General features: G+C 46.2%; 94 protein-coding genes, 4 tRNA genes and 1 riboswitch (2 of these 99 running past the window's edge). Of the genes, 29 read left to right on the forward strand and 69 right to left on the reverse strand.

Annotation, left to right across the window (positions count from 1 at the left end):
- The 9 genes from csaB to PFJ30894_RS10580 all read right to left on the reverse strand — a co-directional run.
- On the reverse strand, positions 1–157 hold the start of the coding sequence (gene csaB, locus PFJ30894_RS10540; protein ID WP_021717959.1) for a polysaccharide pyruvyl transferase CsaB. The gene continues 947 nt to the left of window position 1, outside the view; 157 of the gene's 1,104 nt are visible here — the first part of the coding sequence; it begins with the start codon at positions 155–157; its stop codon lies off the left edge, out of view.
- Positions 150–2,252 (reverse strand): DUF5693 family protein, encoded by a 2,103-nt coding sequence (locus tag PFJ30894_RS10545; RefSeq protein WP_125669784.1) that lies wholly within the window; start codon positions 2,250–2,252, stop codon positions 150–152. Before PFJ30894_RS10545 ends, csaB begins: the two co-directional genes overlap by 8 nt.
- Before the next feature lie 40 nt (positions 2,253–2,292).
- A protein-coding gene (prfB, locus tag PFJ30894_RS10550; RefSeq protein ID WP_181950966.1) for a peptide chain release factor 2 occupies positions 2,293–3,400 on the reverse strand; the annotation gives its coding sequence in 2 pieces (ribosomal slippage) (positions 2,293–3,327 and positions 3,329–3,400; 1,107 coding nt in all).
- Positions 3,401–3,494: 94 nt separating this feature from the next.
- The gene (gene secA / locus PFJ30894_RS10555; protein WP_021717962.1) at positions 3,495–6,017 is read right to left on the reverse strand and encodes a preprotein translocase subunit SecA; all 2,523 of its coding nucleotides are present in this window, start codon (positions 6,015–6,017) and stop codon (positions 3,495–3,497) included.
- Between the two features lie 151 nt (positions 6,018–6,168).
- Positions 6,169–6,705 carry a ribosome hibernation-promoting factor, HPF/YfiA family gene (hpf, locus tag PFJ30894_RS10560; protein ID WP_021717963.1) on the reverse strand — a complete coding sequence of 179 codons (537 nt, stop codon included), beginning with the start codon at positions 6,703–6,705 and terminating at the stop codon, positions 6,169–6,171.
- Positions 6,706–6,909: 204 nt separating this feature from the next.
- Positions 6,910–7,629 (reverse strand): amino acid ABC transporter ATP-binding protein, encoded by a 720-nt coding sequence (locus PFJ30894_RS10565; RefSeq protein ID WP_044491776.1) that lies wholly within the window; start codon positions 7,627–7,629, stop codon positions 6,910–6,912.
- Positions 7,630–7,637: 8 nt separating this feature from the next.
- Positions 7,638–8,294 carry an amino acid ABC transporter permease gene (locus PFJ30894_RS10570; RefSeq protein WP_021717965.1) on the reverse strand — a complete coding sequence of 219 codons (657 nt, stop codon included), beginning with the start codon at positions 8,292–8,294 and terminating at the stop codon, positions 7,638–7,640.
- A 104-nt stretch (positions 8,295–8,398) separates the two neighbouring features.
- Positions 8,399–9,178 carry a basic amino acid ABC transporter substrate-binding protein gene (locus PFJ30894_RS10575; protein ID WP_021717966.1) on the reverse strand — a complete coding sequence of 260 codons (780 nt, stop codon included), beginning with the start codon at positions 9,176–9,178 and terminating at the stop codon, positions 8,399–8,401.
- Positions 9,179–9,285: 107 nt separating this feature from the next.
- The gene (locus PFJ30894_RS10580; RefSeq protein WP_125669786.1) at positions 9,286–10,068 is read right to left on the reverse strand and encodes a basic amino acid ABC transporter substrate-binding protein; all 783 of its coding nucleotides are present in this window, start codon (positions 10,066–10,068) and stop codon (positions 9,286–9,288) included.
- Positions 10,069–10,500: 432 nt separating this feature from the next.
- On the opposite strand from PFJ30894_RS10580, the gene PFJ30894_RS10585 reads away from it, so the two are divergent.
- Positions 10,501–11,124, forward strand: a complete 624-nt coding sequence (locus tag PFJ30894_RS10585; protein ID WP_370820557.1) for an HD-GYP domain-containing protein — start codon at positions 10,501–10,503, stop codon at positions 11,122–11,124.
- A 47-nt stretch (positions 11,125–11,171) separates the two neighbouring features.
- Here the strand turns inward: PFJ30894_RS10585 and PFJ30894_RS10590 are convergent, their stop codons facing one another.
- Both PFJ30894_RS10590 and recD2 read right to left on the reverse strand, forming a co-directional pair.
- Positions 11,172–11,858 (reverse strand): ComF family protein, encoded by a 687-nt coding sequence (locus PFJ30894_RS10590; RefSeq protein ID WP_125669787.1) that lies wholly within the window; start codon positions 11,856–11,858, stop codon positions 11,172–11,174.
- A 40-nt stretch (positions 11,859–11,898) separates the two neighbouring features.
- The gene (gene recD2 / locus PFJ30894_RS10595) at positions 11,899–14,058 is read right to left on the reverse strand and encodes an SF1B family DNA helicase RecD2 (protein WP_125669788.1); all 2,160 of its coding nucleotides are present in this window, start codon (positions 14,056–14,058) and stop codon (positions 11,899–11,901) included.
- Positions 14,059–14,269: 211 nt separating this feature from the next.
- On the opposite strand from recD2, the gene PFJ30894_RS10600 reads away from it, so the two are divergent.
- From PFJ30894_RS10600 to PFJ30894_RS10610, 3 genes are all read left to right on the forward strand, one after another.
- Positions 14,270–14,731: an S-adenosylmethionine decarboxylase family protein gene (locus tag PFJ30894_RS10600; protein WP_021717971.1), complete on the forward strand. Its 462-nt coding sequence runs from the start codon at positions 14,270–14,272 to the stop codon at positions 14,729–14,731.
- Positions 14,732–14,832: 101 nt separating this feature from the next.
- On the forward strand, positions 14,833–15,525 hold the full coding sequence (locus tag PFJ30894_RS10605) for an HAD family hydrolase (protein ID WP_021717972.1): 693 nt from the start codon (positions 14,833–14,835) through the stop codon (positions 15,523–15,525).
- A 22-nt stretch (positions 15,526–15,547) separates the two neighbouring features.
- Positions 15,548–16,291, forward strand: a complete 744-nt coding sequence (locus PFJ30894_RS10610) for a pentapeptide repeat-containing protein (RefSeq protein WP_021717973.1) — start codon at positions 15,548–15,550, stop codon at positions 16,289–16,291.
- A 310-nt stretch (positions 16,292–16,601) separates the two neighbouring features.
- Here the strand turns inward: PFJ30894_RS10610 and PFJ30894_RS10615 are convergent, their stop codons facing one another.
- From PFJ30894_RS10615 to PFJ30894_RS10630, 4 genes are all read right to left on the reverse strand, one after another.
- On the reverse strand, positions 16,602–18,260 hold the full coding sequence (locus PFJ30894_RS10615) for an ABC transporter permease (protein ID WP_125669790.1): 1,659 nt from the start codon (positions 18,258–18,260) through the stop codon (positions 16,602–16,604).
- Entirely contained in the window at positions 18,260–19,357 is a 1,098-nt protein-coding gene (locus tag PFJ30894_RS10620; protein WP_125669791.1) for an ABC transporter ATP-binding protein, read from the reverse strand. Before PFJ30894_RS10620 ends, PFJ30894_RS10615 begins: the two co-directional genes overlap by 1 nt.
- Positions 19,358–19,437: 80 nt before the next feature.
- Complete coding sequence (locus PFJ30894_RS10625) at positions 19,438–20,442, reverse strand: extracellular solute-binding protein (RefSeq protein ID WP_370832942.1); 1,005 nt, start codon at positions 20,440–20,442, stop codon at positions 19,438–19,440.
- A gap of 211 nt (positions 20,443–20,653) precedes the next feature.
- On the reverse strand, positions 20,654–21,223 hold the full coding sequence (locus PFJ30894_RS10630) for a DUF2284 domain-containing protein (RefSeq protein ID WP_125669793.1): 570 nt from the start codon (positions 21,221–21,223) through the stop codon (positions 20,654–20,656).
- Between the two features lie 215 nt (positions 21,224–21,438).
- On the opposite strand from PFJ30894_RS10630, the gene PFJ30894_RS10635 reads away from it, so the two are divergent.
- On the forward strand, positions 21,439–22,683 hold the full coding sequence (locus tag PFJ30894_RS10635; RefSeq protein ID WP_125669794.1) for a M20/M25/M40 family metallo-hydrolase: 1,245 nt from the start codon (positions 21,439–21,441) through the stop codon (positions 22,681–22,683).
- Positions 22,684–22,777: 94 nt separating this feature from the next.
- Here the strand turns inward: PFJ30894_RS10635 and lpdD are convergent, their stop codons facing one another.
- The 9 genes from lpdD to PFJ30894_RS10680 all read right to left on the reverse strand — a co-directional run bounded on the left by lpdD (position 22,778) and on the right by PFJ30894_RS10680 (position 30,010).
- Positions 22,778–23,164, reverse strand: coding sequence for a prenylated flavin chaperone LpdD (gene lpdD, locus PFJ30894_RS10640; protein WP_125669795.1), 387 nt, complete (start codon positions 23,162–23,164; stop codon positions 22,778–22,780).
- Positions 23,152–23,727, reverse strand: coding sequence for a UbiX family flavin prenyltransferase (locus tag PFJ30894_RS10645; protein WP_125669796.1), 576 nt, complete (start codon positions 23,725–23,727; stop codon positions 23,152–23,154). Before PFJ30894_RS10645 ends, lpdD begins: the two co-directional genes overlap by 13 nt.
- Positions 23,728–23,765: 38 nt before the next feature.
- Entirely contained in the window at positions 23,766–25,151 is a 1,386-nt protein-coding gene (locus PFJ30894_RS10650; protein WP_113077802.1) for an SLC13 family permease, read from the reverse strand.
- 80 nt (positions 25,152–25,231) lie between these two features.
- Positions 25,232–26,716 carry a UbiD family decarboxylase gene (locus tag PFJ30894_RS10655; RefSeq protein ID WP_125669797.1) on the reverse strand — a complete coding sequence of 495 codons (1,485 nt, stop codon included), beginning with the start codon at positions 26,714–26,716 and terminating at the stop codon, positions 25,232–25,234.
- Between the two features lie 99 nt (positions 26,717–26,815).
- On the reverse strand, positions 26,816–27,646 hold the full coding sequence (locus PFJ30894_RS10660) for a MerR family transcriptional regulator (protein ID WP_125669798.1): 831 nt from the start codon (positions 27,644–27,646) through the stop codon (positions 26,816–26,818).
- A gap of 128 nt (positions 27,647–27,774) precedes the next feature.
- Positions 27,775–27,849 (reverse strand) — tRNA-Glu (locus tag PFJ30894_RS10665).
- 2 nt (positions 27,850–27,851) lie between these two features.
- Positions 27,852–27,925, reverse strand: a tRNA-Gln gene (locus PFJ30894_RS10670).
- Positions 27,926–27,995: 70 nt separating this feature from the next.
- Positions 27,996–29,210 carry a SufB/SufD family protein gene (locus PFJ30894_RS10675; RefSeq protein WP_021717985.1) on the reverse strand — a complete coding sequence of 405 codons (1,215 nt, stop codon included), beginning with the start codon at positions 29,208–29,210 and terminating at the stop codon, positions 27,996–27,998.
- Positions 29,207–30,010: an ABC transporter ATP-binding protein gene (locus PFJ30894_RS10680; RefSeq protein WP_021717986.1), complete on the reverse strand. Its 804-nt coding sequence runs from the start codon at positions 30,008–30,010 to the stop codon at positions 29,207–29,209. The genes PFJ30894_RS10675 and PFJ30894_RS10680 overlap by 4 nt, the downstream gene beginning before the upstream one ends.
- 212 nt (positions 30,011–30,222) lie before the next feature.
- Between PFJ30894_RS10680 and lgt the strand changes: the two genes are divergently transcribed.
- Entirely contained in the window at positions 30,223–31,038 is an 816-nt protein-coding gene (gene lgt / locus PFJ30894_RS10685; RefSeq protein ID WP_021717987.1) for a prolipoprotein diacylglyceryl transferase, read from the forward strand.
- Between the two features lie 47 nt (positions 31,039–31,085).
- On the opposite strand, the gene PFJ30894_RS10690 is transcribed toward lgt, so the two are convergent.
- The 8 genes from PFJ30894_RS10690 to PFJ30894_RS10720 all read right to left on the reverse strand — a co-directional run bounded on the left by PFJ30894_RS10690 (position 31,086) and on the right by PFJ30894_RS10720 (position 39,229).
- Entirely contained in the window at positions 31,086–32,489 is a 1,404-nt protein-coding gene (locus PFJ30894_RS10690; protein WP_125669799.1) for an NCS2 family permease, read from the reverse strand.
- Positions 32,490–32,726: 237 nt separating this feature from the next.
- Positions 32,727–32,873, reverse strand: coding sequence for a hypothetical protein (locus PFJ30894_RS11840; protein WP_021717989.1), 147 nt, complete (start codon positions 32,871–32,873; stop codon positions 32,727–32,729).
- A gap of 24 nt (positions 32,874–32,897) precedes the next feature.
- On the reverse strand, positions 32,898–33,287 hold the full coding sequence (locus PFJ30894_RS10695) for a hypothetical protein (protein WP_021717990.1): 390 nt from the start codon (positions 33,285–33,287) through the stop codon (positions 32,898–32,900).
- Between the two features lie 14 nt (positions 33,288–33,301).
- Positions 33,302–33,952 (reverse strand): WCX domain-containing protein, encoded by a 651-nt coding sequence (locus PFJ30894_RS10700; protein ID WP_167457068.1) that lies wholly within the window; start codon positions 33,950–33,952, stop codon positions 33,302–33,304.
- Between the two features lie 133 nt (positions 33,953–34,085).
- Positions 34,086–35,693: an ArnT family glycosyltransferase gene (locus tag PFJ30894_RS10705; RefSeq protein ID WP_113077794.1), complete on the reverse strand. Its 1,608-nt coding sequence runs from the start codon at positions 35,691–35,693 to the stop codon at positions 34,086–34,088.
- A gap of 81 nt (positions 35,694–35,774) precedes the next feature.
- On the reverse strand, positions 35,775–37,049 hold the full coding sequence (locus PFJ30894_RS10710; RefSeq protein WP_125669801.1) for a sensor histidine kinase: 1,275 nt from the start codon (positions 37,047–37,049) through the stop codon (positions 35,775–35,777).
- Positions 37,042–37,719, reverse strand: a complete 678-nt coding sequence (locus PFJ30894_RS10715; protein WP_021717994.1) for a response regulator transcription factor — start codon at positions 37,717–37,719, stop codon at positions 37,042–37,044. Before PFJ30894_RS10715 ends, PFJ30894_RS10710 begins: the two co-directional genes overlap by 8 nt.
- Before the next feature lie 106 nt (positions 37,720–37,825).
- Positions 37,826–39,229 carry a sodium:solute symporter family protein gene (locus PFJ30894_RS10720; protein ID WP_021717995.1) on the reverse strand — a complete coding sequence of 468 codons (1,404 nt, stop codon included), beginning with the start codon at positions 39,227–39,229 and terminating at the stop codon, positions 37,826–37,828.
- A gap of 309 nt (positions 39,230–39,538) precedes the next feature.
- On the opposite strand from PFJ30894_RS10720, the gene PFJ30894_RS10725 reads away from it, so the two are divergent.
- The 4 genes from PFJ30894_RS10725 (at position 39,539) to PFJ30894_RS10740 (ending at position 43,212) form a co-directional block, all read left to right on the forward strand.
- Positions 39,539–40,165, forward strand: coding sequence for a TetR/AcrR family transcriptional regulator (locus PFJ30894_RS10725; RefSeq protein ID WP_113077791.1), 627 nt, complete (start codon positions 39,539–39,541; stop codon positions 40,163–40,165).
- Positions 40,166–40,258: 93 nt separating this feature from the next.
- Positions 40,259–40,335: transfer RNA gene (locus PFJ30894_RS10730), tRNA-Arg, on the forward strand.
- A 202-nt stretch (positions 40,336–40,537) separates the two neighbouring features.
- Complete coding sequence (locus PFJ30894_RS10735; RefSeq protein WP_125669802.1) at positions 40,538–43,057, forward strand: hybrid sensor histidine kinase/response regulator; 2,520 nt, start codon at positions 40,538–40,540, stop codon at positions 43,055–43,057.
- Positions 43,058–43,135: 78 nt separating this feature from the next.
- Positions 43,136–43,212: transfer RNA gene (locus tag PFJ30894_RS10740), tRNA-Arg, on the forward strand.
- 52 nt (positions 43,213–43,264) lie between these two features.
- Here the strand turns inward: PFJ30894_RS10740 and PFJ30894_RS10745 are convergent.
- From PFJ30894_RS10745 to PFJ30894_RS10755, 3 genes are all read right to left on the reverse strand, one after another.
- The gene (locus PFJ30894_RS10745) at positions 43,265–44,626 is read right to left on the reverse strand and encodes a HAMP domain-containing sensor histidine kinase (protein ID WP_125669803.1); all 1,362 of its coding nucleotides are present in this window, start codon (positions 44,624–44,626) and stop codon (positions 43,265–43,267) included.
- Complete coding sequence (locus PFJ30894_RS10750; RefSeq protein WP_125669804.1) at positions 44,623–45,297, reverse strand: response regulator transcription factor; 675 nt, start codon at positions 45,295–45,297, stop codon at positions 44,623–44,625. The genes PFJ30894_RS10745 and PFJ30894_RS10750 overlap by 4 nt, the downstream gene beginning before the upstream one ends.
- Before the next feature lie 63 nt (positions 45,298–45,360).
- Positions 45,361–46,563 carry an MFS transporter gene (locus PFJ30894_RS10755; protein ID WP_021718000.1) on the reverse strand — a complete coding sequence of 401 codons (1,203 nt, stop codon included), beginning with the start codon at positions 46,561–46,563 and terminating at the stop codon, positions 45,361–45,363.
- A gap of 192 nt (positions 46,564–46,755) precedes the next feature.
- Between PFJ30894_RS10755 and PFJ30894_RS10760 the strand changes: the two genes are divergently transcribed.
- Entirely contained in the window at positions 46,756–47,259 is a 504-nt protein-coding gene (locus PFJ30894_RS10760) for a PepSY domain-containing protein (RefSeq protein ID WP_125669805.1), read from the forward strand.
- Between the two features lie 108 nt (positions 47,260–47,367).
- On the opposite strand, the gene PFJ30894_RS10765 is transcribed toward PFJ30894_RS10760, so the two are convergent.
- Positions 47,368–50,631 carry a S8 family serine peptidase gene (locus PFJ30894_RS10765; RefSeq protein WP_125669806.1) on the reverse strand — a complete coding sequence of 1,088 codons (3,264 nt, stop codon included), beginning with the start codon at positions 50,629–50,631 and terminating at the stop codon, positions 47,368–47,370.
- 244 nt (positions 50,632–50,875) lie between these two features.
- Positions 50,876–52,072 carry a CaiB/BaiF CoA transferase family protein gene (locus PFJ30894_RS10770; protein WP_125669807.1) on the reverse strand — a complete coding sequence of 399 codons (1,197 nt, stop codon included), beginning with the start codon at positions 52,070–52,072 and terminating at the stop codon, positions 50,876–50,878.
- Positions 52,073–52,259: 187 nt separating this feature from the next.
- On the opposite strand from PFJ30894_RS10770, the gene PFJ30894_RS10775 reads away from it, so the two are divergent.
- Both PFJ30894_RS10775 and PFJ30894_RS10780 read left to right on the forward strand, forming a co-directional pair.
- Positions 52,260–52,814 carry a LemA family protein gene (locus PFJ30894_RS10775; protein ID WP_125669808.1) on the forward strand — a complete coding sequence of 185 codons (555 nt, stop codon included), beginning with the start codon at positions 52,260–52,262 and terminating at the stop codon, positions 52,812–52,814.
- A 22-nt stretch (positions 52,815–52,836) separates the two neighbouring features.
- Complete coding sequence (locus PFJ30894_RS10780; protein ID WP_016412024.1) at positions 52,837–53,592, forward strand: TPM domain-containing protein; 756 nt, start codon at positions 52,837–52,839, stop codon at positions 53,590–53,592.
- Between the two features lie 47 nt (positions 53,593–53,639).
- Here PFJ30894_RS10780 and PFJ30894_RS10785 read toward each other — a convergent pair whose 3' ends face one another.
- Complete coding sequence (locus PFJ30894_RS10785; protein WP_016412025.1) at positions 53,640–54,353, reverse strand: aspartate/glutamate racemase family protein; 714 nt, start codon at positions 54,351–54,353, stop codon at positions 53,640–53,642.
- Between the two features lie 182 nt (positions 54,354–54,535).
- Between PFJ30894_RS10785 and PFJ30894_RS10790 the strand changes: the two genes are divergently transcribed.
- The 3 genes from PFJ30894_RS10790 to PFJ30894_RS10800 are packed head-to-tail and all read left to right on the forward strand — an operon-like array spanning position 54,536 to position 57,924.
- Positions 54,536–55,816, forward strand: coding sequence for an FAD-dependent oxidoreductase (locus PFJ30894_RS10790; protein WP_125669809.1), 1,281 nt, complete (start codon positions 54,536–54,538; stop codon positions 55,814–55,816).
- A gap of 18 nt (positions 55,817–55,834) precedes the next feature.
- Positions 55,835–56,845 carry a Nif3-like dinuclear metal center hexameric protein gene (locus PFJ30894_RS10795; RefSeq protein ID WP_016412027.1) on the forward strand — a complete coding sequence of 337 codons (1,011 nt, stop codon included), beginning with the start codon at positions 55,835–55,837 and terminating at the stop codon, positions 56,843–56,845.
- Between the two features lie 11 nt (positions 56,846–56,856).
- Positions 56,857–57,924: a hypothetical protein gene (locus tag PFJ30894_RS10800; protein WP_046431547.1), complete on the forward strand. Its 1,068-nt coding sequence runs from the start codon at positions 56,857–56,859 to the stop codon at positions 57,922–57,924.
- 40 nt (positions 57,925–57,964) lie between these two features.
- Here PFJ30894_RS10800 and PFJ30894_RS10805 read toward each other — a convergent pair whose 3' ends face one another.
- Positions 57,965–58,627, reverse strand: coding sequence for a Crp/Fnr family transcriptional regulator (locus tag PFJ30894_RS10805; RefSeq protein WP_113077782.1), 663 nt, complete (start codon positions 58,625–58,627; stop codon positions 57,965–57,967).
- A gap of 85 nt (positions 58,628–58,712) precedes the next feature.
- Between PFJ30894_RS10805 and PFJ30894_RS10810 the strand changes: the two genes are divergently transcribed.
- Positions 58,713–59,417, forward strand: a complete 705-nt coding sequence (locus PFJ30894_RS10810; RefSeq protein WP_125669810.1) for a 4Fe-4S binding protein — start codon at positions 58,713–58,715, stop codon at positions 59,415–59,417.
- Between the two features lie 141 nt (positions 59,418–59,558).
- Complete coding sequence (locus PFJ30894_RS10815) at positions 59,559–60,854, forward strand: Na+/H+ antiporter NhaC family protein (protein ID WP_125669811.1); 1,296 nt, start codon at positions 59,559–59,561, stop codon at positions 60,852–60,854.
- Positions 60,855–60,903: 49 nt separating this feature from the next.
- Here PFJ30894_RS10815 and PFJ30894_RS10820 read toward each other — a convergent pair whose 3' ends face one another.
- The 3 genes from PFJ30894_RS10820 to PFJ30894_RS10830 form a co-directional block, all read right to left on the reverse strand.
- Positions 60,904–62,316 carry a dihydroorotase gene (locus PFJ30894_RS10820; RefSeq protein ID WP_125669812.1) on the reverse strand — a complete coding sequence of 471 codons (1,413 nt, stop codon included), beginning with the start codon at positions 62,314–62,316 and terminating at the stop codon, positions 60,904–60,906.
- A gap of 86 nt (positions 62,317–62,402) precedes the next feature.
- Positions 62,403–63,488: a 3-phosphoserine/phosphohydroxythreonine transaminase gene (gene serC / locus PFJ30894_RS10825; protein WP_197714943.1), complete on the reverse strand. Its 1,086-nt coding sequence runs from the start codon at positions 63,486–63,488 to the stop codon at positions 62,403–62,405.
- Positions 63,488–64,738, reverse strand: coding sequence for a DUF1015 domain-containing protein (locus PFJ30894_RS10830; RefSeq protein ID WP_125669814.1), 1,251 nt, complete (start codon positions 64,736–64,738; stop codon positions 63,488–63,490). The genes serC and PFJ30894_RS10830 overlap by 1 nt, the downstream gene beginning before the upstream one ends.
- Positions 64,739–64,977: 239 nt before the next feature.
- Here PFJ30894_RS10830 and PFJ30894_RS10835 point away from each other — a divergent pair, with 239 nt between their 5' ends.
- From PFJ30894_RS10835 to PFJ30894_RS10845, 3 genes are read left to right on the forward strand one after another with little or no spacing between them, the layout of a single operon-like run.
- Complete coding sequence (locus PFJ30894_RS10835) at positions 64,978–65,688, forward strand: AzlC family ABC transporter permease (RefSeq protein ID WP_125669815.1); 711 nt, start codon at positions 64,978–64,980, stop codon at positions 65,686–65,688.
- Positions 65,678–66,001 carry an AzlD domain-containing protein gene (locus tag PFJ30894_RS10840; RefSeq protein ID WP_021717149.1) on the forward strand — a complete coding sequence of 108 codons (324 nt, stop codon included), beginning with the start codon at positions 65,678–65,680 and terminating at the stop codon, positions 65,999–66,001. Before PFJ30894_RS10835 ends, PFJ30894_RS10840 begins: the two co-directional genes overlap by 11 nt.
- 38 nt (positions 66,002–66,039) lie before the next feature.
- Positions 66,040–66,648, forward strand: coding sequence for a LysE/ArgO family amino acid transporter (locus tag PFJ30894_RS10845; protein ID WP_125669817.1), 609 nt, complete (start codon positions 66,040–66,042; stop codon positions 66,646–66,648).
- A gap of 69 nt (positions 66,649–66,717) precedes the next feature.
- Here the strand turns inward: PFJ30894_RS10845 and PFJ30894_RS10850 are convergent, their stop codons facing one another.
- Positions 66,718–66,963 carry a helix-turn-helix domain-containing protein gene (locus PFJ30894_RS10850; RefSeq protein WP_021717151.1) on the reverse strand — a complete coding sequence of 82 codons (246 nt, stop codon included), beginning with the start codon at positions 66,961–66,963 and terminating at the stop codon, positions 66,718–66,720.
- A gap of 1,397 nt (positions 66,964–68,360) precedes the next feature.
- Here PFJ30894_RS10850 and PFJ30894_RS10855 point away from each other — a divergent pair.
- Genes PFJ30894_RS10855 through PFJ30894_RS10865 form a run of 3 tightly spaced genes read left to right on the forward strand, consistent with a single transcriptional unit; the run spans position 68,361 to position 69,005 of the window.
- Positions 68,361–68,588, forward strand: a complete 228-nt coding sequence (locus PFJ30894_RS10855) for a DUF1659 domain-containing protein (RefSeq protein WP_046431328.1) — start codon at positions 68,361–68,363, stop codon at positions 68,586–68,588.
- A 42-nt stretch (positions 68,589–68,630) separates the two neighbouring features.
- Positions 68,631–68,843 carry a DUF2922 domain-containing protein gene (locus PFJ30894_RS10860; RefSeq protein ID WP_021718642.1) on the forward strand — a complete coding sequence of 71 codons (213 nt, stop codon included), beginning with the start codon at positions 68,631–68,633 and terminating at the stop codon, positions 68,841–68,843.
- 3 nt (positions 68,844–68,846) lie between these two features.
- Positions 68,847–69,005, forward strand: a complete 159-nt coding sequence (locus tag PFJ30894_RS10865) for a YvrJ family protein (protein ID WP_113077527.1) — start codon at positions 68,847–68,849, stop codon at positions 69,003–69,005.
- A gap of 171 nt (positions 69,006–69,176) precedes the next feature.
- On the opposite strand, the gene PFJ30894_RS10870 is transcribed toward PFJ30894_RS10865, so the two are convergent.
- The 9 genes from PFJ30894_RS10870 to PFJ30894_RS10910 form a co-directional block, all read right to left on the reverse strand.
- On the reverse strand, positions 69,177–69,536 hold the full coding sequence (locus tag PFJ30894_RS10870; protein WP_113078214.1) for a helix-turn-helix domain-containing protein: 360 nt from the start codon (positions 69,534–69,536) through the stop codon (positions 69,177–69,179).
- A gap of 16 nt (positions 69,537–69,552) precedes the next feature.
- Positions 69,553–73,155 carry an autotransporter outer membrane beta-barrel domain-containing protein gene (locus PFJ30894_RS10875; RefSeq protein ID WP_125669818.1) on the reverse strand — a complete coding sequence of 1,201 codons (3,603 nt, stop codon included), beginning with the start codon at positions 73,153–73,155 and terminating at the stop codon, positions 69,553–69,555.
- Between the two features lie 476 nt (positions 73,156–73,631).
- Positions 73,632–75,818 (reverse strand): autotransporter outer membrane beta-barrel domain-containing protein, encoded by a 2,187-nt coding sequence (locus PFJ30894_RS10880; protein ID WP_125669819.1) that lies wholly within the window; start codon positions 75,816–75,818, stop codon positions 73,632–73,634.
- Between the two features lie 78 nt (positions 75,819–75,896).
- On the reverse strand, positions 75,897–77,204 hold the full coding sequence (locus PFJ30894_RS10885) for an autotransporter strand-loop-strand O-heptosyltransferase (protein WP_197714944.1): 1,308 nt from the start codon (positions 77,202–77,204) through the stop codon (positions 75,897–75,899).
- Positions 77,205–77,743: 539 nt separating this feature from the next.
- A complete protein-coding gene (locus PFJ30894_RS10890; RefSeq protein ID WP_125669820.1) occupies positions 77,744–78,340 on the reverse strand; it encodes a LysR substrate-binding domain-containing protein in 597 nt (198 codons plus the stop codon).
- Between the two features lie 489 nt (positions 78,341–78,829).
- A complete protein-coding gene (locus tag PFJ30894_RS10895) occupies positions 78,830–81,733 on the reverse strand; it encodes an autotransporter outer membrane beta-barrel domain-containing protein (protein WP_125669821.1) in 2,904 nt (967 codons plus the stop codon).
- Complete coding sequence (locus PFJ30894_RS10900; protein ID WP_197714945.1) at positions 81,715–83,073, reverse strand: autotransporter strand-loop-strand O-heptosyltransferase; 1,359 nt, start codon at positions 83,071–83,073, stop codon at positions 81,715–81,717. The genes PFJ30894_RS10895 and PFJ30894_RS10900 overlap by 19 nt, the downstream gene beginning before the upstream one ends.
- A gap of 252 nt (positions 83,074–83,325) precedes the next feature.
- A complete protein-coding gene (locus PFJ30894_RS10905) occupies positions 83,326–83,610 on the reverse strand; it encodes a helix-turn-helix domain-containing protein (protein WP_125669822.1) in 285 nt (94 codons plus the stop codon).
- Between the two features lie 650 nt (positions 83,611–84,260).
- Entirely contained in the window at positions 84,261–85,142 is an 882-nt protein-coding gene (locus PFJ30894_RS10910) for a LysR family transcriptional regulator (protein WP_125669823.1), read from the reverse strand.
- A gap of 138 nt (positions 85,143–85,280) precedes the next feature.
- On the opposite strand from PFJ30894_RS10910, the gene PFJ30894_RS10915 reads away from it, so the two are divergent.
- The 3 genes from PFJ30894_RS10915 (at position 85,281) to PFJ30894_RS10925 (ending at position 89,802) form a co-directional block, all read left to right on the forward strand.
- Positions 85,281–86,894: an MFS transporter gene (locus PFJ30894_RS10915; protein ID WP_125669824.1), complete on the forward strand. Its 1,614-nt coding sequence runs from the start codon at positions 85,281–85,283 to the stop codon at positions 86,892–86,894.
- 40 nt (positions 86,895–86,934) lie between these two features.
- Complete coding sequence (locus PFJ30894_RS10920) at positions 86,935–88,671, forward strand: amidohydrolase (RefSeq protein WP_125669825.1); 1,737 nt, start codon at positions 86,935–86,937, stop codon at positions 88,669–88,671.
- 171 nt (positions 88,672–88,842) lie between these two features.
- Positions 88,843–89,802 (forward strand): L-lactate dehydrogenase, encoded by a 960-nt coding sequence (locus PFJ30894_RS10925; RefSeq protein WP_046431434.1) that lies wholly within the window; start codon positions 88,843–88,845, stop codon positions 89,800–89,802.
- Between the two features lie 58 nt (positions 89,803–89,860).
- On the opposite strand, the gene PFJ30894_RS10930 is transcribed toward PFJ30894_RS10925, so the two are convergent.
- The 3 genes from PFJ30894_RS10930 to PFJ30894_RS10940 form a co-directional block, all read right to left on the reverse strand.
- Positions 89,861–91,201 carry a hemolysin family protein gene (locus PFJ30894_RS10930; RefSeq protein ID WP_125669826.1) on the reverse strand — a complete coding sequence of 447 codons (1,341 nt, stop codon included), beginning with the start codon at positions 91,199–91,201 and terminating at the stop codon, positions 89,861–89,863.
- 47 nt (positions 91,202–91,248) lie between these two features.
- Positions 91,249–93,882 (reverse strand): calcium-translocating P-type ATPase, PMCA-type, encoded by a 2,634-nt coding sequence (locus tag PFJ30894_RS10935; protein WP_125669827.1) that lies wholly within the window; start codon positions 93,880–93,882, stop codon positions 91,249–91,251.
- Positions 93,883–93,956: 74 nt separating this feature from the next.
- The gene (locus PFJ30894_RS10940; RefSeq protein ID WP_197714946.1) at positions 93,957–94,385 is read right to left on the reverse strand and encodes a hypothetical protein; all 429 of its coding nucleotides are present in this window, start codon (positions 94,383–94,385) and stop codon (positions 93,957–93,959) included.
- Between the two features lie 301 nt (positions 94,386–94,686).
- On the opposite strand from PFJ30894_RS10940, the gene gltB reads away from it, so the two are divergent.
- Positions 94,687–99,270 (forward strand): glutamate synthase large subunit, encoded by a 4,584-nt coding sequence (gltB, locus tag PFJ30894_RS10945; RefSeq protein ID WP_125669829.1) that lies wholly within the window; start codon positions 94,687–94,689, stop codon positions 99,268–99,270.
- The gene (locus PFJ30894_RS10950; RefSeq protein ID WP_125669830.1) at positions 99,270–100,745 is read left to right on the forward strand and encodes a glutamate synthase subunit beta; all 1,476 of its coding nucleotides are present in this window, start codon (positions 99,270–99,272) and stop codon (positions 100,743–100,745) included. The genes gltB and PFJ30894_RS10950 overlap by 1 nt, the downstream gene beginning before the upstream one ends.
- Positions 100,746–100,916: 171 nt before the next feature.
- Here PFJ30894_RS10950 and PFJ30894_RS10955 read toward each other — a convergent pair whose 3' ends face one another.
- From PFJ30894_RS10955 to PFJ30894_RS11020, 14 genes are all read right to left on the reverse strand, one after another.
- Positions 100,917–101,411 carry an HD domain-containing protein gene (locus tag PFJ30894_RS10955; protein WP_125669831.1) on the reverse strand — a complete coding sequence of 165 codons (495 nt, stop codon included), beginning with the start codon at positions 101,409–101,411 and terminating at the stop codon, positions 100,917–100,919.
- Between the two features lie 22 nt (positions 101,412–101,433).
- The gene (locus PFJ30894_RS10960) at positions 101,434–102,657 is read right to left on the reverse strand and encodes a class I SAM-dependent rRNA methyltransferase (protein WP_125669832.1); all 1,224 of its coding nucleotides are present in this window, start codon (positions 102,655–102,657) and stop codon (positions 101,434–101,436) included.
- A 100-nt stretch (positions 102,658–102,757) separates the two neighbouring features.
- Positions 102,758–103,438 (reverse strand): DNA/RNA nuclease SfsA, encoded by a 681-nt coding sequence (sfsA, locus tag PFJ30894_RS10965; protein WP_125669833.1) that lies wholly within the window; start codon positions 103,436–103,438, stop codon positions 102,758–102,760.
- A gap of 206 nt (positions 103,439–103,644) precedes the next feature.
- Entirely contained in the window at positions 103,645–104,874 is a 1,230-nt protein-coding gene (locus PFJ30894_RS10970) for an ATP-binding protein (RefSeq protein ID WP_125669834.1), read from the reverse strand.
- Between the two features lie 377 nt (positions 104,875–105,251).
- Positions 105,252–106,775 carry a lipopolysaccharide biosynthesis protein gene (locus tag PFJ30894_RS10975; protein ID WP_125669835.1) on the reverse strand — a complete coding sequence of 508 codons (1,524 nt, stop codon included), beginning with the start codon at positions 106,773–106,775 and terminating at the stop codon, positions 105,252–105,254.
- A gap of 19 nt (positions 106,776–106,794) precedes the next feature.
- Complete coding sequence (locus tag PFJ30894_RS10980) at positions 106,795–107,802, reverse strand: glycosyltransferase family 2 protein (protein ID WP_021717803.1); 1,008 nt, start codon at positions 107,800–107,802, stop codon at positions 106,795–106,797.
- A gap of 30 nt (positions 107,803–107,832) precedes the next feature.
- Positions 107,833–108,840: a glycosyltransferase family 2 protein gene (locus tag PFJ30894_RS10985; RefSeq protein ID WP_125669836.1), complete on the reverse strand. Its 1,008-nt coding sequence runs from the start codon at positions 108,838–108,840 to the stop codon at positions 107,833–107,835.
- Positions 108,841–108,845: 5 nt separating this feature from the next.
- A complete protein-coding gene (locus PFJ30894_RS10990; protein ID WP_125669837.1) occupies positions 108,846–109,577 on the reverse strand; it encodes a glycosyltransferase family 32 protein in 732 nt (243 codons plus the stop codon).
- A gap of 12 nt (positions 109,578–109,589) precedes the next feature.
- Positions 109,590–110,687: a glycosyltransferase family 4 protein gene (locus PFJ30894_RS10995; RefSeq protein WP_231997985.1), complete on the reverse strand. Its 1,098-nt coding sequence runs from the start codon at positions 110,685–110,687 to the stop codon at positions 109,590–109,592.
- Positions 110,687–112,012 carry a sugar transferase gene (locus tag PFJ30894_RS11000; protein ID WP_125669839.1) on the reverse strand — a complete coding sequence of 442 codons (1,326 nt, stop codon included), beginning with the start codon at positions 112,010–112,012 and terminating at the stop codon, positions 110,687–110,689. Before PFJ30894_RS11000 ends, PFJ30894_RS10995 begins: the two co-directional genes overlap by 1 nt.
- A gap of 342 nt (positions 112,013–112,354) precedes the next feature.
- Entirely contained in the window at positions 112,355–113,176 is an 822-nt protein-coding gene (locus PFJ30894_RS11005; RefSeq protein ID WP_125669840.1) for a MetQ/NlpA family ABC transporter substrate-binding protein, read from the reverse strand.
- A gap of 103 nt (positions 113,177–113,279) precedes the next feature.
- Positions 113,280–113,378: riboswitch (SAM riboswitch) on the reverse strand.
- Between the two features lie 107 nt (positions 113,379–113,485).
- A complete protein-coding gene (locus PFJ30894_RS11010; protein ID WP_021717051.1) occupies positions 113,486–114,049 on the reverse strand; it encodes a Fe-S-containing hydro-lyase in 564 nt (187 codons plus the stop codon).
- A gap of 13 nt (positions 114,050–114,062) precedes the next feature.
- A complete protein-coding gene (locus PFJ30894_RS11015; protein ID WP_125669841.1) occupies positions 114,063–114,908 on the reverse strand; it encodes a fumarate hydratase in 846 nt (281 codons plus the stop codon).
- Positions 114,909–114,918: 10 nt separating this feature from the next.
- Positions 114,919–115,343, reverse strand: partial view of an NAD(P)-dependent malic enzyme gene (locus tag PFJ30894_RS11020; protein ID WP_046430354.1) — the 3' end only. The gene runs 802 nt beyond the window's last position; only the last 425 of its 1,227 coding nucleotides appear in the window; its start codon lies off the right edge, out of view — the gene reads right to left on this strand; it ends in the stop codon at positions 114,919–114,921.

A 115,343-nucleotide genomic window follows, 5' to 3' on the forward strand; every position in this document is an offset into this window, starting at 1 on the left:
CCTGGTGTTTAGCCGCAGTGTCTTCCGGATTGCCTGACAACACGGTCAGTTCTACGTTTTTCTCCACTTGCCGCAACGATTCTATAATAGCAGTAAGCATGGCTTCGTCACCGGCATTAGCAAACCCGTAGTAACCGGAAATCAAAATTTTACTCATGCTCTAAGAATCTCCTTTGCCATTTCTGCACATAAGGCAGCAAAATAGAAACGGCGATAACAGCAATGATACCTAATACAGCACCCAGAGCATAGCCGTCGACGGCACGAATATAACTCATGATAACAGGGGTACGCATATGTGCAAAAGTCTGCACTAAAGACCCCTGCCCAATAGTAGCTCCAACCACTAACAGCATCTGCCATAAACGCGGTGCCTGTTTATATGCCGCAAATGCCGCTAAATAAAACGCGGGATGTCCAATCATAAATTCTTTTTCACGCGGGCGTGCATACATCATCTGCTCAAGGAACAGACGCATTTTAATTTCAAGAGCCGGAACCGGAACCCCAGCGGTATGACCGCTGCGACCAACAAAAATATATGCTACAAAAGCCAATACACCCAAAAATGCAACATGTTTTACTGTTATCCTGGTACTGAAAAAATTTTTCAGGTGCACAGCAATATTTCCAATCTGGCCTTTGCTGAGAACATTAAATCGCTGCATATACCATAGAGAAATCAACAGCACAGGTAAAATAAACGTTAATTTTACCCCTTTATAAATATCAATTTCCAGGAAAAACCTGCTGTCGCCTAAAACAGCCGCTACAAAAGATGCTCCAATTAAAGAAAGTATCACAGCCAAAGCCAGCTGCCATGTAGCACTGATAATAATCTTCAGCGTGTTTGGGGTATTTTTTTTGCAGGACTCCCAAAGTTCGACAATAACTGTCATCGATAATACTGGGAAAACAGTTGCCGCAATCAGAGCCAGTAACTGACGTGTAAGGATTCCGCCAAATTTCAGCAAAGTTACACTGGCAACAATACCGCCAGTCAGCAATAACATATACTGTATTTTTTTACTGAAATTAAACAGCAATGTTAAATACATAATCCCACCGGCCAGAATAGCAAATGCCAGCGGCACTAGCCAGGCCCGTTCTGGGAAATATGGAGCAAACTTACCGTCAGCAGTATTTTTAGAAAAAACTCCTGCCGGTCCAAGCTTATATCCTCTTGCCTGCACATCGTCGGCAATTTTCGAAACATAATCTAAATTAAGCTCTAAAATATCCCTGCCTTCCTGAGGGATCATAAACGGTTTGATATAGTTGATACGGATATTACGTTCTTCATCTGTAAGAGCCCAACGTCTCAAAGCTTCTGGCATTTTCAGTTTTCTCTGCTCGGCTTTGTCAATAATATATGTACGTGCAACACGATAATCCATATGCTCAGCTAACGAAAGGAGTCCGTCCATTGCAGCAAACTGCAGCTGTGTATAATGTTCTACCATTCCAAAAGTCATATTCTGTTTCTTTAACTTATGAGCCATATAGGCAATGTAATCCGGATAACCAACTACTTCACGACCACAGCCTATATACCCGGTTACATTGGCACCAGACTTATCGATCCTACGAAAAATACTCCTGATTTTATCATAATCATTAGGCAAATAATTCATTGGTCTGACGATAACATTAAAGCCGAAAGCTTTTGCTTTGCGCATTTCTTCTGTCGAAAGGCCTAAAGGAGCTTGCATAACGCCAGGCTTGCTGTCATAATTTTCTTCTGTAATGACCATTGGATTACCTAAAATCTCAATTATCTGCGGTTCGTTGTTTACTATCCGCAAACGGTCCTTGCCATAACGCAGATACAGATCCTCCACCACTTCTGTCAAAACATCATATGACGTCCCGACAGTCACATAGACAGCATTAGGCACTACAATACCTTCGGAAAGTACAGGAGCAAATTTACCACCATCGCCGCCCAAAGCAGAGCCTTTTAGCAGCTCCTCCCCAGTAACAGCTACAATAGAACCGTTGTTGTTAAGCTTCTCTAAGGTAGTATCAAACACTACCAGACTTGTAACTCCGGCCTTTTTAAATCCTGCCAGCACGTCATTTAAAGACAAGCCTTCCCAGTTCGCTATATGTTCCAGCCCTTCATATTCCATTGCCATTTCGACAGTATCGTTGCGCTGCTCAATTTCATGACGCTGATAGTTCAACCATAATGAAACTATCAGTCCTATAGCTATTATCGCAATAAGTACCGGGTTATAACGGCTTTTCATCAGCTGATCTCCACCTAATTCAAAATTTCTTTTTCAATAATTACAGTTTCTTTTGCTGGCTGCGCAGATACGCTTCAACAAACATTTCCAAACCACCGTCCATGACAGCCTGCACATTACCTGTTTCAGCATTAGTACGATGATCTTTAACCAGTTTATAAGGCTGGAATACATATGAACGGATCTGACTGCCCCATTCTATGTCCTGATAGTCACCGGCGATATCGCTTTTTAAAGCATCCTGCTTAGCTCGTTCATATTCATATAGCTTTGCACGAAGAAGCTGCAAACACCGTTCCCGGTTCTGGATCTGTGATCTTTGCGTCTGGCACTGTACGATTATTCCAGTAGGAAGATGCGTCATACGCACAGCAGAGCTCGTTTTATTTACATGCTGTCCACCAGCACCACTAGCTCGATAGGTATCAACTTTCAAATCTGCAGGATTGATGTCAATTGCAACGCTGTCATCCAGTTCCGGCATAACATCCACCGCGGCGAAAGAAGTATGCCGGCGGGCATTCGCATCAAACGGAGAAATACGCACCAGACGATGTACACCCTTTTCACTTCTCAAATATCCGTAAGCATTATGTCCATTAATCTGAAGCGTAGCACTTTTAACACCAGCTTCATCTCCCGGAAGATAATCGAGCATTTCCACTTCATAGCCTTCACGTTCAGCAAAGCGGGAAAACATACGCAGCAGCATAGAAGTCCAATCCTGCGCTTCTGTTCCGCCGGCACCGGCATGTAATGTAAGAATAGCATTATTGGCGTCGTACTCGCCATTCAAAAGCATGCCTAATTCTAAATGTTCAACATCAGTACGAATAGAAGCCAGCGTTTCTTCCATTTCAGGTAACAGACTTTCGTCATCTTCTTCCAGCGCCAGTTCGCACAAAACTTCCATGTCCTCTACTCTGGTTTCCAAAGAACGAAATGTTTCTACCTCTTCTTTCAACTGCGTTACAGCCTGAGCAGTTTTCTGCGCCGTTTCAGGTTCATCCCAAAATCCAGGTGCACCCATTTTATGTTCTAATTCTGCAATACGGTCCTCTTTGACAACTACGTCAAAGAGATCCCCTCATTTCCTCTAGTTTCTGTTTTAATGCTGCAATCTCCGGTTTATATTCCTCAATCAACACTAACTTCACATCCTCTCTTAATAACACCAGTAAAGTTGAAACTTACCGCTTCAACTTTACTGTAACTAAAACCAACTATAAATTTCTGTAAATCTTACTTATCCTGCCCGCAGCAATTTTTATATTTTTTACCGCTGCCACAGGGACAAAGATCATTTCGTCCGGTCGTTTCACCTTTTACCAGAGGCTGTTTTTTAATATCATCGCCTTCCCCCGGGTTGTTAGTGGATGCGTTTTCCAACCGATTTTCAACCTTAGGCTGCGCCACAACATTTACACGGTAAATATAGCGTACTACATCGTCTTGAATAGCGTCAATCATCGCCTGGAACATATCATAGGCTTCAAATTTATATTCAACCAACGGATCTTTCTGTCCATAAGCCCGCAGACCTACACCTTCACGCAGCAAATCCATAGAATCCAGATGCTCCATCCAATGGTTATCGACAACTTTAAGCATTACAAGATTTTCCAGTTCGCGCATTAATTCAGGTGTAATAGCATCCTCGCGTTCAGCGTAATGTTCATCGGCAACTTTATGCAGATATTCTTCCAGCTCTTCACGGCTGAGGTTTTGCAGATAATCAATCTGCAGCAAATCAGCCGGAGCATAGAACTCCTCAGCATAAGCAATTAATGCCTGCAAATCCCAATCCTCTGAATAAACTTCCGGCGGCGCATACATCGCCATCGTACGGTCTACAACTTTATGTATCATATCCATAATAGTATCACGCAGATTTGCCTGCTGCAGGATCTTTTTACGCTGGGCGTAAATAACCTCACGCTGCTGATTCATAACATCGTCATATTCCAAAACCTGTTTACGAATAGCAAAGTTTCTGGCTTCAACTTTTTTCTGAGCCGATTCGATAGAACGGGTAACAAGCTTATGTTCAATCGGTTCATCTTCCTCCATCCCCAGTTTGTCCATAATACTGGAAATATTATCAGAACCGAACAAACGCATCAGGTCATCTTCCAAAGACAAGAAAAATTTTGAAGAACCAGGATCACCTTGACGAGCGCAGCGGCCACGCAGCTGATTATCAATCCGGCGGCTTTCATGCCTTTCCGTACCAATAATGTGAAGACCTCCTAATTCTGGAACGCCTTCACCCAAGACAATATCCGTACCACGGCCAGCCATATTCGTAGCAATGGTAACAGCGCCATATTGACCGGCTCCGGAAATTATTTCAGCTTCTTTTTCATGATATTTAGCATTCAAAACATTATGCGGAATCCCGCGCCGTTTCAGCATCGCCGATAATTCTTCTGACTGAGCGATGGAAGTAGTACCCACCAGTACCGGTCGTCCAGACTTATGGCATTCTTCAATCTCATTAACAGCGGCTTTATATTTAGCGCGTTTCGTTTTCAAAATAACATCAGGATAATCAATCCTGACCATAGGTTTATTGGTAGGAATAACAACAACGTCAAGTCCGTAAATTTTCTGGAATTCCTGTTCTTCTGTTTTAGCAGTACCAGTCATACCGGAAAGTTTTTCATACATACGGAAATAGTTCTGGAAGGTAATAGTCGCCAAAGTCTGACTTTCACGCTCAACTTTAACACCTTCTTTAGCTTCAATAGCCTGATGCAAGCCTTCCGAAAAACGACGGCCAAACATTAACCGGCCTGTAAATTCATCAACAATGATAACTTCGCCGTCTTTTACAACATAATCTTTATCACGGTGCATAATAGCTTTGGCCTTCAAAGCACACATCAGCTGATGTGAAAAATCAACGCCGTGTTCAGTATCATACATATTTTCTATGCCCAGCATTTTTTCAGCTTTAGCAATACCGATTTCAGTAGGGGCAACTGTTTTCAGCTTTTCATCAACAGTATAATCTTCCCCTTCATCCATTTTAGCAACTACCTGAGCCAAAACTTTATACAAATCAGTAGATTTTTCGCCAGGTCCGGAGATAATAAGCGGAGTTCTCGCTTCATCAATCAAAATACTGTCAACTTCATCGACAATACAATAATTTAAAGGCCGTTGTACCATTTGATCTTCGTCAACGACCATATTATCACGCAGATAATCAAAACCGAACTCGTTATTAGTGCCATAGGTAATATCAGCAGCATAAGCAGCTTTGCGGTCCGGATAATCAAGCGCATGCGCAATAAGACCTACGGAAAGGCCTAAAAATTTAAAAACACGCCCCATATCCTCACTGTCACGGCGAGCCAGATATTCATTGACCGTAACGACATGAACGCCCTTTCCTGTCAACGCATTCAAGTATGCCGGCAAAGTAGCTACCAGAGTTTTACCTTCACCAGTGCGCATTTCAGCAATTTTACCACGATGCAGAACACAACCGCCAATAAGCTGCACATCAAAATGGCGCATGCCTAAGACACGTTTGGCCGCTTCACGGACAACTGCGAATGCTTCAGGTAAAATATCATCTAATGTTTCACCTTTAGATAACCGTACTTTAAAATCAGCTGTCTTAGCGGCCAGATTTGCAGAGCTTAAGCCTACCATATCTTTTTCTAATGCGTTGATTTTATCGACAATGACTCCGATCTCTTTTAATTCTTTTTCATTCGGGTCACCAAAAATTTTTTTCAACAAACCTTCGAGCAAAATAATCACTCCTTAAATTTTTACAATAAAAAACACTATACCTAACTTAAAATTTTAGCAGAAAAGCCTGCAAAAGTCAAAAAGCCCGGGGCTTCAACCCCAGGCTTTTTGTGAACTTTCAGTAAATTATTTTCCTATTTAATATTGCCGCTTATTTTAATTCCGGAGCCAACAAACCGTAATTACCATCTTTACGACGATAAACCACGTTCACGCCACCAAAATCAGGATCATAAAAAACGAAGAAATCATGATTCAAAAGATTCATTTGTAAAATAGCTTCTTCTGCAGTCATTGGATGCATAGCAAAAGATTTATTCTTAATAATCTTGAATTCACCATCATCTTCTGCAACTGTTTCTACAGAAGCTGGGACCACGGCATCCTGGAAGTTATTGTATTTTCTCTTCATCAGGCGGGTTTTATATTTGTGGATCTGGCGTTCGATTTTTTCTATTACCAAATCAATGGAGGAATACATATCTTTGGTCGTTTCCTGTGCTCTCAGCAAGATCCCACTCGCCGGTACAGTAATTTCCACAATATGATTACCTTTTTCCACTTTCAAAACTGCTGAAATATCACCGACAGTTTTAAACTGTTTCGTTACTTTCGTAATCTTTTTTTCGACATAATCTTTTAATGCCGGAGTTACATCAATGTTTTTACCACGTACGTTTACGTTCATAATTCATACCTCCTTGAATTCCCCAAGGTGATGGGATCGCAAGCTCTCTGCTTGCTTTAATATAGTAATTCGCCGCGCTCCGCAAATCTCCTGCTGATAAAGTAACAAAAAACTCGCATGTCTCAAAAATTTCACATGCGAGTTTACAATTGATACTAATGTAACACTTCGGGTAATAAAACACCCAATTAACCTTAGTAACACTTATAATATTTTGGATAAAAAGCTGCGCGTGCGTTCTTCTTTCGCATGCAAAAAAACCTCTTCTGGTTCTCCCTGCTCTACGATAACTCCGCCATCTACAAAAATGACCCTGTCACCGACTTCACGGGCAAACCCCATCTCATGAGTTACCACTGCCATTGTCATACCTTCTTTGGCCAGGCTTTTCATGACATCCAATACTTCATTGATCATTTCCGGATCGAGAGCAGAAGTGGGTTCATCAAACAACAATGCTTTAGGTTTCATTGCCAAAGCCCTTGCAATCGCTACACGCTGCTGCTGTCCACCGGAAAGCTGATCAGGATAAGCATTTGCTTTATCATCCAAGCCAACTTTTATCAACAGTTCCTGTGCCGTTTGTTCTGCCTCACTGCGGCTGATACCACGCACCTTCATTGGCGCCAGCACTAAATTTTCAAGAACAGTCATATGCGGGAACAGATTAAAACGCTGGAATACCATCCCGACTTCTTTACGTATTTCATTAATATTTGCTTCCCCTGTCAACGGTATACCGTCAATAACTATACTGCCGCCTGTCGGTTCTTCCAAATAATTTATACAACGCAGTAAAGTACTTTTACCACTGCCAGATGGTCCAATAATTACCACAACTTCGCGTTCAGCAATTGTCAAATCAATACCCTTTAAAACATCTAGATTACCATAACTTTTTCGCAGATCAGTTATTTTAATCATTGCTTCATTCATTTCGTATCATACCTCCGTTCCAACATCCCTACGAGACGGGCAACCGTAAAAGTCATAATCAAATAAATAACAGCTACAGCCATCCAAATTTCGAAGGATGCATATGTACGGGCGATAATCAACTGACCACGACGAGTAAGTTCTTCAAACCCAATAACAGAAACCAATGAAGAATCCTTCAACATTGCAATAAACTCGTTGCCCAAAGGCGGAATAATGCGTTTAAAGGCCTGCGGCATAATAACATAACGCATAGTCTGCGCCCAGCTCATTCCTAAAGAACGGCCAGCTTCCATTTGACCCTTATCAATTGATTGGATACCGGCACGGAAAATTTCCGCAATATAAGCACCACTATTGATAGAACAGGCAGAAATTGCTGCAAAATAGGGATCCACGCGGTGCCCAATAATTCCCGGCAAAGCGAAATAAACCAAAAATATCTGTACCAGAAGCGGCGTTCCACGAATAAAATCCACATAACAATTAGCAAAATAACGCACCGGTTTTATACTGGCAAGACGTGCTATACCGACTGTCATACCTATCAAAAGGCCAAAGCCTACGCTTAAAGCCGTTATTTCGATCGTAATACCGGCACCAGCCAGCAGCAAGGGCAAGGCATCCCAAATCAAGCTGAAATTAATATCCATGCAGTTTGTCTCCCTTTCATTGTCAGCTCTTTAAAATTCACCAAAGAAAATACGGAGCACACCACCGTCACCGTTGATGTACTCCGCATCCAGATATGACCATATTATTTCTTTACTTCACCAAACCAGGTTTTGTAAATCTTGTCATACTCGCCGTTTTTCTTCAATTCGGCCAGAGCTTTATCGATTTCAGCAGCTAATTTATCATTGCCTTTTTTAACTGCAATGCCGTATTCCTCAGCTTCAAGCACATCGCCTACAGTTTTGGCATCAGCACTACCGCCTTGTGCCAAATAATAGCCAACTACCGGGCTGTCGTTGATAACAGCATCCACGCCGCCATTCTTTAATTCCATAGCAGCTTCTGTATTCGTGTTGAATGCCGTTACTTTGGCATCTTTTACGCTTTCTGCTTTAGCTGCGCCGGTAGTACCGATTTGGACAGCAATTCTTTTACCTACCAAATCCTCGATACCTTTAATGGTATCATTGTTCTTCTGCACCATAACTACCAAACCGGATCTGTAATAAGGGGCGGAGAACAGTACTGCCTCCTGACGCTCAGGAGTAATACTCATACCAGCAATTACGGTATCAATATTACCGGAACTCAATGCAGGGATCAACGCATCAAACCCCATATTCATGATTTCAACCTTGTAACCCATCTGTTTGCCAATGGCCCGGATAAGATCCATATCAAAACCAGTATATTCTTTAGAGCCTTCTTTTTGGAATTCAAACGGTGCAAAAGTAGGTTCAGTGCCTACACGCAGAACTTTTGCAGGTTCAGCTTTTTTAGCTTCTTCTTTGCCGCCGCAACCGGCTACCATTAAGGACAAAGCTGCTAAAACAGCCATTGCCATAAGTAAATATTTTTTCATTTTACAACCTCCAGAAAAATATCTGGACTGCACTCAACACGCAGCCCTTTATATTTGTTAATTATATAACTAAAAACGGCCTGGCGCAACCTAAAGTTATACGAATATTATTTCTTTTCTTCACCAAACCATGTTTTATATAATTTAGCATATTCTCCGTTTTGTTTCATTTCGGCTAAAGCTTTATTAATTTCGGCAGCCAGCTTATCATTGCCCTTTTTTACTGCAATACCATAGTCCTCCGAATTCATGACCGCACCGACAACCTTTGCGTCAGCGCTGCCCCCCTGCTGCAAATAATACTTCAAAACAGGGCTGTCATTAATTACAGCGTCGGCACCGCCGTTTTTCAGTTCCATAGCAGCAGCAGTATTGTCGTTAAACGCGGTTACCTTGGCATTTTTAACTTCGCCTGCTTTATTAGCTCCTGTGGTACCGATCTGCACAGCAATTCGTTTTCCTTCCAAATCACTGAAGCCTTTGATTGTATCATCATCTTTTTTTACCATTACGATCAGGCCAGAAGTATAGTATGGGTCAGAAAACACCACTACTTTTTTACGTTCATCAGTAATACTCATCCCAGCGATCGCAACATCAATATTTCCTGAATTCAACGCCGGGATCAAAGCATCAAAGCCCATAGAAGAAATCTCTACTTTATAACCAAGCTTCGTGCCAATAGCACGAATAAGATCCATATCAAAGCCAGTAAATTCATCCGAGCCTTCTTTTTGAAACTCAAATGGTGCAAAAGCCGGTTCGGTACCAACCCTTAATACCTTTTCCGTTTCTGCCTTCTTGGGAGCTTCCTGTGAACCGCCACAGCCGGCAGCCAGCAATGCAAGCATTGCCAATAAAGCCATCATTAAAAATCCAATCTTTTTCATTTTTACCCCTCCAAATCAATTCAGCAGCTTTCCAACCGCTTCTATTTATAATATTTTCTTATTATAGTACTAAATATCACGGCAGGCAATAAAAAAATACCGTTATTTTTAATAACGGTACAAATTTCACAGACAACTCAGCTGACCTGGTTTTCGCCCCCACACTCGCCTGCTGGAGGGTTCGCTCATAAGCTTTTCAGAGCTCCCCACTACTACCCCTCTCGCCTTTGCGGCAGGACTTACTTCTAAGCTGCGCCGTGCTCACAATACTTTGATTGCTTACGTGGATCGTTTTGCCCGCAACTGGCCTCGACTTGCAACCACAGACCTGAGTTGTATTTATAATTATACATTAAGCAAAAATTTTTGCAAGTGTCTTTGCTAATCAACTTTTTCGTAGTATACTATTATCACCATGTGAATGAGGACGGATTGTTTATGATTGCCATACCCCAATTCTTAGATTTTCCTGACGACGGACAAACTTCGGAAATCTGCGAATTCTTTTTGAAAATGCTACAACATAAGAATAAGGCGCTTTATATGCACAGCCAGCAGGTCGCCAACTATGCTGCCAGCATCGCCGCCAAGCTGGGATTACCGCCGGCAGAAGTTTCCTGTATCAAAACCGCAGCATTGCTGCACGATATAGGCAGTCTTTCCGTGCCCAACATGATCCTTATGAAAGCCCCTTACCTGAGCACCCGCGAAATGTCTATCTACAAACGGCATTGCCAGGCTGGCGCAAGCATGCTTGAAAATATCCAAGGTTTCAGCCATATTATCCCCATCATTCATGCCCACCATGAAAAATGGGACGGCACCGGATATCCCAAACGCCTTAAAGGCGTAAACATTCCTCTGGGCGCCAGAATTATTTCTGTAGCAGACCACTATGATAAATTTATTAATCCCTGCACCCAGCAATGGCAGAAAACACACAGCGAAGCAATTATCGAACTGCAAAACAAAGCAGGGCTTGATTTTGACCCTAATGTTGTAAAAGCGTTCATGCAATCAGTTATTCCCAGTAAAATTATCAAACAAAAAAAATAATAATATCGACTACTTGTACTTGCTGTCAGACACTGGCAGCAAGTTTTTTATTGTATTTGTCCATAATTTTCGATACTGCCGCAAAATGCAAGTCCATAAACTTCTACAGCTCCAGCATTTTTCAAAGTTTGGGCAGCCTCTTCCATTGTCGCTCCAGTAGTAAAAATATCATCTACAACAATCACAGTTTTACCGGTAACATTTTGTGTAACAGCAAAACAATCTTCTAAATTCATTTTTCGTTCCTGCGGGCTTAAATCATACTGGGGCACAGTTTCACGCCTTCTCGTCAGAGCCAGAGTCAAACAATATTCGGCATCAGTATTTTTAAATAAAACCAGCGGGATCTCGAATCCCCTCGCTCTTGTCCTTTGCCTTGACGTTGGTATTGGTACAATCATTACATCACGCTTACTTAAAATATTCCGCAGAATTTCCGGCCAGCCGTCAACGCTAATCCGGCAGCATTCTTCTGCCAATAGCTCCAAAATATCCCTGCGGTTCTTAAACTTTACATTTTGTAATGCCGTTTTTAAAGCTCCGTTATACCTGAATAACATCCCCGCACCATCTAAAGCTTCACGACCCGACAGCCACAAAGGCTGCAATAACACTTCTCTGCAAACACTGCAAAACAAACCGTCTTCAGCGATCTGACCGCAGCCGGCGCACTTTCGTGCCCAAAACACCGATAGTAACAGCGCATACCAGTTTTTTATCAACCGTATAAACATGGGTGATTATGCATCACCTTTCCCTAAATTTATAACGTCCTTAAAAAATATCTCCCTGCTCCTGCAGTCGTTCCGCCAACAGCGAATAACGTTTTCTCGTTCTGTCATTATCCACCGCAGTCTGTACCGCCGCTTTCGTTCCTACTAAAATAACCTTCTGCCGTGCACGCGTTACTGCTGTATACAGCAAATTCCGCTGCAGCATGATATAGTGCCCTGGAACCATCAGCAAAATAACCGTCGGATACTCGCTCCCCTGCGATTTATGTACGCTCATCGCGTATGCAAGCTGCAATTCATCAATTTCATTAGGTGTATAAGTTACATACTCACCATCAGCACGCTCAGGATAATCAACAGTAACATTGCGGCCATTTATATACACGATCCTGCCAATATCACCATTGAAAACCTCTTTCTCATAGTTATTGCGAATCTGCATCACCTTATCACCGGCCCGCAGAACATTTCCAGGCGTATTGACCTCACTTTTATTCAGATCCGGAGGATTGATCCGCTGCTGAAGCAAATGGTTAAGGTTCTGAACGCCACAGGGATTCTTATGCATAGGCGATAAGACCTGTACGGACTGCCAGTCACTTTGCTGCGTTAATCTGGCATAAATATTAGCCACATATTCCGCCGCATCAAATTCATTCTCGATCTCTACAAAAGTAAAATCGCTGCTCGGCTCCCACTCAGGCATCTGCCCGCGGTTTATCCTATGTGCATTACGCACAATGGGGCTTATCTCAGCCTGACGAAAAACATTTTCTAATCTTACAACAGGCATTTTCTGCGAACGGATAATATCCTTTAAAACAGATCCGGCACCAACAGACGGAAGCTGGTCGACATCGCCGACAAAAATCAGCCGACAGCCGCCCTGAACCGCTTTCAGCAAATGATAAGTAAGCGTAATATCCAGCATCGAAGCTTCGTCGATTATAATTGCATCGGCATCCAGAGGATCACCGTCATTCTTGCCAAAGTTAAAGCCGCCGCCATTCGGCGTATATTCCAGTAACCTATGTACTGTCACCGCAGGATGCCCGGATGAATCGGCCAACCTTCTGGCAGCGCGGCCCGTAGGCGCTGCCAGAAGTATCCGACAGCCAGCTTTTTCCAGCACTGCCAAAATCCCCTTGATTACAGTCGTTTTACCTGTACCAGGCCCGCCTGTAAGAACAAACACACCATATTTTAAAGAAGCATGAATAGCTTCTTTCTGTGCCTCAGCCAATACAATACCGGCTTCAGACTCCCATTGCCCAATAATCTTATCAACATTGACTTTTTCCAACGCATCAGCCAGATCGCGTAATTTAAGCAGCCTTTTAGAAGTCTGAACTTCCGCCTGATACAAATACTCAGGATAGATCAGCCGTAAACCGCCAACTTCTTCCGTACGCAGCATGTCCTCTGCCAAAAGATTTTGAAAAACATCATTGACAACGCTGCTGCTGACCTGCAGTAGCCTCACTGTTTCGCGCAGCAGCAACTCCTCAGGTACACAGGTATGCCCTGCTGAAGCAGCCTGATTTAGCGCATATTCCAACCCGGCTTTAATCCGTTCCTCACAGGCGCCGTCCATCCCGGTCGCCAAGGCAATCTTATCTGCAGTTCTAAAACCGATACCGGTAATATCACTAGCCAGGCTATATGGATTCTCCTGAATCCTTTTCATCGCCGTAGCTCCATATTGCGCCTGAAGCTTCGGTGCATAATTAGCACTGACGCCGTGCGATTCCAAATACACCATCAATTCCCGCATATCCGACAACTCTGCATAAGACATCCCAATAGCTTCGGCCTTCTTTCTGCCGATACCTGAAATCTCGGTCAGCCGATGCGGTGATAAAGATAAAACATCCAGCGTATCTGAGCCAAAATGCTCAACGATACGGGCGGCCATAGTTTTACCAATGCCCCTGACCGCACCTGAAGCCAAAAAACGCTCCACACCATCGGTAGTTGAAGGTTTTATAGCCTGGCAGACCTCAGCACGAAACTGTCTGCCGAACTTGGCGTGTTCGCCCCAGCTGCCGCTGAGCTCCACCGACTCTCCCAAAAAAGGAGCCGGTCCCCGGTAAACGACACTTACCTTACCTTCATGGTCAGTTTTCACCCTGAAAACACTGAACTGGTTATCTTCACTTTGAAAAACTATATTATCAATAACGCCCTGCAATTCTTGCATTATTCCACCACCGTACAAAACAAATGTTCTCGTTTATTATAACACGTTTTCAAATAAAACAAAACTTTTCGCCATATTCTTTTCACACCTGTAACCCTGAATAAACTTTGACAGCAAGCTATTTTTTAGCTATAATATATTAAGTTGTTTATACTCCAACCAACATTTTATTTTAAAAATTAAAGCTCGCCTCTTTGAAAGGAGAACTACCTTGAAATCAATTGGAACACAAATAGCTATAGATATGTATAACTGCAGCGATCTGCTTTTAAGCGACGCTTCCGGCGTTCAGGCAACCATTCAAAGCGCAGCCGCAGATTTCGCCATGCAGCCGCGGGAAACCTATATCAACTGCGAAGAAGGCATCAACGAATATTCTGTTTTTTCACATTGCAAGCAAGGTCATGTGACCCTGCATCTATATCCGGATCTTGGCTTTGTCACTATTGATGTTTTCACCTGTTTCAAAGATGCCGACCCAGACGGATTAGCGCGTTTCCTGCGTAATTATTTTGATCCTGACAAATCGAAGATCACTTACCTTGACCGCGGTGATTTCGGCAGTGAAAGCGATATGAAACCACGCCGTAAATCCAACATCAAAACTATACGCCGTGCCCGTACTATCGGTAATAAACTTTCTAAACTTATGATGAAACCACGTTCAATGTAAAAGCTGCCTTCAGGCAGCTTTTTTCTTTTTTTCTGTTCCTAGAGCAAATTCTCTGTTAAAATAATAGGTAAATATATAATTAAACTATTTTGGAGTAAACTATGAAATATATTTTTTGGGACATAGACGGTACGCTTTTGAAAACAGGATTAGCTGGTGTCGACGCTTTGCGCGATGCAATCAAATGCCGCTTTGGCATCGAAAATTTTCAATTCTCTCATCCGCTGGCCGGAATGACAGACTCCTTTATCTTTAAACAAACAATAAAGGATATCAAGGGCAGCTGCAATGCCGCCGACGCCGCAGGCCTTTTGATCCATTATCATCAGCTGCTGGAAAAATATTTGCCCTCGCATCACGGCAGCCTGATGCCTAACGTCAAAGAAACTCTGCAGTATTTTTCCAAGCAGCAGACGAACTATAAAACATGTCTGCTCACTGGTAATACTAGGGCCGGTGCCTTTGCCAAACTGCGGCATTACGGGATCGCGCAATACTTCGACAGCCGTTACAGCGCCTGCGGTGAGTTAAGTGAAGACCGCTGTGAGCTTGCAAAAACAGCCTATCAAAGACTTTATTTGCTCGAACCTGACCTTACACCAGACAACGTTATCATTGTAGGTGATACTCCTAACGATATTCTTTGTGCTCAAGCCATAAAAGCACGCAGTTTAATAATCCTTGCCGGTTCTACGTATAACACAGAGGAGCTGAAAAGTTACAACCCTTGGCAAATCATCCCTGAATTGCCTGATGACCCCAGGGATTTTGCAGCTTTACTTGACAAAAACTAACATGTATTTTAAGGAGATAACTATGAAAAATCTTTTCTACGGACTGCTGCTGACTTTACTATTTACTACAACGCCGGCAGCTGCCTATAACAGTTCTGACCTTAACCAGCTCATGAGCAGCGGCAGCTGCGCCTACGGTGATTTATCGGGTGCTGATCTAAGCAGCCTGGATCTTACCGGAGCAAATCTCACCGGCAGTAATTTGACAGGTGCCAGGCTGATTAAAACAAAATTAGCAGGAGCTGTTTTCGATAAAGCAGTACTGACCAAAACTGTGCTGACCGATGCTGAACTTGCCAATACCAGTTTCAAAGCAGCACAGCTGAACTATACAAATTTCAGCGGCAGTGACTTAAAAACAGCAGATTTTACACAAGCCAATGCTTTCAGAGCTAAATTCGCCAACTGCGATTTACAATTTGCCGTCTTTTATCTGACAAATCTTCAGGAAGCAACACTTGACAGCAGTAATTGTCTGGAAGCCGATCTTACACAGGCTAATTTATCTTATGCCTGGCTTTACAACACCAATCTGCACGAAGCCGTTTTGGTCTACGCCAATCTTTTCAACGCCAAAATGAACAATGCTAATCTGAGCAATGCCAATCTTACCGGTGCTACATTGAGTCAGGCTCTGCTACAGAACGCCAATCTTAATAATGCTATGCTGGACAAAGCAGTGCTTGATCAAACCGATTTTAAAGGCGCCAGCATGAACTTTACTGACTTTGGCACAGCCTTTAAAACAGAAGCAATATTTGAATAAATACATAAAATCACCTTAAAATAATTCTTATAAAACTAAAAGTGCAGACCAATATGGTCTGCACTTTTAGTTTAAACAAATTTCATGAATATAATTTCTCCATATTCCCCCGCAAGACATTTACTTTTTCGTGTAAATAAACCCATTTGTGTCTTGCTGGTAAAACAGATAATATTAGCCTTTTATCCTTGCAAAATTACTTTATATATTAAAATGTAGTACTTAAAGCCCCGGTTTCCGCTGCAAACGGAAACCGGGGCCAACACTTATTCCACAGTCAGTCTAACCACCTGACTGTTTTATATAGTTGTCAGACACTGATGTCTTTATTATGAGTAAGCTTAAAGAAGATTAACAGTGAAATAATTGACGTTAAAGTAAGTACTGTTGAGTAAGCTGCCGCATTACCAAAGTTACTGCGAATAACCTCGGTATAGATTGCTACCGTCAGCGTACTGGTTTTACTTGTATAGAGAATAATCGAAGAACTGAGTTCACTGATCAGGGTGATCCAGCTCATAATCGCTCCGGCTAAAACTCCCGGAAGCATCATCGGCACGGTTACTTTCCAGAAGGATTTAAATTCTGTCGCGCCCAGACTGATCGCTGCTTCCTCGATACTGGGACTGATCTGTGTAATGATAGCCGTACTGGAACGAATCGTATACGGCATCCGGCGTATAGCCAGGGAAATAATAATGATCAGCGCCGTACCGCTTAAAATAAGCGGCTGCTTGTTAAAGGCATACAGGAACGAGATACCTAAAACCGATCCGGGAATAATATACGGGAACATCGTTACCGTATCCAACACTTCCGTAACGTAGGAACGCTTCCTCACTGTAAGATAAGAAATAAAAATACCCATAAAAACAACGATAAAGATCGCGCAGATACCAAAAAGATAAGTATTGGTAATCGAATTATTGTCTTTAGCAAATAAGGTATTCATATAATTCTGCAGAGAAAAATTACCTGTGTACACAGCACCGCCGCTGACCTCAAGGAAAGATGTAAAAATAACCGTCAGTTGAGGCAGCATTGCCAAAAAAGTAACGCCATAAACAAAAAGATAGGCAAAAATTTTTTTGCTGCCTTTGGACTCTACAGCTTCCATTGGCTTCAACGCTGTCATCGAATAGGAATAGTGCCCGGCGATATAACGCTGGAGGAAAAACAGCAGTAAAGTGATAACAATAACTATCACACACAAGGATGCAGCAAAATGATCATCGGTGCTGACTTCGCCCATAAACTGAGTATAAATCAATACCGGAAAGGTTTTAAACCCTTCCCCAATCAGCATCGGCGTACCAAAGTCAGAAAAAACACGCATAAATACCAGTAACGAACCTGCTAAAAGCGACGGCATAACTAACGGCAGAATAATCTGACGCACACGCTGAAAAGCGGTCAGACCAAGGCTTTCAGCCGCCTCATTCAGCGAATTATCCAGATTCTTCAAAGCCCCAGATACATACATATAAATCAGAGGGAACGACTGCAGAGCAAAAACAAGAACGATCCCTGCAAACCCATAGATACCGTCAAGTTTAACGCCAAAAATCGAATTAATAATCTGTGTTACAAAACCGTTACGTCCTAAAAGCTGAATCCATGCATAGGCTCCAATAAAAGGCGGTGACAAATACGAAATAACGATCAGTATATTAAGGTATTTACTGCCGGGGATTTTGACGCTGCGCAGCACATAAGCCATCGGTAAGCCGATAACAGAAGCAATAATCGTAGAGCATATGGTTACATAAAAACTGTTGACTAATGTACTCCAGTAATATTTCCGTGCAAAAAATTTAGTAAAATAGTCCAGCGTCAGTTTTGATGATTCCGGATCTATCACGCTTTTATATAATATTAAAATCAGCGGATAAACAACAAAGATAATAAAGAAACACAGAATAAGCAGGGCGATGCCCATCCAAAGATTAAATTTTTTGGCAGTATTCATCAGCGGTTCCCCCTAACTATCAGGGGAGTATTCCCATCCTCCGTAAAAACATTGATCTTAGCCGGCTGTACCAGCAAACGTACCGTGGTCTTGTTGGGGATAGTATCTTCAACGCCTGAATTTTGAATTACTTCTATTTCCTGCCCATTTTCCAAACGCATAAAATAATGCGTGGTAACACCTAAAAAGACGCTGTGCTCGACTACGGCAGTCAGCCCATCAGACCCGTTAAGACAGATCTCAAACTCCTCCGGGCGCACAGAAACCAGCACTTTGCTGCCTGCGGATATTTCCGGAATTAAATTATCCATCGGCACTTCATAAGCACCAAAATCAAGTATTTTAGCAGCGCCTGTAATTTTGACTTTCGCTTCCAGAATATTAGAAAGACCTATAAATGTCGCCACAAATACACAGTTCGGACGTTGATAAATTTCTTTTGGCGTACCTATCTGCTGAATGATACCGTTATTCATAATCGCGATCCGATCAGAAACGGCCAGCGCCTCTTCCTGATCATGCGTTACATAAACTGTAGTAATACCTATTTTCTGCTGAATAAGCTTGATGGCATTACGCATCTCGACTCTGAGCTTGGCGTCAAGATTGGACAGCGGTTCGTCCATCAGCAATACCTGCGGGTGAATAACAATAGCTCGAGCCAAAGCAACCCGCTGCTGCTGACCACCGGAAAGTTGCGTCGGCATCCGGTCTTTCAGATGGGCAATCTTTACTGTTTCCAGGATTTCATCGACTAATGCATTCATTTTTTCTTTGGCTACCTTACGGTTTTTCAGCCCGAAAGCAACATTATCTTTAACTGACATATGCGGAAAAATAGCATAGTTCTGAAAGACCATACCCATATTACGCAAATGCGTGGGTATATCATTAATGATCTGGTCATCTATTTTGATCGTACCGCCTTCGATAGAGTTAAAGCCGATAATCATTCTCAGCAACGTAGTTTTGCCACAGCCGGAAGGTCCCAACAACGTAAAAAATTCTCCGGGCCGGACATCTACTGACAAACCGTTGATAATAGTATCATTGCCAAACCGCTTAACGACATTATCGATAGTAATCGCTACACTCATAAAATAACCGCCTTTTTATTTTAGTAAGACAAAAGGGGACTCTGCGAGTCCCCTTTGCCATTTATAACATTTACACTTGCTTACATAGATTTTTCCATATGCTCGCTGAACATTTTAGTAATCTTGGCTTTATTTTCGGAAACCCATTTTTCATCATAGTTAGGAGCTAATTTGATTTTATCATTAGGAGTCATATAATCAGCCAAGGTGGCGCCTTTACGCAGTGGACGTACTGTCAGATTCATACCGACAGCATTCTGCACTTTTTCGGAAAGCATATAATCGACAAATTTCTTAGCATTTTCCGGATGCTTACAGTTTTTCAGGATCTGTACGGATTCTCCGGGGAAAATAGCGCCCTCTACCGGGAATACTACTTTTACCTTAGCGCCATTTTTCACAAGATTGGCTGCCGGGTCTTCCCAGGTAAGACCAACGACATATTCGCCGCCGGCAACGCCTTTGTAGACCTGACTGGAGCTATTGCACATTTTACCGCCCAGATTAGCGATAAATTTATCAACATAATCCCACGCTTCCGGAGACATCGGGTCGCCGTTTTTTCCCATCCCATACAGCATTGCCATCAAGCTTTGGAAGGCCGAGCTGGAGTTGACAGGATCGCCGAAAGCGATTTTTCCTTTTAAAGCCGGATTTAGTAAATCTTCGAAACCGTCAATTTTCATGCCGTTAGCAAGCTCAGTATTAACGATCATAACTGTTGGATCAGCAAAGGCTGGTGTAAAAACGCCTGCTTTATTTTTAAAGCCATCCATCATTTTATCGTTTTCAGTGGAAGTATATTCCATAAACAGATCTTTAGAAGAGGACAGCATCGTTTCGTCGGCCGCCCACAAAATATCACCCAGCGGATTATCTTTTTCAGATTTAGCACGTTTAAGGACTTCACCGGTACCTGCTACAACAAGATTCACCTTTATACCTGTATCTTTTTCAAATTGAGGGATAACTGCATTATTCAGCTGCTCGCTGCGGGCAGAATAAACTGTCAGTACTTTTTCCTCCGGGCCTCCGGCTTTTTTCTCTGCCGGTTTGTCACTGCTGCAGCCTGCCGCAACAAGCATCAGTGATGCTAAAACTGCTGAAATGATTTTAGTTGACTTTTTCATAAAAACCCTCCATTCTTGTCCTTTAAGTTAATTTTGTTCTTAATTTTCGCACTTTTCTTACTAATTTGATTATAACCCTTTTACAAAAGGGGGTCAAGCTCAGACACATCATAATACACCACAAATAATTTATGCTATAAAAAAACAGAACTGTCTGCAGATAATTTTACTCAACCAGTAAAAGCCCATATATTTTCAGCTCAGGAACCGCCGCCTGCAGAATTTCCGCCTGATAACCATTATCATTAGCCAAAGCCATAACATCAATTCCGCATGCTTCCAGCGAGGGTCTGGCTTTTGTTGGATTTACACACTGCTTTAAATTACATTCTTTGCACAAACGACAGCGTCCCGCCTTTAAAGAAAAAGCTTTATAATGATTCTGCAGAAAGGCTTCCCGTTCCAGGTTTAATAAAATCTCCAGCAGCCCATTACTCATTGACAGATCGGCCGCAGCAAAATTTTCAACCGTCACCCCATTCAAAGGAAAAGTGTACTGAATGATAATCCCTCTGATAAATTCCTGTAAAAACCTCTGCGTTGCCGCATAATCAGGAACAAATGGCGGACAGCACAATGTTTTTCCATAATTAGGGCAACCAAACTGGCACTTCCAGCGTGTCCAGGCCCCAGTCCTGATACTGGCAACGTCAACTGTTTTTGCGCCTGAAGCGCCTAAAGCCAAAGCTTTTTCAACCAATTTCTGCAGATCATGTTCCAACGCAGTTTTTTGCATACGACGACCTTCTTTCACTCACATATATTATTTTCATATTTTTATTATACACCTTAATCATATTCTGATGTTTCTTAAAAATAATGTTCAAAAATTACACTTTCAGCAGTAAAAAAATACATTATAAGTAATTATTAAAAGAATTATAAAAAGCATTTCCCTCGCCAAAGTTTCTTTGCTATAATCTAGTCAATATCGTTAAGGAGGCATCACCCATGACAACAGCTTTCGATAAAGACCTGGAACTTATTTTTCAAAAACTGACTTCTGACCGACAAGTTAAACAAGCTTTAGATTTTTTAAAACAGGATGCGCCCAATACTATCGCACAGCAAAAAGAACTGGTAGTCATAGAAGCGCCAACATTTCAGGAAAAACAACGCAGCCTACACTACGCTCAAATGCTGAAAGCTGCCGGTCTGCAGGATGTGACCATAGATGAAAAATTTAATGTTTACGGAAAAATCTACGGCAGTGGTAAAACCGGTAAAAGCGTTCTTCTTGAAGGGCACTTAGATACAGTGTTCTCCTTTGGCACCGTTACAGATGTTATCGAAAAAGACGGCAAGCTTTATGCTCCAGGTATTTGCGATGATACCAGAGCTTTAGCGGCAAATCTTTCAGTTATCAGGGCTTTGGTCAACAGCGGCCTGCGCCCACATCATGATATTATGATTGCAGGCACTGCGGCAGAAGAAGGCCTAGGAGCTATGAGCGGCATGAAATATTTGGTTAATAATAAAGCTGAGGAAATACTCGCAGCCATTTCGATCGACGGTCCCAGTAATGATGTAATGTATTTTAATGCTACGGGCATGATCAATTATGACGTCACCTATACAGGTCCCGGCGGTCATGCTTATCTGGCTTTCGGTACTCCCAGCGCAGTGCAGGCTATGGGACGAGCCATCGCCGCTTTAAGCGATATGCAGGTGCCTGAAACTCCTAAAACTACTTTTACAGTCAGCCTTGCCAACGGCGGGCAGGCCATCCACGGCATTGCTCAAAGCGCTAATTTTAAAATCAATATGCGTTCCGACAGCGCTGAAGTTCTGGCGCAAATGGAACAGCAGGCACTCGCGATTTTCCAGCAGGGTGCCGACGCAGAAAATGCCCGCTGGCAGAAACCCGGCGCTGTAAAAGTTACTTTCAGTAAAATCATGGACGTCCCCGCCGGCAGCCAATCCGAAAGCTGCCGTATGGTCCAGGCGGCCAAGCTGGCAACCTTAGCCTGCGGCATCACGCCGCAGCCGCGTTTAGGCGGCTGCACCAACAGCAATATGCCGATCGCAATCGGCATTCCGGCTGTTACATTAGGACGCGGCGGCGCTGAATATGGTACCCATACCGTAGACGAATGGTTTGACCCAGCCGGAGTATATGTATGTGAACAAAAATCACTGCTGCTGCTTTTGGCTTTAGCAGGTTTGACTGACGTTACTGCTGCTCCACAACTTTAACGGCTGCTTCAATCAACACAAAAAGCTCTGACATTAGTCAGAGCTTTTTGTGTTGATGTGTAAGTGTCCAAACTCAATAGGAGGATCAAAATATCTATATATCTATCGTCAGAAGCCATGCTTCTATTGCTTCCAAAATTTGCTGAAAGTTATGCTGCAGTTTTGCGATATCGTCAGAGTCCGCATCATCTATATGCAAGCCTGCCGTTACGGCAACATTAGTATTAAATTTACTCGCCAGACGCAAAGCCGCCTCTCTGGCAGGCAAATCATCCTTATGTCCCAGACGGCATAAAACAGAGGCACTGGCGGAAATCTCAGCAGTATTTTTCAAACTCGGCCTGGGAGAAGCCAAGGCTGCAGCACCAATATGCGAAGCCTCGCCTCCGCCAATCACTACTGCGATATCTTTACCGCATAAAACCACACATGCCGTAACTGTATAAGGTTTATCCCCCACGCTTAACGTTACTGTCTGCATATGTCTTCTCCCTGCCATGCGACAAATTTCTGATACTCGATCCCAAACTGCATCAAAATCTTACCTATAATATGATCGATCTGCTGTTCCAGTGAATTGGAGCCATTATAAAAAGTAAGCATCGGCGGTACTATAGCGCAGCCGTTATCAGCACATTCTTTTATATTGCGCAGATGGATGCGGCTCAACGGCAGCTCGCGCGGTACTAAAACCACCTTACGGTTTTCTTTAAGACAGACATCAGCCGCACGCAGCAGCAGATTTTCTGCAAACCCTGAGGCTATCCCGGCAACGGTTTTCATACTGGCGGGAATAATTATCATACCATCCGTAACAAAAGAACCGCTGGAAATACTTGCTGCCAGATTTTTATTACTGTGAGTAAAATCGGCCAGTTCTGCAAGTCTGCTGATTTCTATATTAGTTTCACATTCAAAATTCTTAACAGCACCTTCCGTAATTATCAGATGCACTTCCATATCAGGCAGCTGCTTTAGAGCCTTGAGCATCTGATAACCCATAATGACACCGCTGGCACCGGAAATTCCTACAATCAAGCGCATAATAACCAACCTTTCTTAAACTTACTTTTTAAGACAAATCACCACAGACCGATTACTTTCCACCAGGGTACAGCAACGCCGACAGTAATAATGAACAGCACGATCGTAAACGGTACACCGAATTTGATCGTTTCTTTTTCCGTATACATACCGTTGTCTTCACCTACGCCGACCAAAATCGCCAGATTATGGAATGGTAGTATAAAGTGAGCGTTAATAGCAATATAGGCAATCATAACAGGAATGATCGTACTGATACCCATTGAGCCCGTAAAGGCCAGCATCGCCGGGATAACGATCCCCATAACTGCGATAACGCTGCCGAACAGCATATGGATAGCAATAGAAACGGCTGTAATAAACGCGGCCAGGATGAACATATTTTCCGGCACACTGCTTGGCAATACCGTTTGCGCTATCCATGTATTCATGCCTGTAGCACCGCCCACACGGCCAATAGCGACAGCAGCTGTCAAAAAGATCAGTGTTTGTACCGGTACACCACTCCAGCTTTGCGGAGTCAAAATGCCTCCGATCTTAGGCATTGCCATCCCCATAGCAATAAATAACGTTACCCAGCCAATATCAATGCCATGCAGCGTGTCAGTCATCCAGAGGATAATAGCCAGTGTTACCCAAACGGCAGTACGTAATTCTTTGCCGCTCATCGGTCCCATAGCTTCCAGCTTCTCTAAAATTTCAGTTTTATTGACATTGACCTCTTTGGTTGGCTTGAACATAAACAGAATCATAACCATTGTAATGATACTGGTAACGATCATTGGCAGACCCATAACTTCGAACCATTTGAGCCAGCCTACCGGTTCCGGGTCACAGCTGGCAGCCGCCAGCGGATTGATCGACGCATCACCAGTCAGAAAGATCATGGAAACCGGGATAGAAGCCGTAAAAACAGTAAAACCGATCTTAACCGCGTCTTCACGGGGAATGTCCGCGCTTTTTACCACAACAGCCATGACCGACATAATGAGAAAAGCGCGCGGCCAGGGATGCGGAATCAATAAGGCCAGAATGAACGTCAGAGCAAAGATAGAAACGATAATACTTTTAAAAGACGAAACATATTTTACGATGAACTTATAAGCGATCCTCTCACCTAAACCTGATTCTTTCACCGCCACCGCAATAAGATAAGCGCCGATGATCAGATACATCATAGAAGTAGTCCAGGTAGAAAAAATCAATGTTGTTGGCGCAACTTTAAAAACTGCTAAAAGCAAAAGATACAGACCTGAGACATAACCGGGCTGAGCAATACCAAAAGCCCAGAAAATCACTGTCATCAGAGAAAAGGCCATACACATCTGTCCTGTGCGTTCCAAGCCGGGAATGTTAGCAAAAAAGATGACCACAGCTACGATGATACCTAAAATAAAACCTATAATCGGTTTATTCTTTCCCATAATTGTCCTCCTTAAAAATATCCAATCAAAGTCAGCTAATGTGGTTAAGGCGTTTAAAACGCCTTAACCAGCAGAATCATTCAATCCTGTACGGTAAAATCAGGCAAGAATTTTTTTACATCGACTTCCATAAATTTTGCGCGTTGGAATCTTGCTTTCTGATTAAACGGAACTGTCGCGTCATAAATAGTTTTGCAGGCAATACCATGATCGCGGATCGACCAGCTGCAGGCAGGATCATTAGACGGATCAAGCGGATGGCAGCGTACGCCGGGGATTGTTACGATATCGACATCGGCCTGCATTCTGGTAGTCATCGCCCATAGCACATCGTTAGTATCAAAAATATCGACATCTTCATCAACTAAAATCACCTGCTTCAATTCCGGGAAAGCAGAGAAAGCAAGCAGCGCAGCCTGACGCTGACGACCCTCGTCACTTGGAACGGTCTTTTTGAACTGGATAACGGCAATAAATTTACCGCCGCCGGAGGAATGTGCATAAACATTTTGTACACGGCCCGGCATAGCTCTTTCCACCATATCAAGGATCGACGCCTCAGTCGGGATACCGGCCATGCTTACATGCTCTTCGGAAGGTCCAATGCAGGTTTGCATAATCGGATTTACTCTGTGAGTAACAGCTTTTACTTTGATAACAGGTAATTCTGCATTGGCAGGCCCGGTATAACCGGGAAATTCCGGCATCGCTTTACCGGTATTGGAATTCTGGTCCTCGCGAACGCGCGCGCCTACCAAAAGCTCGCCTTCGATGACGTATTCGGCGTTGGCGATACATTTTTCATCGATCGTCACACAGGGAGCTAATTCAACAGCCTTACCGCGGATTGCTCCGGCAATAGATAATTCATTGAAGCCAAGCGGAGTTGTCGGCGGCTCAAAGCAGGAAGCGATCTCAATAGCCGGATCGACACCGATACTGATGGAAATTGGCAGCGGTTTGCCTAAAGCTTCGGCCTTTTCACGGAAAGCGCCCAAATGCCGGGCCCCCGGTGTGAAAAACATGGAAATTTCGTCTTTGCTCTGCAGGCAAAGTCTATGGATCGTAACGTCAGATTCACCGGTTTCGACATCGGAAGCATAGCACATACCCAAAGTTACATACGGTCCTGCATCTTCCGGAGTATTGGTAGGAGCCGGGATCAATTTACGGATATCAAAGCCTTCGTCAGTAGCCAGATGCACGACTTCCTGACATTGGGCTTTCGATTTATCAACGACCACTGGAGCAATGGCATTTTTTACAGCGTCACGCATCATAAAACATAATTTTTCAGGTTTACTATTCAAAAGATAGCCTACACGTTTACGGCTGGCTAATAAACCAATAACTACTTTTGCGCCTGGGTGTCCTTTCACATTTTCAAAAGTCATAGCAGGCCCTGTTTTAGTAGGACGGGCAACAGTGCCGCCTGCACCCACATAACGATAAACGCCAGCCAGTTCTGCAGAAGGGTCAACCTCTACATCAGTATGTACCATTTGTCCGGGAATGCTTTCCAACAATTCCAACGCAGATCTTAAATCAATAACTTCTTTAGTCATAAAAATAACCTCCTGACTTTTTGTTGAGTGTTACCTCACAATTTGATAATAGATTGTGGTGTAACAATACAGTCAAGAGGTTTTTGAAAAAATTTTTATTTATTTTTTTAAGGTAACAGGAGCCTGCAGCATACAGAAATCTACGCCTGTTTCCTGCTTATAAAAGGTAGTATCAAGCAGACACACGTCGATGATATCCCCTGCCAGTTCATAATTATTTTTAGCCAGCCACTGCATCAGCTTTTCCAGATGCTCAGTATCATAAGGCATACCATACTTATACATGCACACATATTCTCCGGCCGGGATCGTAAGTGTATTTTCGTGCTCCTTGTTCCATACCGGCAAAAATATACAGGACCCGGCTCCCTGAAGCCACTTATTTTTTTCCACACCAGACTTTTTGATGATAGAACCAAAACCGCCTGACGGAACCATTTCACGTTCAAAGATACGCTGCCACAAATCCATTAATGTTGTGTGCAGATTATCTTTATCAATAGGCTGCAGCCACTCTTTAAAAATCGCCTGACGTGCATCTATATAGCGTACAAAAGGCAGCGACATCCTCATCATCCCTGCATCTACGGCTTCTTCATACAGATCGATCCTTTGATTTAGGTATTCGCGCAAAGTATTGAGCTTGGCAATTTGATTCATAATATACTGTTTTTGTTTCTCCAAAAGATACATTTCGTTTTCCGGCGTCCGTTCCTGAAAATGCTGTTGGATATCTTTCAGACTGATTCCCAACGATTTAAGGAAACAAATTTCTCGTAAATATGGTATCTGGTGTTTACAATAATAACGGTAACCGTTGGTATCGACCTTCGCCGGCTTAAATAAATCAATATTATCGTAATGAATAAGGGTCTGTCTGGTAATTCCGTGCAGTTTTGCCATTTCGCTTATAGAAATATAAGTGCTCATCAAGACCACCTCACCCCATTTTTTTATATTATATAATAGTTTAGGGTGTATTGTAACAATACAGTTTATGAAAAACCTATTCCAAAATAAAAACCCTCTGACCTAAGTCAGAGGGTTTACTGTCAGTTTGGTAGCGCCAACGAGAATCGAACTCGTGATTTCGCCTTGAGAGGGCGACGTCTTAGCCGCTTGACCATGGCGCCATTGGCTCCGGGACTAGGGCTCGAACCCAGACAAGATGATCCAGAATCACCTGTGCTACCATTACACCATCCCGGAATTGTGTTGAACACAAGGGTTATTATAACTCACTTTGCCGCGATTGACAAGTACTTTTTTTTACTTTTTCTTACATTCCCTTATTATAAGTGAACGTATCCAGAGTTTCATTGATCTTTTTAGCCAAAGATTCCGGCAGTCCTTCAATATTGACGTTGAGGAAGCCGCGGACGATAGTAGCAGTAGCTTCTTCTTCGTCCATTCCTCGCGCCATCAAGTACTCGATCTCTTCAGGAGCGATGCGGCCCACAGCGGCCTCGTGGCTGAGCTCGGCATTACCTGTAAATGCGTCCAGCTCAGGTATGGCAGAAATATAACCTTTATTACTGAGCATCAAGCCATTACATTCCAAATGGGCACGAATGCCTTCGGCACGACCTGTAAGATTGCCGCGGTTGATGATCTCACCGCCGGTAGAAATAGTACGGGTCACGATTTCGGCACGGGTACCAGGCACCTCTAACAGCGCCTTGCCGCCGATATCAAGATGCGAACCCTCCGGTGCCACTAAAATAGAATTTAAGCGTGCCACAGCGCCTTCGCCTACCAGCTTGGTAGTAGGATACATCTGCACATCTTTTACTTTTTCCATGCAGACATAATTAGAAATAAACTGACCGCCTTCTTCGATGATCGTTACGCTGCGAGGACGCACAGCAATGTTTTCGCCCCAGCTGTGGATCATGGTAAAGGTCAGCTTAGCATTTTTTTCAACATAAAATTCACTGATACCGATATGCACGCCTTTTTCAACACCGGGATCACTGGCACAGCCAGAGATGATATTAAGCTCAGCGCCTTCTTCTACAATAACAATGTTATGAACACGCTGCAGCTGCTCCTCGTGACCGATAAAAACGCAGGCCTGCAGCGGAGCTTCTATCTTCTGCCCGGCTTTGACTCTGATAAAATATCCCTGTTCCTGCTCCAATGCAGTTTTAGCAGTATATTTATCAGTATCTGCCTTCACGGCATTCCACCAGTATTTTTTGACAAGTTCAGGATATTTTTTAGCGGCGGCGCCGGTATTCATCAATTCCAGCGGCAGCTGCGGCTTTACTTCGGCCTCAATTGGCGCATTGTCGACCTGAATAAAGCTGGCGCTGCGATTCTCCCGCTCCAGATCGATACCAACATGCTCCAGCCGTTCTTTCCCTGCTGCTGAAAGCTCGGCGGTACTTTGCACATGCTGTTCGTTATTATCATCAAATTTTTCCAAATCGATATCATTGCCAAAAGCAGCTTTTTTAACCAGCGCTTCCTGCAGATTTACCTGTTCACTCATTTCATTCCCCTCCTGCAGCCGCCATTCACACATTTCTCATAACCGGTCTTGCTGATACAGCTCAATACATCCAAAGGATCGCCGCTGGTACAGCTTAAAGTGCCCTGATACAAAATATGAGCATGCGAAGCCGGCACATACTTCAAAATATGCCCGACATGAGTAATAATCAGACCGCTGCGCTGACTGCTGAGCGGATTATAAGTGTCACAGTCAAGATTATGGGCACAGCAGGGTTTATCACAGCCGGTGCCGCCACAGGGCTCGTTATGCAGAATGTAGTTGGCAGCCCGTCCTACAAGTGCGATATTTTCCACGTCGACACCTGATTCAGGTTCATCTAAAAGCAGCAGATCAGGTTTTTGCGCCATCAGCTGCAGAAGCTCCGAACGTTTCAGTTCACCACCGCTGAAACCTTCATTGACACTGCGGTCGAGAAAATCAGCCAAACCCATCCATCTTGCCATTTGCTCCGTTTCCTGAGGCGTAGCTCCACAGATCTCAATCATATGGCGCAGCGACAAGCCGCGGATCGTCGGCGGACGCTGGATCATTACGCCTACACCTAAACGGGCCCGCTCATAACAAGGAGCTTCGGTAATATCATGACCTTTAAAATAGATTTTACCGCTTAATACCTCATAACGTTCAAAGCCCATGATCGTCCCGATCAAAGTAGATTTACCGGTACCGTTAGGCCCGAATAAAACATGGACCTCACCCGGTTTAATGTGCAGGTTAATATCGTGAAGAATCTGTCTGCCTTGTACGGCAACAGACAGATTTTCTATTTTCAGCATAATGTATCCCTCTTTCCGAAATTTTTACTGATTTATTATAACATACAATGCCAGCAAAAACCATACTCTAATTGTAGGAATTAAATCATCACACTTCCTGCGTAAGATAGAATTTTCAGGCTTACTGTGTTAGAATAATCTTATTCAAACATTTGGGCAGCACTATCCGGCAACTCAAACTATAAATTTACCGGCAGGCACGTGGAGGTTCTATGCATCAGTATTTATTTCACATCGGCGATTTTCCCATCCGTATGTACGGTTTAGTTCTCTGTATGAGCATTTTTTTAGCAACTGGTGTTGCTTACTTTCTGGCCAAACAGGATGGCCGCTGGCAGCAGCATATCCTGGACATTGGTATTTACGGCGGCTTTGCCGGTTTGATCGGCGGACGCCTCTGGGATGTATTCTTTTTCGACTGGGATTATTACCAGCATCATCTGCTGGAGATACCTTTTGTCTGGCAAGGCGGCATGGCAATACAGGGCGGCGTCATCGCCGGCGTTCTGGCAGGCATCTGGTACTGTAAACGGCATCAGATCGACTGGCTCGCTTTAGCCGATATCGTCTGTCCCGCAATTTTGATCGGTCAGGCAATCGGCCGTATGGCCAATCTGCTGAACGGCGATGCTTTCGGAACGCCTACAGGCGGTAATTTTGGTCTTTTATATCCGGAAGGTACGCTGGCTTTTAAAACCTATGGCGCCGTTCCTTTATGGCCAGCCGAGGTTTGGGAAGGACAGCTGGATATCGTTATCTTCGCGCTCCTGCTTTTATTCCGCACTACTGATCACGCTAAAGGGCAGGCCATGTGTCTGTATGTAATGCTGTATTCAGCTGTACGCTTTGGTCTGGAAATGCTGCGCGGCGATTATGTCGAGCCCTTCTTATTTGGTTTAAAATCAGCTCAGGCTACCAGCCTTTGTTTTTTCCTTATCGCTTTAGGCTTCTTCCTCTATTTTGGCTGGCGTGAAAAACACACTGAAGCTGTACCGCAGATAACTAATAAAAAACGCAGTAAAAAATAAAAATGCACATATTAAAAAGAGGCCGGCTATATGCCGGCCTCTTTTGTTTAATAGAATAACATAAAAACAAAACGCAGCAGGAACATCGCGCTCAAACCACGCACCAACCAGGAAACCTCTGACCATTTGCCTACTGCCAATTTAACAAAGCTGAACATAATAAAACCGATCGCAATACCATCGGCGATATTATAACCGAAACACATAATCATCATTGTAAAATACGCAGGCACGGCAACTTCCAGATTCCGCCAGTCAATATCGCCAATATCCGATGCCATCATAATACCGACCATGATCAGCACCGGAGCAGTAGCCGCAGCAGGCACCATACCCAGCAGCGGCGCCAGAGATACGCTCAGCAGAAATAATAATGCCGTTACAACAGAAGCAAAGCCTGTCCTGGCGCCTGCCGCCACACCTGTGCTAGACTCGACATAAGTCGTTACCGTCGATGTTCCAAAAAAGGCTCCCATCACGGTAGCAGTCGCATCTGCCAATAAAATCCGTTCGCCATTGATGATATTGCCATCCTCATCAACAAGATTAGCCCTTGAAGCAGTCGCCAGCACAGTACCGATCGTGTCAAACATATCGGCGATCGTCATTGTGATCATCACTGAAAACAATGAAAAAATCATAACTCCGACTCCCTTAGAAATATCGAACAGCTGCACAAAACCGCTCAGACACTTGCCAAAAGTTTCACTCAAATCACCAACAGGCATTGTACCTGGCAGATGCAGCCCCAACTGCCAGTCGCTGAAAAACTGCAGATAACAACCCAATATCGAAGTAATAATAATACTGAGCAGCATCCCGCCTCTTGTCCCGCGCAGTAAAAAACCGATATTCAGAAAAATACCTACCAATGCCAGCTTCGCTGAATCATTGGCAAAAGTCAGCGCAGGAATGATACTGCTGTCCAGTTTCATGCTGTCACCCAACGGGATAAAACTTCCCGGATTGGCTGAAAAGCTAAGCAAGGATGCATTTTTTAAACCGATGTACAAAATGAACATCCCTATACCGATGCCGATCGCTTTTTTCAAATGCATCGGTATTTCCGAAATGATCCTGCTGCGCAGTCCGGTAACAGAAACCACAACAAAAATAATACCTGACAGCAGTACCGCTCCCAAGCCCTGCTCCCAGGTATAACCCATGGCCCCGCATAAAGTATAGGCAAAGAAGGCATTAATCCCCATTCCCGGAGCCAACCCAAAAGGAGCATTGGCATATAAGGCCATCAGCAGTGTACCTGCAGCCGCAGCCAGGCAGGTGGCCAGCATTACCGTACCTTTATCCATACCGGCAGCAGCCATGATCTGCGGATTGACGAAAATGATATACGCCATCGTCACAAAGGACGTAATTCCTCCGATCGTCTCACGCTGCCAAGTGGTTTTACGCTCCTGAAACTTAAAAAAACTTGCTACAAAATCATTCATTTGCCGCTTCCTCCGGTCATTTTTACATTTCACAAACTGTTCAAAGGTTTGCCCTTTTTCTGTCAAATGTCTGTTGTATACTTAAAGCATAGCAAGTGATGAACTTGCTACACCCTTCCCATCAAATTCATCATAAACAGCTTTCCTATGGAGAAACCGTTCGCTACCATCCCCAGCGAACGGTTTTCTCTTTGTCCGCAGAACACTGAAAATAAAGTCGTGCCGTATAGCACGACTTTATTTTTTTACGGCTTCAGCAACGGCTTTCATACAGGCTACCAAAGATCCTTTTTCACGATGATGATTGATACACTCGCAGCACTTGCCATGACGCACACAGTTCACCATTTTACAGGTACAGTTGGCTTCGTTGCAATTCACCATTTTCATACCTCCCCTGATACTGATTTATCTATATCTGCGTAAAGGACACAGAACCTCTGCATATTTACCCTTGGCATTCTGCAGAGTAATGTTAACAGCCCACATAGGCATTCCAGCATCATCCTCAGTATGCGTACACTGAAACAACCGCTTCCCGCCAATAAATTTAATGATATCTTCCAATTCCAAAAGCAGAACCAAATCCTCACGACTATAGGCATCCAGCCCCTCGTCTGAAAAAAAGACTGTCGCTACTACCAGCTCGTCCATCTGCCAGCATTCCAGGACGTAGGGCCTGCCGCCAATGATCGAGCCTTTGTAATAGCCGATATCAAGCACACCGTCAGCATCCGGTTCGTAGGGGGAAGGGATATATTCACTTCTATTGGGAACAGGGAATTTTATTGCTTGCATAATACACTCCTAGATTATTTGTATTGATTCAGAACTTTTTTACAATATTTGACAAAATCTTTTTTGACATTTGCAGGCTCCGTCACTTTAACTTTATTTCCAAAGCCGAACATCCAGCCGTAAAAAGCCTGGTCAACAACGGCAGTACCTTCGATGACACTTGTTTCTTCCTTACTTTTTTTCACTTTACTGTCAGCCAGATATTCCAGCACGACCGGCACTATTTCGTTACTGCAGCGTAATTCAACGGGACATAACAACTCAGCATCATCATATTTCTGTGCTTTCAAGTTTTCTCTCAATGTTTCGGCCTGATACATGCTGGCTAACCGAGCCAGCTTGTCTACCAGCTTCTGGGCCTTATTTTGGGTAATAGCAGAAGATTTAACCACTGCTTCTGCCAGCAGCTGCAGCTCAGACAGCGTAAAAAGCCTGCTGCCAATTCTATAAATATTGGCTCTGCTGCGTGTAGCAATAACATCCAAGCCAAAAGCCTGCAGTGTAGCGATATCGTCATACAAGCTTTTCCGTTCGGCAGGTATTTCCAGCTCTGCCAATCTTTCGATCAGCTGCTGTACTGTAAGTACATGCTTTTCGTCAGTTTCTTCAAGCAGAATCTGCTGCAGATACAGCAACTTTGCTTTTTGATTTGCTTTTTTTGACATAATCCGCACCTTCTTTTCGGAAATGCTTATAATTCCACTAAATACTATATTAGCCACAAAAACTCTTTTCCCTGCCGTAGCGGTAATTTTTTTACAAAAAAATACTCTGGCCTCAGCCAGAGTACAAAATATTCTATCCCTGCACAATATACCAGCCTTTATTTTCTCCGGCCAGCAGCAAATAGGTATCGGCATTGTCCATAAAGCCCTGTAAGGCTTTTCTCTGCACAACGACCACGTTATCTTTTACCCCTGCATAGCTTTTCAGCTCGGCATAGGGCATAACGTTTTTACTGCTCCAGCTGAAGGCTTTAGGTTTGAAGCCTTCGATCTCGTCCTGCGGCAATAATTTTACCAGTTTCTTCCCGGAATAAAATACCGCTGATGTCGGATATTCGCCATACAATCCGATTTCAGCCTTCTCAGGATACTTGTTCTGCAGCTGCAGTGCCAGCTGCTTGCCTGAACGCAGGCCGCTCAACGGCACTGCCACCGTGGGAATCAGCGCCAGATTGAAAAACAGAGCCATTGCGGCAACAGCTGCCGTCAGATATTTTTTATTACAGCTTTTAACAGCATACACCAGCCCAAGGCCTGCCAGTGCTGTCAGCAACACTAAAAATTCATCCTGTACCGGAGCTATGCCCTTAAAACGGCACCAATAAACTGCTCCGGCTAAAACAGCGTAAAATAATCCGTGGAACAGCAAATAGCCGCGGCTGAACACTCTGGAACCTTTGACCGCCAAGTAACGGCCTAACAGTAACGCTGCCGGAAACAAAAGCGGGTATGTATAAGTGATATACTTTGTAGCCATATTCTGAAAAAAAACAAACACTATAGCCGCCCAGAGCAACAGAAACACAGTTAAATCATCAGGCCGCTGCCAGCTTCCCTGTTTTCTGAATTTCTGCCACAGACACTGCGGCAGAAACCCGCTCCAGGGAAACAAAGCCAGAATATTTACAAGAGTATAATAATAAATGACATTGTCACGGGGGTGTTCGGAAACAGTAGCCCGCAGCAAGTTATGCGTTCCCAAAAAAGTTTTTGTAAAAGCATCGCCATGTAAACTGATCATGGCCAGATACCAAGGCAGCCCTATGATCAGAAACAGCAAAGTACCGCTGCAGAGCTTCATTTGTTTCAATTCCTGCCAGCTTTTAGTAACAGCCAGAAACAGAAATATGATAAGCCCCGGCAGCAAAAAACCGATTGGCCCTTTGGTCAGCGTTGCCAAAGCGGCGCCGGCATACATCACGTAATAATACTTTTTCTGCGGCGTACTGTAGCCCAAATAAAAGAAAAGCAAGACCGCGCTGAAAAAGAAAAATAAGATCGCATCAGTGATGACTGATTTGCTGATCAGGAAAAATTCAACTGATGTTAAAAGCACTAAACCACTGTAAAAAGCAGTTTTATCATCAAAAAGTTTTTTTGCGCCCCAGATAAGCAGCCCCAGACCTGCCAAACCAAAACAGGACGGAAAGAAACGGGCAGCGAATTCGGTAAAGCCGAATATTTTGAACCCCAATGCCGTCAGCCAGTAAAAAAACACCGGTTTATCAAACCAATATTGTCCGTAAATCTGCGGCGACAGCCAGTCTCCCGATACCACCATCTCCTTAGCGGTCAGCGCGTAATTTGACTCTACCGAGTCTGTGATCAGTAAAGATCCGTTAAACACAAATAATAGCAATAATGCAGCCAGCCAAAAAACAGTCCAACTTTTCCTGCTCATAAAAAACAACTCCTTGCCTTTATTTCAGCCTTATCATAAAAAATGCGGCTGAAAATAACCTGAAACAAGGAGTTGTTATTTTTAATATTGTACCGTTAATGGCAGCTTGACAATAAAGCTGCTGCCGCCATTTTTTTTACTCTCAACTTCAATCGTCCCATGATGCTGCTCAACGATCAGCTTGGCAATCGGCAATCCTAAGCCAAAACCGCCTTCAGCACGCGTCCTTGCTTTATCGACCCGGTAAAATCTTTCAAAAATCCGCTCGATATCTTGGGTATCAATGCCAATGCCTTCATCCTCGACCATGATAACAAGCTGGCGGTTTTGCCGCAGTGCACTGACTGTGACCGTCCCTCTAGCCGAATACTTGATAGCATTATCAACTAAAATCGTCAGCAGCTGTTCCAAACGCATCCGGTCGCCCCAAATGATCAAACGTTCCTGTGCCAGCCGCTGCTCCAGCTTTAAGCCCTTCTGTTCTGCCAGCATACTTAAAGTACCAAGTGTCTGCTCAAACAGCACGTTAAAATTGACCTGCTCCAGTTTAAGATCACCGGCGCCAGCGTCATTGCGGGCCAGTGACAGCAACGCTGCAACCAGATTATTCATCCGTTTTATTTCTATGCGCATTGTTTTCAGAGTATCGACAGTAAATTCACTAAAATTACTGTCCGTATCCCCTTCCATACCCTCTGCGGCTATCCCCATTACTGTAAGCGGAGTCCGCAGTTCATGTGAAGCATCGGCAACAAATTCACGCTGACGTTTAAACATTTCCCTGATCGGCTTAATACTACGCCCTGCCAGGTAATAACCGACGCCGGCTCCGCAGCAGATAAAAAACAGGCTCATCAGAACAAGCCAGAGGATCTCGCCCTTTTCTTCATAATAATAGTCGCTCAAATCCTTAAACATATATAAAGTTGCAACACTGGCATTTCCGTCCAGTATCTGATCCCTCCCAATAAGGTAGATCCACAGCCGGTCATTTGCATCGCGCAAAGTTACCCATTTTACTTTTCTGTCATGCTGCGGCCACTCACTGCGCAGTGCCAGTAATTGTTGACCAACGGGACTGCCGCTGACCTGATCGTGCAGCAGCACATCCGAACCCGGCTGCAGCATATAAGCCAATTCCCTGCCGACTTCAATAGAGTGCTTGGACACCGGCAATTCACCGCTTGCTACAAACTCCTCACCTTCATGGATGATCAGTTCGCGCATCTCCTGCTTTTCATGCGTCAGCACAGAATGACCCAACAGAATAATGCAGCCTGTAACGATCATTACTACTAGCAGGGAAAAAATACCTGTATAAATAATGGTGAGCTTTAAACGTAATTTATCAAACATCCTCTACCTCTAACATATAACCGACACCACGAACAGTCTTGATCAGGCTTTCTGCTCCGATAGACGCCAATTTCAATCGCAGCGAACGGATATGCACATCCAGATTATTTTCGGTAACATCGCCGTCTATACCCCAGACACGTTCCAAAAGCAGCTCCCTCGGCAAAATCTGCCCTGCATTGATCAATAACAGTTCCATCAGCTTAAACTCACGTGGGCGCAGCTGTATCTTCTTGTTTTTATAGCCTACAGTATAGTCTTTAACGGCTAAGGTAACACCTTTACAGACATAATCCTCCTGCTTGTAGCTGCCCTGACGGCGCACCAAGGCATGCAGCCTGGCCAACAGCTCGGCCATTTCAAACGGCTTGACCAAATAATCATCGGCGCCTTCGTTAAGGCCGGCCACCTTATCTTCCACACTGTCACGAGCTGTCAGCAGCAAAATTTTGCCCTGGTATTCTTCTGCACGCAGACGTTTACACAAAGCTATGCCATCAAGCTTCGGCATCATCCAATCCAAAATCAAAACATCATAGCCGTCACGATAACACTGCTCATAAGCAGCCTCGCCGTCTTCCACCCAGTCAGTTTTGATATTTTCCTTTTTCAGCAGATTCTGCAGTAGTCGTCCCAGATTTTTATCATCTTCAGCTAACAGTATTTTCATTGCGTTCACCTCTCTGGCAACTTATACCATACCCATATTAAAATTAGCTGAATTTGCGATAAATCCTGCAAAAAAAAAGGACGCCGCAGCGTCCTTTTTTAAAAAATTATTCGGCTGTATCTGCCGCAAGCTTTTTACCCGGCTGCAGCACAGCTACAACGGCGTAAGTCAAAATGCAGGCAAACCATTCCATATAAATAACATTCGGGAAAATACGTACTGCCGGTACAAACTGCCACAATACCAGCATGATAAAACCGACCAGCAGTGTCCAGAAACCGGCAGCCTTACAGCTGTACTGCGGGAAAAACAACGCCACAATAACAATAACACTGAAAGCAGCCGTCAGGCTGAGACCAATCATGATCGTTCCCAAAATGCTGGAAACACCCATCGCCATACCCAGCGTCAGTACGCCGGAGATCACAATGCACAGACGCATCATCGTCAGCTGCTTGGCATCTGAACATTTAGGGTTGATAAAACGTTTATAAATATCGTTGGAAAACAGAGTACCCGCTGAAAGCAGCAGGTTACAGGCAGTTGAAACATCGGCCGCCCACAAAGCAGCCAGAGTAACGCCCGCCAGTACAGGCTGCAGCCCGACAATGACCTGCGGCAAAGCCAAAGCTGCCTGAGCGTCAGGATACATGGATTTGGCACAAATACCCAGCAGTGCCGCCAAAACGCCTACCGGAAGCATGATAATACCGCCCCAGACAAAGCCTTTTCTTGCAGTAGCGGCATCTTTAGCACCCAGTGAAATCTGCAGAATACTCTGCAGCGACAAATTCACTGTAACCAAAGTAATTACCCAGCTGGCAATCGTTTTCAGCCCAACCCCTTCGGTAAAGCTGAACCAAGGGACGTTAGCGGGCAGTGTCTTGGCCAGAGTATCAATGCCGCCAACCTTATCCAGCTGGATAAAGGTAGCTACCACGATCCCAAAATAAATCAAAATAATGTTTAGAACATTTGTCAATGAAGCCGACCACATACCGCCGATAAAGGTGATACTGATAAAAGTAATCGCGCTGACCAGCATACCTGTTTTAAAATCAAAAACCTCTGGCATGATAGCATGCAGGATACTGCCGCCGGCGATATATTGCAGTGAAATAATTACCAATTGGATAACGATTTGGCAGAACACGCCCAAAATAACGGCATTCGTGCCATGATGTCGTTCGATAAGTTCAGAAATAGTAGTGATGTTTTGCTCGCGGTATTTCTTCGCCATAAAAATACCCATCACGATAGCGCCTATTGCCCAGGCAATAGTATACCAGCCGGCAGATAAACCGACCCTGAAAGCATGCTCTGAAACACCGATCGTCGAAGCCCCGCCAACAGCCAGACCGATGATCGTGACCGCGATAAGCGGCGCCGATAATCTGCGGCCTGCCAGCGCATAATTTTCCGCATTGCCTTCGCTGCGCTTTTTAGCAAACCAACTGATACCGAACAATGCTATGATGTAAAGTATCAGTATCGCTAAAGAAACTGACATAAAAATATCCCTCCCGATTTTTCGGCAATAAAAAACGCCCGCTATTGTGGACGGCCAAAGAGTAACTTTATTGTACGCAAAGTTTACATTAAAGTCAAGCAGAACTTACACAATTTCACACAAAACTGCTGTACAGGAATATAATATGCACATTTGTTTTTGTAGACAACACCTATTGCTTTTTCATATAAAAGAATCCTTGCACAATAATTTATACAGTGATATAATTAATTGTGTTTGTTTTACTGTGTCTTTGATTATAATTATTAATTTTAACAATTTATTTGTGAATATTAGAACCTAAGGGAGATGATTATCATCGGCAGGAAATCACGCAACACAGATCAGGCCTTAATTAAGGCGGGCATAGAATTAATTGCTCAGGGTAATTACGACCCGACTGTACGCGCTATTTGTACTTTAGCAAACGTTAACCAGGGTATGTTTGTTTACTACTTTGGTTTTAAAGAAGAATATATGAAAGTCCTTTTTCAAAAAATTTACGAAGATTATCTTTCCAAATTGCAGGATTATCCTGAAAAGGATGCCAAAGCCGCTATCCAGCTGCAGCAGATCTTCTACCGTATGACAAAATATTTTATCGAAAACTTCAATACGGCAAACTTTCTGACTGAAGCCTTATATCACAGCAAAGCTGCCTCCTATTTCACAAACTACCGCGTCCAGCATTTTATCTTCGTCCGCACACTTATCGAACAGGCCCAGCGTGAAGGCGATATCTGCAGCGATATGAACAGTTATGAAATCTACACGACTTTGCAGAGTATACTGATCCAGCCGATAATTATCAAAAATAATATCTTACAGCAGCATAAAAACGAACCGCTGATGGATAAACTAAAACTTATTGACGTTTCCTCAGAAAGCAGTCTGCAAAAAAGGCTGCGCGTTGCTTTTAAAGGCCTTCGCCCCTGATAAACGCCTCTGACAATATTAAAAAAAGCAGTTGACATTTTTCCAGAATCATATATAATAATATCGTTGCTTAGTAATCCAAGCAGCTTCAATGACTCCGTAGCTCAGTTGGATAGAGCGTTTGACTACGAATCAAAAGGTCGCAGGTTCGAATCCTGCCGGGGCCACCATTGCCATTGACGCATTCCTTTCCGGAATGCGTTTTTTTATTGCCTTCTGGCACCGACATGCCTGTCCGATACCAGCAACTTTCCCGCTCCCATTTTTGCTTTTCTTTAATATTTTTAATATTAAAGCTTGAAAATAATGCTATAATAAAATTAAATATCTATTTTATCCTAAAGACTGGACCGTAAATAAGCGGAGGGCATTATGTTGAATATACCTCAGGAAAAACTTACAGCAATAAAAAATTTTGCACACCAATATATCTTTAAGCTGCTTTGTCAGCAGGACATTCCCTTTATCCTCGCTCATCTCGACCCGCAGCTAATCGGTATCGGTGCCGCTGAGCACAATTATTATGATACACCACAGGCAGCCAAAGATTTTATTCTTTCACTGGAAGGGCAGATTCCCGCCTGTGAATTATTGAATGAAGAATGGACTATCCTCCCGCTGGCACAAGGCCTCTATCTTGCCCAAGGGCGTCATTATCTTACCTCCGACGAGGATCAGCAGCTGCTCGTTCAGACACATCAGCGGGCAACGATCGTCATACGCGATCTGGGCAGTGATTTCAGCTATGTCTACATCAATCTTTCCCATCCCTATCAGGAATTGCAGGGTACAGAAAACTTTCCTTTTCAGGTAGGCTCGCAGACTTATAAATATATGGAAGCAGAGCTTAACAAAGCCAAAGAACAACTGCAGCAAAAGCAGCAGCAAATGGAAGTCGTACTGCATTCTGTCAACGGCGGCGTCAAATCCAGCAATGACGACGATACCTATTCTTATGCCTATATCAGCGAAGAGCTGCCTGGTATGTTTGGTTATACTATGGAAGAATTCAAAAAATTTACCGGCAACAACGCTATGGGAATGGTCTATCCGCCGGATCTGCCCAGGGCTTTGGCTGACTGCAACGAATGTTTTAAGGACGGAAATCCTACTTACTCGACAAAATACCGCGTGCCCTGTAAAGACGGCAGCCTGAAATGGGTCATGGACAGCGGCCGTAAAACAAAAACTCCTGAGGGCAATACGATCATCAACAGTATTTATCTGGATATAACAAAAGATGAAGAAGCCCGCCAAAGCGAGCTGAATCACGAACGCCGCACCAAACAGCAGTATTATGACCTGCTTTCAAGCATCAACTCTAATTACTATTTCATATATCTTGTTAATCTTGAAGACGGTTCCGGTATCCCTCTGCGCCTGCCGGAAACAGAGTGCGCTGTTTTTACAAGCTACAGTACCAACGGCCTGTATGATATCGAACCGCTGGTGCGCAGCCATTTTCATCCTGATGACAGCGCCAAGATTCTAGAACATTTCTCTCTGTCCGGTCTGCGCAGGCAAAAAAAGGACCGTCATATCGATTTTGCCCTGGAATGCCGCAGCCGCCTTTTTGGTTCCGAATATCGCTGGACCGCCTTTAATTCGACCTTGCTGGCTCAAAGTGACGGTTATCATCAGATCATTCTTACCCTGCGCGATATCCACGAGGATAAATTGAAGGAACTGCGGGAACAGCAGGCTTTGCAGGAGGCCTTTGACGCCGCTAAAGCTGCCAATATGGCTAAAAATGAATTTCTTTCGCGTATGAGCCATGATATCCGTACCCCGATGAACGCCATTATGGGGATGACTGCCATTGCTGGTAAATATCTGGACGACAAAGACCGTATCCAGGATTGTCTTGCCAAAATAACTACTGCCAGCAATCATCTTTTGAACCTGATCAACGAAGTGCTTGATATGGCTAAAATCGAAAGCGGCAAGCTCAATCTTCTGGAGGAACATTTTTCTATCAGTGCAATGCTGCAGGAATTGCTTGATTTGATCAATCCGCAGCTTTTAGTTAAAAAACATCATTTCACTCTGACTAAGGCACCGGAACTGCGCGATAATGTTCTGGGCGATAAGCTGCGCTTGAAACAGCTGCTGCTCAATATCTTAGCCAATGCCATCAAATATACGCCTCCATATGGCAGTATTTCTTTAGAGGTACGCGAAACACACTCCCGGCTCCACGATACTATTGGCTACGAATTTATTATTACAGATAACGGCATCGGTATGGACTCTGAATTCGCCGCCAAAATTTTTGAACCATTCGCCCGTGCGTCCGATTCGCGAACCAGCGAAATAGAAGGTACAGGGCTGGGAATGACCATCGCCCTCAACATCGCCCGTATGATGAACGGCACAATCGATGTCCAAAGCACCTTAGGCAAAGGCTCGGCCTTTAAGGCTACGGTTTACCTGCGCCCGCACCAGCAAATACGCAGCAGCAAGGCTTCAGCGCCTGCCGCCGGCATCGACAGTCTGCAGGAAATAAGCTGCCGTGGCAAACAAGTCCTCCTTGTTGAAGACAATGAACTTAATCTGGAAATAGCTGTAGAACTATTAAAATATGCCGGACTGAATATCACCACCGCCAAAAACGGTCTGGAAGGGCTGGATAAATTTAAAGCCGCACCTCCCGGGACCTATGCCCTGATATTGATGGATATCCAAATGCCCGTTATGAATGGCCTGGAAGCGGCTAAAGCGATCCGCGCCCTGCCTGTTAAAGATGCCCAAACTGTGCCTATCGTCGCGATGACGGCCAACGCTTTTCCTGAAGATATTGCCGCCACCTTGCAGGCAGGAATGAATGAACATCTCAGTAAACCGATCGATTTAGAGCAGTTTCATAGCATCCTGCAAAAATGGTGTCAGTAAATTTAACAAAAGTTGTTGACAACAGCACTGCAATCAGATATAATATCATCGTTGCCCAAAGATTTAGGCAATCTCAATGACTCCGTAGCTCAGTTGGATAGAGCGTTTGACTACGAATCAAAAGGTCGCAGGTTCGAATCCTGCCGGGGCCACCAGAAATTAAAGCTCACTTCTTGCGAAGTGAGCTTTTTTGTTTGCCTATTTATTTTACAAAGGCCGCAGCGGGATCGTAAAGCTGAAAGTACTGCCTGCCCCTAAGGTACTGACAGCGCTTACTGTTCCTCCATGACTTTCGACCATCCATTTCACCATCGCCAGCCCTAAACCGGTACCGCTGTCGTCACCACTGCTGCGGGCGGTATTGACTCTGTAAAAACGTTTCCAGATTTTTGGCAGCTCGGCTGCGCTGATCCCAATGCCATCATCGCGAACAGTACCGACCGCATTTTTACCGTCACTCTTTAAAGTAAGCCAGATCTGCCCCTGCTGCCTGCCATACTTTACCGCATTAGTCAGCAGGTTAAGCCAGATACGCATCATCAGAGTCTGATCAGCTTTAACTAAGATTCCCGGTTCGATCTCTGCCGTCAGCGTGACCGCTTTGGATTCTGCCAGCCCCTGGGCTTCCTCTGCCACCATCTCGGTCAGTTCGCTTAAATCAAATTCTTCCAAATGCAGGCTTTCTTTATGCCTGTCCGCCCGAGACAGCTGCAACAGCTGATTGACCAGCTTCGACATTTTCCCGGCCTGCTGCAGCACTCCCTGCAGTGCCTGCTGCTTGCTTTCCAGATCAGGCGACTGTAAACCACATTCAGCCTGCGCGATGATCACCGAGGTCGGTGTTCGCAATTCGTGGGAAGCATCGTCGGTAAACTGTCGCTCGGCTTCAAAAGCATCCTCAAGTCTGGCAAACATCCCGTCAAAGGTTTTCGCCAGCGTATCGATCTCATCATCAGCGCCTTCCAGTTCGATCCTTTTGGACAGATCACTGCCGCTGCTGATCTGCGCGGCTGCTTCCGTGATCCGTGTTACCGGACGAAAAGCCTTTTTAGTGATCCAGTAGCCGCCCAGGGCAGCCAGTAGGATCAGCAGCGGAAAAAACAATGCGCACTGCCGCAAAATCTTATCCCGTTCCGCATATGCAGAACTAAGCGGTACCGTTCCACGTACCCAGTAAAAATTATCAGCATGACGCGGTTTAAAATAAAAGTCATATACAAACCAGTTTTGCTGGTCACTTCCGGCCTTCTGCAGCAGCTCGTCTGCAAAGGGTGTTTCCGGCAGACCGCTGGCCACAAGGCCCGTGATCATCTGACCATTCTCGTGATATACAGCAAGCCTGACCCCGTCCTTTAAAAAATCCAGTTTCTCCAGACGCAGACGGCCATTGCTGTCGATCTTCAGTTCTTCGGCAAAATCATATACCTCTTCTTCCAGCTTGTTCTGTACACCCAACAGCAACACCTTGTCTGTTGCCAGCAAAACAGCCGTAAAAATAGCACTCAAAATTATCACGATCAACCCTGTATACCACAGGGTTATTTTCATTTTAACAGACAGCTTTTTCATAAAGTCTCCTTCAGCACATAGCCGGCGCCGCGCACTGTCTGGATAAGTTTTTTCTCAAACCCGTCATCTACTTTTTTCCGCAGATAGCGGATATATACGTCGACTACATTGGAACCGCCCTCAAAATCATAGTCCCAAACATGGTTTTCGATTGTTTCGCGTGCTAAGACTACGCCCTGATTGCGCAGCAAATACTCCAGAACAGCAAATTCTTTAGCGGAAAGCTGCAATTCGCGCCCGTCTCTGCTGACGCGGCGGCTGTTCAGATCCATTTCCAGACCACCGCACTGCAGCACGTTCGACACCTGTCCATTGCTGCGGCGCAGCAGCACCCGTAAACGCGCCACCAACTCATCAAAAGCAAATGGTTTGACTAAATAATCATCAGCCCCCAGATCAAGACCGGCGACGCGGTCTTCAACACTGCCCCGCGCCGTCAGCAGCAATACCGGCGTTTTATCGCCGGCAGCACGCATTTTTTTCAGTACCGACAGCCCATCGACTCCGGGCAGCATAATATCTAAAATAACGGCATCATAGGCTGTAAGCTGTAAATAATCAAGAGCTTCCAGACCATCGCCGCAGGCATCGACGCTGTAACCGCTTCCCTGCAGCTGCTTTTTCAGCACCTCACGCAGGTCAGGCTCATCTTCCACAAATAAAAGTCTCATAGCCGCAACCTCCTCAATTATTTTTATTATAGCACAAGCCTAAGGCTGTTTCCCTGCCAACAGTCAAATACTGCACAGCGCCCGGCCAGCCGCCTTTTTAAAATACAGGCTCCAACATATCAGCAGCAGGCCGCAGCCGATCATGATCGACTCTATCCTGACAAGATCGCTCAGCGGTCCGAAGCCAAGAATAGCAATCGGCATCATCCCCTGCGAAACAAACTGCAGCAATGCAAAAACACGCCCCATATAACCCTTTTCCGTATTAGTCTGGATCAAAACTGTCTCAGACGCTATCAGTACCGGTACAAACATCCCGCAGATGCAATCAAAGATCAGATACACCCAAAAGACCCGCGACAGTCCCATCAGCGCAAAGGTGCAGCCAAACACTGCCAACGAGACCGCTATCATCGTAATCTTGTTTTTGAACTCGCCTTTCCAGGCGACAAACGCGCCGCCCAAAAGAGCGCCCAGCGACCACAGCATTTCATTGGCCGTCAGTTTCCAAACTTCACTGCCGAAGCTCCTTACTACCATCAGCGGTGACAAAAACGCCGCCGGAGTGATCAGAACAAAAGTTACCGCATAGCAGACCAGCATTACTCTTAACAGCGGCTGTGACCAGGTGTAACGTACACCTTCCCTCAGTTCCTTCAGTACCGAACTATCAGATCTGTCCGCTGCTCTTGTTACTATTTTCAGCCTGAACATGATGGCAATGGCAATAACTGCCGTCAGCAGATCTACTAAAAAAGTCCACTGCATCCCAAACATACCCAAAATAGCGCCGCCGGCTGCCGGAGAAAGCAACAGCAGCACATTATTCGCCATCTGGTTGATACCGTTGATCCGGAGCAGATGCTCCCGCGGCACAATCTCCGGATAGAGCGCGTTGACTGCCGGAGCCTGAAACCCGCCGCCGACAGAACGCAGACAGGCGATAAAGATCAAAAAGCTTAAATTTGCAAAACCATAATGAAAAGCCACAAAAGCCAGAAGTGTCGCCAAAGCAGTAAAACCGTCCGCCAGCATGATGATCGTTTTTTTATTATATCTGTCCGCAAATACTCCCGCCCACAATGAAACCAGCACCTGAGGAATCAGCGTTGCCAGCGTCGACAGCGTTATCCAGAATCCGGACTCAGTCGTTACGGTAATATACCAGACGATCGAAAAGCCCACTACTGACGAACCGAACATCGACAGATTCTGGCTGATCAGGAATAAGGCGATCTGTTTTTTCCAGTTTTTATTTTCTTTCATAAAAAGACCTTGTCTTTCCTATTTTTCAATAAGCCTTCTACTAGAATTTTACAATAAAAAAGCAAATTAACGAATAAGTTTTTAAAATAAATTTTTATTAAATTTTCTTTTAATCTTCTTTTAATCTTTCCGCGTTATAATAAAGACAAAGAAAACGCCGAATAAAGAAAACGGCGCAAGGAGGTAAAAAACATGACTAGAAAAATCCTGGCGATCATCGCCGCCGCAATCTGTACATTAGCAATCACAGCAACCGCTTTTGCCGCTGAGTTCATCAACGCCGATCAGGCACGCAGCATCGCTGCACAATGGGTACCTGCCGGCAGCACTCATCTGATAACTAAAGACGAAAGCCACAAATACGCAGCTTATTACGAAGTAAAATTCTACGACAACGCTACCAACACCGAATATGAAGTTGAAGTGCTCAAAAACGGCGGCGCTGTAAAAGAATTCAAAATGGATTCCCAAACAGTTCTCGGCAGCCCCAGAGTAGTACTATCTGCCGCTGATGTCCAGGACCTCGTTCGCAAAGAATTCCCCAACGCAACCTTCACTAAAGTAAAACTTGACAGCGACGACGGCCTTTATGAATATGAGTTGAAATTCTATACACCCGAATTACGCGGCGAAATGAAATTCAACCCTGAAAACGGCGCTCTGATGGAAAAAGAACTTAAATACCAAGTTCGCTGAGCCATCCCCCCAAAATGCACTGTAAATGTGCCGATTGCTCACGCAACAAAGCCACTGCCGCACTGTGATAAGTGTGACAGTGGCTTTGTCTTTTTTATTATTAAGAAATCAAAAATGATAAGCCAAGTCAAGCCGGGCCCCGATCTCCCGTCCACCATTAGACCAGTCCCCGCTAAGGCTGCCGCCAGCCGACCATTTTCGGCTGAAATCATGCCTGACATAAGCCGCCGCCACAAAATGGTTCCTGCCCTCTCCCCAACTGCGTACCGGCAGCAGGGACCCGCATTCATCTTCAGCAAAGCAGACTTCCATAAGCTGCCGCTCGCCAGTCAGGATACGCTTATAACCCAGGCGAATGCCATAACCGCCCGTACCCTCACTGCGGTCAAAGGATAAGCCCAGCTCCCCTTCGGCATAATTATCACTATAACTGCCAAAACTGCGGTCAAAAACACCTGCACCATGCTCTCTAAAGGCCTTCTGCCTATAATGGGTAAAATTGATCCTGGCATAAGGACTGACATGCCACAATTCTTCCGGCTTTCCATAATCCAGATCATAGGCATACTCAACGCCTATCCCCAACGTTTTACTGTCATAGCCGCTTTCAGCGGTCTGCCCCAGTACCGGCAGATACGCGGTACCCTTATTGGCCTGTAAACCATAGCTGACAAAGCCTGTTATACTGCCGGGTTTGTTTTTATTTCCAGCATATAAGCCCAATGAATAACTGTCATATTCGCCACTTCCCGCAGCTCCGCTGACAGTATTGCTGCCGTAATCAAACAACAGACCATAATATCCATGTTCATCGGAAAGAAAATCCTTGCCAATGGTCAAATTATAGCCGTGCCCATTTACGCCGCCAATGCGTCCCCAGCGCTTGTTATTCAGCATCCACAATCCGTCCTGCCGCGCCAATGCCGGCTGCTCATATACCGCTCTCATTACAGAGCCGTTTTTCATGGCATCATGGGCCAGATCCAGCAGCATCCCATTTTCTATTTGCGAAAAAGCGGCTGCAGCATTAGTTTTATCCAGGGCATACAGCCTGTACATCTGTTTTTGCCGGTCACTATCCAGCGAAAAATACATATTATTCAAAGCAGCAAAGGTAGCGCTGTTGCCGCCGGTATTATTACTGACAAAAGTAGTAAGCTTGCCCTCTTTATTATCGACTACTATTTGGGCATCCAGCATCCCGGAAAACTCCTGTTCTGTACTGCTCCCTGAAACTATGCTATTCGCAGTAATAAATATGCCGCTGACTTCGGGGGCAGCACTATTAGCCGCTTTAACCTCCATCCGGTCGATATGGGCATCGCCGTCTACATTAAGACAATTATATTTTTTACCGTCTGTATTGAGCAATATCGTACCACTGCCGTTGAAGCCGCCCCTAACTTGCATATTTTCGATGCTTCCATAACTGCCGGCCTGCACTCTGCCATCGTTATACAAGCTGCCATTGACCGTGCCTTTGCCTGTAATCGTACCACTGCCTGTACTATAAGCATCGCCGGCCACAGAACCGTCTATTTGCAGCGTGCCCTGTACTGCGATAGAACTGCCCTGATAGGTATTGCTGCCGGTCAGATTCAGAATACCCTCCCCCTGTTTTATCAGCCCGGCGTGCAATCCTACCAGTTCGGTGTCTGCAATTTGCTTGTTGAAATCTGTGATATATCGCTCAACCATATAACTGTTGTTGTCTTTAACACCTTCGGGATTTTTCAGCCAGTTGGTTTGATAGTACAGCCAGCGATCGTACAGATCTTTGACATCGCTGTCAGCTCCTGTTGAATCAGCAGATTTTCCTGAACCGAGCGGATCAGCGGCAATATAACCTGCGCGTATTTCTTTGATATCATTACTCCAGACAGAATCATAGCCCTGAGTATTCACGCTGTATAAGGCCTGCTTTTCAGCTTTTCCACGTACCGTATAAGCATCGCTGATATCGCCGGCACTCAGCCGCCTGACATTGATCGCCCCAAGTCCTCCAACAGCTTTCCCGGCATCAACTATGCCCTGTCCGAACAGTGCCTCCACCGGTACATCTTTAAAAACATCAATTTCCACATTTGCATCCAGTTCACTGTGCAGCTTTTTTTTACCATCTGTTTTATCATCTGATAATTTTATACCATAAAATCCCCAAAAAAGATCTTCGTTTTTTTTGTAGGCTGTATCTAATGCTTCAGCAATATCCGGCGCGGCTCCACCAGGAGGAACAAAAATATTTATTTTGAGCTCTGACTTATTATCTCCTTCTCCTGGATCCTCCTGTACATTTATGAAAAAACCATCCGTCGCCACAATCTGATTATTTGCCGTGCTCAACAGCACATCCCCTATCTGTTTGCCGCCAAGATAGGGAAACGCCTGCTGGACTAAAGCTCCCACACCTGTTACCAGCGGAGCGGCCTGAGACGTACCATACCTAATCACATCCATTTGACCAGCAGCCGCAAAGTCAGCATTAGCGGAAACAATCGCAACACCCGGTGCGTTTAAAACACAGTCCTCTCTATATTGAGCCAGATCAGAGAAAATTGCGATAGCGTTGCAGTCTGCGTCAAAACCGCCCGTCTTATTACGGTGCAGCGCCGCAGCATCGCCTGCGGTAACAGTAATAAAATTGTTGCTCAGGCTTCGGTCAAAAACAGGGCTGGTATTTTCTATACTCGCCATAGTGTGACCGTTGTTGCCAGCAGCCCATACTAAAAGCTTATCATGGGCAACCGCTTCTCTGAACTGTATGGTATTATTATAAAGATAATCCTGCCATTCCGGGTTGCCTGTAGGAGTAAGAACGCCACTCTGCACCAGCTCATAAGCCTGATTATCATCGATGTTCGTCAAATAGCACCCAGTTCCCCAGGAATTATTGATAACCTTGATTTCCGGATGCTGCACATAATAAACATAAAGGTCCTTGCGGCTCTCAAACGAACCGTCACTGTAATAAATCCTACCGGCAGTAGAGCCCTTGATCTCGGCATCAAAAGCAATGCCATGCATACCCAGGCCATTTTTAGATGCGGCCACGACACCAGCCACATGAGTACCATGAGTAAAATTCGCCCAATTATATACTCCGGCACCAGCAACATTGATCATCTCAGAATTTTGTTTTAAATCAAATTCAGGAACCAAAAAATTAATAGGATCATCACAGACACCCACAATAACGCCTTTTCCTGTATAGCCATTGGCATAAGCCGACGCCGCATTCACTGCATCCAGCACATTATAGCCCATCTCATTATATTCAGCTGTTTTAAAACTGTCGGCACTTTGCGCGTTGGCAATGCTGCTGCTCATAAGCATCAGCATTGCCAAACTGTTTAAAGACCTTTTCCAGGGCATTTTAGCTCAGCTCCTTAGTGACCTGACTGCCATACATATACGAAGTCTGATCCCCGCTCCGCTTTGATCATGGCACCAAAATAATTACAAAGACTGTCTTTTGGTGAACAAAAATAAAAGCCACTATGTTATTACATAGCGAACGATATTTTTAAGCAAAAAAAATGTTCTATATATAATATTATAACATATATTATATATAGAACATAAATCCTTCATAAATAAAAAATTAGTTTTTCTGCCTTTATTCTTTTGTCAGCAGGTCCAGCTCAGCCTCGCTCAAACCGCAGCCGCGCAGAACTGCTTCCGTATCCTCACCCAGTCTGGGAGCACGTTTTTGCAGCGTTCCCGGCGTTGCCGACATTTTCATGGCAAAGCCCAGCTGCTTATAAGTGCCGATCTCTTCATCTTCGACCGTCAGCACCATTGCATTAGCACGGGTCTGCTCCGCAGCCAAAGCTTCGTCAAAATTCAGCACCGGCGTTACGCAGGTGTCCTTCCCCTTCAAACAAGCCGTCCACTCATGCATGGTTTTAGTCCTGAAAATCTCGGTCAGCTCGTCCTTAACGCGCTCATGCTGCGATTCATCATCCAGAGCATCGATAAGGTCGGCGCGGTCTAAGGCCAGGCAAAGGTTGCTCCAGAATTTTTTCTCCAGGCACCCTACCGAAACATAACGGCCGTCCCGCGTTTCGTAAATATTATAGTTGGCATATGCACCGGTCAGCCAGTTATTGCCGCGTTCGGCAACGAAACCGCTGCCGAAATATAAACTGGCAGCGCCCGGCATCAGGGTCAGCGCCGTATTATACAGCGAGATGTCTATTTCCTGTCCGATCCCGGTCTGCTCAGCATGGCGCACAGCCATCAGGATACTCATGCCCGCCATCAGCGCCGCATTCATATCCGCCATCAGAATACCAGGTATCGCCGGCCTGCCTCCTGGTTCGCCGCTCATCGACGTGATGCCCGCCAGGCTCACATAGCCGATATCGTGGTCAGCCTGGTCGACCAATGGTCCCCGCTTGCCATAGCCTGTGATCGCGCAATAAACTATTTTCGGATTCAGCCTGCTCACGGTCTCATAATCAATACCTAAACGCTTTAAAACGCCGGGTCGATAGCTTTCCAAGACTACGTCCGCCGTCTGCGCCAATTTTAAAAAGGCCGCTCTGCCGGCGTCGCTTTTTAAATCCAGCACAACGCTTTTTTTATTGCGGTTCAGCTGCAAATGCCAGTACCCGAACCCGTTTTGAAATGGCGGGAAGCTGCGCGAATAATCGCCGCGCCCCGGTTCTTCGATTTTTATTACTTCCGCTCCGAAGTCCGCCAAAAGCATACTGCAATACGGTCCCGGCAAAAGCCGCGACAAATCCAGAACCCTGATACCGTCAAGTGCACCCACGTCGACACCGCCTTCTTTATAATCTTCTAACAACATTATACCACAAGGAATCTGCTGGCAAACGCTCTGCTTTAATTAAGCTCACAGCAATATTATAAAACAAATACATAATAACACAGATATTTTACATTTTCAGGCGCTGCTCCATTTGACAGCAGCCCCCGCTTTAGTTACAATGGAAGATAAGCATTAAGTAAAAAAATCTTTGGAGGTAGAATAAAAAATGAACAAAACTTTAATGATTATTATCGCCGTCGTTGTTATTTTCGCCGGCATTATTATGAGCGGCTACAACAGCCTTGTTTCCATGAATGAAAACGTCAACGGCAAATGGTCGCAGGTCGAAAACCAGCTCCAGCGCCGTAACGACCTGATCCCCAATCTGGTCAATACCGTTAAAGGCTACGCTGCCCACGAAAGCGACGTTTTTAAAGCTGTATCCGATGCCCGCGCTAAATTAGGCGGCGCCAAGACGGTTGCCGAAACCAGCCAGGCCAACGGCGAATTGAGCAGCGCTCTTTCCCGCCTGCTGATGATCGCAGAAAACTATCCTGACCTGAAAGCCAACACCAACTTCCTGCAGCTGCAGGACGAGCTGGCCGGTACGGAAAACCGCATTGCCGTAGCCCGTATGGATTACAACGGCGCAGTTCAGGGCTTCAACGCCAAGATCAAATCCTTCCCGACTGTTCTTTATGCCGGTATGTTAGGTTTTGACGCCCGTGATTACTTTAAAGCAGACGAAAGCGCAAAAACTGTTCCGCAAGTACAATTTTAACCGATAACGGAGCTCACTGATTATGAAACGTTGGCTCGTCCTTTTGATGCTTCTGATCCAGGCGGTCTTTGCCGTCGGGGCAGAAGCGGCGATCCAGGTACCACCTAAGCCAAGCGTGTCCTCCGGCATCTACGTGCAGGACTATGCCGGTGTTTTATCACCACAGACCCGTCAGGCCCTTAATGCCATCGGACAGGATCTGGATAATAAAACCACCGCACAGGTCGCCGTAGTTACGGTAAAAACACTTGACGGCCAGCCCATTGACGAATATGGACTGACACTGCTGCGGCAATGGGGACTTGGTAATAAAGAAAAGAATAACGGCGCGCTGATCTTAGTAGCTGTCGATGACAGACAATCGCGGATCGAAGTCGGTTACGGTTTGGAAGGCGTTCTGCCCGACGGCCTGACGGGACGGATCCAGGACCAGCAGATGCTGCCCTACTTTAAACAGGGCCAGTACGAAAAAGGCATCGTGCAGGGCTATCTGACTGTCGCAACTACCGTAGCCAAAAGTTATGATGTCAAGCTGGAAGGTGTGCGTTATAACGGCGGCGCCCAGCAGGGCACAGGCGATACGCCGATGCCTGGCTGGATGAAGGCACTGATCGCAGTCGGCCTGATCGTACTCGTCATCGTTGACCATATGTTCTTCGGCGGCATCATCACTCAGTTCATCCTGCTCGCACTTTTGCGCGGCGGAGGACGCGGAGGCGGTGGCGGCGGTTTCGGAGGAGGCTCCGGCGGCGGCGGCGGTTCCAGCAGGCGCTGGTAAAACAAAAATAAAGGACTATCTCATCGAGATAGTCCTTTTCTTTATGCTTATTTTACTTCATCATACAGCATCCTGATGCAGGCATCGACCAGAGCCCCGATACTGGAAACCTCTCTGTCCAGCGGCAGGCCGGAAGCCGCGTATCCTAACGGCAGCTCGGTACAGGCCGTCATCACCGGAAGGTCACGCTCGCGCCACAGTTCTTCTACGAGAGCTTTAGTCACAGCGCCTGCCCGGTCAAGCTCGCCGGCTTTGACATAAAAGATAGCCTGCTGCGCTTTTTCAGCCTGCTCCTCATTGGGCAGATATAAGGTATAACCGTGTTTATCGGCATATTTCTGATACAGACCGCTGGCGCGCGTACCATGCGTCGACAGCATCCAGGCACCTTCAGGATTGAGCCGCTGGGCCGCCAGGACAGTTTCTTCGATGATATGCACTAACGGCTGCGGCAGAGCAGCTTTAAAATCATCAATAAAATAATGGGCCGTATTGCAGGGCACCGCCAGTACCTCTGCCCCCATATCGCACAGCTGGCGCAGCCGCGCTTCCAGAACCGGCGCCGGACTTTCGCCTTTGCCGAAGATCGCTGTGCTGCGGTCAGGTATCTCACAATCCCCGATCATATATACCACAGGGTGCTCCTGATCTGTTGCCGCAGGACACTTTGCCGCCAGCTGCCGCAGGAACTCTGCCGCCGCCGCAGGCCCCATTCCTCCCAGCACACCCAGTTTTTTACCATTTTTCTTATACTTGGTCACCTTGATCCCTCCACCAGCAAGAACTGTTTTTATTCGTTTATTTTACCACAACCGGCCGCGACAGTACAGCATGCAATTTTTTATATGTATACATACTTTATGTGCTTTACTCTTTAATTATTAATTTGTTATACTAAAGGGGTATAATTAAATAAAAATCTACCCCGTTTGGAGGAATCAGGATGACCAAGAAAAAAATCGTCGTTATCGGCGGAGGCTGGGCCGGCTGTGCCGCAGCTCTTACTGCTGAAAAAGCCGGTGCCGACGTAACTCTGCTCGAGCGTACCGATATGCTTTTAGGCACAGGGCTGGTCGGCGGGATTTTCCGCAACAACGGCCGCTATACTGCCGCCGAAGAATGTATCGCCATGGGCGCAGGCGACCTGTTTACAGTTATGGAAGCCGTTGCAACTCACAAAAACATGGATTTTCCCGGTCATAAACACGCTACTCTTTACAATATCTATAAAATCGAGCCCGCGGTCAAAAAACTGCTCCTGAGCCGCGGCATCAAGCTGCTGATGGCTGATCCGGCCGTTAAAACGGAATACGAAGGCGACACGATCACCGCCGTTATTACCAAAAGCGGCCTGCGCCTTACTGCCGACGCTTTCGTAGATGTCAGCGGTTCTTCGGCTATGCCGCTCAACTGCAATAAACACGGCAACGGCTGCGCCATGTGTATCCTGCGCTGCCACAGCTTCGGCCCCCGCGTCAGCGTCACCACACAGTCCGGCGTGGAAGAATGGACAGCAGAAAAGCCTACCGGTCTCGGCGCCATGAGCGGCTCCTGTAAGCTCTTCAAAGAATCACTGGCCCCCGAGATCGTTACCGAGCTGGAAAAGACAGGCTGCTGCGTCGTTCCGATTCCCGAAGCAATCAAAAAACATAAAGAAAAGCTGGCTATGAAAGCCTGCCAGCAGTATGCGCTCGACGCTTATGCCGACAACATCGTTCTGCTGGACACCGGCTCAGCCAAGCTGATGACGCCTTATTATCCGCTGGAAGAGCTGCGTATGATCCCCGGCTTTGAACGGGCCCGCTTCGAAGACCCACTGTCCGGCGGCAAAGGCAACTCTATGCGTTACTTTAATTTCGCCCATGTCGATGCTTCCTTAAAGGCTGACGGCAAAACCAACCTTTTCTGCGGCGGCGAACGTGCCGGAGCAATGGTAGGCCATACGGAAGCTATCGTCAGCGGCTCGCTGGCCGGGCATAACGCCGCCAGAGCCGCCAACGGTCTGGAGCCAGTCATCCTGCCTGAAACCACAGCTATCGGCGAATTTATCGGCTACGTTGTCAAGCAAATGCTGGACGCCGAGACACGCAATAAAAAATACACCTTCTCCGGCTCAGTTTATTTTGAACGGATGCAGGCCAAAAATCTTTACAGCACCGACGATGACGCTATCAAGGCCCGTGTCGAAGCGGCAGGCTGCACCAATATTTTCTCAAACTTATAAGAAAGATGTGATAATCTGATGGCAACTGTACGCGATATCCTCAAAGCCCTCGACGTTATTACCGGCGGCCGCGTCATCACCGACTCCTTCGGTTACGGCGGCGCTAACCCCTTCGTAGTTACCAAGACCTCCGGTATCCCCGGCAAAGCTGTGACCGAACTGCCCGGTCTCGTCTGGGGCGATCCAGATATGCCCGTCAAAAAAGTAGCGGTTATGATGACCCTGACTGAAAGCGCCATTGAACTGGCCGGCGCAACAGGCATCGACTGCCTTATCGCCCATCACCCAATCGCGGAAGGCTCCAATACCGGCGGCGTTACCGCCAGAGATTACTTTAATCTGTATCATCTGGCTGTTTTTGAGCTGCACGAAGCCTTTCACGGCCTGCATCCCGGTATCGCCTGGATCCACGGCAGCTGCGCCAAACACGTCAACATCCGCTTTGGCGGTGTCCCCGGTAAGATCGTCTGGTATGGCAACGCCCTGCCGGAAGTAGAAACACTGGGCGACCTGCTCAACCGTATTGACACGATCATGGGCACTGATATCGAATCACGCGTGCTCACCTCTGAACGTCAGATCCGCGGCTGTACCGAGATCCACGAAACCTCGATCGCAGCCCGCGCCAAAATCTTTGTCGGCAGCCCCGACAACAAGCTGGGCAAAACCATCACTGTTTTCCCGCATACCGGTTTCTCGGCCGAGGACCTGGAAAAAGCCTACGCCGAATACCCCGAAGCCAACACCGTAGTCTGCACGATCAGCAGACCGCTGCCCGGCGACCCGCTGGTCAAAAAAGCCGAAGAACTGGGCCTGAACCTGATCGCAGGCAACTCTCACGCGCTGGAGATCTTAGAAAACGGAATCCCCCTGGCCTGGGCCCTGCGTCTGCAGATCCCCGAGCTGGATATCCACATCTTCCGCGAACGTATGGTAAGCCTGCCGCTGGACCACTGCGGCTGCACCCACATCGAAAACTACGGCGAAACCATGGCGCGCAATTATCTGCCTAAGCCAAAAACAGAATAACGGAGGGGTTTATGATGAATGGTGGAAAAAGAAAGATCGAACTGATCGAATACGTAGGCCTGTTTTTAGTCGCCTTTTCCTTTTTGATGCTGGTAGTTAACCCCGGCGGTATCGGGAACCTGTTCAACAATATGTTCAACCATGCCGCCCCTATTATCATCAAGGTCTATATCACAGGTTCCATCGGTATCGCGATCATCATCAGCGTTACCATGGGGCGCCTGCTGGAACGCCTTGGCTTTACCGACGCCCTGATGCGTATTTTCGTGCCCCTGATGAAGGTCATCGGTGTCAACGCCGCTGTAGCCGTACCGTCCGTATATAATATCCTCGGCGATATCAACGCTGCCGGCCGTATTGGCGGCCCGATCCTCAAAAAATCCAAAGCCACCAAAGACGAGCAGAAAATCGCTATCGCTACCATGATGCAGTCGCAGTCCTCCTTTGCGATCTTCGTTTTCGGCTTGATTGCTTTGAACGCCGCCAAGGTTTCCGTCTGGGTCGTCGTTTTTCTGGCGGTGTTCCTGCCGGTGCTTTTGACGCCGCTGCTTCTGCGTCTCACTATCTGGCGCGACACCAAAGCTGTCTCGCTTGAAGACTTGCCCCGCTTCACACCTGAAACCGGTTTTCTGCCGACCATCTTCAACGCGGCCAAGGAAGGCGCCGAGCTGTTGTTTTTGCTCATCATTCCCTCCTGCGCCGTAGTTTTTGCGGCAATCGGCGCTTTAGACCATTTCGGTCTGTGGACCGGCATTCAGGCCGGTATCAATACCATGCTCAATGCCTTCAACATCCATGCCGAAACCGGTTCCGTTTCTATTTTAGTCGGCGGGTCGCTGGCAATGGCCCAGCTGAAGGAAATTGCCGCCACAATCGCCCCGCCGCTGGTCGTCGGCTCGTATATCCTGGCTTCCTCCGGCTTCCCGCTGCAGGTCATCTTCGGGCAGATCCCCGCTATCTGGAGCGGCTGTACCGACCTTACCGAACGCGAGGCCATGACGGCAGCCATTATCGGCGCAGTCATCAAGGTTTTAACGGCAGCTTTATTTGCCACCTGTCTGCAATTCCTTTATATGTAATAACAGTATAAGCAAAACCAGCCGCTTCAAGCGGCTGGTTTTATTTTTGTAAAAGCTCAAAATTATTCTTTTTATACCTGATCAGTCCGTCCGCCTGCATCTTACTGAGCTCACCTGACATCGCGCTGCGGTCTACCGCCAGAAAATCGGCCAGCTGCTGCCTGTTAAAGGGTATCGTCAGCTTATTGCTCTGCTGCAGGCGCGCCTGTTCTGAAAGGTACGCCAGCAGCTTTTCCCGCGTCGTCCGCTTCGTCAGATATTCCATTTTCTGAGTCAGAAACAGATTGCGCTCCGCCATCAGCAGGAGCAGATTATGCAGCAGCCTGTTTTCAGCTTCGCTGCGAGCCGAACCCGCCAGCAGACGTTTAATGTCCAGAAAGATCACCGTAGCTCCATTAGGCGCGGCCACACTCACCGTCAGCGGCACCTGCCGCAGACAGGCATAGACCTCGCCGAACAGATGCCCGCAGCCCAGCTGCGCCAGAATATTCTGCCGCCCCCAGTAATCCTCGCGCAGGATATGCACGCTGCCGGCAACGACAAAACCAGCTGTCGTTACCTGCTCGCCCAGCTGCCAGATAAAGCTGTTCCGAGGATAGACCCTCAGCTGCGCATCCAGATTCTGCAGCACTGCCGCGATCTCTGTTTTCGCAATACCGCGGAACAAAGATGCCGACGCTATGATCTGCAAATATTTATCCATTCTTCTTTACCTCCGTTGTAAAAACAACAGCTTTCTTCCTACTATCGTACTATAATAAAAACAGAAAGACAACAGGAGGTTCATCATGTTACGCAAAATAATCACTATAGATCAGGAAAAATGTAACGGCTGCGGTCTCTGCGCCCAGGCCTGCCACGAACAGGCCATAGGCATGGTGGACGGCAAGGCAGCCCTGCTGCGAGACGATTACTGCGACGGCCTGGGCGACTGCCTGCCCGTTTGCCCTACCAATGCCATAACCTTTGAAGTACGTGAAGCCGCAGCCTATGACGAAGCTGCCGTTTTGGCCAATAAAGCCAGCCAGGAAGCTGAACTTCCCTGCGGCTGCCCCGGCACACAGGCACGTTTACTGCATCAGCAGGAACCTGCACCGGCGCAGCAGGCAGCCACGCCCCAAAACAGCGAGCTGCAGCAATGGCCTGTCCAGATCAAGCTGGTCAACCCGCACGCACCCTACCTGCAAAACAGAAGGCTGCTGGTTGCCGCCGACTGTACCGCCTTCGCCTACGGCGATTTCCACCGTAAATTCATAAAAAACCATATCACGCTTATCGGCTGTCCCAAGCTGGACAACGAAGATTACAGCCGCAAGCTGACTGAGATCCTGCTTGCAAACGATATCAAAAGCGTTACCGTCGTCCGCATGGAAGTACCCTGCTGCGGCGGTATGGAACAGGCGGTCAGAACAGCGCTGCAGCAAAGCGGTAAAATCATCCCCTGGCAGGTCGTCACCATCAGCACCGACGGTCAGATTCTGGAAGAAATATAATAATAATAAATAAGGCGCCGGGCAAATATTTGCCCGGCGCCTTATTTATTATTAGACAAGCAGCGCAGCAAGCAGTATGATAATAGTATTATTACTGACTGACCTCTAAAAATTACGGCGTTCTGCCGCAGGAGAAATTTTATGGAAGCTATTATCATCGTGATCTTTTCCTTTATACTGCTCAGCTGCATTCTGGCAGGCTACTCCATTCTCTGGGCCCTGCTTTTCGGCTATCTGATGTTTTTCGGTTACGCCCTCCGGCAGGGGCATACGCCAGTACAGGTACTGACAATGTCCGGACGAGGAATCCGCACGATCAAAAATATCCTCTTCATCTTTATCCTTATCGGTATGATCACCGCCGTCTGGCGGGCCTGCGGCACGATACCGTTCATTATTTACCATATGTCGGGCCTGCTCATACCGTCGGTATTCATTTTGATAGTTTTTCTGCTCTGCTGTTTCGTTTCACTTTTAACAGGCACCTCTTTCGGTACTGCGGCCACGATCGGCATCATCTGTATGTCTATCGCCAAAGCCAATGGTATCGATCCCACCTTTACCGGCGGCGCAATCTTATCAGGCATCTATTTCGGCGACCGCTGTTCACCGATGTCGACCAGCGCCCTTCTGATCAGCGAACTGACGCAGACTGATATTTACTGTAATATCAAAAATATGTTCAAATCAGCGCTGCTGCCTTTTTCAGTCACCTGCCTGCTTTACGCCCTGCTGGGATTTTCCGGTACCGGCAACACCGGCACAGCCGACCTGTACGCACTCTTTCCGCAAAACTTCGATCTGCACTGGACTACCACTATTCCAGCGCTGCTGATCATCATTCTTTCATTGTGCAAGGTCAAGGTCAGGCTGACGATGACAGCCAGCATCATTACCGGCAGTCTGCTCTGCCTTTTCCTGCAGGATATCACTCCCGCCCAACTGGGCTCGATCATGTTCTACGGCTTTTACCCTGCTGATCAGCAGCTGGCCCAGATCCTCAGCGGCGGCGGTATCATTTCAATGTTCACCGTCAGCGTCATAATTATCCTTTCCTCCGCTTACGCCGGGATTTTTGAAGCAACAGGCTTTTTGAATACTACGCAGGCCCGCCTTGCACAGCTTGGAGAAAAAATAACGCCGTACGGCAGCATTTTGCTGACAGCCACCATCACAAGTATGGCAACCTGCAACCAGACCCTCAGCAGCATCCTCACCTATCAGCTGCACAAGGACAGCGCTGACAATATGCAGCAGCTGGCCCTGGACCTGGAAAACAGCACTATCGTAGTAGCGGCGCTCATCCCCTGGTCGATCGCCTGCGCTGTACCGCTCGCCACCGTAGGCGCCGGCAACGCTTCGATCCTGTTTGCCTTTTATCTCTATCTGCTGCCCCTGTATAATTTATGGCGGCCATACAAAGTAACCCCAGTCTAATAAATAAACCACCTGACTGCAAGAGCGATCAGGTGGTTTATTTTTATTGTCATCTTTTTTGCGCCTTCTGCAGCAAACTGCTGTCAGCCAGGTCAACGACCAGCGGCTCCAGCCCCTGGCTGCGTACATAGTCCGCCCCTGCGGCAGTAGTAATGATCCTGCCGCCGCGCCCTAAAACCTTACCGTCCATATAACAGACCTGCCCGCCGATGATCGTGGCAAACGCGCTGCGCTGCAGCCTGTCGACGATCGTAATATCGGCATCCCGCCCTGCTGTCAGGCTGCCCTTATTTGCAAGACCAAGCAGCCGCGCCGGCTGATAGCTGATCTTCGCCACCAGCTCCTGCAGCGACAGTCCGCCCAGATCGACCAAAGCCAGACCAGCGGGCAGCAGTACATTGCGTGGAATACCGCCGCCGTCAGTACTGACAGCGTCTACAGCAAAACTGCCGTCAGCCTTTTTCGCCGTTGCCAGCCGCACCCGCGGCCCAACAGGATTGACCGCAAAACTGACGGAAACCAGCGTTTGCTGCCCGCGCCAATAATCCCTGGCCGCCTCACCTGTCAGCAAAGTCATTTCCTGTCCCTGCGGATAATTGACCTGTGCCCAGCCAGACAAAAGCGCCTCCTCCATGCCCGCCTCATCCTCCTTAAAGCCGCCGGTTTTCAGGCAGCGGCGGGTAACCATACTACCCGGCAGACCGTCAATGATTTCAGCGCTTGTACCGTTGAGCGGTGATAAATAAGACTCGCAGGAAATATTAGGATTGGCCGCCAAAGCTTTAAGGGCCAGCTCCGTTTCTTCCGCCTCCGGCAGTACCGTACCACGGCAGTAAGCATTGATATGCGCTAAATGCAGAGGGTTGCCGTCGGCCAGCTCCACCGCCTCCAGCAGGCCTTCGATATTGGAACCATGAGCGGCTGTCCCGGCGTGAAAAGCCGTATAAGCTCCCAGCTCTGCCGCAGCCCTGATCGCTCTGGCCGTTGCTGCCACCGTCAGCGGATAATGCCCGCCCAGCAGCTTGATGCCTAACGACCCCTGCCTCTGCACTTTCGTTATCAGCTGCTGCAGCTCTGCTGACGAAGGATCGTCACTGCTGACCGTATGTCCCGGCCGCACATATTCGATCGTAGCCAGATTGAGACCGGTCCCATATTCACGCGCCAGCTCCAGTACACTGGTCCCCGGCCCCGACATATCCAAAGCACTGGTCACACCAGCCTTGACCAGCATCGTGTGGGCGTAGCTGCCTCCCAGCCAGGCCGAAGCATGCACATGCGAATCGACCAAGCCCGGCAGTACCAGCTTGCCGGACGCATCCAGCTCCCGCACGGCGCTGCCGCCGATACTGCTTTCCACCGCCGCAATCATGCCGTTCTGCACAGCGACATCAAAATATCCTTCCCGTGCCGACGCATAATCGACCACATACCCGTTTTTGATCAGTAAATCATATTGCATTTGCTGCCCCTCCCTCAAACCAGTTCAGGTAAAAAGCAACGCTGCCTGTTTTTGCGCAAGCAGCGTCAGCTATTTACCGGTCAATATTATTTATGTATTTTATAAAAAGCTTCCATAAATTCAGCCAGCTTCTCGCAGCCTGCCAGCGGCATCGCATTGTAAATCGAGGCCCGCAGTCCGCCAACACTGCGGTGTCCCTTCAGTCCACCCATCCCCAGCTCCTCAGCCTCGGCCGCAAAACGCTTCTCCAGCGCTTCGGTCGGCAGTCCAAAAGTCACGTTCATCAGCGAACGGCTGTCAGTTTTGGCAAAGCCGCGGAAAAAATCAGGATACATATCGATCACATCATAAACTATCTTGGCCTTAGCCGCATTGCGCTGCTCCATCATCACCAGTCCGCCCTGCGCCTTCAGCCACTTGGCAACCTTGCCGACGATATAGACCGCAAAAGCCGGCGGCGTATTATACAGCGAACCGTTATCAAGATGAGTTTCGTAATTCAGCATACTGTGCAGAGCTTTAGAACGCCCCTCAATAAATTTTTTACGGGCAATGACTGCTACCGCGCCGGCAGGCCCGATATTTTTCTGTACCCCGGCATAAATCAGCGAAAACTTCTCCGCCGGGATCGGTTTACTCAAAATATCCGAAGACATATCCGCGATCAGCGGTACAGCACCGGTTTCAGGATAAACGCTGTATTCTGTGCCTTCGATCGTATTATTAGCCGTGATATGCAGATAAGCGCAGTTTTCCGGCAGCCTGATCTCACCCGGCTGCGGCACCCTGTCATACTTTTCAGCCTTACTGCTGAAAGGGATAACGACCTTACCTACCTTTTCCGCCTCTTTTACAGCTTTATCCGAAAAATTACTGGTCACGGCATAAGCCGCCGTTTGTCCAGCCCCCAAAAAATTCATCGGCACCATCGAAAACTGCAGGCTGGCGCCGCCTCCCATAAAGAGTACGCAATAATCGTCGCCCAGACCCAAAAGCTCCTTGATGTCGGCTTCCGCCTCAGCATTGATTTTTTCATAAATCGGCGCGCGGTGACTCATTTCCAAAATCGACATACCGCTGCCCTGCAGATCCAGCAGCTCGGACTGTACCTCCTGCAGCACTTCCAGCGGCAGCATGGCCGGACCGGCATTAAAATTATAGATACGTTTCATTATTCATCTTCTCCGATCAAATGCACGACCATCGCATCGCGCAGCTTAGGTTCAAACCAGGTCGATTTCGGCGGCATGATCTTACCGGCATCAGCTACCTTGATCAGCTCCTCCATCGACGTCGGATACATGGCAAAAGCCACACTGTAGGCCCCTGCGTCTACTTTAGCCGCCAAAGCATCCAACCCGCGGATACCGCCCATAAAATTGATGCGCTCATCCGTACGCGGGTCTTTGATGCCCAGGATCGGCGCCAGCAGATTATCCTGCAAGATCGAAACGTCCAGCGACCCGATCACATCATCCGCGGCAAAGGTACCTTCCTTCGCTGTCAGGCGGCGCCATTTTCCGGTCAGATACATACTGAACTGATGCCGTGCTTCCGGCTTCGGGCCGTTTTCCAGCTCGCTGATCTCAAACTTTTCTCCGACTCTGCTTAAAAATTCTTCCATCGACAAACCGTTCAGGTCTTTGACCAAACGGTTATAATCCATGATCTGCATCATATTATCGGGAAAAATGACCGCTAAAAAAGTGTTATATTCTTCGTTAGAACCATGCCTCGGCGTTTTGCCAAGCTCGTCAGCCACACGCATAGCCGCAGCACTGCGGTGATGGCCGTCGGCAATATACATTACAGGCACGTCCTCAAACAAACGGGTCAGCTCGGCGATCTCCATCAGGTTCTCCACCACATACAGTGTGTGCTGCACGCCGTCCTCCGACGTAAAATCATATACCGGCTTTTTGGCTCCCATCAGGCTCAAAACATAAGTATTGATCTCGGGCTTGCCCTTATAAGTTAAAAAAACAGCGCCGGTCTGTGCTTCTGTCGCCAGAATATGATTGACCCGGTCCTGCTCTTTATCATGCCTGGTCAGCTCGTGCTTCTTGATAATGTTCTCGCGGTATTCCTCCACTGAAGCAGCGGCCACAAGGCCGATCTGGATATGCTGCCCCATCTGCTGACGGTAAATATAGTAGCAGGGCGTCGTATCTTTTTTCATCTGCCCGTCGGACAGATACCTGTCGAGATTTGTTTTCGCCATCTTATAAACTGCCTGGCTGTGCGGATCGATACAATCCGACATCGTCGCTTCCGATTTTGTCACCCGCAAAAAGCTCAGCGGGTTCTTATTAAGTATCTGCCGCGCCTCTTCGGTATCCATCACGTCATAAGGCAAAGCAGCGATCTCTGCCGCATATTCCGGCACCGGACGCAGCCCGCAGAACGGTCTGATCTGTGTCATCTAAAAAACCTCCTCCAGCGTCGTATGTATATACAAACACATGCTAAAATCAAATTAGTCCTTATCTATATTATTTTACTCAGTTCTCTGCTAAAACGCAAGCGTCGCCGCAGCAAACACCAGCGCTGTAAAAAATATTTTCCTGCGGCGTAATAAATATAACACTTTTCCCGGTTTCTTATCCATCCAAAATAAGTTATAATAGAGGAAGTCGTTTTAAATAAGGGGAGTGTCCATCCGTGTCATCTATAACAGTCAACCGACGTGTCCTGCAAAAGCTTATTCCCATCGCCATCGGCTATCTGGCCCTTGGCATCGCCTGCGGTATTCTGGCACAGCAGGCCGGTCTCACACCGCTTGAAGCCTTAGGGATGAGCGTGCTCGTTTTCGCCGGCTCCGGTCAGTTCATCGGCATCGCCATGATGGCCCAGGGTGCGGCCCTCGTTTCTATCGGACTCACTATTTTTATCGTCAACCTGCGTCATCTTTTATTCAGCTCCACGCTGATGAATTTTTTTAACGGCCGCAGCAAAAACTTTCTTATCGGCTATGCCCACGGCATCACCGACGAGACCTTTGCCGTCAACCTGAACGCCTTTGAAACGGAAACAGATCCCCGCTGGACGTGCGAAGAAGCCCTGGGGCTCAACGTCACCTCCTGCGCCGTCTGGTCGCTCAGCAATGCCCTCGGCTGCTATGCCGCCGCTTATCTCAACCCGCCTACCGAGCTGGTCTCCTATCTGCTGATCGCCATGTTCCTCGGCATCTGGGTCAACTATCTCACCGACCGGAAAATGATCATCACCGGGCTGGTATCAGGGCTTCTGGCGATCCTGCTTTCGCAGATCGTTCCCTATAAGCTGCATATCGTGCTGGCAACTCTGGCCGCCTCCGGCGCCGCCTGCTATATCACCGAACGCCATGCGGGAGGTGCTGATAATGTCCGCTGAATACGTTTGGGGCGCCATTTTCATTATGATGGGCGTCACCTATATTTCCCGTATCATACCTTTTTTGCTGCTGGCCGGCAAACCTGTACCACGCTGGTTCAAAACCTGGCTCACCTATGTGCCGACAGCTATTTTCGGCGCGCTGGTCCTGCCCGACGTCTTTCTGCCCGCAGGCAGCCTGGATCTGGGACTGAACAACCTGTACCTGTGGTCGACCGTCATCATCTTCCCGCTGGTCTATAAAACAAAATCACTGGGGCTGGCGATAGTCAGCGGCGCCGCCGTCTTTGCACTGCTGCAGGCCGTACTCTGATCAATCGGCACAGCCTTCAGTATCGAGAGGAATCTGCTTTGGAAATTTTTTTACAGGGTCTTACCATGGGGCTGGCCTATCTTGCCCCCATCGGCGCCCAAAATCTTTTTGTCATCAATACGGCGCTCACCGCGCCTTTAGGCATTGCCCTCGTCACTGCAGGCATCGTCGCCTTCTTTGACATCAGCCTGGCGCTGGCCTGCTTTTGGGGCATCAGCCTTGTGATCGAACACAGTCTGCTACTGCAAAAAGCACTGCTCGGCGGCGGCGGACTGATCTTGATCTATCTGGCCTGGCAGCTGCTGCATGCGCAGGTGCAGACAGACACCTCTGCTTACAGCCAGCCGACGCTGTGGCAAACGGCCACGCTGGCCTTTACCGTTACCTGGTTCAACCCGCAGGCCGTTATCGACGGTACGCTGATGCTGGGCGCCTTTCGCTCATCACTGCCTGCCGATACTGCCTCACTCTTTATCAGCGGCGTAGCAGCTGCCTCCTGCCTGTGGTTCTTCGGGCTTACAGGCATCTTCAAAACCTGCTGCCAAAATCTGCGCCCCAGCCATATGCAATGGATCAACCGCATCTGCGGCGCCGTTATTTTTGTTTACGCCCTCAAACTGCTTTATACCTTTGGGCAGATGCTGTAAAAACAATGAATACACATATAAAAAAGCAACAGCTGTTTAAGCTGTTGCTTTTATTTTGTTCTAACCCTTTTAATTTACTGCTTTAACTTTTTCCTGACTGCACAATAGAATATCTTCTACCGAACAATCAAACACGTCAGCCAGTTTGACAAGTATCTCCAGACTGATCAACGTCCTGCCGCACTCCAGATTACTTAGATGCGGCTGTGACATCTGCAGGGCTTCCGATAATTTCACCTGCGAAATTTTTCTTGCCTTCCGCATCATCTTCACATTACTACCTAAATCATTTAGATCATAACGCTGTTTTTTCATTTTACCCTCTACACCACTCTTACCCATATAATCGTTTCAACTACCGGACCAACTACTTTTGTTTTACTTATTTTTTCTGATTTGATTATTATATATTATTCTATTTTATAAAATAATACTACAAACAATTAGTTTTTGCAACAACTTCTTTTGCCCACAAACGAATTTATATCATCAAATACAACATTAATCTGCCATATTTTTATTTTATATTCTTCTAGACAATATTTTTATAAGATTCTGCAGACGTTTTTTATTAGCTTCATGATCCACCGGCTGGCCTGGAACGGACTTCTCTGCATGTTCTGCCGATCGTCGTGCAAGTATTTATGGCAGTATTCAGTACTTACTAAATAAGTATTGCTTTACTTTGCTGTAAGTATTTCTTTGTTAGATTCAAGTTCAAAGTCATAAGCAGTAAAACCCTATAAGTCTTAAAAACTCTGCTAACAAGTTCAGTACTGAATACTGTCACTATATATAGGGCAGCGAACACCGGAAAAGTTTACATGCCAAAATACAATTTCACATATTGTTCACAAATATCACTAAAATGTTATGAGCTGCTGTTAAAAACCATCTTGAAAAAAATTTTCAAACCGATGTAAACTTTTATCCCTCTCGCTGCCCTATATATAACGTGAGGGTTTTACCCCCTTGCCAAGCAAATCTAAAAGGAGCATCTCTACTATGCAAATATCATCAGCACCGCTGCTGACGGACCGTACAGCGGCGATGCCGAAACCCGCTGGGACTTATGGTATCTGCGCGATTCACCAGGCGACGGAGCTATGAAGCCCGGCGGTCAGGTCATCAGGGGCAAGGCCCTGTGGTATGCAAAAAGCAGCCCCCTTGTTTAAAAGGGCTGCTTTTTAAAGAACACGATGTTTTCTTTTAATATTTTCTTTTAATGTTTTCTTCAAGCTTTTTTAGCTTTTTTAGACTTTCTTGAAAGAAAGTCAGCAAAGAACTTTCAGCGCTGTTAAGATTTGGATTGCGCTTTAAAACCCTCTGTATCATACGTTTTACTGCCATAGACCGTAAATATTGATAACATCAGGCGGTCGATACTCTGCTTATGAAATCCATAGCTGAATAGTACGGTACAAGGGTTTTGAGCGCACATTGTGACACATTCCGTTGTGTACGCTGTGAGCTGTAAGCGCTGGAGGGACTGTTTGAGGCATTGACGATTCCCAGCTAAAGCTTTTCTCTGTACTGCAATGCCGAGTTGCCCGGAAGCCGGACAGCGAACGAAGTTAAACAGGAATTGTCACAGTGCGCAAGCTTCTTTGCGCAGCTTGCTTCTGGAAGAAAGCTGCATAAAGAAAACTAAAAAGTATTTTCACAACTTACAAACACAAAAACAAAACCAAATTATGAAAGGAGCTGAAAATATGACTGTCAGCAAAAATCCTACTTCCCTCAAACTTTCCATGGACGTAGAAAACGGCACCAACGCCCTTGGCGCCATGCAAACCAAAAGCACCTCTGTCGGCAGTGTCCGCCTGGACGCCGAAGCCGCCAAATGCCTCGCAGTTACCGAAGCCATCGGCGAGCTTATGAGCCACGCTGTCGTTAACGTTTACGTTACCGAAAAAGCCGAACTCGACAAAGCAGAATAACCTAAAATTTCAAACAAAAATCTAATGTAAAGGAGAACAAACATGGAAAAAACTTTAGAACTCATCTTCACCAAAAGCGACGGCGCAAAAAAGACTTTGAGCATCGCCGACCCGCGTGAAGACGTTACCTTAGCCGAAGCGCAGGCAGCAGCAGCCAGGATCATCGAAGCAGGCGTGCTGACCAGCGGCGGCCTGGGGCTGAATGAATTCGTCGAAGCCCGCATCAAGGTCGTTACCGTTACCGTGCTGGCATAAGCCATGGATACCAAAGAGATCTTCAGCGCTGTCGGCAACTTCGGTTTCCCGATGGTACTGAGCTGGTATCTGCTGCTGCGTATGGAGCAGCGGCTGGATAAGCTGACCAGCTGCCTGAACGAACTGAGCCGGGCCATCATCAGCAAACACAGAGAACTGTAAAACAAACAGAGAAACGAGGTACGACATCAATAGCAAATACACAAAGCTCCTGCACTGGTTACGCCTTTTGGCTTACATCATAGGCAGAAAATAACAAACCAAATCAGCGATATGAAACCTACTTCATATCGCTGATTTTTTATTTTACTGAACTTATTTTAGTACGCTTGTTTAAGACAACTGCAGCAGCTTCAACAACAGACGTATTTCCTCCAGCGAATAAACTTCCTGTTTCGCAGTATTCTTGTCCTCATTCCTCACCGGTTCAGACTTTACCTTACACTGTGCTTCCACTCGTTTCGCTATCGTTACTGCATTCACACCTATAATGCATTCCAACGAGCAGCCCAAAACATTGGCGACCCGCAGCAACAGTTTCAGACTGATCTGCACGTTATTATGCTCGATATTGCATAAATGTGTCTGACTGATGCCAATACGCCTGGCCAGCTCTGCCTGAGTAATCTGGCTGGCATTACGCAGGATCTTGATATTGCTGCCAAGCCGCAGCAGACATTTTTCTTCGTACATAGTCCACCTCAGACTTTTAAAAACTATAGTTTATCTGCAGGCCGCCGCTAAACCCTCTCCGTTTGCCAAAATGGCCCTGCGCTCCTAAATCCAGCGTTATCTTATCAGTTTTAGAAGGCTTCAGGCGTATACCCATTTCTACTATCCCACTGCTGCCCTTAAGTGACGGCGCCGCTAAATCAGCTCCTGCCACCGCCATATCCGCCGCGCCATCAAACTCATACTCCCAGGCAACGCCGCCGTAATAACTCACATCTGCAGTTACCTGTTTTGTCAGCCTGCCGCCAATCTGCATCCTGCTGCTTTTAACAGCTGCCGTAGTCACCTGTTCGCCCAAAACTTCAAAATCCGAACCCTGCTGATGTGTATAAAAGTATTTTCCATAAATATCCAGGCTTGTATTTTTGCTGAGCTGCCGCTGCTGCCCCAAGCCTAAATATGCTCCGTAATAAGTGCTGCGGTCCTCGTAACTGCCAATTCCTCCGTTATAAGCAAAACCGCCGAATTTATTCTTGATGCTGCCTGCACGCATACTGGCTTCACCATACATACCGCCGGCCGAATCAAAACGTGCTAAAATGCCGCCGCCGTTGTAAGTAGCGTCACCGTCACCACGTACAGCTCCGTCAACTCCGTCATTATGGGTACTGTAGTTGGAATGGCCGTTTTCAAAAAATGCTCCCAGGTGCCACACGCCGTTATCCACTGTTGTCTTTTGCGCCAGTCCGGCAATAAGGCTAAAACCATTGGCTTTAACAAAGGAGCCTGTATTGTAACGAATACTGCTGCCACCCATAATGGCAAAGCCATAGGTGTCTTTTGCAACGCCTTCGCCATTGAATTTAACCGCCCCAAAGCCCTGGTCTATCAGCAGGTCGCTGCTTTGATTTAGCAGTGCCACACCGGCGATGCGGCTTTCAGCCAAAGCGCGGGCATTAGCTGTATCTGCTTCCTTACCTGTTACGACAACTGCTATCTTGTCACTTAAGCCTGCTACCTCTTCAAAGTCATATCTGATAAAAGCATTAGTGTTTTTCTTCAGCGTTGCCTGGTCTAAGATAGTCGTATCGGTTATAACGCCGCTGTTGGCCTGCACCAGCGTTATCTGCTGGCCTACTCTCAGTCCGCTGTCGGAAGCAACCAGCTTGACAGTCGTATTTGCCAGATCGTCTGCCGCTCCGTTAGTAATGGTCAGGACTTTGCTGTTATCGGCCAGTGCCGATACTCCTAAAACATCGATGTTTTTGATGGCTTTAATATTGCCGCCCGTATTTTCAAAACGAAGCGTATTGCCTGTTTTCGCATTGCCACTGCTGGAGTCGCCGCCATAGATGGTTCTGCCAGACAGATCTACTGCGTCTCTGATCGTGATGCTGTTGTTATTGGCGGTTCCATAACCAGTATGGCCGCCGTAGATATCGCCGCCGATCGTTCCGCTTTCAATAAGTATGCTGTTACTGTTGGCGTTGCCCATACCAGTATAGCCGCCGTAGATATCGCTGCTGACAGTGCTGCCGTTAATGATCTTTACTGTGTTGCTGCTGGCTGAACCTGAACCAAAGGTTCCTGTTGAGGAATACCCTCCCATGACCTGGGATGCTATAGTACCGCCGCTGATAGTTACTTCATTGCTATCGGCGGTGCCTGTAAGTGCATAACCACCGAATACCGTCCCGGTATATTGGGTGGCAGTGCTGTTTACTGTCCCGCTGACTATTACTTTATTACCGCTGGCACTGCCGGAAGTACTGCCGTCACCTTTGGCATAACCGCCATAAACAACGCCGCCTACAGTTCTGCCTGTGCTCAGCTCTACTGTATTACCATTTGCCGAGCCGGCAGCGGCTGTTGTCTGGCCTCCGTACACTGACCCTCCAAGGTTGCCGCTGCCTTGGATCTGCACTGTATTGTTATCAGCACTGCCTTTAGCTGAAACGCCACCGATAATATTGCCGCCTACAGTGCCGCCGTTGCCGATGCTGACCGTATTCTGGCTGGCATTGTCTGTAGTGCGACTGCCACCTGCATAGCCGCCATAAGTATAGCCGGTGACACTACCTGTTATTTCAAGCCTATTGCTATCAGCACCGCCTTTAAGAGAATAGCCGCCCATGACATTATCGCCAGCAGTGCCGCTGACAGTGACCGTATTACTATTGGCAGTACCCACGCCGCTGCCTAAATTATTGGACCACCCACCAACCAACGCGCCGGTTACCGTGCCCGCAACATTCACTGTATTTTCGTTAGCGCTGCCATATGCACTGATCCCGCCGCGGATCGCGCCGGTGACTTTGCCACCGACCGTTACTTCAACTTTATTCCCCTGCGCCACACTGCCGGTCACGCCGGATTTCCCGTTAGCAAACCCTCCGGCAATGCTGTTGCCCACGGTAACATCGCCGCTGATGATGACCTGATTGTTTTTAGTCAGCGATAATCCGCTGTCAGAACTACTCGAAGAATTGCCCCCATAAATAAAATACGCTTTGACGGTCGCGCCCTGATCGACTGTGATCTTATTTCCGCTGGCCTCTCCCGCAGCGGCATAACCGCCGTAAATTGTTGTGCCGCCACTGCTAGTGTTAGAAAGTCCCAGCGTTACATTGCCTTTTATTTCGATGGTGTTGTTATTGGCGTCGCCGCCCTTTAAACTGCTGCTGCCAATTTTACTGCCGCCGCCATACAGTCTTTGAACATCTGTCATGCTCACTGCCCCAGCGCCGGTTTTACCCAGTATGACTTTGTTGCCGTTCGCACTGCCTTTGCCAATTACTGTTCCGCCATATACCTGCTCCAGTTTGACAGAACCAGCACTTGTTTTTAAGCTCTCGATCGTGACCGTATTATTTGTGGCGTCGCCCTCGGCTACCGCGCTGGAATCACCGGTAGATACATCAAAAGTTCCGCCGACACGGCCTCCGTAAACAGTGTTAGTAACTGAATTAACGAGCTCTATACTGTTTCCTGAGGCTGAACCGGTGGCAGTAGTTCCGGGAGCACTGCCAGTGAAGATTTCACCGCCGACGACCCTGTATTCGATCTCACTGTCCGTAACTTTTACATTGTTCCCGGAGGCGGCACCAGCATTACTACGCCCACCGGTAGCAGAAGTACCTGTACCGCCGCTGATAATTATCTTGTTATTTGCCGCATCGCCGGCAACTGCCCAGCCGCCGTAACTACTGGTGTCTTTAGCATTTGTAAGCGTTACAGTATTGCCTGCAGCCGTGCCGGACCCGGCATAGCCGCCATAAATGCTGCAGTTGGCAAAAGCATAGCCTCCACTTGCAACAGTACCTGTGATACTGACAGTATTATTTTGCGCTGCGGCGTTTGCCGCATAGCCGCCAAAGACGCCTTTAGGTGAAGCGCTGCTGCCGCTGCTGTAACTGACATCAGCATTTGTAAGCGTCACGCTGCCGCCTGTGGCCGCGCTGGTATCATCATACTTCCAGCCGTAAACACCGCCGCTGTTTTGCGTCTGATTGCTCAAACTTGCGCTGCCGCTGCTGCTATTGCCTGTGATATCGGCAGCCCAGGCATTACTGCTGGTAAGAATACAGCCTACTACCATTGCCAGCTTCAATTCTTTTTGCCTTCCCATTTTCTTTCCCATAAATTTTCTTCTGCCTCCCCTTGCTGTTAAAATACTGCTTCCTGATACGTCTTACTTCATATCTGTTATTGAAGCTCAAGCCGATGTATTTATCACCTGTTTCAGCTCTGTCATCCAACCCGTGCTTTTTTAATACTTTAAGATTTCCATATTTTTCATATAAATAATTTGTTATAACAATATTTATTGTTATTATAGCACGTTTGTACCCCCCCGCAAGACACTTGCTTTGAACTTGTGTAAAACTCCTGCGAGTCTTGCCCGGCGCATTACGCCAGCGGCTTTACGACTGTCGGCGTCTGCGCAGTTCTTAAGAATCTATTACCCATACTTTTTGCCAGTCAGCACAGTTATACCGGCTCACAAGCTGCTGTCCCAAAACTATGCCTAATCACTGCGGCAGAAACAAAAAACAGACTGCTTAAAAAGCAGTCTGTTTTTATAAATCTACTAAATCATAAAAAATAGCTTATTCTTTAAAATTCAAATCTTACGCCAGCATTGATCTGCCATTTCTTTTCTATCTCTCCTCCAAAGCTCCTTTCTATATCACCATAAAAATAACTTGCTTTACTGAGCTTGATATTTGTTCCGATTCCTACTTCAAACCACGTGTCGCTGTAGTCTTTTGACATCGACAGGGTTTCTCCATTGGCTGCTTCCATATGGATATCCCTGATGCCTCCAAATTCATGCAGCGCCGATGCCTTGAAATAGACATCATTGCCCTCTTTCGTTTTTTGACCTGCAACAAAGCCTACACGACCTATATAACTGTTTAGACCACCAACATAGACGTTATTACCACGGTCTGTTGTATATTCACTGCTTCCCAATCTTCCCGCTATGAACTGCAGCTGCGGTTCGACGAAAGTCCCACTTTTTTCACTCAGTTCTATAGTTTTTCCATATTCTATACTCACACTGTAAGCTCTGTTTTTATAGCTGGCTTTATCCGGGTAATCTCCATAAGATTTGATGTCTGCATCAAATTGACCTATTTTTGCTACTACGTCCGTATAGCTTCCGTCATCTCCGGTCCAGGTACCATAGAAGCTGCCAGAGAATAATTTATCTTTACCACTGCCGAAGCTGTAATCAGCATGTCCGGTTCCGCTTTCTAATGCAAAACCATATGTGCTCTTGGCATTATCTGCTTTATCGTAACCAAGCTGATACATATTATAGCTGCTGTCAAAGCCACTCCCGGCAAATTTTCCTCCTGTGTAATGCGCCCAAATTCCTTCTACACCTTTTTTGTTCGTACGATAGTGCAGGTCTCCTAGATGCTTACGCAGCGTATCATTGGTATTACGCCACATCGCATAACTGCTATCACTTCCATCCAATAACACTTGGGTATCGTTGTTAACAGATCTATCTATGTGTGTTAAATACCATTCTTCTTTACTACCTATCACATTTCCAGCATTATCTTTAACATTTAAACCATTTTCTATCTCTGGTGTAAATGTCCAAATGCCGCCATTATTAAGGTCTTTTCCTTCAAAAGTTAATTTACCGCTGTTATCCTTGACCAGCAGCAAATTTTTACGATCGGTTACAGTACCGTTCAGCAAACTTGTATCGTTGACCTGGATATAACTTGTGCCTACATTTGCGGCCTCTTTGATCGTTATTTTATCGCCTTCTTCATTGTTAAGGTCGGTATCCATAATAAACGTACCACCGGCTTTGTCCAAATTTTCGATGGTCAGTTCCTCCTGGGTACCAGTCTGAGCGCCATCTTTGTTTTGGGTCATGTCGAGGCGGCCACCTGTAAACTCAAACTGCCCCAAGATGTTATAATCGCCACCATCTGCGCCTAACATATATTCACCACCGCTCATCGTCAAACCTGAAACGAAAGCATTACCATCCAGCATAACAGCTACACCGCCGTCAATAGTTGTATTTACTGCGCTGCCACCTATTAATTGTGTACCACCATAAATATTGGTATCTAAGGCTGTTCCTCCGGCATATATCTGCTGTGTACCACCATTCAGAGCGCTTACTGTACCAAACCCACTATTCCGAATAGCCTGGCTACCATCGTTCATAGTAATTACTATACCTGTTCCTCCGCTGAAAATATTCTGCATTCCACCACTCATGGTATATACTATACCGCTTCCTCTGGAAATAAACTGCTGACCACCGCTCATAGTATTTACAGTGCCTGTTCCTCCGTTCCATATATTCTGATAACCAGAAATAACGGTTTCTACTGCACCTATTCCTTCTTTGTAGATGTTCTGGCTGCCACCATTCAAAGCGCTTACTGTACCTGTTCCTCCTTTGGAGATATACTGAACACCACCACTCATTGTATCTACTGTACCTGTTCCTCCTTTGATTACCATTATATCTCCAGAGCTCATTGATGCTACACCACTGCTCACACCAAAATCAACTGAATAATCTGCAGCTTCTGCTTTTCCAAAAACCATATTTTCCACAAAGTTTAATGTGTGTGGCAAAACAGTATATTCCAGTGTTTTCACTTCTCTTTTTGGCTGTTGCACCTGCAAATCACTCTTATTCGGTAGTTCCCGTAGTGCCGCTGCCAGAGGTATCATACTGTTCACCAAATTTATTCCCATTGCCAGCGTTGCCAATATCTGCTGATTTTTCTTTTTACTTAACCTTCTTTCCTTCATTTAGTTCACCAACCTTTATTACTTTGCTTTATTTATCCCATATCTTTACTTTAAACATATCTTTGTAACAGCAAAGGCTCATCTGCTTTTGCCATCCTTCTTCATCTTTTTATTTTGTTTCGGATCCAAGCCATAGTCTTCCATCAGCCGGTCTATCACCTTGTTCACAGCTTCCGGCGTTATATACCGACTGCATTCAAACTGTCGTTCTGTTCCCTTCAGCCGCGGGCACCATTCAAAATCCTTATGGTCAAACACTACCTGCGTATCGTTCCAACAGCCGTTGCATACATGGTAGTTGATCACCCTGTACGGGGTCGGGAATTCGTTAAGCGGCAGCGTGAATCCGCTGATCATTATTACTGGTATGCCTACTCCGTTGGCTACCCAGCTCAACCCACTCGACAGCCCAATGAAAAAGTCTGCCTGGTATAAAAGGTCTATCCGCTCCTGCAGCGGCAGCTTGCCTGTGAAGTCTTCCGCTCCATAAGGTATGATGTTAAAGCGGCTGTTCATTCCGTAGACATTCTCCCTGTCTATGCACAGTACTCTATAGCCTTTTTCTTTCAGGTGTTTAACTACGTTCAGCCACCCGGCTCCATTGTTCCAGTATTTCGCCTGGCTGCTGGACTGGGCTGCTATGCACACATACGGTTCTTTGATCTTTCTCGTTTTTTCTTTAGGCAATAATTTGATGCTGATATCTTTGGGTTCACTGCCTTCGTCAAGCCCTAATATCATCGCAGCATTTTTGTGCAGGCCCCGTACCCTGAAATCTGACGGCTGGTGCATCCTGTCCCCGCAGGGAAAGAATATCCCCAGATAGTAACTGGCATATAGGCCTTCCGGACGTTCTTCAGGTTTTACATAATAGATATTTGGATATCCGGCCTTGAAAAGTTCTGACATGTCTTCCGCTACCGCACAGTAAAGTTCGCACTGATGTTTCTTTCTGAATTCTTCCGCATAGGGGAACCACGCCAGGATATCTCCAAGGATTCCTGTGGGAAATTTGATCAGCACTTTTTTTCCCTTCAGATCCAGGTCATGGGCAAAGATCAGTTTATCTTTTTCATAAACCTCAATACGAAAATCAACAAAATACTTTTTGCTGCTAGTCACCATTACTCCTGATGCCGGCGCGTCGTAGACTGTAAGGCAGGCGCTGCGGTCGATGAGCTTGACCCTGTATTCTCCCTGCGGCACTGTTACTCTGGCTCCGTAGTTAAAGTCATACTTTACACCTGGCAGGCCGCTTTCCTGCACTACCTCACCTGCTTCAAAAACCATATACGGTTTCTGCGGCACAGCTTCTGCTTTTTTCTCTTCCATTCCTTTGGCTATGCGAGTCAGTTCTTCATCACTTACTGATTCTATTTCGGACATACTTCTCTCCTTTTCTTTATCTGTTGATTTTTATTTCTACATCTATTTTGGTATCTCTCCAACCTTACTTGCACCCCTTACATTACTGGCTAATTTCTGACTAAATAAAAGATGACCTCCCCCAGAATTTGATTCTGGAGGAGGTCTCTTATGAAAGGTCAGCAGAAGCGCATGTCCCCCCCACATATACTTTCTCGCTATTTTATTTTTATACAACTATACGTTTGTTTTAAACGTTACATTTTTCTTTATTGATATTGTAAAATCATACTTTTAAAATATCAATAAAGATATTGTTTGTAGATATTGTTTTTTATTAATATTGTTTTTTATAACACTGTAATACGATGTAATATTATTCCATTTAGATAAGTATTACAATATTATTTAAGACGCTTACAAAATTATACTGCACGAGATGCATAATCAGCTAAAAAAATCCGCTTCAAAGGTCAACACGTCTGGCAATATAAATAAAAAGACTGAGCCTAAGCTCAGTCTTTTTATTTATACGTTATTTTTTTATACTATGCAGCAATTTACCTTTCAGCTTCTATCTGTTTGCCTACGTCCCGCAGATAGCTTTGCAGCGTCAGCATGGAATTGGTAAGATAACGCTCACCGCACCACGACAGGTAAATACTGGCTTCACCGATCTCGTCAGCCAGCGGTATGGAACGGATATCACGGTAAGCATCTCTGACGCTCGCCAGTCCAAAAGAAACGCCCAGCCCTTCGCGCATATAGTCGCTCAGCAGCTCAACATTGCCTTCCAGGACAAAGTCCGGCTCGAAGCCGGCTTTTTTACACAGCTCGTCAACGATCCTCAGCTTGCTTTGATCCTCCGGCAGGGCGCAGATCTTTTCGTTTTGGATATCCTGCAGATAGATCTTCCGGCGGCGGGCCATAGGGTGCCTGGCTCCGACCAGCAGTGTATAACGATCTTTCCACAGCGGCACTGAAATGATTTTAGGATGATCGAGCCTGCCAGTTGTCAGCCCAAAGTCAAAGCGGCCGCTCAGAAGTCCGTCCATGATCTCGTTATGCGCAGCGCAGCAGCTGCTCAATATGCCCCCTGCTATTACTGCCGCCAGAATCCTGTTGCAGAAAAGCTTATTTTTGACTTTTCTTCTCATCGCTTTTCACCCTTTTTCTTTTTTATTTATATTTCTTGTTCTTGTCCTGTTTACGGATGTGGCAGTAAAGCTATTTTGTCTGTGATATACATACTTCACCTCAGTTTTCGAAATATTAGTGTTTTAGTTCAAAATATCGAAACCAAAACGTTTCTTCTTTTTGTTTTACATCAAAAATTTTACCTATTATAATAATTACAGTTATTATAGCATGTTTGTACCTCCCCGCAAGACACTTACTTTGAGCATGTGTAAAACGTCTGCGAGTCTTGCCCGGCGCATTACGCCAGCGGCTTTACAACTATCGGCGTCTGCGCGTTTTTTATAGTTTTGTTGCAGATACTTTTTACCAGTCCGAACAGTTATACCGGCTCACAAGCTGCTACCCCAAAACTATGCCTAATCACTGCAGCAGAAACAAAAAACAGACTGCTAAAAAAAGCAGTCTGTTTTTATAAATCTACTAACTCATAAAAAATAGCTTATTCTTTAAAATTCAAATCTTACGCCGGCATTGACCTGCCATTTCTTTTCTATCTCTCCTCCAAAGCTCCTTTCTATATCACCATAAAAATAACTTACTTTACTGAGCTTGATATTTGTTCCGATTCCTACTTCAAACCATGTATCGCTGTAGTCTTTTGACATCGACAGGGTTTCTCCATTGGCTGCTGTCATATGAATATCTCTGCTGCCTCCAAATTCATGCAGCGCCGATGCCTTGAAATAGACATCATTGCCCTCTTTCGTTTTTTGACCTGCAACAAAGCCTACACGACCTATATAACTGTTTAGACCACCAACATAGACGTTATTACCACGGTCTGTTGTATATTCACTGCTTCCCAATCTTCCCGCTATGAACTGCAGCTGCGGTTCGACGAAAGTCCCACTTTTTTCACTCAGTTCTATAGTTTTTCCATATTCTATACTCACACTGTAAGCTCTGTTTTTATAGCTGGCTTTATCCGGGTAATCTCCATAAGATTTGATGTCTGTATCAAATTGACCTATTTTTGCTACTACGTCCGTATAGCTTCCGTCATCTCCGGTCCAGGTACCATAGAAGCTGCCAGAGAATAATTTATCTTTACCACTGCCGAAGCTGTAATCAGCATGTCCGGTTCCGCTTTCTAATGCAAAACCATATGTGCTCTTGGCATTATCTGCTTTATCGTAACCAAGCTGATACATATTATAGCTGCTGTCAAATCCACTCCCGCCAAATTTTCCGCCTGTGTAACGCGCCCAAATTCCATCTCCGTCTATTTCATTAGTACGGTAATGCAAGTCTCCCAGCCGCTTACGCAAAGTATCGTTAGTATTGCGCCACAGCGCATAGCTGTTATCACTTCCTTCTAATAACACTTTGGTATCGTTATTGATCGCTTTCAAAACATGCGTTAAATACCACTGTCTTGAATTACCTATTACATTGCCTAATGAATCAGTAACATTAGCGCCGTTTTCTATTTTTGGCGTCAGGGTCCACAACCCTCCACTATTGAGGTTTTTCCCTTCAAAAGTTGCCGTACCACTTGCTACTGTAACTAAGAGCAAATTCTTATGGCCAGTTACCGCTGTGCCGCTCAGCAAACTGGCATCTTTAACCTGGATATAACTTTTGCCTACATTGGCACTGGTGATATATATTTTATCGCCATTTGTTTCACTGGCCAGATCGGTATTCATAACAAAAGTGCCACCGCCATGCTGCAGATTGTTGATGTTTAAAGTCTCATAACTTCCTGGCGTACTACCAGAAATGTTTTTTGTCATATCAAAATTGCCGCCGGAAAATCCAAAAATACCGTTAAGATAATAAGTACCACCATCTGTTCCTAAAAGATATTCACCGCCAGTCATTGTAACGTCTTCTACCGCTGCTCCTGCCCCTAAAATAGCGGCTGTACCACCATTAACAATTGTATTATTTGCTGTGCCACCATTAGCAATAAGCTGGATACCACCGTAAATCATTGTATCACGACTTGTCCCGCCACTTCGGATATACTGAATACCACCACTCATGGCACTTACTACCCCTGTCCCTCCACTTCGGATATACTGCAAACCAGCACTCATGGTACTTACTACCCCTGTCGCTCCACTGTCGATACCCTGAGAACCACCACTCATGGTACTTATTGTCCCCGTTCCCCCATGAATAGACTGATACCCACTACCATTCAAGGAGCTTATTGTTCCTGTTCCTCCACTGGCGAGACTCTGCAAACCACCACTCATGGTACTTACTATTCCTGTTCCCCCGCTGTAGATATTCTGCTCACCACCACTCATTGTACTTACTACCCCTGTCCCTCCACCGGAGATATTCATATAACCACCATTCATCATGGTACTTACTGTTCCTGTTCCCCCGCTGTGGATATATTGCAAACCAGCACTCATGGTGCTTATTGTTCCTGTTCCTCCGTTGCGGACATTCTGAATACCACCATACCTCAGGGTACTTACTGTTCCTGTCGCTCCACTGTAGATATTCTGAGTACCACCACTCATGGTACTTACTGTTCCTGTCGCTCCACTGTAGATATTCTGAGTACCACCACTCATGGTACTTATTGTTCCTGTTCCTTCGGTTACATTTTGCCTACCATTAATGAAAGTACCGATTATCCCTGTTCCACCACTGGAGACGGTTTGAGTACCACCACTCATAGTACTTATTGTCCCCGTTCCCCCAACTATAGTCTGATAACCACCATTCATAACACCTAGTGTTACCGCTCCTCCGCTGGAGACATTCTGCAAACCACCACTCATGGTACTTACTGTTCCTGTTCCTCCATCATAGATATGCAAATTACCAGCATTCATGGTACTTACTGTTCCTATTGCTCCGCTGAGGATATGTATATTACCAGCATTCAAGGTACTTACTGTTCCTGCTCCACCGACGGAAATATACTGAATACCAGCACTCATGGCACTTATTGTTCCCGTTCCTCCGCTGGAGATATGCTGCTCACCACCATTCAAGGAGCTTACTGTTCCTGTTCCTCCACCGGAGATAACCTGGGAACCACCATTCATGGTGCTTACTGTTCCTGTTCCCCCGCTGGAGATATTCATAAAGTCCCCGGAGGCAAGCGTAGGTAAAGTGCTTGTCTGTCCAGCGCCTACGCTGATTACTGCAGCCTCTGCTTTACCAAAAATTAAATCGTCAACAAACTCCAATGATTGTGGCAAACTCACATATTCCAATGGTTTTGCTTTACTTTTGACCATCTGTAATTGCGATTTTCCCTCAGTCGTCAGCTTTTGCATTGCCACTGCCATCGGCGCTATAGTATTAACAAAATTCATCCCCATTACTAATGCTGCCAGTATTTGTTTGCTCTTTTTCCTATTTACTTTGATGCTTCGCATTTTCTACTCTCCTTTGCTCTCTTAATCTTTTTTATCTCAGTACCAGTAAAATTATTCCTCTGTCCCAAATTTTTTGACTGGTCAAACCCATATTCCTCCATCAGCCTATCTATTACCTTATTCACCGCTTCCGGCGTTATATACCGGCTGCATTCAAACTGCCTTTCTGTTCCCTTTAACCGCGGGCACCATTCAAAATCCTTATGCTCAAACACTACCTGAGTATCGTTCCAGCAACCGTTGCAGACATGGTAGTTGATCACCCGGTACGGAGTCGGGAATTCGTTGAACGGCAGCGTGAATCCGCTGATCAAAATTACAGGTATGCCTACTCCGTTGGCTACCCAGCTCAATCCGCTCGACAGTCCAATGAAAAAGTCTGCATGGTATAAAAGGTCTATCCGCTCCTGCAGCGGCAGCTTGCCTGTGAAGTCTTCCGCTCCATAAGGTATGATGTTAAAGCGGCTGTTCATACCATAGACATTCTCCCTGTCTATGCACAGTACTCTGTAGCCTTTTTCTTTCAGGTGCTTGACTACGTTCAGCCACCCGGCTCCATTGTTCCAGTATTTCGCCTGGCTGCTGGACTGGGCTGCTATGCACACATACGGTTCTTTGATCTTTCTCGTTTTGTCCTTAGGTAATAATTTGATGCTGATATCTTTGGGTTCACTGCCTTCGTCAAGACCTAATATCATCGCCGCATTTTTGTGCAGGCCCCGTACCCTGAAGTCCGACGGCTGGTGCATCCTGTCCCCGCAGGGGAAGAATATCCCCATATAGTAGCTGGCATATAAGCCTTCCGGACGTTCTTCCGGTTTCACATAATGGATCTCGGGGTATCCAGGTTTGAACAGTTCTGCCATGTCTTCTGCCAGCGCGCAGTAGAGCTCACACTGATGTTTCTTTCTGAATTCTTCCGCATAGGGAAACCATGCCAGGATATCTCCAAGGATTCCTGTAGGAAATTTGATCAGCACTTTTTTACCTTTCAGGTTCAGGTCATGAGCAAAGATTAGTTTATCCTCTTCATACACCTCAATACGAAAATCAACAAAGTACTTTTTACTGCTGGTCACCATCACTCCTGACGCCGGTGCGTCGTAGACTGTCAGGCAGGCACTGCGATCGATGAGCTTGACCCTGTATTCTCCCTGCGGCACTGTTACTCGGGCTCCGTAGTTAAAGTCGTAATTTATCCCCGGCAGGCCGCTTTCCTCCACTACTTCTCCGGTCTCAAAGATCATATACGGCTTCTGTACAGGTGCTTCTTTATCACCGGCTTCAATATTCTTTTGAAAGTCTATTTGTTCATTAGCTTCATTAACTTTCGCTTTCATACAAATTTTCAGCCTTTCTGATTATCACTATCTTTTCTCCTTTGGGTTGGGCCGCTTTTTATAACAGCTATAACTGCAGTAGTACTGCCGTCTTCTATTTACCAAGGCCGTATACACATGGTAAGCTTTATTACATCCAAACTCCTTACCGCATATCGGGCACTTTACTGTTAACGCTCCTAGGTGCAAATTAATCTCCGAATTTCCTGGCAGCAAGTCTTCTAATTTTTCCATTTGTACAAACCTTTCCTTTTATTCTTCATATGGCACTAACTTATACCGTTTTACTTTTTTACCTGTTTCTTTTGTTGCGCTGCTCATTTCCGGATCCAGCAGATCATCTAACGTACAGCCTAAATATCTTTTTACTTTCAGCAACCCTTCTAAACCCAGCATGGTCCTGCCATTTTCCACATTGCTCAAATGTGTTTGCGAAACGCCTAAAACTTCTGCCAATACCTTCTGGGTTATTCTGCTTCTAATCCTTCTGATCTTTATTTCTGTACCTGTGCTTTTAGCGTCTATTCCATATGTCATATTTTTCAGCTCCTTTCTCTTCAGCCATCTGAATCGATTTCTATAATTATTTGTTCACCTCTATTCTCTGCCTTACTTACAAACCAATGCTTACAAAGTCTGCCTTCCCTGACCGAAAAATAAAAGCTACCCTCCTCCAGAACAACTTTCTGGAGGAGGGCAGCTTATGAAAGGTCGCAGGAACGCATGTCCCCCCCATATATACTTTCTCGCTATTTAGTTTGTATACGACACTACGTTTTTGTAAAACGTTACGTTTTCTTTTCTTTTGCTATACAATACGTCTTATTAAATAATATTTTAAAACTATACCACTCTACTTTCAATAAAGTTATTGTTTATATATATTGTTTTTTGTTTATATGCATTTATAAGACATGACTTAAGTTAAATTTTATTCAAACAATTATGAACACAAAAAATAAAAAGCATCTGCTTTGCAGATGCTTTTTATTTACGCATGCACCGATTAATAAATACAACACAATATTAGGAGTTACAGTTGGTTCTAGCTTCTATGATTAAAATTACTCATTTTATAATCATACAATATTCCAATCAACATTTTTAGAAGGTATTTTCGAAAGACATCATCGGTACATGCATTTTTATTATAACAAGTAGCATTGCACCGTTCAACTTTTTGCAATTTACCTTTCAGCTTCTATCTGTTTGCCTACGTCCCGCAGATAGCTTTGCAGCGTCAGCATGGAATTGGTGAGATAACGCTCACCGCACCACGACAGGTAAATACTGGCTTCACCGATCTCGTCAGCCAGCGGTATGGAACGGATATCACGGTAAGCATCTCTGACGCTCGCCAGTCCGAAAGAAACGCCCAGCCCTTCGCGCATATAGTCGCTCAGCAGCTCAACATTGCCTTCCAGGACAAAGTCCGGCTCGAAGCCGGCTTTTTTACACAGCTCGTCAACGATCCGCAGCTTGCTTTGATCCTCCGGCAGGGCGCAGATCTTTTCGTTTTGGATATCCTGCAGATAGATCTTCCGGCGGCGGGCCATATGGTGCCTGGCTCCGACCAGCAGTGTATAACGGTCTTTCCACAGCGGCACTGAAATGATTTTAGGATGATCGAGCCTGCCAGTTGTCAGCCCAAAGTCAAAGCGGCCGCTCAGAAGTCCGTCCATGATCTCGTTATGCGCTGCCAGCAGATGCGCCAGCCTGATATCGTCATGTTCTTTAAGAAAATCCACCAGCCAGCGTTTGGAAAGCATGGTACTGCTGCTGCCAAGACGTATGTATTTAGTATCGCGCGAGCGCATGTCGGCGATTTCCTTTTTGGCGTCCTCCAGATGCTGCAGGGCTTCGTTGGCATGATGCAGCAGGATCTTGCCGTATTCGTTCAGCACTACGTTACGTCCGTCGCGGTCAAAAAGCTGCCCGCCCATTTCTTCTTCCAGCCGGGCAACGATAGCGCTCAGGTAGGGCTGTGATACCATCAGCAGTTTGGCGGATTTGGTGATGTGTTCCTGTTCGGCGACTACTTTAAAATACTTGAGCTGTAATAGATCCATGACCGTCACCTTTCATAACAAATAGCTTATGAGTACATACAATAACTAGTATTATACTTATTCTACCCCAGGTTTTACAATAAAGACAAGAAGAAATCTTGCAAGATATTTAAATTCTAAAGTTTTGGGGAGGTCATTATGTCTACTAGCTCTGCTCTCAGTAAATACAAGTTTCTCGGTCTCTTTCCTCTGGTCATGGCCCAGATCGGCACTTCCGGCGATAATTCGGTGCTTACCGTGGCTACAGCTTCCCTGCTGGCCAGTCTTAATGCGACAATGTCAGACATCCAGCTGGCCAACATTATTTATTCTTTGTGCGCCGGCTGCCTGATGATCGTCGGCGGTATGGTCGGCCTGATCGTCGGCTGGAAAAAAACTTTCCGCATCGGCGCTGCGATGTGCGCCGTCGGCGAACTTGTCGTAGCTTTCTCCGGCAACATTTTTATGTTCACCTGGGGCGGCCGTCTGCTGGTCGGTATCGGCGCCAGTTTCCTTATCCCTTCTGTACTCGGGCTGATCCCCGGTTTGTATCAGGGCAATGACCGCGCTTTCGCTTTCGGGGCTATCGGCGCTGCTACAGGTATCGCTTCCTGCCTCGGCCCTATCGCCGCCGGTTTTTTGATCGATACTTTTGACTGGCGCATAGCCTTTAGCTGCATGGCCGTTTATTTTACTATCGTTTTTGTAGGTTCGCTGCTGGTAGGCGATGTTCCGCTGCCCGAACAAAAAGTGCGTTTTGACCTGAAAGGTACGGTCGTTGCCGTTGCCGGCCTGTTTTTACTGATCATCGGTATCAGCAAGATCCCAGTCTGGGGCCTGATCGATCCGATCGCGCCGCCTGTTATCGGCGGCAGTCCCTTAGTTTTGTTCGGTATGTCACCGGCTTTGTTTATCGCGCTGCTGGGGCTTATCACTCTGGTGCTCCTGGTCCGTACCGAACGTAATGTTGAAAAAACCTATGGTTCCTGTCTTATTCCTTCCTCCTTCTTAACGACGCCGCAGGTACGCAGTGGACTGTATCTTACAGCGATGCTGTTCCTCTGCTTCGGCGGGTCGTTCTTCCTGGTCATCACTTATCTGCAGCTGGTCGCCGGTTTCAGCGCCATTATGACCGGTATAGCCATGAGCGCTATGGCGATCCCGATGATCGTGTTCTCTATGGGTATCCCCAAGTTCAGTCCCGATGCTTCGCCGAAAAAGATCTGCCGCACGGGTATCGCTATGGTTGCCCTTTCGACGATCCCGATGGCGTTGTCCTTAAATCCTTACGGAGTTAACTGGCTGATGTATGTGGGCCTGTTCTTCTTCGGCGCCGGGCAGGGCTTTGTTGCTTCACAGTCTTCCAATATCATCGCAGGGGCAGTCAATGCCCGCGACGCTCAGCAGTCCAGCGGTATCCAGACCGCGACCCGCAATGTCGGTCAGGCGATCGGCGTCGCTATTCTGGGCGTAGTCATGCTGTTTTCCATCACCGGTACTTTTAAGGACGCCGCTTTGAGCAGCGCCGATCTGAGCAGTACTTCCAAAACTGTTATCAGCGAGCAGGCTTCCATCGGCTTTATGCCGGACGCTGCTTTCGCAAAATATATTGCGGATAAAGCGACAAATGCCGATGACGCCGCTGTCTTGACCGCTATCAACCGCAGCACCCGCCAAAATTCCACTCAGCTGGGCCTGTATGTCCTGGGCTTCATTTGCGCTCTGTTCTGGCTCAGCACCGGACCGCTGCCCAATGAAAAAATAACTAAATGATTTTAACTGTTAATCAGTAAATTTATAATGAGGTGATCTTATGTATATGTCCGCAAATTTTCAGGTGATTTCCGATCCGGTAGTCTTTCAGAACGCTCAGGTTACTATCTACCGCGCGCAGAAGGTAGTGACCATGAACCCGCAGATGCCGTGGGCAGAATGTGTTGCCGTTGCCGGCGGCACTATTATCGCAGTCGGTGATTTTATCGATATGGAGGCTTATTTTAAAGCGCATGCTGCTTCTTATCAGATCAATGATACGTTTATCAACAATGTTATTTATCCCGGTTTTATCGAAGCCCATATGCACGCTCAGCAAAGCGGCCTGTATAATATGAATTATGTTTATATCGGCTACTTTGACCGGCATACTGCTGACGGCGAGATTTCCAGAGGCTGCAAAACGCCGAACGAGATCATTGCCAAGCTGCGTGAGGTAATAGAAAAGAACCCCGGTAAATATAACGATCAGAACTGGCTCAGTACTTATGGTATCGATCCGCTGATCTTGGGCGACGCCAAGCTGGAAAACATCAACAGCAAATGGCTCGACCAGGTTTCCAGCACTGTACCCATCTGCCTGAACCATGCTTCCGGCCATTTGATGACCGTCAATACCCGTGCGATCGAGCTGTCCGGCATCGATGCTGTCCACGACGACAATATCGGCCGTTATCCGGACGGCAGCTGCAACGGCAACGTTGCCGAACCCGAATTTATGTCCTATGTTTTAAAGGCAGGCGGTATGCGGATCAGCGGCGACGCTGCGGAAACCGCCGAAAAAGCGACCCGTTATATCGCCAAGCTGGCCAAACACAACGGCTGCACCACGATCGCTGATAAGGCTTTCGGCTTTATCCTGACCCCGAAGGCTATTGACGGTTATACTAACGCTCTGAAAAAAGAACAGCTGCCTGTACGTTTTGTTGTGGAACCTTTCTACAGTAAAAATATGGATGGTGTCTTCGGCGGCTGGAATGGCCTGCAGCAGCTGCGTCAGCAGATCGAAAATGACCGTTTCATTTTTAACCACGCCAAGATTCTGGCTGACGGTTCGATCCAGGGCTATACTGCCAATTTACTGAATAAGGAATATTACAGCGGCGCCAGAAACGGCAAGCTGATCTACGACGACGATACCATGTTCGATATCCTGAAGGAATGTGAGGAACACGGCTACTCGGTCTCTATCCATACTAACGGCAACGGCGCTACCGAGCAGGTACTGCGCGTAGTAAAACGCCTGCGGGAAGAAAACCCAACCAGCATCTACCGCCATACTGTGGAGCATGTGCAGTTGGCAACTGAAAACCAGCTGGCACGCCTGCATGAACTGAATATCGGCGCTAATTTCTTCGCCAACCATCTGTATTACTGGGGCGACGTCCATGCTGAATACACCGTAGGGCCTTACGAGGTCAAACGCATGGAGCCGATGCGCAGCGCTGTCAACCACGGCGTCCGCTTCGGCGTGCATTCCGACGACCCGATCACAGAGGTCAATCCGCTCTTTTCCGCCTGGTGCGCCTGCAACCGCAAATCCGGCATCAGCGGTAAAGTTTATGGTGAAGACCAGTGCCTGACCGCCGATGAAGCAATGCGCTGCATCACCTTAAATGCCGCCTGGCTGCTGCATCTGGAAGACAGGCTCGGTTCGATCGAGACCGGAAAATGGGCAGACTTCACCGTCCTGGCCGAAGAAGTTACCGAAGCCAATAAGGCTACGATGAAGGATATAGAAATCATCGGTACTGTTTCCGGCGGCGTTATCCAATAACGTAAACAGCTTAAATAATTATCAAAGAACGGCAGCAATAGCTGCCGTTCTTTTTTGTGATTGCTGCCCAATAATAACTTATTCCTAAAATCAGTAAATTTCTTCATTTCAACAATGTTTCTAAAAAGTGTTATACTATAAGTAATCATTTATCGCAGAGGAGGAATATTTATGTTCAAGACCCGTAAAGTTGTTATCGTCGGTGCCGGACACGTTGGTTCACATGTCGCACTGGCACTGATCCAATCCGGTGAAGCCGACGATATCGTCCTGATAGATATCCTGAAAGAAAAAGCTATCGGTCAGGCGCTGGATCTGGATGACTGTGTCAGCGGCTCGCTGTGCGGCAAAGATGTCAGTATCCGCGCCGGCTCCTATGAAGAGCTGCACGATGCCGATATCATGGTCATGGCCTTTGGCCGCAGCCGTCGACCCGGTGAGACCCGGCTGGATATGTTCGACGATTCGATCAAAATGGCCAACGAAGTTGTTTCACATTTAAAACAGGTCGATTTTCGCGGTATCATGATCAGTATTTCCAATCCTGCGGACATCATCTGCGAATACATCCGCCGGCAGATGGACTGGCAGCCTTCCCGCTGCTTCTGTACAGGCACCAGCCTGGAAACCTATCGCCTGCTGCGGGTACTCAGCAAGGCCACCGGCTACAGCCGCCGTTCTATTCACGGCTTCTGTATGGGTGAGCATGGTAATTCCAGCTTTATCGTCTGGTCACGTATTTTTATCGGCGGCAAGCCCTTTCTGCAGCTGCGCCGGGAACGTCCGGTTTTGGCAGAAATCAGCCTGGAAGATCTGCAAACGCAGGTCAAAAAAGCCGGTGATATTGAAATCGACGGCAAAGGCTGCACCGAATTTGGTATCGCCAATGTGGCCAAAATGCTTATCAGCGCGATCTTCCACGATCAGAAACTTGTCTGGCCCTGCTCGACCCTGCTGCGCGGCGAATATGGTCAGCACGATGTGGCGGCAGGCGTTCCCTGCGTTATCGGCAAAAACGGTGTGGAAGAAATTTTAGAAGTCGAACTCACTGACGAAGAACAAGCCAAGTTTGCCGCTTCCTGCGATATTCTGCGCGGCTTTTTAGACCGTGCCGCATCCCTTAAATTTTAAAAACAGCGTCTGTATAAAAATAAAGCCCCGGCCAGCGGCCGGGGCTTTATTATTCTGTTTATTGGTCCTTTACATCTGTCTCTGCAGCTACCGCTTCCGGCAGTTTTTCGACCAGTATTTTGTCGATGCGGGTGCCGTCCATATCAACAACCTCGAAGCGGTAGCCATTCCACAGGAAGTAGTTGCCGGCAGTCGGGATATGCCCGATATTGGTAACGACGAAACCGGCCACAGTATTGAAACCCGTTTTTTCTTCCAGCGGCAGCTCATCCAGATCAAGGAAGTCTTTAAATTCGCTGATCGGCAGTAAGCCGTCTACCAGCCAGCTGCCATCTTCACGTTCGACGATCTCCTGTTTAAATTCTTCATCATAGGAAGGCAGATCGCCGACCAGATGCTCAATAATATCACGCAGGGTCACCATACCAGCCAGCCCGCCGAATTCGTCCATGACCAGCGCCACCTTGATCCGTGTGTCCTTGAACATATCCAGCAGCTTTTGGGTATACATACCTTCAGGCACATACAGCGGCTGCTGCACCGAGCTGCGCATCGAAGCGCCGGTAGCGCCCAGGACATCGGCTAAAAACCGTTTCGTATAGACAACACCCAGGACGTGTTCCAAATCTTCTTCGGCCACAACATAGCAGGAATACTGTTTTTCCGCAATGACCTCCAAGTGCTTATAAAGCGGATCGTTGACGTCAAGCCAGGTGATCTTGGTCCGCGGCGTCATGATCTCGCTTACGCGCAGGTCATCCAGTTCAAAAACGTTTTCGATCATTTTCTGCTCGCCGACGTTAAATACTCCATGCAGCCGGCCCTGCTCCAGCAGTACGCGCACTTCTTCTTCCGTGACCGGAGGTTCGTCACTTGGCTTAAGCCCCAGCGCCTTCAGTAAAAACCTGGTCGAAACGCTTAAAAAGACAGTCAGCGGTTTAAACGCGGTAATAATGACCTTGATAAAACCAGCAAAGCTCATGGCAACCTTTTCCGGGTTGTTGAGCGCCATTTTTTTTGGTATCAGCTCGCCTAAGATCAAACTGAGATAGGTCACCAGCGCCACGACGAAGGTATACGACACTACGCCGGCATAAGGACGCAGTACGCTGATCTCACGCAGCAGTCCTTCCAAAGGCGCTGCCAGCATGGCGCCGCTGTATACGCCGGTGCCGATGCCGACCAGTGTGATACCGATCTGCACCGTTGATAAAAACTCAGTCGGTTCCTGAGCAAGCTTTAAAATATACGCAGCTTTGCTGCTTCCCTCATCAGCCAGCTGCTCCAGCCGGCTTTTACGCGCCGAGACCAGCGCCATTTCCAGCATGGCCAGCAGGCCGTTCATTAAAATCAAAACAATAACAATAAATACTTCTTTGATAGACCCGAGAGGATCCATACAGTCATCACTCCTATTTTTTATAATCTCTGTTTAGGGGTTGGCTTTTATTTTTTCTCCAGCATTTGGCAAACGCTTTTGCGCAGCAGGTCAACAACGATAATCGACAGACCGAACAAAACAACTACGCTCCATTCGTGCAGGTTCAGCGGTGTCGTACGCAGGATGCGACCGCCGACATAGGTCAGCAGCACCTGGATCGCCACGATCAGCGCCATTACATTCAGGAAGCCTTTGTTCTTGTCGATGTGCTCCAGCATGTTAAGACCGGAAACACGCACGTTAAAACCGTTGGCTACCGCCATAAAGATATATGTGCAGAAGAAGCCCGTATATGTGTAGATATGGTCGGGCGCATTGCGGAACAGATGATCGACATAGCTGCTCTTATAAAAGAGGATCGCGATAAAGGTCATATACACGCCGCCCATAGTGATGGTAGACAGCATTTTTTTGCTGACTATCGGTGCGCTGCGGTCTTTTGGCTTTTCACGCAGGTATTTTTCCAGCGCTGGCTCACCGCCGAAGGCCAGTGCCGCCAGAGTATCCATGACCAGGTTGATCCAGAGGATCTGCGTAATGGTGAGCGGTTTATCGATGCCGATAAACGGTGCTATGAAGTTTATCGCTACGGCTGAGAAGTTGATCGTCAGCTGGAAGACGATGAATTTACAGATAGAATTATAAATCGTACGTCCGTATAAGATCGCCTGTTTGATACTGAGGAAATTATCGTCAAGAATTACGATGTCACCGGCTTCTTTGGCAACTTCGGTACCGCTGCCCATCGCAAAGCCTACATCGGCTTTTTTGAGTGCGGGCGAGTCGTTGACGCCGTCACCTGTCATACCTACTACCAGGTTCATCTCCTGTGCCAGGCGCACCAGCCGTGATTTATCCATCGGCAGGGCGCGGGCTACTACGCGTAGCTTATGCAGCTCCAGTTTCACCTGTTCGTCGCTCATTTCCGCAAGCTCGGCCGAGGTCCAGACCAACTCGTTCGGACGCTGCAGCAGGCCTGCATCTTTAGCGATCGCTACCGCGGTTTCGCGGCGGTCACCGGTGATCATAACGATCTGTACGCCTGCATCCTGAACTTCAGCAATCGCTTCGATCGCTTCTGGACGGACTTCATCGCGAATCCCCAGAATACCTACCAGCGTCAGTCCGTCTGCCGGCAGCTCATCGCCTTCGATATCGCTTTCATAGGTGCAGAGTGCCAGCATTCTGATCGCATCTGCTGCCAGTTCCAGCATTCTGTCATCCAGTGTTTTTTTCATTTCTTCGGTCAGCGGCTGGCGGTTGCCTTCCGCATCCCAGTAGTGGCTGGTTTGCAAAATCAGCTTTTCCGGAGCGCCTTTAGCCAGGCAGTAACGCTCGCCGTTACCGCTGACTGCCGCCCAAGAATATTTATTGGCGCTGTTGAAAGGAATAAATTTATCACGGTGCAGCATTTCTTCCATACGGTAGCTGCCTACATAGTTGCTGAGCGCCCGCTCAGTCATATTGCCGCCGACCATAGCGCCGTCAGAAACGGCTGCCGAGGTATTGAGCACAACGTTTTGGTAAGTAAAGGCCTTCAGCTTTGCAGGCAGTACGTCAAACGCAGGGTATTCCTGACGGTCGCCGGTAATGAACCGTACGACTTCCAGCTTGCCCTTTGTGATCGTGCCTGTCTTATCGGTAAAAAGCAGGTTCAGACTGCCCGCAGTTTCGATCCCGACCAGCTTCCGCACAAGTACGTTATCGCGCAGCATTTTTTTCATATTCAGCGACGAAACGATCGCGATCATCAGCGGCAGCCCTTCCGGCACCGCCATAACGATAATGATGATACCCAGAATAACAGCCTGCACCAGATCAGACAGCAAAAGCGGCGTATTAGCAAAATAAGCGCCGAAATCGCCGTACAGATAGGCTTTATGCAGCATGACTGCCAAAGCGATCAGCACACCGCCGGCATAACCAAACTGGCTGATATGATGCGCCAGTCCCTTAAGCTTTAATTTCAGCGGGCTGTCACGTTCATCATCCTTCAGCTCCTGGGTCAGCTGACCGTAGATAGAGCTGTCGCCGATCTTAACGGCCTGCATGATGCCCTGCCCCTCGACAACGACGCTGCCGCGGAACAGCTTATGCTCGTCCAGAAAATCGATAGTACCATCGCCCCAGGTAAAATCGGGCGGAGCGATCAGCTTATGGGCTTCCTTGCTTTCGCCGTTCAGGGCCGCCTGGTCAAGCTTCACATCGCCGTCCAGTAAGATACCGTCGACCGGAACTTTATCACCGGCCTCCAGAATTACCGCATCACCGACGACGATATCATCGATATGCAGCTCAACCGGCTCGCCGTCACGCCAAACCTTGCAGCGGATACGGCTGGCTTCTTCCTGCAGTTTCTGGAAAGCGTTTTCATTGCTGTACTCAGAATAAGTAGAAACAAAAGTCGCCAGAATGATGGCCAGAAAAATACCCATCGTTTCGATCCAGTCGCCGTGCCCCATATAAACAAAAACTACGTTGACCAACAGCGCCAGGATCAGTATCCGGATGATAGGGTCTTTAAAATTCTCCCACAGCTTATCCCAAAAGGTTTCGCGCGGGGGCTGAGTCAGGGCATTATTGCCCTGCTCGGATAATGCTTTGCTCACTTCTTCAGTAGTCAAGCCGAACTTGTTCACTGTGTTTGCTCCTCCTTACAAAAAAGCTGCGGGACCCAAGGCCTCACAGCTTCATTGCTATTTATGATTATAAATTAATTGCCCCAGACTTTACGCATCAGGACAGGGTATTCTTCTACCAGATGTTTTAAAATAACATCGATCACTGTGTGGATAACAGGCGCTTCAAAGCCTTCGTCAGTCGTAGTGATGCAGCTGTCAAGGCAGATATCCCCGTTGTCGCCTTCATAGTATTTAAAAACCTTGTATTTTTTATTAAGCTCGTTGATATGCATCAAAACGCCTTCGCGGTTGCCGGCATTGACAACGCCAGCGGCAACGCGCACCTGGATCATCGTATAGATACTGTCGTCCAGCACGATCATCGTCGGCAGATTCTGACTGCTGACTTCCATATGGGCACGATAAACGATGCTGTGCATTTCGTTATCGATTTCTTCCTTTGAAAAACAATTGATATTATTGGAACTTAAAAATTCATCAAATTTTTCGGCCTTACTCATCTTCATCTCCCCTATCTGCAATATTCATTGCCTTACAGTATTTAATATTACACTATTAAATAAACTTTGTATAGTGCAAAAGCCGCTCTTACTGATTTTTCACAAACATTTCAATATTCTGTCTTTTTACAGTTGCTGACTTGCTGCAAGCTGTTTTTGTTTAATTTTTACAGTATTTTATTCCGCTTGTCAAAGACTTTAAAATATAATGTATACAATTTGCATTTCTTTTTTGCGTATTTTATAATTAAACTTGCAGTTTTGTATATAGATATAATTTGCTTTGAGAGGGGAAAATCACATGTATACTTCATTACCGCCCAAGCAGGGACTTTATGATCCCTGGTTCGAGCACGATGCCTGCGGTCTTGGTGTCGTCGCCAACATCAAAGGCCGTAAATCCAATAAGATCCTGCGGCAGGCTTTAGTGGTGCTGCGCAATATGGACCACCGCGGCGGACAAGGCGCCGATATGAATTCCGGCGACGGCGCGGGTATCCTTCTTCAGCTGCCGCACACCTTTCTGGTCAAAGAATGTGCCAAGCTCGATATCGAACTGCCGCAGCCCGGCCATTATGCCGTTGGCTTTATGTTCCTGCCGCCTGACGCTGTAGAGAGAGAAAACACCCAGCGTCATTTTGAAAAGCTTGTTACTGCAAACGGACAGGAGCTTTTAGGCTGGCGTAACGTACCGGTCAACCCGGAGGTACTGGGTGAAAAATCACGCCAGAGCCAGCCGTTCATGGCGCAGGTCTTTATCAAGGCCAGCCCGCAGGTCATCGATCGGCTGAGCATCGACGATAATGCCTTTGAACGGCAGCTGTACAGCATCCGCCGTCAGGCCGAAAATCATATTCGCTATGGCAGGCTGCGCGGCGGCAGGTATTTTTATATCGCCAGCCTGTCTTCACGGACTATCGTTTATAAAGGGATGCTGACTACGGAGCAGCTGGGTTCTTTTTATTCTGACCTGCAGGACAGTTCTATGGAAACAGCAATGGCTTTAGTCCATTCCCGTTTCAGCACCAACACCTTTCCCAGCTGGGAACGCGCCCATCCTTACCGTTATCTGATGCATAACGGCGAGATCAATACCCTGCGCGGCAACATCAACTGGATGCGCGCCCGCCAAACGATGTGCGGCAACAGCCTCTGGGGCAGCAAGATCAAAGATATCATGCCTATCATCGACGAAACCGGCTCTGATTCGGGAATGTTCGATAACTGTCTGGAATTTCTTGTCATGTCGGGACGCAGCCTGCCGCATGCTGTAATGATGATGATTCCCGAACCATGGGGCAAAAATCCTCATATCGATCCGGATCTGAAAGCTTTTTTTGAATACCATAATTCTCTGATCGAAGCCTGGGACGGACCTGCCGCCATGGCCTTTACCGACGGACGCACTATCTGCGCCGCTCTGGACCGCAACGGCCTGCGGCCTTCCCGCTATTACATTACTCAGGATGATACGATCGTTCTGGCCTCCGAGGTCGGCGTCGTCGATCTGGATCCGGCGACCATTGTCAAAAAAGACCGTCTGCGGCCGGGCAGGATGCTGGTCATCGATACTGTAGCAGGCCGCATCATCGGCAACGACGAGATCAAACATAAAATAGCTACCGAACAGCCCTATCGCAAATGGCTGGACGAAAATCTTATTAAATTGAATGCGATCAAGCTCACTACCGAGCTGCCGAAGCCCGATCCCAAAACCCTGCTGCGACGGCAACTGGCTTTTGGCTATACGCTGGAAGACCTGACCAAGTTTCTGAAACCAATGGCTACTAAGGGGATAGATCCGCTGGGAGCGATGGGCAACGACGCTCCACTGGCCGTTTTATCCGAAGAACCGCAGCTTTTATACAACTATTTCAAGCAGCTTTTCGCCCAGGTCACCAATCCTCCTATAGACGCTATTCGCGAGGAAGTGTTTACTGATACGACCAGCGGCATCGGTCCGGAGAAAAACCTGATCGACCCGCAGCCTGACAGCTGCCGGCAGATCTCGGCCGAATCGCCTGTTTTGAGCAATATCGAGCTGGCCAAGCTCAAAAATATCCAGCAGCCTAAATTCCAGGCGGCGACACTGCCGATGCTTTACCCGGTAGCCGCCGGCGGACCAGGGCTCAAACACGCACTTGACAGCCTGTGCGCACAGGCTGACGCTATGATCGCACAGGATAAATGTATTCTGATTTTATCTGACCGTGAAATGAACGAAGAAATGGCGGCTATTCCTGCCCTTTTGGCCGGCGCCTGCCTGCATCATCATCTGATCAAAAGCGGCAGCCGGCTCAAAGCTTCCATTATTATCGAATCGGCCGAACCGCGCGAAGTGCATCATTTTGCACTGCTGCTTGGCTATGGCGTCAGCGGCATCAATCCCTACCTGGCGTTTGAAACGATCGAAGAAATGTGCTCTAACGGTATGATCACCGGCGTTACAGTAGAGCAGGCCACCGCAAACTATATCGACGCCTGCACCCACGGTATCGCCAAGATCCTTTCCAAAATGGGTATTTCTACAGTGCAGTCTTATCGCGGCGCCCAGATTTTTGAAGCTATCGGCATCAGCAGCTGTGTGATCGAAAAATATTTCACCGGCACACCTTCCCGACTGGAAGGGATCGGCCTGGACGAGATCGCCAAAGAAGTAGAGCTGCGTCATCTGCCGGCCTTCAAAGCTGATGCGTCTGATCTGTGCAGCTATGAATCCGGCAGTGTTTACCAATGGCGCAGCGGCGGCGAACGGCATATGTTCAATCCGCAGACTGTTTTTGCACTGCAGCAGGCCTGCCGCGAAAACGATTACACTATGTTCAAACGCTTTTCCCGCGAACTGAACAGCAGTGCTTTTGCCAATCAGAACCTGCGCAGTATGCTGACCTTCACTCCGCAGCGGCTGCCGATACCTATCGAACAGGTAGAATCTGTAGACAGCATCTGTAAACGTTTTAAAACTGGCGCAATGAGCTACGGCTCGCTCAGCCAGGAAGCGCACGAATGTCTGGCGATCGCTATGAACCGTATCGGCGGTAAGTCCAATACGGGCGAGGGCGGCGAACATCCTTCCCGCTTCCGTCCCCAGCCTGACGGCGATAGTAAGCGCAGTTCTATCAAACAGGTGGCCTCAGGCCGCTTTGGCGTTACCAGCAATTATCTGGTCAACGCGGATGAGATCCAGATCAAGATCGCCCAGGGTGCCAAACCAGGTGAAGGCGGTCAGCTGCCCGGAGGTAAAGTCTATCCCTGGATCGCCGAATGCCGCGGGACTACTGCCGGTATCGGCCTTATCTCTCCGCCGCCCCATCACGATATTTATTCGATCGAAGATTTAGCCGAACTGATACACGATTTGAAAAACGTCAACCCACGTGCCAAAATCAGCGTCAAGCTGGTTTCTGAGGTTGGCGTCGGCACCATTGCCGCAGGCGTCGTTAAAGCCTGTGCCGATGTAGTGCTGATCTCCGGCTACGACGGCGGTACAGGTGCTTCGCCCCGCACCAGTATCAACCACGCCGGACTGCCCTGGGAGCTGGGACTGATGGAGACCCATCAGACGCTGCTGCTCAACAACCTGCGCAACCGTGTGACTCTGGAAACCGACGGTAAGCTGATGACCGGACGCGACGTGATCATCGCCGCCTTGCTGGGTGCCGAAGAGTTCGGCTTTGCCACTGCGCCGCTGATCGCTTTGGGCTGCGTTATGATGCGCGTCTGCAATCTGAATACCTGTCCTATGGGCGTCGCTACCCAGGACCCGAAGCTGCGCCGTAACTTTAAGGGCAAACCGGAGTATGTCGTCAACTTTATGCACTTCATTGCCCAGGAGGTTCGCGAATATATGGCCGAGCTGGGCTTCCGCAGTATCGACGAAATGGTGGGACGTACGGAAGTACTGCTAGCTAAACCGGAGCGTAACTGGAAAAATAAAAACCTTAACTTAGCGCCGCTGCTTTATAAACCGGAGGTAGAACCGGGCACCAGCCAGGTCTGCACCACCGAACAAAACCACCAGCTGGAAAAATCGCTGGACTGCCGCGAGCTGCTGGCAATCTGCAAAACCGCTGTCGCCGGCAAAAAACAGGTCGATATCACGCTTCCTATCAAAAATACCGACCGTGTCGTCGGTACCATCCTCGGCAGTGAGATCACTCGCCTTTACGGTTTGGACGGCCTGCCGGAAGATACGATCAGACTGCACTTCAAAGGCTCGGCCGGACAAAGCTTTGGAGCCTTTTTACCGCCCGGTATCACCCTGCGTCTCGAAGGCGATGCCAACGACCACGTCGGCAAGGGTCTTTCCGGCGGTAAAATCATCATCCATCCCTTTGCAGAAGCGCCTTTCAATCCTCACGAAAACATCATTATCGGCAACGTTGCCTTCTACGGCGCCACCAGCGGTGAAGCCTATATTTCCGGTATTGCCGGTGAACGTTTCTGCATTCGCAACAGCGGCGTCAATGCCGTTATCGAAGGTGTCGGCGACCACGGCTGCGAATATATGACCGGCGGCACCGTCGTTATTCTGGGTAAGACCGGACGGAACTTTGCTGCCGGCATGAGCGGCGGTATTGCCTATGTTTTAGATGAAGACGGTACCTTTTCGGGCTACTGTAACAAAGAAATCGTACTGCTGGAACAGTTGAAGGAAATCAATGATACCATGCAGCTGCAGAAAATGATCCTGAAACACGCAGAATATACCGGCAGCAGTATTGCCCGCCGGATTCTGGCAGACTGGGACAGTTACGTCAAAAAATTTGTCAAGGTCATTCCCAAAGATTATAAGCGCGTTACCGAAAAAGTAGCCCAATACCTGCAAAGCGGTATAAGCGAGCAGGAAGCGACGATCAAAGTATTTGAGGAGGTGCAGGCATAATGGGTAAACCGACCGGATTTATGGATTACAAACGGCAGGAACTTGCGCTGCGCCCGCCTCAGGAGCGCATCAAAGACTGGGAAGAAATCAAAACCAGCAGTCTGCCTCACAAAGAAGAACTGCAAAAACAGGCTGCGCGCTGCATGGACTGCGGTATTCCCTTCTGCCACAGCGGCGTAATGCTGGGCAAAGCCTTATCAGGCTGTCCGCTGCATAATCTGATGCCGGAATTTAACGACTTTGTTTATCAGGGGCTGGATCATTTCGCCTATGCGCGCCTGAATAAAACTAATAATTTCCCGGAATTCACCTCGCACGTCTGTCCGGCTCCCTGTGAAGGAGCCTGCAGTGCCAGCCTGGCAGGCAGTGCGGTCAGTATCCGCAATCTTGAACAATATATCATTGAAACAGCATTTGCAGAAGGCTATGTCAAACCCAACAAGCCGACTCACCGCAGCGGCCAAAAAGTTGCCGTTATCGGCAGCGGCCCGGCCGGCCTGGCCTGTGCTGACCAGCTTAACAAGGCAGGCCACAGCGTTACCGTTTATGAACGTGCCGACCGCGCCGGCGGGCTTTTGATGTATGGTATACCCAATATGAAGCTGGACAAGCATCTGGTAGAACGACGCATCAAGCTTCTGGAAGAGGCCGGGGTCACCTTTGAACTGAACAGTGAGATCGGCCACAAAATTTCTTCGGAAACACTGCTGAAACAGTTCGATGCGATCGCCCTTTGTACCGGCAGTACCGTACCGCGTGATCTGACCATCCCCGGCCGCGAGCTGCAGGGCATCCACTTTGCCAAGGATTATCTGCACAGCGTCACTAAAAGCTTTTTAGACAGCAGCCTGCAGGATAAAAAAGCTGTTTCCGCCAAGGGGAAAGACGTTATCGTCATCGGCGGCGGCGATACCGGCACCGACTGTGTAGCGACAGCCATTCGTCAGGGCTGCAGAAGCGTAAAACAGATCGAGATCATGCCCTGTCTGCCCCATTCCCGTACTGCAGATAACCCCTGGCCGGAAATGCCTCGTGTTTTCAAAACTGATTACGGGCAGGAAGAAGCCTTCGAGCTGTACCACCAGGATCCGCGCGACTACTGTATCATGAGCAAGGAATTTATCGGCAAAAATGGAAAAGTCGATAAACTGCGGCTCTGCCAGATCGACTGGCAGAAGGAAGCCGGGCGTTTAATTCCTGTCGAGATCGCCGGAACAGAACAAATAGTTTCAGCTCAGCTGGTGCTTCTGGCAATGGGTTTTATAGGCACTGAAACACAGTTATTTGACGAATTTAAATTTGCCAGATCAGAGGCCAATACTATTGCGGCCAATGATAATGATTATATGACCTCGATCCCCGGTATTTTTGCGGCTGGCGACGCCCGCCGCGGCCAAAGCCTGGTAGTCTGGGCCATTGCCGAGGGACGCGGAGCCGCAGCCGCCATTGACAAATATCTGACGGCAGTTAAATAAGCGTTCCCCTCTCCTTAACATAGTGAACAGACCCTTACGGTCAGTCGGCATAAGCCGCTGCCATAAGGGTCTGTTCCATTTTCTGCTCCTGCAGGCGCAGGCTCCCACGATTATTTACAACAGAAAAAGCACTTGCCTGCTTCATTACGGCAAGTGCTTTTTATACATCATTCAAATTCCAAACATCTGGCGGCACAGCCTGATACCAGACGCCGTTTTAAAAATTCGCCCGCAGGCAGTCTGGATAGCCTCCTTACTCATGCCATCTTCATAAAAATTCACCAAAAAATCAGCTTCCACTAAAATCTGATAATCCATACCATCGATATTGGTATAAGTATGATGATGCCCAATCAAATAGCATACCCGCTCGCAGACGTCAGGAGCAAAACCTAACTTTGCCAGCAGTTCTGCCGCTGCCGGCGGTCCCTCCAGCTCCTGCGTTTTACCGCTGCATTTACCGACGCCGAACTTCGCCTCGCCATTTTTGATACCGATATCGTGAGTCAGCGCCGCAGCTTCTAAAATAAACTGCGTCCTTTCGTTCAGCTGCTCCTGACGTCCGATCAACTGCGCCAGGGCATGTACCTTAATAAAGTGCTGGATCCGCCGGGCGTCGCCGCCCATATAAGCGATCATAGCTTCCAATAACTGCTGCAGCTGCATTATCTTGCCTCCAAATCACAACTTAAACTACCTGGAAAATATAAAATTTCAAATAATACGTCTCCGGGACATTCCATAAAATCGGATGGTCAGGCGACTGCTGGCGCGCCTCGATCTGCCGCAGCTGTACATTGGCGTCTGCAGCCGCATCATGCAGCATCTGCACAAACAGCTCTTCCTTCATAAAATGCGAGCAGGAACAAGTCGCCAGATAACCGCCGCGCGGCAGCAGCTTCATAGCCTTTAAATTGATCTCTTTATAGCCGCGGATGGCATTTTTGACCGTACTGCCCGACTTTGTAAACGCCGGCGGGTCTAAAATAATAAAATCATATTCCTGGGACTTATTATTGACCAGCTCTGACAGCAGATCAAAAACATTGGCCTTCAAGCCTTTAACAACTTTATCCAAGCCGTTTTTAGAGGCGTTGGCGTCCGTCATCTGCACTGCCTCGGCCGAAATATCTACAGCTGTTACAGAAGCAGCGCCTCCTGCTGCAGCATTAAGAGCAAAAGCGCCGGTATGTGTAAAACAGTCCAGTACATGCTTACCACGGGCGATCTTAGCAATCGCCTGACGATTATACTTCTGATCCAAGAAGAAGCCTGTTTTCTGACCGTTCTCCACATCTACATTATACCTGATTCCGTTTTCAACGATTTCCGTCAACGGCTCCCCTGGTTCTGCAGCCTCTGCAAACGCAAACCAGCCCTTATTTTCTTCCATACCTTCCAGCAGGCGGATCTTCACATCGTTGCGTTCATACAATCCCCTGATTTCCTCACCCTGCTCACGTAGAATCTTGTACAACAGGTTAAAAATCAACTCTTTCCGCACTTCTATCCCCAGTGATAAAGTCTGTGCAACCAAAATGTCATTGAACCGGTCTACTGTCAGACCTGGAAAATGATCGGCCTCACCAAAAATCAGGCGGCAGCATTTAAAATCGGCTCCTGGCATTACAGTACGACGATAATCGATCGCATAACGCAACCGCCGTTCCCAGAAATCAGCGTCAAATTTATCATTGGTATTGGTCGAAATCAGGCGCACCCTGATCTTGGAATGGTCGTTGACAAACCCGGTGCCCAGATATTTGCCCTTGTTTGTTACCACATCGACCAGATCACCATTCCGGTACTCGCCCTCAATATTGGTTATTTCCTCTGCATAGACCCATGGATGGCCGCTGCGGGCGGCTCTCTCGCCCTTCGGCGTAATATAAAATTTCGTATAAGCTCTCATAATCTGCTCCGTTCTTTTTCAGCTGTACTGCCCCTATGCTGCCCCCAGCTCTTGAAGCAGGCACAGCGCTAGGATTTTTTATTATAGCATATATCCCAATTTAAAAACAGCAGGGAATCTGCTTTCCCAAACTAAGGCCATCCGACGTTACGTCACAATCATAAGCCAGCACTTGTACGCCAGCCTGCTGTGCCCGCTGCAGCGCTTCGGCAAAAGCCGCATGTGTGCGGCGATTCGGTGTAAAACTGGTCACTCCGCGCATCTGGATCACAAAAATCACCGTGGCGGCATAACCATCCCGCACCGCCTGCGCCAGCTCATCTAAATGCTTGATACCGCGCTCTGTCGGCGCATCGGGAAACATTGCCACGCCATTTTCCTCCAACGTCACGCCTTTCACCTCAATAAACATTCGCTGCTGCTGCGTTTCTGCATAAAAATCAAAGCGCGAAGCACCATACCTGCATTCAGGCTTCAGCAGCGTAAGCCCCGGCAGCAGTTCACCTGACGTCAGCCATTCGCCCACCACCTTATTCGGCGCCTGCGAATCCATATTGATCAGCAGGCTGCCCTTTCTGACAGCAATCAACGAATATTTTGTCTTACGACTGAGGTCATGATGGCACTCTACATAAACCACCGCTCTCGGCGTCAGAAGCTCACGACAGCGCCCTGTATTCTTCACGTGACAAACCTCAACCTGCCCGTCCAGCTCGATATGAGCAATAAAACGATTGGGTCGTGCAATAAAGTAACCCTGTTTTATTTCATTATAATGCATTTTCTGCCTCATTTTCTTTAAAAGATGTTTTCATTATACTACACCTAAGGCAAAGACAAAAGGCAGTTCGTCTTAACTTCAAACATATTTATTTCCCCGGCAATAAAAACAGTTTACTTTCACCTAAATATAAAATAACCCTTACTGCATTGAATCTCACATTCAAAATCAGCAAAGGTTATTCCTTAAAATACTTATTGATAATTTTACAACAGCCCGGCCGGTATATACCAGTTCCTGGCATCTATCGGCAGCAGATCATTGGCGAAACAGATCACGCCGCCTGCACCTAATTTCAAGGCCCGTTCTCCCTCTGCCACCGGCCGCAGGATATCAAACTTCTTCGTTTCTTTCACCGGGCTGGAGCTTTTGCGGATCGCCAAAGGATGTATGCTGCCATCAACATTCAGCACAAGCTCTACCTCCCGGCTGTTAAAGTCACGGTAATAACCAAGCGGCGGTATCTGTCCGCAATTACTGAAGCTCTTGTAGATCTCCATCACCGCCCAGGTTTCCAAAAAGCTCGACGACATTGCCCCTGCTTCCAAGATCTCGGCATTACTCCAGCGCAGCAGATAAGCAGCCAGGCCGGTATCGGTAAAATATACCTTCGGCGCTTTCACACCATATTTTAAATTCGGATGCATGAACGGCTCCAGTAAATATACCAGCCCCGCCGCTGCCAGTACCTTCAGCCACTGCTTTGCCGTCGGCGCAGTGATCTCCGCTTCCTTAGCCAGCGCCGCATAGTTGATCATACTGCCGGTATAGCTGGCTGCCGCACATAAAAACCTGTAAAATTGCAGTTCATCATTGACCTGGGTCAGCGCCCTGACGTCACGCTGCAGAAAGGTCTGCACATAGGAAGAGTAATAGTTGTTCCAGTCCTGCTCTGAGGCATTGTTCAGCGCCGGCATACTGCCGCGCCAGATCTGCTCAAACAAATCACGCATCGGCAGTATCTCAGCTTCCTGCGCCCGCTGCAGCAAAAATTTTTCTTCAGGCACAAAAGCTCCCGCACCAAGACCGGCTACTTCGGCATGGCTGAACCCAAGCAGATGAACGATAGCGATCCTGCCTGCCAGGCTTTCTGTGACGTTTTCCATCAAATCAAAAGCATGCGACCCTGTCAGCCAAAAGTCACCGTTATTGCCATGCTCGTCTACGTACATTTTAATGTACGGCAGCAGCTTCGGCGCCATCTGGATCTCATCGATCAAGAGCGGCGGTTTATACCGCTGCAGAAACAGCCCCGGTTCCGTCATTGCCAAGCTGCGTACGTTGATATCGTCCATCGTCACATAAGTCCTGTTGCCTTCTGCCAGCCTGCGCAGCAAAGTCGTCTTTCCTACCTGACGCGGCCCAGTAACCAAAAGTACCTTACAACAACCGCTCAGTTTTTCAATTGTCGTCTCCAAATGGCGTTTGATATACATCGTATTTTACTTCCTTATATAAACAAATTTAGAAAAGTGAGTTTTAAATAAACTTCTTTTCCTTCTCATTCTTCTTATCTCTCTTATTAGGTGTAAATCCTTTGCAACGGCTTTGTACTCACTATGTATAACCTTTGTTGATTACCATGTACTACTTTCCCTGACAAATTCCATTCCCAGCCTATATCAAGCGTTTTAACACACAGCAGCTTTGTTAAAAGCTTTGTTGAAAATCGCACATTTATTTTTAATCCCTGTCATTACTTTCTGTCCCTGTCAGCAATAGTTCAGCACTAATCAACTAGTAGCTATCTTAAAAGCAATCTGTTGTACTACATACCAACAGTGAAAATAAAATTCAAAATTTTCCTGTAAAACTACAAAAATTTCATGCCAAACTTATCCCTGGCAATATTGTGCAGATAAACCATTTCCTCTCGCTTTCGAAAAACCAGAACCCACACCGCATTAGTAACAACCAAACACAAGACCACACCAAGCACAAAGTTAATGATAGTAACCTCGATGAGTAACTTAGTATACAGCCACTTACTGACAACAGATGTCAGCAAAGTCACAGCAGCATATTTGAAATAATCCTTAAAATAGTCTTTCAGTTTGATCTCGATACTGTTCCTAAATAAAACATACGGTTCTACCCAGAAACAAGTCAGTAATGTACTGATAATCCCGCCCCAGATAACTCCGATAACACCGTAATGAATAGTAAGATACACAGAAGCAATCAAATTGATTACTGATTCTGCTAACGGCTTATAACGGTCGTTCCAATACAGGCCGCTGGCATCCTTAAAAGCATTCACAGCCATACGCATATATGTTAAATAAAAATTTATTATCAACCAGGTCACTACCACTTCATCAAACAAAAACTGCTTCCCAAGCCAAAGTTCGATCAAGGGATTTAACAAGGTGAAAAAGCCGCAGACAATAATCAGTGCCTGCCAGGCTACTATAAACTCAGTAACCTTAAAAATATCAACTTTCTTTTGATTACGTTCCAACACTATCAAATTACCGATACTTGCTGTTATCGAAGCAAAAAACTGACCGGCAAAACTATTTGAAGCAGCAATAACAAGATAATAATTGCTGTATAACCCCACCGCTGTTAAGCCAACGAATTTTGACAATATCAAGTTCGCTGTCGAAAACACCGTCATACCGCCTATTTTATGGGCAATCATAGCTTTAATGTTTTTAAGGATCGTATTTTTGATGTCAGCAGATAAAACCTGTACATTTTTTTCCTGCAGATAGGGATAAACCCCGTCTGTTTTTTTAGCAACAGCATAATTTTCGCTTACTGTTACTAGCAACATCAATATTATGTAAATTAAATAGCTTGGATATACAAGTAAAAACATAATTTGTAAAACTGCAAGTGCTATTTGCCCACTGCTTTGATAGATGCTGTTGATATATTGTTTCTGATCGGCAATCAGTAGATTTCGTTTATATGAATAAAAATAACTGATACCTGTATTGAGTAAAAATACAAGATAAAACCAGTGTATGTCTGTAACAGTATTGCCTTTAATAAACCAGTCCAGCCATGGCAACAGGCAGATACCAGTACCAATAATAAACAGACCAATAGCAGTATAAGCTTTTTTAAACAATGCAATCAACGCTTTAATAGTCGCTGTATCTTTCTTCGCTAACGGTTGATATAAGCTGTATATTATGGCCGGTCCTACGCCTAATTCTGCCAATGACAGCATTGATAAAAAATTACTTAGCAATCCATTGATACCCAAATATTCTATAGGCAGCGACTTAACGAAAACCAGACGAACCACGAACTGTAAAGTAATTTTTAAAATATATGCAATTGTTGAATACTTGATGTTTTTCCTTGCCTGTTCTACTCTCGCCATTCATAACCTCAACCGCAATTCACGGGTATAATATATTCTGTTTGCCAGACAGTTTTTTGATAAATTTATTCAATTCAAACAAATATTGATATAATTTGAAGCTCACAGCAAGACTTGTGTATGCAATTTTTCCATTAAAATTGACTTTGTCGCTTTTAATAACTTCTTTTATGCCTTCTCGCATTTTCCGCTGCAATTCCCTTGCCAATTCAAACTTATTCTTAATATCTTTACTTTTAGCTAATATGCCTAACACGAAAAAATAGCCCATTTTACAATTGAATGACATTAGTGGAATTAATCTTTGATATCTCTTATGCGCAGTTTCAAGAAACAACTCCCTGTATGTAATATTATCTAAAACATTATCGTCAAATACCTTATTCATGATACTGTCTTTTCTCTGCCGATAAAAATATTTTGTTTCTTGACTTATATAAACCTTACTGACCCTTTCCAAAATTTCGAAAAAAATAAAAGCATCCTCATACCTATTGTCAGGAAACCTGATTTTATCAAAGATAGATCTTTTGAATAACTTGTTCCATACTGCTAGATTGTAATAGCCATCTTCACAAATTTCACTAATCAAATTTTCTCCTGAATATAACTTACCTTTACAAAAATTGCCTTTCACAATTTTATTCATATAGCATTGATAATATCCTACACAGGCTATATCAACATTTTTTTCTTTTAAATTTGTATATAAAACCTCAAACATATCCAGTTCCAGCCAATCATCACTGTCTACAAAGGCAATCAACTCCCCCCCAGATGTGCAAACGTCCAAGCCAGCATTTCTGGCAGAGCTCAATCCACCATTCTCTTTATGAATCACCTTAATACGAGCATCTATTTGTGCATATTCATCACAAATATCCCCACTACTATCAGTGCTTCCATCATCTACTAAAATAATTTCCAGATTTCTATATGTTTGATTAACAATAGAATCAAGACATTGCTTTAAATAGTACTCAACATTATAGACTGGTACGATAACACTTATAAATTCTCGTTTCATATATAACTATCGATCCTTCCCTATAATAAATCAATAACCTTCCCTTTTTAGTACTCTTATTTGCATTTTTCGCAATACTTTATATAAATCAGTATTATAAACAACAATAATAAATGCTATCTTTTCTTGTAAAGTCATATTATATGAATTAATAATGTGTTTTAAATGACCTTTCAATGTCATTCTAATTTTATCGCTTAATCTAATATGGTCGCTTTGCTGGGAAAATACTAATAAATCTAAAAAGGACAAGTATGTTAAATACCTTAAGGCAAATGCTTCTTTCAGCAGTAAAGGATAAGTATTTTTTAATAGATTCAAATTATGTTTAATTGCTTTTAATGCATCTCGAAATTTTTTCCTAGAAAAATTTCTTGTTATACTGTTATTATTTTGTCTGTAGTGATAGCAAGAATCACAGCCAACAACTATCTTCTTTGCTCTCAATAAAATCTCCAAAACAAGATAGTTATCTTCATAAAATTGATTGACTGGAAATCTAATACCGCTAAACAACTTGAGATTATATAATTTATCATTCGAAGAAGAAGTATATATTTCACGATTTAAAAAATTCTTGATTAACTCTTCTTTATCTTTCACAGAAAAACAAATGTTACTTTTTATTTTTTTATGTACTATTCTCGAGTTATCACTATATTCTATGGAAATTTTACAAGTTGCTATGTCTGCATTATATAAATATATTTGTTCTAATAATGTTTCATACATATTTAATTCTAACCAATCATCACTGTCAACAAAGGCAACGAGGTCCCCCCCAGGTGTGCAAAGGTCCAAGCCAGCATTTCTTGCAGAGCTAACTCCACCATTCTCTTTATGAATCACCTTAATACGAGCATCTTTGTGTGCATATTCATCACAAATATCCCCACTGCTATCAGTGCTTCCATCATCTACTACAATAATTTCCAGATTTCTATATGTTTGATTAACAATAGAATCAAGACATTTTCTTATATATTTTTCAGTGTTATACACAGGAACTATTATATTTATTAAAGGCTCTTTATTCATAATAATTAATTCTTTCTATCTAAAGCTTTTTTCAAATTTATAACTAAATTTATCCCAAATAAACTAACTAATAGCAATTTTATTTTATGACGAACCACTTCATAAGTTGTCAACCAACTTCCAGCAAAATGATGTATTGTATAGGTATTGTCAGTTTTCTTGATTTTCCCATCTTCTGTGCTTTTTGCACAAAAATATTCAAAAGGAAATATAGCATTATTATTTCCAAAGATTTGGAATGTATTATTCAATTCTATATCATACTTATCTTTTACCATTCTGGTAATCGTTGTGACATTAGTAGTGGTATCATAAATGCCATGTTCATTCTTAAAATGTTTATCGTCATAGTATGATAATAAATATTCCAATAAATCATTATCCCGACAGGAAGCCATGATTCCTGTCTGGATTTGACTCTCCGACTCAAATCCAGACCAAAAAGCATAACTTGCTAAGCGGTCTAATGGCTTGCAGACTTCCATGTCGGTATCCATGTAGATACCACCATAGTCATACAAAATTTTTAGTCTTGCATAGTCACTTACAAAAGCCCATTTCCCGGCTTCATATGCTTCCCTGCAATATTGATTCTGATTAACATCAAAATTGCTTTCATTCCATTCTGTTATTTCATAATACGGACAATATTTTTTCCAGGTTTCCATATATTTTTTTACTTCATCAGGTAGTGGCTTGCCGCCAAACCAACAATAATGAATTATTTTAGGTATCATCGTTTCTCCCGTTTAATTTAATCCATAGATATCCTGCATATTCTTCTTAATATGACTAACTCCATATATATCTTGCAACTCATTAACCAATATCTTTTCACAAAAGGCTTTATTTAATAATCTCAGCCATTCTTCTTCCTTATTACTTTTACAAAGATTATCACTCCTCAACAAATCTTTGTTTCCTCTGACATCAGAAGCCACACATGGCAATCCACATGCCATGGCTTCAATTAACGAACAAGGCAGTCCTTCACGTTTAGATGGGAAAAGAAATAGGTCTGCTATTTTATAAATTTCCAATACATCTTTTCTGTATCCTAAAAATTTTACTTTATCGCTTACTCCAAGCTCTTTGGCTAAATTTTTCAGATATTCTTTTAATTCTCCATTACCGCAAATCAAATAAATAAAATTTTTATTAGTCAATTTACTTAAAACTCTTATAATGATTTCATGATTCTTATTTTTATTTAGTTCTCCCACCGACAATAGAACCTTAACATCGTTTGATATACCTATTTCTTTTTTCTTCTGCACTTTATTTATAGAAATATTTTGTATTTCTTCTAAATCTACACCTATACCAGGAACATAATATATCTTGCCATTATTACGTAAGCTCCAACTGTTAGCTCTGTGGTAGTCCTCTTGATTAATAGTTATCAATTTATCTGTAAATTTGCCACAAACTCGTTCTACCGGATAGTAAACAAGCCAATTTATCAAAGGAGCGCCTTGATAAAAATGAAAACCATGGGCTGTATAGATCACTGTTGTACCTTTAGCCGTTCTTGCTGCAAGCCTTGTTAACACCCCTGCAATCGGAGTATGGCAATGGATAATGTCATAATGATTGGTTTCTATTATCTGTTTTAACTGCTTATAAGCTTTAATATTGCTTTTGGAAAATGGTGAGCGTGCAAAATCTATATCAAAGTGCCTGTCACAGTTTGGTATAACACATGGTTCATCAACAAAGTCATTTTTAGCAGCGACATGTACTTCCCACCCATATTCCTTAAACATTTTGAGGAAGGGTAAATGGAAAGTATTGATATGTGTTTTTACTACTGTTGCTACAAAAAGAACTTTTTTCTTCTGCTCCATCACTTTCCCTGTACTCCTTCAGTACTGCTTTTTGTCAGCAGAACTTTGAATGTCTGCAGCATGATCATCAGGTCTGTTTTGACGCTGAAGTCCTGTATATACAGCAGGTCATAGATCAGCTTGTCATAGGCACTGGTATTATATTTGCCTGCTATTTGTGCCAGGCCTGTGATGCCAGGTTTGACGTTATGCCGGTAATCATATTCAGGCTTTTGGGCAATAAACTGCTTGACGAAGAACGGCCGTTCCGGTCTGGGCCCGACGATGCTCATTTCACCTTTCAGCACATTGAACAGCTGCGGCAGCTCATCAAGTCTGGTAGCCCTCATAAATCTGCCGAATTTTGTGATCCTGGGGTCCCCTTCCGCAGCCAGTACCGGACCGCATTTTGCTTCCGCATCCTGCTTCATGCTGCGGAATTTATGTACAAAAAATGTCTTACCGTATAGCCCCACGCGCTCCTGTGAATAAAGCACCGGCCCTTTACTGTCCAGTTTTATCATAACTGCTGTTATCAGCATGACTGGCGATAGTATAATCAAAGCAGTTACCGCTACGGCAATATCTAAAATCCGTTTCAGTACTCTCTGTTCTGCTGTCAGCAGCATACGTGTTACACGCTGCATCGGTATATCATCAACTAATAAAAAGCCTGTATTCTTACATGCCAGTTCATACAGTGTCGGTACAAAAAATATTTGTTTCTTCGTGCTGCGCGCATAACGCAGTATTTTTTCTTTGTCTGCTATCGGCAGTTCCGCGCCAATAAAAACATAGTAGTTAGCGTCGATAAGCTGCTTCCAGTTGGTCTGTTGACAGCTGTCACAAACAGACTGCAATGACTGCTCCATTCCATAAGTTTTCAATAATTTATTTTGGATGCGTGCTGCTTCTTCACCGGCTGCAAATAATACAGCCGTCTGTTTGGGAAAATACTCCCATTCCCACTGGTGACAGATATATTGCCAGATTGCCAGCAACACAAACGAAAATACCGCTGAATAAACAAGTACAACACGTGAATAATCAAACTGACGAAAAAAGAAGGTCATGGCCATCGCTATGATGTAAATATTGGTCACCGCTACCAATAGATTAAGAAAAATATCTACCAGCTTTTTGCGGATCAGACTGAACAAGCCATAGACGTTGAACATAAAGAACATCATGATGACCAGGATCGGTAAAAATTCCAGATGGAAAGCTATCTTATCCGTTTGTTTATTCCCCAGCTCCAGCGCCATAGCGATGCTGGTAGCCAGATACAAACAAATTATGTCGCCTATGATCAAAACTATCTTTCGCAGCAAAGAATTATATCCCACTAGAATTCACCTATAATCAATACTTTTGTATTTTTTGTTTATGCTAAAATATTTCACCTATAATTCATAATTATTGTACCACTGTTGTACCCCCCCGCAAGACATAAGCACGTTTTATTTTATATTTCAGTCTCATTTTTGCTCTTACTTATATTTTCATCGTACTTGTGCGGCAATATTTACAATCCCACTTGCCAGCACCTGATCTACAACAACAAAAAGCCTGACTCTATTCCCATAAGCCAGGCAAAAAAATAACCCCTCTCAACTTCCGCTGAGAGGGGAATATTTTTTATTTGCTATCTTACAATCACTATCCGATAAAATCAAACAGAGCTTACATTAAAAAGCAGGTACAACAGCGCCTTTATATTTCTCTTCGATGAATTTCTTTACTTCAGGGCTGGTTAAAGCTTTATCCAGTTTTTGCAGTTCCGGACGCTTATCGTCGCCTTTACGTATTGCTAAGATATTGGCATACGGAGAATCCTTCGGTTCAGTAAAGAGAGAATCTTTGACTGGATTCAGCTGTGCTTCCATAGCAAAATTGGAATTGATAACAGACAGATCAACATCATCCATGGAACGCGGCAGCAAAGCTGCTTCTATTTCCACGATCTGCAGATTTTTAGGATTATCAACAATATCGCCAGGCGTACCGGAAATGCCTACACAGTCACGCAGCTTGAGCAGCTTGGCGCTTTGCAGCAATGCCAGAGCACGGCCGCCGTTAGTAGGATCATTCGGGATTGCAACTTTAGCTCCGCTTGGAACATTATTTAAGTCTTTTAATTTTTTTGAATAAACCCCCATTGGTTCGATATGTACCTTGGTATAAGCAACCAGAGGCAGATTCCTTTCGGAAGCAAATTTCTCGAGATACGGAGTGTGCTGGAAGAAGTTGGCGTCTAATTCTTTATCAGCCAAAGACAAATTGGGTTTAACATAATCGCTGAATTCAATGATCTGCAGATCAACGCCTTCTTTAGCCAATTGCGGTTTGATCAGATTCAAAATTTCAGCATGCGGTACAGGCGTTGCGCCTACTTTCAGCACCACCTTTTTATCGCCGCTGTTAGCGGCTGGTTTGCTGTCGCCGCCACAGCCGGCAACGACTAATGCAATGCTGAACACTGCCAGCAAAGCCAGAAATAACTTTTTCATAAACAATCTCTCCTTTAAAATGAATTTAACACAGTACCTATCTTAGCTCGGTCGGACTAACAAAAAAGCTCTTTCCGAGGAAAGAGCGCTTGCTTCTGCTTTCCTCTCATCTATCAAGAATGTTCTTGCAGGATTTAGCACCATAGCTAGGCTTGGTTGCCGGGTTTCACAGGGCCTGTCCCTCCACCGCTCTCGATAAGAGTGTGTTATTCGATTGGCATTATGATAGCTCAACTAAATAAGCTTGTCAAGACTTTTGCAAAAAATAAGGAACTGCTTCTGCAGTCCCTTAAAGATTTGTTAAATTTGTTACTCTTTACTGTATTTGGCAATGCCAACTTTATAAAAATCGTTGCCTTCGCTGTCGATACAGACGATAGCAGGAAAATCTTTAACTTCATAACGGCGAATAGCTTCAGGCCCTAAATCTTCATAGGCAATCATTTCTTCGCCTTTGATAGATTTTGCAATAACTGCTGCCGCTCCGCCAATAGCAGCAAAATAAACAGCGCCATGCTCCACGCAGGCATCAATAACTTCCTGCGACCGCAGTCCTTTACCGATCATCCCACGCATACCCTGTTCGATCATCGTCGGGGTATATTTGTCCATACGCCCACTGGTCGTCGGTCCAGCACTGCCAACTACTTCACCGGGTTTAGTAGGGCTTGGACCTACGTAATAAATCACCTGATCCCTTACATCGAAGGGCAATTGCTCTCCCTTGGCCAGTGCTTCTGTCATACGCTTATGTGCCGCATCACGGGCAGTATAGATGTAACCGCTGATACGTACTACATCACCTGCGTGCAGGTCTTTGATCGTAGCTTCGCTTAACGGCGCATTGATATATTTGATAATCGCTTCACTCATCTCAGGCCCCTCCTTACAATACCATTTCTGCACGGCGTGCAGCATGGCAGTTCAGATTAACGGCAATCGGCAGGCCGCCGATATGGGTCGGTGCATATTCAATATTAACAGCTACGGCAGTAGTGCTGCCGCCCAGTCCGGAAGGACCTACGCCAGTCATATTGACACGTTTCAGCAGTTCTTTTTCAAGTTCTGCATACTGAGGATTAGGATTGTGCTCCCCTACCTTACGAGTAAGAGAATACTTTGCCAAAAGTGCAGCTTTTTCCATATTACCGCCAATACCGACACCTACGGTAACAGGCGGACAGGGATTAGGGCCGGCACTGCGCACGGTGTCGACAACGAATTTGATAACGCCTTCAACGCCGTCAGCCGGTTTAAGCATTTTTAGTGCGCCCATGTTTTCACTGCCGCAGCCTTTAGGCGATACGGTTATTTTGACCTGTTCACCGGGCACTATCGTTGTATGAATGATCGCCGGCGTATTATCACCGGTATTTTTACGTACAAATAAAGGATCATCAACAGAAGATTTACGCAGATAACCGCCAACATAACCATCGGCGATACCGGCGTTGACCGCTTCATAAAGATCTCCGCCTACAAAATGTACTTCCTGTCCGATTTCCATAAAGACAACTGTCAAACCGGTATCCTGACAAATCGGCACGTCTTTGGCTTTTGCTAGTTCGGCATTCTCAACGATAGTCGTCAATATTTCCTGCCCCAAAGGAGATTCTTCGGTGGCGATAGATGCTTTTAATTTTTCCAGCAGCTCTTCCGGCAGGTAATCGCAGGAATCTTTACAAAGCTTACTGACAGCAGCAGTTATCTCCTGAACTTTTATCTCGCGCATGATAGCCTCCTTATCTGCCGACACGTTTCATAGTGTTGGCACGCACTTCTTCTGGATCGACTTTAATGCGGGCAATGCCTGTTTCCATAGCAACACGGGCCACTGCGGCCGCAACTGCCGGCGCAACACGCGGATCAAATGCATCCGGAACAACATAATCGGCACGCAGGTCTTTCTCGTCGATCAGTTCGGAAATTGCATAAACAGCAGCTACTTTCATTTCTTCAGTGATTGCTTTAGCGCGTACATCAATAGCGCCGCGGAACACACCCGGGAATACAGTGACGTTGTTGACCTGATTCGGACTGTCACTGCGGCCGGTACCTGCAACAGCAGCACCAGCTTCGATAGCGTCAGCATAAGAAGTTTCCGGAACCGGATTGGCAAGTGCAAAAACTATAGCTTTATCTGCCATGCTGGCGATGATTTCTTTCG

The sequence above is a fragment of the Phascolarctobacterium faecium genome (genome assembly GCF_003945365.1).
In the GTDB taxonomy this organism is placed as follows: domain Bacteria; phylum Bacillota; class Negativicutes; order Acidaminococcales; family Acidaminococcaceae; genus Phascolarctobacterium; species Phascolarctobacterium faecium.

Excerpts from the sequence above, each read along its gene's own strand:
- PFJ30894_RS10545 (WP_125669784.1), bottom strand. The coding sequence starts at position 2,252 with ATGAAAAGCCGTTATAACCCGGTACTTATTGCGATAATAGCTATAGGA.
- hpf (WP_021717963.1), bottom strand. The coding sequence starts at position 6,705 with ATGAACGTAAACGTACGTGGTAAAAACATTGATGTAACTCCGGCATTA.
- PFJ30894_RS10565 (WP_044491776.1), bottom strand. The coding sequence starts at position 7,629 with ATGATTAAAATAACTGATCTGCGAAAAAGTTATGGTAATCTAGATGTT.
- PFJ30894_RS10570 (WP_021717965.1), bottom strand. The coding sequence starts at position 8,294 with ATGGATATTAATTTCAGCTTGATTTGGGATGCCTTGCCCTTGCTGCTG.
- PFJ30894_RS10575 (WP_021717966.1), bottom strand. The coding sequence starts at position 9,178 with ATGAAAAAATATTTACTTATGGCAATGGCTGTTTTAGCAGCTTTGTCC.
- PFJ30894_RS10580 (WP_125669786.1), bottom strand. The coding sequence starts at position 10,068 with ATGAAAAAGATTGGATTTTTAATGATGGCTTTATTGGCAATGCTTGCA.
- PFJ30894_RS10590 (WP_125669787.1), bottom strand. The coding sequence starts at position 11,858 with ATGTTTATACGGTTGATAAAAAACTGGTATGCGCTGTTACTATCGGTG.
- recD2 (WP_125669788.1), bottom strand. The coding sequence starts at position 14,058 with ATGCAAGAATTGCAGGGCGTTATTGATAATATAGTTTTTCAAAGTGAA.
- PFJ30894_RS10605 (WP_021717972.1), top strand. The coding sequence starts at position 14,833 with ATGAAATATATTTTTTGGGACATAGACGGTACGCTTTTGAAAACAGGA.
- PFJ30894_RS10610 (WP_021717973.1), top strand. The coding sequence starts at position 15,548 with ATGAAAAATCTTTTCTACGGACTGCTGCTGACTTTACTATTTACTACA.
- PFJ30894_RS10615 (WP_125669790.1), bottom strand. The coding sequence starts at position 18,260 with ATGAATACTGCCAAAAAATTTAATCTTTGGATGGGCATCGCCCTGCTT.
- PFJ30894_RS10620 (WP_125669791.1), bottom strand. The coding sequence starts at position 19,357 with ATGAGTGTAGCGATTACTATCGATAATGTCGTTAAGCGGTTTGGCAAT.
- PFJ30894_RS10625 (WP_370832942.1), bottom strand. The coding sequence starts at position 20,442 with ATGCTTGTTGCGGCAGGCTGCAGCAGTGACAAACCGGCAGAGAAAAAA.
- PFJ30894_RS10630 (WP_125669793.1), bottom strand. The coding sequence starts at position 21,223 with ATGCAAAAAACTGCGTTGGAACATGATCTGCAGAAATTGGTTGAAAAA.
- PFJ30894_RS10635 (WP_125669794.1), top strand. The coding sequence starts at position 21,439 with ATGACAACAGCTTTCGATAAAGACCTGGAACTTATTTTTCAAAAACTG.
- lpdD (WP_125669795.1), bottom strand. The coding sequence starts at position 23,164 with ATGCAGACAGTAACGTTAAGCGTGGGGGATAAACCTTATACAGTTACG.
- PFJ30894_RS10645 (WP_125669796.1), bottom strand. The coding sequence starts at position 23,727 with ATGCGCTTGATTGTAGGAATTTCCGGTGCCAGCGGTGTCATTATGGGT.
- PFJ30894_RS10650 (WP_113077802.1), bottom strand. The coding sequence starts at position 25,151 with ATGGGAAAGAATAAACCGATTATAGGTTTTATTTTAGGTATCATCGTA.
- PFJ30894_RS10655 (WP_125669797.1), bottom strand. The coding sequence starts at position 26,716 with ATGACTAAAGAAGTTATTGATTTAAGATCTGCGTTGGAATTGTTGGAA.
- PFJ30894_RS10660 (WP_125669798.1), bottom strand. The coding sequence starts at position 27,646 with ATGAGCACTTATATTTCTATAAGCGAAATGGCAAAACTGCACGGAATT.
- PFJ30894_RS10675 (WP_021717985.1), bottom strand. The coding sequence starts at position 29,210 with ATGAGTGAACAGGTAAATCTGCAGGAAGCGCTGGTTAAAAAAGCTGCT.
- PFJ30894_RS10680 (WP_021717986.1), bottom strand. The coding sequence starts at position 30,010 with ATGCTGAAAATAGAAAATCTGTCTGTTGCCGTACAAGGCAGACAGATT.
- lgt (WP_021717987.1), top strand. The coding sequence starts at position 30,223 with ATGCATCAGTATTTATTTCACATCGGCGATTTTCCCATCCGTATGTAC.
- PFJ30894_RS10690 (WP_125669799.1), bottom strand. The coding sequence starts at position 32,489 with ATGAATGATTTTGTAGCAAGTTTTTTTAAGTTTCAGGAGCGTAAAACC.
- PFJ30894_RS11840 (WP_021717989.1), bottom strand. The coding sequence starts at position 32,873 with ATGGTGAATTGCAACGAAGCCAACTGTACCTGTAAAATGGTGAACTGT.
- PFJ30894_RS10695 (WP_021717990.1), bottom strand. The coding sequence starts at position 33,287 with ATGCAAGCAATAAAATTCCCTGTTCCCAATAGAAGTGAATATATCCCT.
- PFJ30894_RS10700 (WP_167457068.1), bottom strand. The coding sequence starts at position 33,952 with ATGTCAAAAAAAGCAAATCAAAAAGCAAAGTTGCTGTATCTGCAGCAG.
- PFJ30894_RS10705 (WP_113077794.1), bottom strand. The coding sequence starts at position 35,693 with ATGAGCAGGAAAAGTTGGACTGTTTTTTGGCTGGCTGCATTATTGCTA.
- PFJ30894_RS10710 (WP_125669801.1), bottom strand. The coding sequence starts at position 37,049 with ATGTTTGATAAATTACGTTTAAAGCTCACCATTATTTATACAGGTATT.
- PFJ30894_RS10715 (WP_021717994.1), bottom strand. The coding sequence starts at position 37,719 with ATGAAAATACTGTTAGCTGAAGATGATAAAAATCTGGGACGACTACTG.
- PFJ30894_RS10720 (WP_021717995.1), bottom strand. The coding sequence starts at position 39,229 with ATGTCAGTTTCTTTAGCGATACTGATACTTTACATCATAGCATTGTTC.
- PFJ30894_RS10725 (WP_113077791.1), top strand. The coding sequence starts at position 39,539 with ATGATTATCATCGGCAGGAAATCACGCAACACAGATCAGGCCTTAATT.
- PFJ30894_RS10735 (WP_125669802.1), top strand. The coding sequence starts at position 40,538 with ATGTTGAATATACCTCAGGAAAAACTTACAGCAATAAAAAATTTTGCA.
- PFJ30894_RS10745 (WP_125669803.1), bottom strand. The coding sequence starts at position 44,626 with ATGAAAAAGCTGTCTGTTAAAATGAAAATAACCCTGTGGTATACAGGG.
- PFJ30894_RS10750 (WP_125669804.1), bottom strand. The coding sequence starts at position 45,297 with ATGAGACTTTTATTTGTGGAAGATGAGCCTGACCTGCGTGAGGTGCTG.
- PFJ30894_RS10755 (WP_021718000.1), bottom strand. The coding sequence starts at position 46,563 with ATGAAAGAAAATAAAAACTGGAAAAAACAGATCGCCTTATTCCTGATC.
- PFJ30894_RS10760 (WP_125669805.1), top strand. The coding sequence starts at position 46,756 with ATGACTAGAAAAATCCTGGCGATCATCGCCGCCGCAATCTGTACATTA.
- PFJ30894_RS10765 (WP_125669806.1), bottom strand. The coding sequence starts at position 50,631 with ATGCCCTGGAAAAGGTCTTTAAACAGTTTGGCAATGCTGATGCTTATG.
- PFJ30894_RS10770 (WP_125669807.1), bottom strand. The coding sequence starts at position 52,072 with ATGTTGTTAGAAGATTATAAAGAAGGCGGTGTCGACGTGGGTGCACTT.
- PFJ30894_RS10775 (WP_125669808.1), top strand. The coding sequence starts at position 52,260 with ATGAACAAAACTTTAATGATTATTATCGCCGTCGTTGTTATTTTCGCC.
- PFJ30894_RS10780 (WP_016412024.1), top strand. The coding sequence starts at position 52,837 with ATGAAACGTTGGCTCGTCCTTTTGATGCTTCTGATCCAGGCGGTCTTT.
- PFJ30894_RS10790 (WP_125669809.1), top strand. The coding sequence starts at position 54,536 with ATGACCAAGAAAAAAATCGTCGTTATCGGCGGAGGCTGGGCCGGCTGT.
- PFJ30894_RS10795 (WP_016412027.1), top strand. The coding sequence starts at position 55,835 with ATGGCAACTGTACGCGATATCCTCAAAGCCCTCGACGTTATTACCGGC.
- PFJ30894_RS10800 (WP_046431547.1), top strand. The coding sequence starts at position 56,857 with ATGATGAATGGTGGAAAAAGAAAGATCGAACTGATCGAATACGTAGGC.
- PFJ30894_RS10805 (WP_113077782.1), bottom strand. The coding sequence starts at position 58,627 with ATGGATAAATATTTGCAGATCATAGCGTCGGCATCTTTGTTCCGCGGT.
- PFJ30894_RS10810 (WP_125669810.1), top strand. The coding sequence starts at position 58,713 with ATGTTACGCAAAATAATCACTATAGATCAGGAAAAATGTAACGGCTGC.
- PFJ30894_RS10815 (WP_125669811.1), top strand. The coding sequence starts at position 59,559 with ATGGAAGCTATTATCATCGTGATCTTTTCCTTTATACTGCTCAGCTGC.
- PFJ30894_RS10820 (WP_125669812.1), bottom strand. The coding sequence starts at position 62,316 with ATGCAATATGATTTACTGATCAAAAACGGGTATGTGGTCGATTATGCG.
- serC (WP_197714943.1), bottom strand. The coding sequence starts at position 63,488 with ATGAAACGTATCTATAATTTTAATGCCGGTCCGGCCATGCTGCCGCTG.
- PFJ30894_RS10830 (WP_125669814.1), bottom strand. The coding sequence starts at position 64,738 with ATGACACAGATCAGACCGTTCTGCGGGCTGCGTCCGGTGCCGGAATAT.
- PFJ30894_RS10840 (WP_021717149.1), top strand. The coding sequence starts at position 65,678 with ATGTCCGCTGAATACGTTTGGGGCGCCATTTTCATTATGATGGGCGTC.
- PFJ30894_RS10850 (WP_021717151.1), bottom strand. The coding sequence starts at position 66,963 with ATGAAAAAACAGCGTTATGATCTAAATGATTTAGGTAGTAATGTGAAG.
- PFJ30894_RS10855 (WP_046431328.1), top strand. The coding sequence starts at position 68,361 with ATGACTGTCAGCAAAAATCCTACTTCCCTCAAACTTTCCATGGACGTA.
- PFJ30894_RS10860 (WP_021718642.1), top strand. The coding sequence starts at position 68,631 with ATGGAAAAAACTTTAGAACTCATCTTCACCAAAAGCGACGGCGCAAAA.
- PFJ30894_RS10865 (WP_113077527.1), top strand. The coding sequence starts at position 68,847 with ATGGATACCAAAGAGATCTTCAGCGCTGTCGGCAACTTCGGTTTCCCG.
- PFJ30894_RS10870 (WP_113078214.1), bottom strand. The coding sequence starts at position 69,536 with ATGTACGAAGAAAAATGTCTGCTGCGGCTTGGCAGCAATATCAAGATC.
- PFJ30894_RS10875 (WP_125669818.1), bottom strand. The coding sequence starts at position 73,155 with ATGGGAAAGAAAATGGGAAGGCAAAAAGAATTGAAGCTGGCAATGGTA.
- PFJ30894_RS10880 (WP_125669819.1), bottom strand. The coding sequence starts at position 75,818 with ATGAAGGAAAGAAGGTTAAGTAAAAAGAAAAATCAGCAGATATTGGCA.
- PFJ30894_RS10885 (WP_197714944.1), bottom strand. The coding sequence starts at position 77,204 with ATGTCCGAAATAGAATCAGTAAGTGATGAAGAACTGACTCGCATAGCC.
- PFJ30894_RS10890 (WP_125669820.1), bottom strand. The coding sequence starts at position 78,340 with ATGAGAAGAAAAGTCAAAAATAAGCTTTTCTGCAACAGGATTCTGGCG.
- PFJ30894_RS10895 (WP_125669821.1), bottom strand. The coding sequence starts at position 81,733 with ATGCGAAGCATCAAAGTAAATAGGAAAAAGAGCAAACAAATACTGGCA.
- PFJ30894_RS10900 (WP_197714945.1), bottom strand. The coding sequence starts at position 83,073 with ATGAAAGCGAAAGTTAATGAAGCTAATGAACAAATAGACTTTCAAAAG.
- PFJ30894_RS10905 (WP_125669822.1), bottom strand. The coding sequence starts at position 83,610 with ATGACATATGGAATAGACGCTAAAAGCACAGGTACAGAAATAAAGATC.
- PFJ30894_RS10910 (WP_125669823.1), bottom strand. The coding sequence starts at position 85,142 with ATGGATCTATTACAGCTCAAGTATTTTAAAGTAGTCGCCGAACAGGAA.
- PFJ30894_RS10915 (WP_125669824.1), top strand. The coding sequence starts at position 85,281 with ATGTCTACTAGCTCTGCTCTCAGTAAATACAAGTTTCTCGGTCTCTTT.
- PFJ30894_RS10920 (WP_125669825.1), top strand. The coding sequence starts at position 86,935 with ATGTATATGTCCGCAAATTTTCAGGTGATTTCCGATCCGGTAGTCTTT.
- PFJ30894_RS10925 (WP_046431434.1), top strand. The coding sequence starts at position 88,843 with ATGTTCAAGACCCGTAAAGTTGTTATCGTCGGTGCCGGACACGTTGGT.
- PFJ30894_RS10930 (WP_125669826.1), bottom strand. The coding sequence starts at position 91,201 with ATGGATCCTCTCGGGTCTATCAAAGAAGTATTTATTGTTATTGTTTTG.
- PFJ30894_RS10940 (WP_197714946.1), bottom strand. The coding sequence starts at position 94,385 with ATGAGTAAGGCCGAAAAATTTGATGAATTTTTAAGTTCCAATAATATC.
- gltB (WP_125669829.1), top strand. The coding sequence starts at position 94,687 with ATGTATACTTCATTACCGCCCAAGCAGGGACTTTATGATCCCTGGTTC.
- PFJ30894_RS10950 (WP_125669830.1), top strand. The coding sequence starts at position 99,270 with ATGGGTAAACCGACCGGATTTATGGATTACAAACGGCAGGAACTTGCG.
- PFJ30894_RS10955 (WP_125669831.1), bottom strand. The coding sequence starts at position 101,411 with ATGCAGCTGCAGCAGTTATTGGAAGCTATGATCGCTTATATGGGCGGC.
- PFJ30894_RS10960 (WP_125669832.1), bottom strand. The coding sequence starts at position 102,657 with ATGAGAGCTTATACGAAATTTTATATTACGCCGAAGGGCGAGAGAGCC.
- sfsA (WP_125669833.1), bottom strand. The coding sequence starts at position 103,438 with ATGCATTATAATGAAATAAAACAGGGTTACTTTATTGCACGACCCAAT.
- PFJ30894_RS10970 (WP_125669834.1), bottom strand. The coding sequence starts at position 104,874 with ATGTATATCAAACGCCATTTGGAGACGACAATTGAAAAACTGAGCGGT.
- PFJ30894_RS10975 (WP_125669835.1), bottom strand. The coding sequence starts at position 106,775 with ATGGCGAGAGTAGAACAGGCAAGGAAAAACATCAAGTATTCAACAATT.
- PFJ30894_RS10980 (WP_021717803.1), bottom strand. The coding sequence starts at position 107,802 with ATGAAACGAGAATTTATAAGTGTTATCGTACCAGTCTATAATGTTGAG.
- PFJ30894_RS10985 (WP_125669836.1), bottom strand. The coding sequence starts at position 108,840 with ATGAATAAAGAGCCTTTAATAAATATAATAGTTCCTGTGTATAACACT.
- PFJ30894_RS10990 (WP_125669837.1), bottom strand. The coding sequence starts at position 109,577 with ATGATACCTAAAATAATTCATTATTGTTGGTTTGGCGGCAAGCCACTA.
- PFJ30894_RS10995 (WP_231997985.1), bottom strand. The coding sequence starts at position 110,687 with ATGGAGCAGAAGAAAAAAGTTCTTTTTGTAGCAACAGTAGTAAAAACA.
- PFJ30894_RS11005 (WP_125669840.1), bottom strand. The coding sequence starts at position 113,176 with ATGAAAAAGTTATTTCTGGCTTTGCTGGCAGTGTTCAGCATTGCATTA.
- PFJ30894_RS11010 (WP_021717051.1), bottom strand. The coding sequence starts at position 114,049 with ATGAGTGAAGCGATTATCAAATATATCAATGCGCCGTTAAGCGAAGCT.
- PFJ30894_RS11015 (WP_125669841.1), bottom strand. The coding sequence starts at position 114,908 with ATGCGCGAGATAAAAGTTCAGGAGATAACTGCTGCTGTCAGTAAGCTT.